The 115,343-nt window shown below is 47.1% G+C and carries 77 protein-coding genes (2 of these 77 cut by a window edge); 25 read left to right on the plus strand and 52 right to left on the minus strand.

Translation table 11 applies throughout. The features are described 5' to 3' along the window. The 14 genes from FO447_RS10790 to FO447_RS10855 form a co-directional block, all read right to left on the minus strand. Positions 1-1,179, minus strand: partial view of a glycosyl hydrolase gene (locus tag FO447_RS10790; RefSeq protein WP_234698987.1) — the 5' end (the start) only. Its footprint begins 2,052 nt before the window's first position; only the first 1,179 of its 3,231 coding nucleotides appear in the window; it begins with the start codon at positions 1,177-1,179; the stop codon falls past the left edge of the window. Positions 1,180-1,237: 58 nt separating this feature from the next. After that, a complete protein-coding gene (locus FO447_RS10795) occupies positions 1,238-4,081 on the minus strand; it encodes a glycoside hydrolase family 2 protein (protein ID WP_200756293.1) in 2,844 nt (947 codons plus the stop codon). 149 nt (positions 4,082-4,230) lie between these two features. Beyond that, positions 4,231-5,346, minus strand: a complete 1,116-nt coding sequence (locus tag FO447_RS10800) for an AAA family ATPase (RefSeq protein ID WP_200756295.1) — start codon at positions 5,344-5,346, stop codon at positions 4,231-4,233. Between the two features lie 245 nt (positions 5,347-5,591). After that, complete coding sequence (locus FO447_RS10805; protein WP_437182708.1) at positions 5,592-8,864, minus strand: glycoside hydrolase family 2 TIM barrel-domain containing protein; 3,273 nt, start codon at positions 8,862-8,864, stop codon at positions 5,592-5,594. A 907-nt stretch (positions 8,865-9,771) separates the two neighbouring features. Beyond that, positions 9,772-13,761, minus strand: a complete 3,990-nt coding sequence (locus FO447_RS10810; protein WP_200756297.1) for a malectin domain-containing carbohydrate-binding protein — start codon at positions 13,759-13,761, stop codon at positions 9,772-9,774. A gap of 185 nt (positions 13,762-13,946) precedes the next feature. Further along, positions 13,947-15,752 (minus strand): RagB/SusD family nutrient uptake outer membrane protein, encoded by a 1,806-nt coding sequence (locus FO447_RS10815; RefSeq protein ID WP_118154183.1) that lies wholly within the window; start codon positions 15,750-15,752, stop codon positions 13,947-13,949. A 13-nt stretch (positions 15,753-15,765) separates the two neighbouring features. Further along, a complete protein-coding gene (locus FO447_RS10820; RefSeq protein WP_367397175.1) occupies positions 15,766-18,786 on the minus strand; it encodes a SusC/RagA family TonB-linked outer membrane protein in 3,021 nt (1,006 codons plus the stop codon). A gap of 506 nt (positions 18,787-19,292) precedes the next feature. Then, positions 19,293-21,980, minus strand: a complete 2,688-nt coding sequence (locus FO447_RS10825; RefSeq protein WP_234699120.1) for an alpha-d-galacturonidase — start codon at positions 21,978-21,980, stop codon at positions 19,293-19,295. Positions 21,981-22,156: 176 nt separating this feature from the next. Then, positions 22,157-26,143, minus strand: a complete 3,987-nt coding sequence (locus tag FO447_RS10830; RefSeq protein WP_200756301.1) for a family 78 glycoside hydrolase catalytic domain — start codon at positions 26,141-26,143, stop codon at positions 22,157-22,159. Positions 26,144-26,182: 39 nt separating this feature from the next. Beyond that, on the minus strand, positions 26,183-27,655 hold the full coding sequence (locus FO447_RS10835) for a glycoside hydrolase family 140 protein (RefSeq protein ID WP_200756303.1): 1,473 nt from the start codon (positions 27,653-27,655) through the stop codon (positions 26,183-26,185). A gap of 43 nt (positions 27,656-27,698) precedes the next feature. Beyond that, positions 27,699-30,179 (minus strand): glycosyl hydrolase family 95 catalytic domain-containing protein, encoded by a 2,481-nt coding sequence (locus tag FO447_RS10840; protein WP_200756304.1) that lies wholly within the window; start codon positions 30,177-30,179, stop codon positions 27,699-27,701. 134 nt (positions 30,180-30,313) lie between these two features. Beyond that, a complete protein-coding gene (locus FO447_RS10845) occupies positions 30,314-31,648 on the minus strand; it encodes an alpha/beta hydrolase family protein (protein ID WP_200758569.1) in 1,335 nt (444 codons plus the stop codon). Further along, on the minus strand, positions 31,581-34,094 hold the full coding sequence (locus FO447_RS10850) for a family 78 glycoside hydrolase catalytic domain (protein ID WP_234698990.1): 2,514 nt from the start codon (positions 34,092-34,094) through the stop codon (positions 31,581-31,583). Before FO447_RS10850 ends, FO447_RS10845 begins: the two co-directional genes overlap by 68 nt. A gap of 18 nt (positions 34,095-34,112) precedes the next feature. Beyond that, entirely contained in the window at positions 34,113-37,550 is a 3,438-nt protein-coding gene (locus FO447_RS10855; RefSeq protein ID WP_200758571.1) for an MGH1-like glycoside hydrolase domain-containing protein, read from the minus strand. A gap of 1,018 nt (positions 37,551-38,568) precedes the next feature. Here FO447_RS10855 and recG point away from each other — a divergent pair. From recG to FO447_RS10870, 3 genes are all read left to right on the plus strand, one after another. Next, a complete protein-coding gene (recG, locus tag FO447_RS10860; protein WP_200756306.1) occupies positions 38,569-40,665 on the plus strand; it encodes an ATP-dependent DNA helicase RecG in 2,097 nt (698 codons plus the stop codon). Between the two features lie 124 nt (positions 40,666-40,789). Continuing rightward, entirely contained in the window at positions 40,790-41,110 is a 321-nt protein-coding gene (locus FO447_RS10865; RefSeq protein WP_144154964.1) for a hypothetical protein, read from the plus strand. Between the two features lie 235 nt (positions 41,111-41,345). Continuing rightward, the gene (locus tag FO447_RS10870) at positions 41,346-42,296 is read left to right on the plus strand and encodes a peptidoglycan DD-metalloendopeptidase family protein (RefSeq protein WP_200756308.1); all 951 of its coding nucleotides are present in this window, start codon (positions 41,346-41,348) and stop codon (positions 42,294-42,296) included. 85 nt (positions 42,297-42,381) lie between these two features. Here the strand turns inward: FO447_RS10870 and rseP are convergent, their stop codons facing one another. The 6 genes from rseP to tsaB form a co-directional block, all read right to left on the minus strand. Next, on the minus strand, positions 42,382-43,764 hold the full coding sequence (gene rseP, locus FO447_RS10875) for an RIP metalloprotease RseP (protein WP_118139800.1): 1,383 nt from the start codon (positions 43,762-43,764) through the stop codon (positions 42,382-42,384). Positions 43,765-43,852: 88 nt separating this feature from the next. Further along, complete coding sequence (locus FO447_RS10880) at positions 43,853-45,013, minus strand: 1-deoxy-D-xylulose-5-phosphate reductoisomerase (RefSeq protein ID WP_200756309.1); 1,161 nt, start codon at positions 45,011-45,013, stop codon at positions 43,853-43,855. An 87-nt stretch (positions 45,014-45,100) separates the two neighbouring features. Continuing rightward, positions 45,101-45,622: a ribosome maturation factor RimM gene (gene rimM, locus FO447_RS10885; protein ID WP_117586415.1), complete on the minus strand. Its 522-nt coding sequence runs from the start codon at positions 45,620-45,622 to the stop codon at positions 45,101-45,103. Between the two features lie 31 nt (positions 45,623-45,653). After that, a complete protein-coding gene (murA, locus tag FO447_RS10890; RefSeq protein WP_200756311.1) occupies positions 45,654-46,964 on the minus strand; it encodes a UDP-N-acetylglucosamine 1-carboxyvinyltransferase in 1,311 nt (436 codons plus the stop codon). Positions 46,965-46,994: 30 nt separating this feature from the next. After that, positions 46,995-47,594 (minus strand): DUF4290 domain-containing protein, encoded by a 600-nt coding sequence (locus FO447_RS10895; protein ID WP_200756313.1) that lies wholly within the window; start codon positions 47,592-47,594, stop codon positions 46,995-46,997. 29 nt (positions 47,595-47,623) lie between these two features. Then, positions 47,624-48,316: a tRNA (adenosine(37)-N6)-threonylcarbamoyltransferase complex dimerization subunit type 1 TsaB gene (gene tsaB / locus FO447_RS10900; RefSeq protein ID WP_040553267.1), complete on the minus strand. Its 693-nt coding sequence runs from the start codon at positions 48,314-48,316 to the stop codon at positions 47,624-47,626. Between the two features lie 91 nt (positions 48,317-48,407). On the opposite strand from tsaB, the gene FO447_RS10905 reads away from it, so the two are divergent. From FO447_RS10905 to FO447_RS10955, 11 genes are all read left to right on the plus strand, one after another. Further along, positions 48,408-49,286, plus strand: coding sequence for a YicC/YloC family endoribonuclease (locus FO447_RS10905; protein WP_200756315.1), 879 nt, complete (start codon positions 48,408-48,410; stop codon positions 49,284-49,286). Between the two features lie 90 nt (positions 49,287-49,376). Further along, complete coding sequence (gene gmk / locus FO447_RS10910; protein ID WP_144154954.1) at positions 49,377-49,952, plus strand: guanylate kinase; 576 nt, start codon at positions 49,377-49,379, stop codon at positions 49,950-49,952. Positions 49,953-49,955: 3 nt separating this feature from the next. Beyond that, positions 49,956-50,528 carry a nicotinate (nicotinamide) nucleotide adenylyltransferase gene (gene nadD, locus FO447_RS10915; RefSeq protein WP_200756317.1) on the plus strand — a complete coding sequence of 191 codons (573 nt, stop codon included), beginning with the start codon at positions 49,956-49,958 and terminating at the stop codon, positions 50,526-50,528. Positions 50,529-50,583: 55 nt separating this feature from the next. Further along, entirely contained in the window at positions 50,584-52,491 is a 1,908-nt protein-coding gene (locus tag FO447_RS10920; RefSeq protein WP_200756319.1) for a phosphoethanolamine transferase, read from the plus strand. 2 nt (positions 52,492-52,493) lie between these two features. Further along, positions 52,494-53,639, plus strand: coding sequence for an acyltransferase family protein (locus tag FO447_RS10925; RefSeq protein ID WP_200756321.1), 1,146 nt, complete (start codon positions 52,494-52,496; stop codon positions 53,637-53,639). An 18-nt stretch (positions 53,640-53,657) separates the two neighbouring features. Then, positions 53,658-54,437 (plus strand): hypothetical protein, encoded by a 780-nt coding sequence (locus tag FO447_RS10930; RefSeq protein WP_203031480.1) that lies wholly within the window; start codon positions 53,658-53,660, stop codon positions 54,435-54,437. Between the two features lie 133 nt (positions 54,438-54,570). After that, positions 54,571-55,626 (plus strand): hypothetical protein, encoded by a 1,056-nt coding sequence (locus tag FO447_RS10935; RefSeq protein WP_200756325.1) that lies wholly within the window; start codon positions 54,571-54,573, stop codon positions 55,624-55,626. 257 nt (positions 55,627-55,883) lie between these two features. Next, positions 55,884-56,285 (plus strand): hypothetical protein, encoded by a 402-nt coding sequence (locus FO447_RS10940; protein ID WP_200756327.1) that lies wholly within the window; start codon positions 55,884-55,886, stop codon positions 56,283-56,285. Between the two features lie 64 nt (positions 56,286-56,349). Continuing rightward, the gene (locus FO447_RS10945) at positions 56,350-57,360 is read left to right on the plus strand and encodes an acyltransferase family protein (RefSeq protein ID WP_200756329.1); all 1,011 of its coding nucleotides are present in this window, start codon (positions 56,350-56,352) and stop codon (positions 57,358-57,360) included. 35 nt (positions 57,361-57,395) lie between these two features. Beyond that, positions 57,396-58,298 carry a decaprenyl-phosphate phosphoribosyltransferase gene (locus FO447_RS10950; protein WP_200756331.1) on the plus strand — a complete coding sequence of 301 codons (903 nt, stop codon included), beginning with the start codon at positions 57,396-57,398 and terminating at the stop codon, positions 58,296-58,298. A gap of 4 nt (positions 58,299-58,302) precedes the next feature. Continuing rightward, positions 58,303-58,947 carry an HAD family hydrolase gene (locus FO447_RS10955; protein ID WP_200756333.1) on the plus strand — a complete coding sequence of 215 codons (645 nt, stop codon included), beginning with the start codon at positions 58,303-58,305 and terminating at the stop codon, positions 58,945-58,947. A 164-nt stretch (positions 58,948-59,111) separates the two neighbouring features. Here FO447_RS10955 and FO447_RS10960 read toward each other — a convergent pair whose 3' ends face one another. From FO447_RS10960 to FO447_RS10990, 7 genes are all read right to left on the minus strand, one after another. Continuing rightward, positions 59,112-60,134, minus strand: coding sequence for a hypothetical protein (locus FO447_RS10960; protein WP_200756335.1), 1,023 nt, complete (start codon positions 60,132-60,134; stop codon positions 59,112-59,114). Between the two features lie 27 nt (positions 60,135-60,161). Next, positions 60,162-60,758 (minus strand): hypothetical protein, encoded by a 597-nt coding sequence (locus tag FO447_RS10965; RefSeq protein ID WP_200756337.1) that lies wholly within the window; start codon positions 60,756-60,758, stop codon positions 60,162-60,164. 48 nt (positions 60,759-60,806) lie between these two features. Continuing rightward, entirely contained in the window at positions 60,807-63,002 is a 2,196-nt protein-coding gene (locus FO447_RS10970) for an SUMF1/EgtB/PvdO family nonheme iron enzyme (RefSeq protein ID WP_200756342.1), read from the minus strand. A gap of 117 nt (positions 63,003-63,119) precedes the next feature. Beyond that, positions 63,120-64,292 (minus strand): RHS repeat domain-containing protein, encoded by a 1,173-nt coding sequence (locus FO447_RS10975; protein ID WP_200756344.1) that lies wholly within the window; start codon positions 64,290-64,292, stop codon positions 63,120-63,122. A 658-nt stretch (positions 64,293-64,950) separates the two neighbouring features. Then, the gene (tnpC, locus tag FO447_RS10980) at positions 64,951-66,531 is read right to left on the minus strand and encodes an IS66 family transposase (RefSeq protein WP_200756346.1); all 1,581 of its coding nucleotides are present in this window, start codon (positions 66,529-66,531) and stop codon (positions 64,951-64,953) included. Between the two features lie 101 nt (positions 66,532-66,632). Then, a complete protein-coding gene (gene tnpB / locus FO447_RS10985) occupies positions 66,633-66,980 on the minus strand; it encodes an IS66 family insertion sequence element accessory protein TnpB (protein ID WP_118189835.1) in 348 nt (115 codons plus the stop codon). After that, a complete protein-coding gene (locus tag FO447_RS10990; protein WP_200756348.1) occupies positions 66,968-67,378 on the minus strand; it encodes a hypothetical protein in 411 nt (136 codons plus the stop codon). Before FO447_RS10990 ends, tnpB begins: the two co-directional genes overlap by 13 nt. A gap of 957 nt (positions 67,379-68,335) precedes the next feature. Between FO447_RS10990 and FO447_RS10995 the strand changes: the two genes are divergently transcribed. Then, positions 68,336-69,205, plus strand: coding sequence for an Rpn family recombination-promoting nuclease/putative transposase (locus FO447_RS10995; RefSeq protein ID WP_200756350.1), 870 nt, complete (start codon positions 68,336-68,338; stop codon positions 69,203-69,205). A gap of 151 nt (positions 69,206-69,356) precedes the next feature. Here the strand turns inward: FO447_RS10995 and FO447_RS11000 are convergent, their stop codons facing one another. The 3 genes from FO447_RS11000 to FO447_RS11010 form a co-directional block, all read right to left on the minus strand. Further along, positions 69,357-69,545 carry a hypothetical protein gene (locus tag FO447_RS11000; RefSeq protein WP_200756352.1) on the minus strand — a complete coding sequence of 63 codons (189 nt, stop codon included), beginning with the start codon at positions 69,543-69,545 and terminating at the stop codon, positions 69,357-69,359. A 17-nt stretch (positions 69,546-69,562) separates the two neighbouring features. Beyond that, complete coding sequence (locus FO447_RS11005) at positions 69,563-71,662, minus strand: hypothetical protein (RefSeq protein WP_200756354.1); 2,100 nt, start codon at positions 71,660-71,662, stop codon at positions 69,563-69,565. A gap of 796 nt (positions 71,663-72,458) precedes the next feature. Next, complete coding sequence (locus FO447_RS11010) at positions 72,459-73,880, minus strand: ATP-binding protein (RefSeq protein WP_200756356.1); 1,422 nt, start codon at positions 73,878-73,880, stop codon at positions 72,459-72,461. Positions 73,881-74,243: 363 nt separating this feature from the next. Between FO447_RS11010 and FO447_RS11015 the strand changes: the two genes are divergently transcribed. From FO447_RS11015 to FO447_RS11025, 3 genes are read left to right on the plus strand one after another with little or no spacing between them, the layout of a single operon-like run. After that, complete coding sequence (locus FO447_RS11015; RefSeq protein ID WP_200756358.1) at positions 74,244-75,224, plus strand: acyltransferase family protein; 981 nt, start codon at positions 74,244-74,246, stop codon at positions 75,222-75,224. A gap of 52 nt (positions 75,225-75,276) precedes the next feature. Then, positions 75,277-75,714 carry a GtrA family protein gene (locus FO447_RS11020; protein WP_153080216.1) on the plus strand — a complete coding sequence of 146 codons (438 nt, stop codon included), beginning with the start codon at positions 75,277-75,279 and terminating at the stop codon, positions 75,712-75,714. A gap of 31 nt (positions 75,715-75,745) precedes the next feature. After that, on the plus strand, positions 75,746-77,185 hold the full coding sequence (locus tag FO447_RS11025) for a DUF6080 domain-containing protein (RefSeq protein ID WP_200756360.1): 1,440 nt from the start codon (positions 75,746-75,748) through the stop codon (positions 77,183-77,185). A 3-nt stretch (positions 77,186-77,188) separates the two neighbouring features. Here the strand turns inward: FO447_RS11025 and FO447_RS11030 are convergent, their stop codons facing one another. Then, positions 77,189-78,058, minus strand: coding sequence for a beta-1,6-N-acetylglucosaminyltransferase (locus FO447_RS11030; RefSeq protein ID WP_200756362.1), 870 nt, complete (start codon positions 78,056-78,058; stop codon positions 77,189-77,191). Positions 78,059-78,286: 228 nt separating this feature from the next. Here FO447_RS11030 and FO447_RS11035 point away from each other — a divergent pair, with 228 nt between their 5' ends. Further along, a complete protein-coding gene (locus FO447_RS11035) occupies positions 78,287-79,624 on the plus strand; it encodes a DUF6080 domain-containing protein (RefSeq protein ID WP_200756364.1) in 1,338 nt (445 codons plus the stop codon). Between the two features lie 47 nt (positions 79,625-79,671). Further along, positions 79,672-80,646, plus strand: a complete 975-nt coding sequence (locus FO447_RS11040; protein ID WP_200756366.1) for a glycosyltransferase family 2 protein — start codon at positions 79,672-79,674, stop codon at positions 80,644-80,646. On the opposite strand, the gene FO447_RS11045 is transcribed toward FO447_RS11040, so the two are convergent. After that, a complete protein-coding gene (locus tag FO447_RS11045) occupies positions 80,582-82,018 on the minus strand; it encodes a lipopolysaccharide biosynthesis protein (RefSeq protein ID WP_200756368.1) in 1,437 nt (478 codons plus the stop codon). The two genes, FO447_RS11040 and FO447_RS11045, sit on opposite strands and share 65 nt — an antisense overlap. Before the next feature lie 122 nt (positions 82,019-82,140). Between FO447_RS11045 and FO447_RS11050 the strand changes: the two genes are divergently transcribed. After that, entirely contained in the window at positions 82,141-83,010 is an 870-nt protein-coding gene (locus tag FO447_RS11050) for a LicD family protein (protein ID WP_117728052.1), read from the plus strand. Here FO447_RS11050 and FO447_RS11055 read toward each other — a convergent pair. From FO447_RS11055 to FO447_RS11065, 3 genes are read right to left on the minus strand one after another with little or no spacing between them, the layout of a single operon-like run. Then, positions 83,007-84,083 (minus strand): NAD-dependent epimerase/dehydratase family protein, encoded by a 1,077-nt coding sequence (locus FO447_RS11055; protein WP_200756370.1) that lies wholly within the window; start codon positions 84,081-84,083, stop codon positions 83,007-83,009. The two genes, FO447_RS11050 and FO447_RS11055, sit on opposite strands and share 4 nt — an antisense overlap. Positions 84,084-84,090: 7 nt before the next feature. After that, a complete protein-coding gene (locus FO447_RS11060) occupies positions 84,091-84,807 on the minus strand; it encodes an IspD/TarI family cytidylyltransferase (RefSeq protein WP_022120364.1) in 717 nt (238 codons plus the stop codon). Between the two features lie 20 nt (positions 84,808-84,827). Beyond that, on the minus strand, positions 84,828-85,376 hold the full coding sequence (locus FO447_RS11065; RefSeq protein WP_022120365.1) for a serine O-acetyltransferase: 549 nt from the start codon (positions 85,374-85,376) through the stop codon (positions 84,828-84,830). Positions 85,377-85,613: 237 nt separating this feature from the next. On the opposite strand from FO447_RS11065, the gene FO447_RS11070 reads away from it, so the two are divergent. From FO447_RS11070 to FO447_RS11080, 3 genes are all read left to right on the plus strand, one after another. After that, the gene (locus tag FO447_RS11070) at positions 85,614-86,987 is read left to right on the plus strand and encodes a sigma-54-dependent transcriptional regulator (protein WP_200756372.1); all 1,374 of its coding nucleotides are present in this window, start codon (positions 85,614-85,616) and stop codon (positions 86,985-86,987) included. Positions 86,988-87,232: 245 nt separating this feature from the next. Beyond that, positions 87,233-87,442, plus strand: a complete 210-nt coding sequence (locus tag FO447_RS11075; protein ID WP_118192097.1) for a hypothetical protein — start codon at positions 87,233-87,235, stop codon at positions 87,440-87,442. 162 nt (positions 87,443-87,604) lie between these two features. Next, positions 87,605-89,923: an ATP-binding protein gene (locus FO447_RS11080; protein WP_200756374.1), complete on the plus strand. Its 2,319-nt coding sequence runs from the start codon at positions 87,605-87,607 to the stop codon at positions 89,921-89,923. Positions 89,924-89,930: 7 nt separating this feature from the next. Here FO447_RS11080 and FO447_RS11085 read toward each other — a convergent pair whose 3' ends face one another. The 3 genes from FO447_RS11085 to FO447_RS11095 form a co-directional block, all read right to left on the minus strand. Beyond that, positions 89,931-90,314: a hypothetical protein gene (locus FO447_RS11085; protein ID WP_234698991.1), complete on the minus strand. Its 384-nt coding sequence runs from the start codon at positions 90,312-90,314 to the stop codon at positions 89,931-89,933. 1,057 nt (positions 90,315-91,371) lie between these two features. Beyond that, the gene (locus FO447_RS11090; RefSeq protein ID WP_144154098.1) at positions 91,372-92,148 is read right to left on the minus strand and encodes a glycosyltransferase family 2 protein; all 777 of its coding nucleotides are present in this window, start codon (positions 92,146-92,148) and stop codon (positions 91,372-91,374) included. After that, positions 92,145-93,413: a glycosyltransferase family 4 protein gene (locus tag FO447_RS11095; RefSeq protein WP_006847998.1), complete on the minus strand. Its 1,269-nt coding sequence runs from the start codon at positions 93,411-93,413 to the stop codon at positions 92,145-92,147. Before FO447_RS11095 ends, FO447_RS11090 begins: the two co-directional genes overlap by 4 nt. 789 nt (positions 93,414-94,202) lie before the next feature. Here FO447_RS11095 and FO447_RS11100 point away from each other — a divergent pair. Then, entirely contained in the window at positions 94,203-95,210 is a 1,008-nt protein-coding gene (locus FO447_RS11100; protein WP_200756378.1) for an IS110 family transposase, read from the plus strand. Positions 95,211-95,271: 61 nt separating this feature from the next. On the opposite strand, the gene ispF is transcribed toward FO447_RS11100, so the two are convergent. From ispF to FO447_RS11170, 14 genes are all read right to left on the minus strand, one after another. Then, positions 95,272-95,751 (minus strand): 2-C-methyl-D-erythritol 2,4-cyclodiphosphate synthase, encoded by a 480-nt coding sequence (gene ispF / locus FO447_RS11105; protein ID WP_006848000.1) that lies wholly within the window; start codon positions 95,749-95,751, stop codon positions 95,272-95,274. A 143-nt stretch (positions 95,752-95,894) separates the two neighbouring features. Beyond that, positions 95,895-97,073 (minus strand): type IX secretion system outer membrane channel protein PorV, encoded by a 1,179-nt coding sequence (gene porV, locus FO447_RS11110; protein ID WP_200758572.1) that lies wholly within the window; start codon positions 97,071-97,073, stop codon positions 95,895-95,897. 19 nt (positions 97,074-97,092) lie between these two features. Next, positions 97,093-100,731, minus strand: a complete 3,639-nt coding sequence (gene porU, locus FO447_RS11115; RefSeq protein WP_200756381.1) for a type IX secretion system sortase PorU — start codon at positions 100,729-100,731, stop codon at positions 97,093-97,095. Between the two features lie 25 nt (positions 100,732-100,756). Beyond that, a complete protein-coding gene (locus tag FO447_RS11120) occupies positions 100,757-101,374 on the minus strand; it encodes a fumarylacetoacetate hydrolase family protein (RefSeq protein ID WP_022120436.1) in 618 nt (205 codons plus the stop codon). A 120-nt stretch (positions 101,375-101,494) separates the two neighbouring features. Then, a complete protein-coding gene (gene tsf / locus FO447_RS11125; RefSeq protein WP_006848004.1) occupies positions 101,495-102,490 on the minus strand; it encodes a translation elongation factor Ts in 996 nt (331 codons plus the stop codon). A 108-nt stretch (positions 102,491-102,598) separates the two neighbouring features. Further along, positions 102,599-103,369 carry a 30S ribosomal protein S2 gene (gene rpsB, locus FO447_RS11130; RefSeq protein ID WP_022120437.1) on the minus strand — a complete coding sequence of 257 codons (771 nt, stop codon included), beginning with the start codon at positions 103,367-103,369 and terminating at the stop codon, positions 102,599-102,601. Between the two features lie 158 nt (positions 103,370-103,527). Next, positions 103,528-103,914, minus strand: coding sequence for a 30S ribosomal protein S9 (gene rpsI, locus FO447_RS11135; protein ID WP_006848006.1), 387 nt, complete (start codon positions 103,912-103,914; stop codon positions 103,528-103,530). A 10-nt stretch (positions 103,915-103,924) separates the two neighbouring features. Further along, entirely contained in the window at positions 103,925-104,386 is a 462-nt protein-coding gene (gene rplM / locus FO447_RS11140) for a 50S ribosomal protein L13 (protein WP_006848007.1), read from the minus strand. A 346-nt stretch (positions 104,387-104,732) separates the two neighbouring features. Next, positions 104,733-106,046, minus strand: a complete 1,314-nt coding sequence (locus tag FO447_RS11145) for a hypothetical protein (RefSeq protein ID WP_200756383.1) — start codon at positions 106,044-106,046, stop codon at positions 104,733-104,735. Positions 106,047-106,081: 35 nt separating this feature from the next. Further along, complete coding sequence (locus FO447_RS11150; RefSeq protein ID WP_200756385.1) at positions 106,082-108,850, minus strand: M6 family metalloprotease domain-containing protein; 2,769 nt, start codon at positions 108,848-108,850, stop codon at positions 106,082-106,084. Positions 108,851-108,852: 2 nt separating this feature from the next. Further along, the gene (locus FO447_RS11155) at positions 108,853-112,395 is read right to left on the minus strand and encodes a T9SS type A sorting domain-containing protein (protein WP_200756387.1); all 3,543 of its coding nucleotides are present in this window, start codon (positions 112,393-112,395) and stop codon (positions 108,853-108,855) included. Positions 112,396-112,413: 18 nt separating this feature from the next. After that, the gene (locus FO447_RS11160) at positions 112,414-113,604 is read right to left on the minus strand and encodes a BACON domain-containing protein (protein ID WP_200756389.1); all 1,191 of its coding nucleotides are present in this window, start codon (positions 113,602-113,604) and stop codon (positions 112,414-112,416) included. Positions 113,605-113,607: 3 nt separating this feature from the next. Continuing rightward, complete coding sequence (locus tag FO447_RS11165; protein WP_200756391.1) at positions 113,608-114,882, minus strand: DUF4302 domain-containing protein; 1,275 nt, start codon at positions 114,880-114,882, stop codon at positions 113,608-113,610. Between the two features lie 9 nt (positions 114,883-114,891). After that, positions 114,892-115,343, minus strand: the 3' portion of a protein-coding gene (locus FO447_RS11170; protein ID WP_200756393.1) for a zinc-binding metallopeptidase. Its footprint extends 445 nt past the window's final position; only the last 452 of its 897 coding nucleotides appear in the window; its start codon lies beyond the right edge, outside the window — the gene reads right to left on this strand; its stop codon occupies positions 114,892-114,894.

The following is a 115,343-nucleotide window of genomic DNA, read 5'->3' on the forward strand; positions in this document are numbered from 1 at the left end:
TCCGGCTGTCGCATTGGTCTGTCCTGTTGAGGTATGTCCCATTCGCAACAGGCGCCAGGTGCCCTTAGGCAATTTATTCATCAGGTTGCCGTTCACCATGCCCCCCATCACCATTCCATTTTCCAGTTTCAAAGGCAGCACATCTGCCATCGCCACGGTCTCGCTCTTAGCTGCCGCATCGGTTTCGATACGCCATACGGCACCCGATTTTCCCTCATACTGGTTAATCATCGGCTGGTTGCTCAAAAGGATATTCTCCAGTTTCAGCAGCGGTTTCCATTTGGCTGCATCCAGGTCTTCTGCTCCCGGCTCTGTACCTTCCGGAGTCCATGAGAATCGGAAATAGCGGGCGGTGGTAGTCGGCAAACTGAAGGTATAATCACACATCGTGTTCTGCCAACCCTGACGGGGAGGCACCAACTGCTTGATATCTCTGAAGTTGATGCCGTCATCAGAAGCCTGCACCAGGAGGCGCTGCGACTGGATGTTGTTGCCGTTAGGCACCACCCGCATACTGCGCACCGTGACGGGTTTATGAAACGAATAGGTGATAGAGGCAGGTTTCGCTGCCAGATAATAGCCCTTGGCGGTAGAAACAGCCTCGGTATATTCTATCTTCTCCGGTTTGAAGAGTTGGGGTTTCTCCTTGCATCGGATGGCAAAGGCAGCGATATCCTGATAATATCCACCCTCGCTTCCGGCAGGCTGCAACTTCCCGTCCTTATAACTTTCGGGTTGCCACATCTGCATGCCTTCTATCTTCTTGCCGCCACCCACAATGGTATCGGTCCATACCACCTTCTGCATCGATTCGGCAGGAAGGATAGACGGATTGCCAGCCAGGGCGAAACCATCGCAGATATGAATGCCCATGTCAAGCCCCAGGGAGTCGGCTTGCTGGAAAGAGTAATCCACCATCTCCCAAAACTTAGGTGACAACTGTGCCGCCTCGCCCTGATACTCCGGACGTTCGCTGACACCACGGATCGGCATCAGATAGGTACCGCCCAAACCAACATTCTTCATACCGACCAGATCGGCATGAATACCAGCCTTGGAGACGGCGCCATACATCCAGTACCAGAAGGTCCAGGGCTTAGCCTCGTCATTATGAGCCATTGTCGACGCTACCAGAAGCGCCGACAATGCCATCACCGTATATCGTTTTTTCTTATTCATAACAGTTCATAACAGCTTAAAGTTAACAGTTTAAAGTTAACAGTTCAAAGTTAACAGTTCAAAGCTCAAAGTTCAAAGTAAACACAGCCTTGCCCTTGCCGTTCAGCCATTTTGGCTGGGCAGAAGGTCCGTTGAGGTCGGTGGTATTCACCTTGTTTCTTACTGAAGGTATCACCTTGAAGACTGCCAGACCGGTTTGTGGCAAGGTATAGAGCAGACCATCACGACCATCACGAGGGGTATAAACACCCATGTGCTCATCGGCAGTCAGACCAGAGAAGCCGATCTTTCCTTCATCGGTCTTGAACTGCATCCACTTCACGTTGGCAAAGTAGCCTTTAAACTCTGGATAATCCCAGCTTTCGGCTGGAATCGGGTCATTATAGTCGTTCTGCCAATAGCCGTATTGCGGACCCTGTTCGCGGTTCTGCCAAACCCGGTAAGGACCATTGCCCACCCAAGCCTTGCTGCGAACCTTGCTTTCCGGATAGTCGAAAGCCATGCCCATCATATCTACTACGCCACCGAAATTGTAATGACAGGTTACAGCCACCGAACCGTCAGAAAGGAACTGCCAGTCTACCTCATCGAGTAAGCCATGCTGATATGTAGCCACCAGCTTTGCCTCCGCTTCCTTCCATTCGAAACCGGCAAAAGCGCCCTGGTCAACAAACTCGGTATAGAGTGTCTTTTTCTTCTCAGCCTCTTTATCGTCGTGATTATAGAACTGGTCCAGACTGCGGTCGCTTCTTCTGGCAGCCATGAACCGAGGTCCGTTGCTCAGCGAGATTGCCTTACTGCCAACCTCAACACCCATCAGTCTGCCATCTTTCTTGGCAAAGCGATAAGTTCTGCCACCCGCCTTCACTTCAACAGCATCAACCTGGTCAGCATAAGCAGCAGATGAAGCACTTGAAGTACTTGGAGCACTGGAATTTTTCACTCTTCGTTCTTCACTCTTCACTCCCCTGCTCCATGTCATGATTTCCTCACCTTCATGGTTCACAGCCTTGATTTCTACCGCATCAGCATTCGCCATCATCGGTATCTTCACCTGGGCTTCCTTGCCCGGAGCTACATCCGGAGAAGAGAGATTGCCCTGCTTCAATACCTTGACCTGAGTGCTGCCCATCGCTGGCATCTGCAACAGACGATAAGAGAAACGGAAATCCTTCAGATTCACGAAGTTATACTGATTAGATAAGGTGAGTTCACCTTTTTCCACATCATTCCAAGTCAACTGTACCGGGCACCATACCTCTTTAATCGTATAGTAAGAGCCTTCCTTCTCGGCATGAGGACCCACGATACCATCGGCTCCGAAGTTACCCATACAGTCTACATAATTGTTCTTGTCGGTACGCACCACACCCTGGTCCATCAGATCCCAGAGGAATCCGCCGGCACTGCGAGGGTTTGCCATCATCATGTCCCAGTAATCCTTCAGTCCTGCTCCGTGTCCGCCATCATACAGACCATGCAGGAACTCGGTAGGCATGAAGATTTCCTTCTGTCGCATATACTCCTGGGTCTCGCCATAAGAGCGGTAATGCTTGGCTTCAAAGCCGTTGCGGTTAGCCCAAGGATAGAGTACTACGCGCTTCTGCTTGTCCCAGAGAGCGAAGTCTGGTTCAAGTTCGTAGTTGAAACCACCCTCGTTACCGTTGCTCCAGAAGATGATGCTAGGATGGTTCTCATCACGGGTAATCATCTCCTTCACGAGCTGCTTGCCCACGATGGTAGGATGTGCCCAATGCCAGCCACTCAATTCACATTCTACATATAGACCGAGCGAATCGCATGCCTCCAGAAACTCAGGATCGGCAGGATAATGACTCAATCTCACGGCATTCATGTTCATGCTCTTGATGAGTTTCACATCTTCTATATTCTTCGCCTTGCTCAGCGTTCTACCGGTCTCCGGACGGAAGCTGTGACGGTTCACACCTTTGAAGATGACTTTCTGACCATTGATGTAAACGCCATCGCTGGCACGGTATTCGATGGTGCGGAAGCCGAACTTCTGACGTTCTCTGTGGAGCGTCTTGCCTGCTGCATCCTGGAGTGTGAAAACGGCAGTATAGAGATGTGGAGTCTCGGCAGTCCACTGCTTAGGGGCTTTCGCCTGGAAGTCGACATGCGCCTCATCGCTGTTTCTGGCATCAGCCACGTTCGATGCCACCACTTTTCCTTTCTCATCCAGAATCTCGGTCTTCACCTTCGCACCCTTGACGGCACGGTTCAGGTAGCAGTCTGCCATAAAATGACCATCCCCCTTGGCATCAATCGCCACACGGTCGATGTTCTGCGCAGGTTTCGCCACGATGAATACAGGACGGAAGATGCCGCCGAAGTTCCAGTAGTCAGCACGGCGCTCTGCCATGTTCACCTGACTGTTGCTACTCTCCTTGCTCACCTCCACTTCGAGTCTGTTCTTATGTTTTCCGAAGAAGATGCGGTCGCTCACATCGTAAGTAAAGCGATAGAAACCGCCCTGATGCAAACCGTTTCCCGCCTTTCTGCCGTTGATGGTTACCTTGGCATCGGTCATCACGGCTTCGAAGACGAGTTCTATCTGTTTGCCCTCCCACTCCTGTGGCAGCGTAAACTCATATTTATATTTTCCTTTTTCGTCAGCAATACCTTCCGGAGTAGCCTTTCCGTAGAATCGCATACCATACTGATAGGTACCGAATCCCTGGAGTTCCCAGCAGGAAGGCACCCCAATCTTGGTCCACTTGCCGGCATTTCTACCACCTGTGCAGTAGAAGTCCCAGTTCACCATATCATCACATCCATGTCCCGAGAGATACTGGCGCTGTGTATCAATACTAGCCTGTGCGGCAGCAGTCATCGCCATCGCCCCCAAAGCTATCATTAAAAACGTTTGTTTTAGATACATATTGTTTATTCCGTATTTGTTTATATTCATTTTGTTATTCCCCAATAAAGACTCATAAACACAGATTTTGTAACTATTTAGCAAATCGGAAATACGCCGATAAGCTGCGAAAACATATCAAAAAACATCAACTTTCGCAGATTATAGAGCTAATTCAGCCACAACTTCATCAGTTGGTCATCAATATAGTACGTGCCCAAGGAAGTAGATACCAGATGATACTCCAGCAATTTCTTGATGGCAGACTGAACGCTGCTGGCAGAGCGTAGATTATGCCGTTTTACAAAAACCGTGGAAGTAATCTGCTTGGCAATGCCATCCTTGGCTATTGCATAAAGCAATTCCTTCTGAGGGAGCGTGAGACGCGACAGGATTTCACTAAACTTGCGGTCGTTGTCCAATATCATCATGTGGATGATGGCTTCCGCCATCGCCTTGTCAGCCTTGCCCTTTACATCTGTCTGGTTGAAAGCATCATGAAACACCTTCTGCATATAATACGTATTTCCTCCGAACGTATCATAGACATCACGCACAGCCTCTTCCTCCACGTCCTTCCCAAACCTGGCAAACAAACTTTTCGCAAATTCCAAGTACTTATCGTATGGTATCACCTCCAAGTTCAGCATATCGGCACTATTGTAGAATGGATGCGCCTTTTCGGAGAACATCTTCGTAATGAGATGGCGCTCGCTACCTGAGAATATGAAGTTGGCATTGCTGCATTTCTGCACATAAGTGCGTAATATTGCTTCCATGTTCTTCTCTGGATAATAGCCAATCTGCTGGAACTCATCTATCGCCACGATACATTTCTTGTCGGCATGCTCCAAACAGGCAAATATCTCATCCAGGGTATAGAGCGGATTGGAGATATCACCTAGCGAAAGGTTAAAGGTCGGCGTGTTCGAGATGGGATCATAGCCGAAACACCCATTGATAGATTTCAATGTGTTGACCACCATCTTGAGCATCTTCTGACTGCGATGAGTCGCCTGTTCGAAAACAGCCTTACCTAGTTCGAAGGCAAACTCCTGGATGCTCGAAGTACGGAGTATGTCGATGGAAATGGCGATAAAATCATTCTTGACCATCGGCGAGTCAAGACAAAAGTCGATAAGCTTACTTTTGCCCACACGCCGTGCAGCCATCAACACAATATTTTCACCCGAAGTTACCTTTCGGATGATTCTTTCTGCCTCCACCTCTCTGTCGCAGAAGTACTCTGGCTTAATCTTGCCTGTGATAATAAAAGGATTCTCCATACTCTTTACCTAATTAAATCATTGGTTATGGCGGCAAAGATAATAAGATTTCTCGAATTATGCAAATTAAATTATGCAAATTGCATAATGCAAAACAAATAATTCGAGATAAGCTGCGAAAATATATCAAAAAACATCAACTTTCGCAGATTATAGAGCTAAAATTGTCGGAAAAGAACTTTTACGCACCTTTTCCGACAAGTTATTAATTTACCTCAAAACGGCATCCCCAAATACCTGATGCCTCATAGTATTCTCATCTTGAAATGCAGGGTATAACTGCGAGTTTTGTCGATGGAATATTTCTTCAATACACCAGGTCCGCAACTGCTGTTACCCAAGCCCAGAACGGCACAATCGAGACTGAGATAGGTGTAGCGCAGGTTAGGATTACCAGACTGCTTCAGTTCGAAATCGTGCCGGGCGGCATAGAGATCTGCCACGCTGTATGGCAAGGCTGAGAAACTCAAAGGCGTATCGCCGACTGCGATAACCTGCAGGGCATTCTTACCATTCTTGTTGGTCAGTTCGATGTATGAACAGTCCTCATGGTTGCCGTTGTCCTGCGGACGGGGATAGTGGGTAAACTGATCCTCCACGCTACTCTCGTACCATCCTATCGGACAAGACTGCTTGCGGTCAGGATAATTCTCCCAAGGTCCCCTGCCATACCATTTCAACTGATCGTAAGCCACTCTTGGCAGCTTCATCATCAGGCCCAGTCGAGGAAGTTCAGGCAGATTGCCCTCAAAACTATAGGCAGCCTTCACATCGACAAAGCCGTCCTGCTGAGGAGATACCTCTAAACGGAGACGGATATTGCCGCCAGACTTAGCCGATGCCGAAGAACCAGCCTTATCTGATGCTCCATCCTCACCATAATGATATACATACTCCCCATCCTTCAACGGGATAGCGGAAAGTGTGCTGTCGAGATGAGTCTTCTTCCAATCCTTCGCTATCCAGTTGCCGAAACTCTTGTCGTTGTCGGTTGGCGCACGGAAGAACTGAGGAATCACGGAGAAATTGCGTGCCAGCAACTCGGCAGTTGACAGAGTTGCCAAACGGCGGGAAGACTTGTATCGCTTCATGGCATCCGCAGCCAGTTTCCTGCCAGCTTCATACAAGTCATCGCTGAGGGCTATCTGCTCCCTTCCTACCTCTACACCCTGTTGGGAAGTGACAGAGAGATTCAATCGGGAATCTGTATTTTTATACGCTTTGAAGTCACGCAAGCTGCATAACTTTGCACTATCACCCGGCTGTACTGATGGCATTTTCAGTTCTCCCTCCTGAACGAGAGCACCATTTTTCGTCACCTGATACTGGCAGCTGAAGCCCTCCAGCGAGAGATGGGAATGATGATTCTTCACCCAGATTTCATCCCCTTTCTGAGTTATCCACACCGGTGCATAAGTATGCTTTACCTCCTGATACTTAGCCGATACCGAGCGGTCGGAGAAGACCACACCATTCAGACAGAAGGCTTTGAGATTAGGCTTATCACCGAAATCACCGCCATAGAGCACATGGTTGGTTCCCGGAGCATAGATGCCCTGGTCAACCCAGTCCCAGATAAAACCGCCGGCCATACGGGGATGACTGTATATCTCCTCCCAATATTCCTCGAAATTACCCAGCGCATTACCCATACAATGGGCATATTCGCTGGTAAGCACAGGACGATTATCGTTCTTTCTCATCGCAATATCCAGCAGATGCTCCCATCGGGCATTCTCCGCTCTCTCCTTGTCAGAACCTTCGGGAACACCCGGATTCAGATACTCTGCCTTTACACGGGGATAGAAACGGCTCATGACATCCACACAGGCTGGGTCGGTCTCATCAAAATCCTTCTCGCTCAGGCCCTTCGCTGGCTGATAAGGCGTCTGAGCACCTTCATAATGCACCAGTCTCGTTGGGTCGAAGGTATGAAGCCAGCCTGCCATAGCTGCATGATTGGCACCGAAACCGCTCTCGTTGCCCAAGCTCCAGAAGATGATGCTCGGATGGTTCTTGTCTCTTTCTGCCATTCTCACGGCTCTGTCCAGAAAGGCGGCATTCCAGTCGGGAGTAGAGGTGAGCGTACCACGGAGTCCGTGGGTCTCGCAATCTGCCTCGTCCATCACATAGATGCCGGCACTATCGCACAGTTCATACCAGCGGGAAACATTCGGATAATGACTGGTTCTGACGGCATTCACGTTCGCCAGCTTCATCAGCCGGATATCGCGCTGCATCATCTCCTCAGTCATCACTCGTGCCAGTTTCGGATCATGCTCATGCCGGTTCACGCCACGCAGTTTGATAGGTTTTCCGTTCACCATCAGCTGTCCGTTTTCTACCGAAACCCATCTGAATCCGATGCGCTGCTGTACCTGTTCCACCACACTTCCCTGCTTGTCGAGAAGTGCCAGTTTCAGGGTATATAAATAAGGTGTCTCAGCAGTCCAGGCATGCGGTTTCTCCACCACACCCTCCATGCGTTCGAATTTTCTTCCACCTCGCTGCGGATACCATTCGTTCATCAGGGCTGCCTTATGATTCAGGTCGAGAATTTCGTCGGCAGAAGCCTGCAGAGAAGCTTCCGGTCTGTCAGCTCCCGGCAGTTTCAGCATCACGCCTTTACCTTCTGCATCCTCCAGCCACGCCATCAGCCGGTAACCTTCTCCCTTCTCGCCTGCTGCCACCGCCAGTTGCGGATTGATCTGCAGGGTGAAATCACAGGGAGAGGATATAGCGGAAGAGAGCTGCGGCAGGGTACGGACAGCGAAATCACGGATGCGGACATTCGGAGTGGAATAGAGCCAAACATCACGGTGGATGCCGCCGAAGCGCCAGAAGTCCTGATCTTCCAGATAACTGCCGTCGCTATACTTGTAAACCTCCACGGCTATCTCGTTCTTGCCTGCCTTCAGATAAGGAGTTACATTAAATTCGCTCGGCTCCATCGAACCCTGCGAATATCCCACCTTCTCGCCGTTTACCCATACATAGAAGGCGCTCATCACGCCCTCGAAGCGCAGGAAGGTCTGACGGTCCTGCCGGAACAGCAGCGAGTTTGCCTTCAGCTGGAAGCTACGTTTATACTGTCCGGTAGGATTGCGTTCCTCGTAGGTAGTCCAGTCCTTCTTGGGTGTAGTCATCACATAAGGAGGATTGATTTTAAAGGGATAACCAGCTGATATATAGATAGGTGTACCATATCCGTTCACCTCCCAGTTGGCTGGTACCGCGAGCGATTTCCAGTCCTTGCAGCTATAGTCAGTACGATAGAAATCCACGATTCTATCCTCCGGCGTCTTCGTCCATCTGAACTTCCATTCTCCGTTGAGCGACATCTGGCTATCTCCCTTCTTTGCCTGATAAGGCATGAATGCAGCCCGTGCCGGTTCCCGGTTGATGGAAAGCACATGCTGGTCTTCCCAGTCATGGTGCTCTGCAGCGGCTGAAGCCTGAGGTGCAAGGATTGACAAAACCATCCCAGCCATCATGATCATGATTTTCCGTTTGTTCATCATATTATTTATTTTTTAAACAGTTTACCAGTTTATCGTTTTTGTCCATACAATAAAGACGCCCCACCCCATTTTTTGTAACTGAGAATGAGTACTTTTTAGATTTACCGTCGCTCGCACGCGCACACATATAAGTGTTTTTTCTCGAAAAAAGTCTCAAAGTCTCATTTTTCAGGAAATTTTTAGTTTATATATCTGATATATAAGTGTTTATAAGAATGATACTTTTCTGAAAATAGCCAGAGAAGTCTCATCGAAGTATCATAAAATAGGGAGAAGTATCATAAAAAAACGGCAAACAGCATACAAAACAAGCGAAATATCGAACGAAATGAATCAATTATGTCCACGTACGTGGTTACTCGTACCCACGTACATGGGTACGAATGACCAAAACGATGGGCATCCATGCCCAAAGCCTTGGGCAGCAATGCCCTACGTAGTTGGGCACAAATACCCAAAGGCATGGGCAAGTCTAGGCATTGTGGTTTGCAAGTCCGCTAGGTGTGGTTTAACGATTTTGGTTGACCACTTTTTATCTTATTTTATAAGACGAGTTGACTCGGTTTATACTTATTTATAAAACCAGTTGACTAGTGTTAGGGAGATCCGCAGGAACGCCTAACGGAACCCTAACGCCTAACGGACTTGCGTATCTCGATTTCATGATACTTCTCCCTGTTTTATGATACTTCCATGATACTTTTTTGTAAAGATATTAGGAAGTCTCACTTTTACAAATCACTATACATCAATACTTTACAACAATATTTCCACCAAATAATGAGACTTTGAGACTTTTTTCTCAAAAAAACTTATTACGCAAGAAAAAAAAATCTGCGCCATCTGCGTCATCTGCGTGAGATTCTTAAGTCACGCAGATTTCGCAAATGGCGCAGATTTCCTTTTATTGCACTTCCAGATAATCAAACGAAACGTTCGGAAGATCGGAGAGGATTATCTGATAGGTACCGGCATTGATCTGAGAATCGGTAGTGGTACCGATGGTCTTGAACTTGTTCGGCGTTTTAGGGAAGGTCATGTCTCTATCCAGCAGGACGATGCCCTTGCTGTCCACTATCTTCAACCTGCCTACCTGCTGCTCACCGGTGGTGTTCTTATAGCGGAAACGCAACATGTATTCGCGGGCCACACCGGGATTGATGGTCCAGGTTGAGGTCTTGCTCTTATAGCGCACAGCCGGGAACACTTCGTTGTCCTGAGGCAACAGTTCCTTCGGATATTTCTCTACCACATCCTTATCCAGGTCAGCCCAGTAAGTCTTGCTCATTCCGCTCGCAGGCTTGCTGCCCTTGAAGGCGGTATTCCACTTCTCAGCATCTCCTATCTCTCCCTTGGCAGCAATGGCGATGGCAGAGATGATAGCCTCTCCCACCTTAACTTCCGGGAAAGAAATGGTCAGCAGACCGCCCTTTACCTTGACATCTACCACCTTCTTGCAGGCTCCCGCAAAGCCAGCCTCAGCCCAAAGGTCGAGGTCATCTACTACCACGGAATCGTTGATAGCTACATCAAAGATGCGCTCGCCTTCACAATCGATACCGGTGCCCTCATGCTTGCCCAGCCAAGGCTCGGCAAAATAGAGTTCTACGCGATATTCTCCATCCGGAACAGCAAACTGATAATTCAGCGCATGACGGCCCCAACGGAAATACTGGAAGAGCTTTGCATCAGGAGCCGCAGCATGATGAGAGGCTTCAGATGATGATTTCAAGCCATGAATGCGGGAGGTGATATGTCCCTGACTCGCCGTAAACGGATTCATGCCGAAACGCTCTGCCCAGGAATGAGAATAGACACTGTCGTCCTGCTCCCATTCGCTGCCATAACTGTCTGTAACGGCATCACCGCCACAGTTCACTCTATACAGATAGGTATAACCCTCGGCTGGTTTCAGAAGATCTCTGTTGCGGTCGGCAGCTGTAGGCGTAAGCGTATCAGGCTGCACCTTAGTATAATGATTGCGATACCAGTAGAAGCCTTCTGTAGGCTGTTCCCAAGGCGTGAGAAGTCCCTTGTAATTGAACGGTCCCACCTTGTCGATACGGCGGTAAGCCTCATCCGGCTGTACTCTGCCCGGGTTCTCATGCGATACGAAGAGCCACTGGAAATGGCCGCAGACGCTATCCCTGGCACTCTCTGCCAGCATCGCCTTCTTGCTCAGAAGAGATACAAAGGCATCTTCGGTATAGGCTTTTGACAGAGCCTTTGCATCACCGGCATGCAGTTTCTCTGCATCGGAACTGCGGAAACCGAGCGTGCGCCAGGCACCATATTCACCATTCAGCAACTGGTTAGGCTGCTTCAATTCCTGATCATATTTATCGGCTGTTCCGCCGTAGGTTCCGCTCCAGTTCTGAATCACATTCCAGTCGCTTCCCTCTCCTCCATTACAGGTCGTAATGGCACGCATGGTCTGAGCGGTAGGGTCCATCTCCCGGATGATGGCAGCACATTCCTCGGTGAAATCCTTCGGCATCACACTCTCGTTCTGAATACCCCAGAGAATGACGCTAGGCGAATTGCGGCGCTCCTTGATCCAACGGCGCAGCAGACGCTTGAAGTTCTTACGGAAAGCGGATGTATCATACCAGACATGTGCCGAGAACTGACTCCAGAACAGTATGCCCTGCTCATCCAGCAACTGCTGGTAATAGAGATTATGTGGCTGATGTGCCTCACGGAAGGCATTAAAACCTGCCTGGCGCATCATCTTGACACGTGAGGCAATCTGCTCGTGAGAGAAGGCATGACTCTGACCGAAGAGATGCTCGTAATCGCAGGTTCCGTTGATGAAAACCGGACTGCCATTGAGATAGAATCTGCCGTCTTTCTTATCCATCTGGGCTGAATCGCCACGGAGCGCAGCCTGCTTCTGTCGGAGTACCGGCCAGGAGATGGTGCGGATGCCGAAAGGTGTAGTCACATCATCGATGGTCTTGCCCTCTCGCTTGATGATGCTGGAAAGGGTATAGAGATAAGGATCCGTGATACTCCACAGATGGGCATCGCTGACCTTTGCCTGATGACGGACCACCTGGGTCTCGCCTGCCTTCAGGGTAATCTTTCCAGTCTGGCGGAAAGAGGTCTTGCCGCTGCTCAGCGCCAGTTTGCTGATTACCTCGATGGTCTGCTCATGGTCGGAATAGTTCTTCACTTCGGTATCCACAAAGACGCTGTCGCATGCCTCGTTGTTCCAAACGTGTACTCCGAAAGGCTCCACCCGCACCTCATCGGTTTCGATGAGCGATACCGGACGGAAGATGCCGAAAGGCTGACTGCCTTCCGAGAATCCCCATTCTGATGAACAGCCGCCGCAAGGCCAAGGGTTATTGGTCTGCATGGCAGGATGTTCTACCTTGACATTCAATGTATTATCACCCTCACGGAGTGCATCCGAGATATCGAGCGTAAAGCTGGTTCTGCCTACCAGTTCCTTCGGATAACTCTTGCGGTTTATCTTGACCGTAGCAAAGGTTCCCACACCTTCCAACTGCAGAAAGTAGCGTTTTCCGGTCTGTTTATGAACGGAGAAATGTTTCTCGTAGGTGGCGGTACCATGCAGGTTGCCGTGCTTCAGCTGGCGGTAACCGTAATAATCGTCCAGATTACTAGGCACATTCACCCGGAAGGTTCCCATCTTCTTCGTGATGCTGTCTTCCGAAGTCTTGCCGAAGGTTACCTGCCAATCCTGATTCAGACTCACGATCTGTCGTTTTCCCTTCTTTTCAGGTGTCGGGAAAGAAACCTGCGAACGTCCCATCGGCACACTCGTAGCCACGGCGATGCCTCGCTGTCTGGCATGGTTCACGGCACAATAGAAATGGTATACCACGCCCTGCTGCTTCAGCACATAACTCTTATGGGCGAACATATCATCATAAGGTTTGGAAGGATAAACCAGGTCGGCTCCATCCCAGTCCTGCCAGTTCACCAGGTCCCGGCTTACGGCAAATGTATTGTAGGCGTTGTATTTTCTCTCCGGATTATAGGCAGAGAAATAGAACATGACATAATAATGCGGGAACTTCACGATCTGTGCATCTCCCGTAATGATGCCCGGAGCCTCATGGAAGAACACCGGATTGCCAGTCTTCCGCTTGGCTGTGCGGAGAGGCAGACGGCGCCAGGAAGTCATGTTGCTGGAGAGGGCGATACCGATACGCTCTGCCTTCAGCTGGTTGGCAGGGTTGATGCCACCGGCATTATAGAACATCACGAAAGGTTTGCCCAACGTCTTGCTCTTATCCCAGTAGACGGTGCTTTTATAATGGGTGAGTTTCTCCCACCACTGTGCACTCTTGTCGTTGATGGAGAGAACTGGCGAAGAGGATGTTTCCCAAGGATGTGCCTGGGTGATATCGCCTTTTGTAGAAGCCATACCCATATTGAGCGGCTTGCGGATGGCCTCATAGCCCGTACCTTCTCCACCGAAATAGCTCATCCAGTGGCGTCCTTTGTATTTTGCCATCTCATAAGATCCGTTCCAGGTCCAGTCTATCAGCGCCGGGTATCCTGCACGCTGGTTCATATCCCATCCCTTGTCGGCATAGCAGAGCAGGCGTCCCAGGGTTTTCCATTGCAGCAGGTCGTCGCTGGTAGCGAGCCATGTTTCATACCCTCTGCCATCCGTTCCGTCCTTGCCGTTGTATACCACATAGGTCATATACCACTTGCCGCCCTCCCTGTACACCATCGGACAGTCTATCTGGTGGTAGTTGTCCTTTGGGGCAACCACCATACCATATTTATAAGGTGTCTTTACCTCGTCGTATATCTTCTGCATCACGTTCTGGCTGATTTTCTGTGCAAAAGCGGTGATGCTGCCAAAGACAAGAAGAGATAAGAGTACAAGTCTTTTTCTTTCGATCTTCATATTTTTATTTTAGTACATATTAATTTTAAATCTTACAAATACAAAGACGTTTGGAGATAGTTTTTGTAACTAATTACATAAAGTTTATGCTATTTAGAATTATTAACCATAAAAAGTAGGAGATAAACACCTATTATTAGCATTCACCTCCTACTCGAGTATATATTAGTTAAATCTAAAAAAAATTAATAACCAGGATTCTGGTATTCAGCGCCATTATTAATACCATTTGTAAAGGTTGTTGAAATTGGACGAAGAGCATACTCTGGTTTGAAATACCTAGCCAAGTCTGGATGTGTAGCCTGTAGATATGAATTGTCCTTGAACATTCCTGTGCGCTTCAAATCATAGAAGCGGCAGTATTCACCACATAACTCACGACCACGTTCATCCAATACTGTACGAACAGAAGCAGAACCAGTGAGAGGGGTAGCCCCTGCACGTTGGCGAACCTTATTAATATAGCCCATAGCGTTAGCCCCGCCATTTAGATAGATATCAGCCTCTGCTGCAATGAGGTAAATCTCAGCCATGCGTATAATGAATGTAGCATTCAAATTTCCATTACGTTTTTTGCTGGCATTAGCAACATAATAGTTGCTGCTATTATGCTTGTTAAGAGATGGATAGAAGTAGCGGAACATGTTTTCACCTGCGCCACGCTCGGTTATCACATTCTTATTTGCATCATCATATACATCCTTATAATCTACTATTAAGTAGTTGGCTGTAACTTTCTTACTTACTTCCGCTGCATAATCTGCATCCTGAGGCATCACGATTTTGATGGCCAAGTCGCCTGTATTGAGCTTCTTGCCAACAATGGCATCTTCCTTACCAAAGTTGTTCTTTGAACTTTCGTCCCACTCATAATTCCTATTTGCGTTCCACTGAGTAGTGAAAGACTTGTGGAAACGTGGGTCTAGTGTTCCATCCTGCTGTACATATAGATTGAGCAAATACTGAGTTGGCATGAAGATACCTGCCTGACTGCCTTCCCATGTTAGACGGCTAGTCTGATTGTCTTCACGAGCACCAAACTTATTGATATTACAGAGGAACTTCTCATCGTTACGATTCAATTTGAAGTTACCATTACTAGAACCATGTCCATCGCTGCCAGCATACCAGCGATGCTTCCATAGAGCCTCCTTATTTTCTTTATTATTTTTCTCAGCAAAAACCTCCTCATACGTAGGATACATGTAAGCACCATATGTAGAGCCACCCGACTCACAGTCAGTTATCAGCTTTTTAGCTGCATCAAGCGCCTCAGGTATATACTCATCCGTAGCATACTCTTTGGTCTGCAGACAAACTTTTGCCAACATTCCAAGTGCAGCTTTTTTGGTAGGCTGTGTAGTAGTTGCGTCATTGCCTTTATCCAGCCATTCCACAGCAAACTCCAAGTCAGGAATGATAATTTCCTTATAAATCGTTAGAGGTTCTGTACGGGTAGGAGCAAAATTCATAGAGCTAGCCGGTTCTGTAATCATGGTAACCCCACCAAACTGCTCTACAGCATTGAAATAATAGATAGCACGCAAGAATCTAGCTTCTGCAACTTTGACATTTCTTTCAGCCTCAGTTTTAAAAGGGGCTTTATTTGCCAAACTGATAGCCATATTGCAACTGCCAATACCATCATAGAGAGAGTTCCAGATACCATTTGTATAGGTGGTGTTAGGTGCTGCACCTGCGAAGAACCAAAAATACTGAGTATAGGAAGTATTCTGGTTTCCTTGGTAAGTCCAGAGGTCTGTATCACCTTCTGTCAATTCCATGAAACCATCCGTACCATACAAGAAACGTTCCATACCAAAATAGCACTGATTAAGCAAAGTCTGGTATGACTCAACCGAGTTCGCTGCCATGTTCTCCATGGTAAAACCACCAGGGTTTTCTTCTTCCAAAGAGCACGAAGCTAAAGACATCGCACCAGCAGCGAGGGCTGCAGAGAACAATATATTCTTAAAATTCATCTTTTTCATTTTTCTTAATTGTTTAGAATGTGATATTTATACCAAAAACAAACTGCTTATAAGTTGGGAAAGTATCCGAGCCACCCATTTCAGGATCTGTACCTTTCAACTTACTGTCCATAGCAAAAATCCAAGGATTATAGGCAGTAAAATAGAAACGGCACTTCTCCATAAGTGCATGCTTAGAGATGCTCTTTGGAAGTGTATAACCCAATGTGATGTTCTTTATCTTGATGAAAGAACCATCATATACATTGATGGCTGTATTGCCAATCGTTTGGTCATCACCACTACCAGGGCGTGGATAATAAGCACCTTGGTTTTCTTCTGTCCAATAGTCTATACCTGAAATTTGATTTGTACCAATTCCAGACTTTGCTGTATATGAACCGAGCATTTTGCTATAGATAGTCTGACCGAAGCGTCCCATTGCATAGATAGTCAAGTCGAAGTCCTTATAGACGAAAGTATTGTTAAGACCAATAATCCAGTTAGGATTCTCATGTCCCAATACCTGACGGTCATCCTGGCTGTACTTATGCACACCTCCGTCACCATTGCCATTTTCGTCAAATTTCTCAATCGTCTCAACCTTTACCCATCCAGGTTTCACGCCATACTTATCAAGTTCTTCCTGTGAAGCATCAGTACCCCAGATACCAGCATACTTGTAATCGTATATAGCATGAATAGGTTTACCCACGAAAAGATTCTCTGAAATCAAGTCACCATTAGGTAAGCTCTCGATCTTTTCATTGCTCCAAGTTCCTGTCAATGTGGTATTCCATTTAAAGTCCTTGGTAACGATATTACGGCTGTTGATGGTGAACTCCACACCCTTGTTGCTAGTCTTGGCAATATTTTCCCAGCTAGCCAAAGGAGAGCCCCAACCTGTGCTGCCACTTGTTATAGGCATAGTACGCTTGAAGAGCAAACCACGTGTTTTAGTGGTGAAGAAATCCAAACTGCCATCAAGACGTCCTTTGAGTACAGCCATATCTATACCGAAGTTCCAATTATAAGATTTTTCCCATCCCAAAGAAGGACTACCATAGGTACCGGTATATTGAGTGAACGGCACTATGTTGCCATTTATAGTGATGCCGGCAGAAGTGTATTTATAGGCATTTGTTTGTGTTGAATAAGCACCTACGCCACCTGAATTACCTGTAATACCTGCACCCACTCTGAGTTTCAAGTTGTCAAGCCACTTTTCTGAGCTTTTCATGAAACTTTCATCTGACACGCGCCAAGCTAATGCTCCTGCAGGGAATGAATCCCATTTCTTGCCTGGAGAGAAGAATGACACACCGTCCCAGCGATTTGAGAAAGTGAAGAGGTACTTACCTTTATAGGAATAATTAAATCGCAAGGCGTATGACATTTTTTGGGTGGTTGTCAGTCCTGACTCTACACGTTGGCTATTAGCTGCCAACAAACGCCAATACTTCCATATGTCCAAATCCTGGCCACTACCATCTGCATTGGTATATTCATTAGAATTCTTCTGCCAAGAAGTAACGCCTGTAACACCAATGTTATGGTCATTAGCAATGCTGAAGTTGTATGAAAGAATATTCTCCCATGTATAACTATAACTGTCTGAGTTCTGTATCTGTGCGTGTGGCGAACCTGCATATGTAGGTCTGTTGGCATGACACAAATTGCCCCAATAAGTACCTTGGCGGCCATGACCTAACGAACCGTTAAGTTGAGTACGGTAAGACAAACCCTTGAAAGGAGTAATCTCTGCATAACCAATTGCATTGATATAAGTATAACGGTTATTATTGTCATACTGATTCTTGATATAATCGCCCATAGGAGAGTATTGGTTATTGATATACTCAGAGTTATACTCACCAAATTCATCAAAGACATCACCAAGAGGAAAAGCCCTCAATGCTCCTGTGAATGTCTTGTTGTCGCCGCGGTTACGGATGCTATAGTTGAGATTGGTCGACACACCAGCCTTAAACCAGTCAAATACCTTTTGATCGATGTTCAAACGTACAGAATATTTGTTGAGTTTCTCATTAGACAGTAATCCCTGGTCACGGTTATACACCAATGAAGCGTAAACATTTGTCTTGTCAGTTCCACCCTGGATGGAAAGTGAATATTTTTGAGTAGTAGCTTTATTATCCATAGCCTGATCTACCCAGTCTATCCATTTTCCTGCATTATAAGCATCTACATAATCCTGGTTACCACCGAAGAGGTCTGAAACGCTCGCTGGAGCTACGCCATTTTTATATTTATACGCCTCTGTATAATAATTAACCCATTCATCACCAGTCATGCCACTCTTGTACTCAGGAGAACCACTCCAACCATAGTAAGCGTCAAAATTAACCCTTGTCTTAGAACTCTTCGCTCCACGCTTGGTTGTTATAATGATGACACCATTGGCACCTGCTGAACCATAGATAGCGGTAGATGAAGCATCCTTCAATACATCGATGCTCTCTATATCGTTAGGGCTTATGTCATCATAGCTTCCAGGCAGTCCGTCGATAATAAACAAAGGACTGTTATCGCCATAGATAGAACGAGAACCGCGAAGCAAAATATTTACTCCGCCACCAACCTGACCACTGGATTTTGTAATATCAAGACCTGCGATTTTACCTTGCAAAGCCTCCATTACGTTGGAAGTAGGAGCCGCTACAACATCTTCATTCTTTACGGATACTACAGAACCTGTCAAGTCACGTTTTTTCTGTGTACCGTAACCTACAACAACCAACTCCTCAAGACCTATAGCATCAGGCTCCATCTTGATTCCCATATTTTGCTTGGCAGAAATAGTAAAAGTTTTATAACCTGTGTAACTGATTTCCAAGACTGTACCAACAGGTACATTTACAGAAAACTTGCCATCCAGGTCAGTAATGGCACCGACACCACTACCTTTCTTTTTGATGGTTACACCAATCATCGGCTCGCCAAGCTCATCAACAATAGTACCATTGATGGAGTTTGACTGCTGCACTACAGAAAGAGGTGTTTGAATTCCTCCTTGAATTTTACTTGCCATCATAGTTGTTGGAGTCAACAGGATAGTCGAAACCAACATTACCTTAGAGGTAATTCCTGAGATAGCGTCAGGATTTTTCAATTTCTTCATAATTGATTCTTTTAGGTTTGTTTTTATATTTTAATCTAACTTCATAAATAGTCTGTTCCCAATCATCTGTGTCGTGATGTTAGTATACTACAAACAAATAAGATTATCATAAAGACGAAAAGAATCCAAATATTGTAATCACCTTCATTGAGATTTCTATACGTTATATACACATGTTTCTTGCTCTATTGCCCAGTGTTTCAAGATGATCGCATAGCGTGCTAAAGTTGTTTGATCAACTAATGAACACAAACTATTCGCCAGAGTTAATTAACGCCAAGGGCAGAATATAACTGCCCAAGGTTATCGTTTGATTTAAATAGAATCCACTTTTTCGAGTGGACTCACCTAATAAAAAAAGGATAGAGCATACCACATGATTTGTGCTATACTCTATCCTTCCAATTATATCATTCTATTTAGTAGAACAGCCAATCAATCGCCTTGTCGGCACCTGAGAGACCGGCATCACGAGCGGTAATCTTATCGCTCGTAGCACCGAGCACTAGCAGGAAGCCTTTTGGCAGGAGCAGGGTGTGCTTGCCGGCAGCAAACTCGTACTTGTGGATGTTCACCTGTGGCATGCCGTCGATGCGGATGGCACTGGTGAGCTGTGGCTCTGCCTGACCGTAATCGTTGGCTGTGGCATCGGTCTCCAGCTTAGGAGCCTTGGCATATTTCATCTGGTCGTCACGGAAGTAACCTATCAGGAGCTGCACAGGCTTCTTGGTGATGAAGGTGAGCGAGGTAGACTCGCCACGCTGCTTGCTGCTGTTCATCACGTAAGCATTCATACCTGCCAACTCTGGAGCAAAATCGGTCACTACACTATCCAAATCGCTGAAGAGTTTGGCACCCTTGGCTATTTTCACCATCTTGAAATTAGCCTCGCCATTGATATTCTCCATCTGGAAAGCACCCTTCTGCTGGGTTGCATCCTTCAAAGGCTTGATGTCCTCTGCCTTCATCTTGTAAGTACCCGCAGCCTGAGCCTTGAGCATGACGATATTCTTCTTCAGATTCGCCAGTTCCTGCTCATATTTCGGCAAGAGTTCACTCCAATGCTTCATGTTGCCGCCATCATCTCCGATTGGAATGCGGCGCTGGGCGGTCTGCATCGAATTGGCATAGAGATAGGTATCCTTGGTAAGATCTACCAACTGACGATAATACTCCAGACTCTTTTCGAGCAGCGGAACGGCAGCATCCAGTTCCTTGATATCCTTGCCCCACTTATAGTTGAGCACATGCTGAGCCGCCTTCACCTTCCAGCCGAAAGCATAGGCAAAAGCACGGTAGCAATGCATATCATTCTGAAGACGACGGAACTCATCTTGATTGCCGGTTACACGACTCGCTACGGCATCGATGGCAGCCACAGCCTTGTCGCCGTGAGCCTCGGTCTGAGCTACGATATCGAGTGGCAACTCACCCACATGAGGCTGATGCTTCCACTCCTTCTCTACATATTCGATGAGTTTCTCACCCTCTGGACCGCAACTCTCATAGAAGCCAGGATAGATGGTGTACTTATATGGATTCACCAGCTGACTCATGAACATGCCCAGAAGCAGCGTCTGACGGTTGCCTTCGGTAATACCAAAACGGCGGAGAAGCTTAGGCGCAATCTCACCGCTCTCATCGTATGCCTTGCGGATACTGTCAGCAACAGCGGCATCAGAAGCATAGTAATCAGCAAGTACCTTATCCCAGTAATTACCCTCGGCAGCTACATCGCGACGGCAGTTCCAGGCATATCTTCCCCATGTCTTGTACCACATCCAGTCACGGTCCAACTGCTTCTCCCGCTGTCCGCCAGGCAATTTATCTGCCGTATAAGGCCAATCCCAGTAACTAGCCTGCGGATAGAGATGCAGGGCATTGGCGTGATGAACATCGTGCATCGCCGTTACCGCCTTCTGAACGAAAGAAGGAGATGACCAGCGGAATGGTTCGAGATTGGCAAGGATATGCACGTTGCTGATATGGGTAGAACCCAGGGCTGCCAAATCGGTATGAATCTTAGTCCAAGGACCGCGAGGCTGATAGGTGGTCAACGACTCTCCATTATACTTATGCATCGTATAGAGGTTCTTGTAGAAAGGGAGCGCTGCCTCCATCACCATCTTGCAGTCGGTATCGTGGGCACGGAGCAGGACTGGCGGTTCATCGGTTCTTCCCAAAGCCTTCAAGCCGTCCTTGACACCCGGAATGATGGTCTTGGTCATCCATTCCACATCATCCTCGTAGGTATTCATCGCCTCACCGAGACAGACGAGCAAGCCTACATTCGGATATTTCTCTATGAAGGCTGCTACCGACTTGCGGGTATAATCGCTGATGAGCGGAGTGATAGGACGGTGACGGTCCTGTGTCTTCAAGCCATAATGATCGGCAAAAGGCTTGGAGAGGATGATGTTGTAGAACATCTGAATGACGAAGATGCCACGTCGGTCAGCCTCCCTGGTCAGGAACGAGAACATCTCTTCGTTCTTCTTGAAAGTGGCCTCATCCACCTCGAGAGCGAAAGGATAATCCTTCAGTTTGACGAGCGAAGCAAAAGGATGACCGTTCCAGAGATAAAGCGAATTCATCTTGTTGTCTACGAGCATATCAAGATACTGGATCCACTGTTCCTTGTCATAGAACCAAGGGAAGTTCTCCGGTGTATAAGGGTATTCGTAAACCTGATGGCCCGGCAGATAAACGGTCTTCTGCAAGCCTACACAGGCACCACGGAGCACCATTTCAGGCGCATCCTTCTGCATCAGCGGCACATTGAGAGAACCATGCTGAGCCACGTATTCAGCGATTTCGTTGCAGCCGTAGATGACTCCCGAACCGTCATTTCCCTGCAACAGGATCTTCTTTCCCTTGCGGGTCCATGAGAAACCTTCCTTCTTCAGTCCGGCAGTATCCTTGGCTTGCGAGAGCGAAATGCGATATTCGCCCTTCTTGCCGTTCACCACTGCAGAGAATCCCAAACGGTTGAGCTTCTTCTGTAGGTATTCAGCAGCATACTGTTCCCGATTAGAAGCCTTCTTCCCGGTCAGGATATTTACTTTCTGGGCAAAGGATACAGATGGAATCAGCACGAGGGCTGCCATCACAAAAATCTTTTGTACTTTTATCATTGTCTTAGTCTTTGTTTTATAAATAAAGACGCAGTTTCCTTCTTTTTGTAATCAATGAAGGAACATTCGCTTGAGGGGCTTAAAACAATAAAAGGATAGAGTATGATACGTTCATCGTACATATGCTATCCTTTTAATTTACTATTTTCTTATTTTATCTTTTTCAAATCCACTTCCTTATACGCCACTCTCTGGCGGCGCCAGGTGTAGATGCAATGCAGTTTGCCATCCTTTCCCTCGATGATGCCTGGATAGGAATACTGGTTGATAGGACTGTCCTCCAAGGTGAGGAGATGACGCCAATGGATGCCGTCATCGCTGATGGCAAGACTCAATGGTGTGCGAGGTCCCTTCTTGGTTCCCGGCAAGGTCTCGAAATTGTTGTAGATGAGCACGTGTCTGCCATCCTTCAGGGTGACAGCATCCGTACCGCTCTGGTTGTTTTCGATGTCGAGCAGGGTAACCGGAGTCCAGGTATCACCACCATCACTGCTGAAACTGGTAGCAAGCTTGGCATTATGGGTACGCATCAGGACCTGCAATCTGCCATCCTTCAACTTCAGAATAGATGGCTGGATACTGTAGATATATCTCGCCTTCTCACCCTCCTTGTAGATAGGATGCTGCATATCCACCGTAGCCGAATCCACATCATCGGTACGAGGCTTCAGTTCGGCATCTACCGGACCCACATACTTCCACTTTCTGGTCTTCAAGTCGAGAATCTCCACATGGAATCGCCAACCCTTGTTCTCGGTACTGGAACCGCAGATGAATCTGCCGTTCACCATTTCCGGCTTATTCTTGATAGGACCGAGGAAACCGTCTGGCAATGCCTCCGGATCACTCCAGGTCTTACCGCCATCCTTTGATTTCACAAGCCAGCCCGTCCAGTCGCCAACCGTAGAACCCACCTTATAGAACAGCCATATCTCGCCATCGGGCATGGTATAGAGCACAGGGTTCCAGCAAGACTTGCGTTTCAGATTGGCAGGCAACTTGATATTGGCTGACTTAGAGCGGAAATCATATTTGTAGCCAGCAGGCACACCGAAACGGCGCAATCCGTCCTTGATAGGTCCCTTATCAGCCGGAGTTGTCTTCTCATCGATGCCCGAAAGACCCGCCTTCTTAGCCTCAGGAGTACCCAGGCGATAAACACCATCGGCAGCCAAGATAGGTTTCTCCCAAGCCTTGGCACCCTTCGGCTTGCGACTTACCCAGATGCAGACATCCGGATTGCGCTCGAAGGTACCGCCGAAGTAAGCAGCCACCAGGTCACCATTCTTCAACTGGGTAATAGTAGAGGCATGAGCCGATGGGAATCCACTGTAATCATAAAGGAATTCATCCTTCAGGATGGCAGCATCGCGGGTAGGGATTTCTACCGAATAATGATAATCGCCACTACCCAACGTCTCAACATTGCCATCAGGCAGATAGACATCGGCTGTGGTGTTGCAAGGCACGGTGATATCCCAGTCCACATGCTGCAAGGTCTTCTTCCACTGGCTCTTCACTACTCCGTATGGAGTCTCGTAATCAGCTTTTACCGATTCGCAATTCTGAATACTGAAGGCTGGCTTCAACACGATGTGCTTGTAAGCCACGCTGGCATCAGCCTCAGCCACCTGCTGCACGTTGACACCCTTCTGTTGGATGCCTCCCAGATACTGATAGCACCAGGTAAGCAAGTCGCCCAAAAGCATCACATGATTGCCCGAATTCATCTTCGGATCAGCCTTGTCGCCATTCCAGAGTTCCCAGATGGTAGTAGCTCCGTTCTCTGCCATATAACCCCACGACGGATAGGTGCGCTGAGTAGCCAGGAGATAAGCCACATCAGGGAAACCATTGTCGCTCAAACCGCGAAGGAGCCAGGAGATGCCGATGACACCGCAGTTGACATGTTCCTTGGCATCGATGCAGATGCCCTTCACTACCTGCTTGATGAGTTCGCTGCGCAACTCCTGGGGAGCAATGCCGAAGGAGAGCGCCAGGAGATTAGCGGTAGAGGTATTGTTGCCATAATAGATGCTGTCTGGATAAAGCACATGACCCGGACGGCGGGATGTTCCTGCCTTGTTGGTGAGGAACTGCTTGTTGAAGGCTTCTATCATCCCGCTTCTGCAGTCTGCCCAAGCTTTTGCTTCTTCCTTCAAACCTTGCAGGTTGGCAAACTGTTCTGCCAGCTGCAGACAGCGGATCATATAAGCGGTGGCTATCAGCTTGCCATCGGTCTTTCGCTTCGGATCCTGACTGTGAATCAGTTCCAGCTTCTCTGGTGGTACGCACCAGTCGCCGTATTTATCCTTGGTGATGATGCCGTTCTTATCCGTATATTCTGCCAGGATATGGTTGATCCATTTCCTGATGGATGGATAAGAATCGATGATAGGCTGCTTGTTGCCAAACTGATGATAGAGCATATCACAGGTGAAAGGCAGGGCTGCCGGCCAGGTAACATCATCGGTATAATAATTCCAGAAGGCAGGAGCCACATCCGGAATATTGCCATCCGAACGCTGGGCATCGCAGATATCGTGCATCCACTTGCTGTAGAGTCGCTCGTTGTCGAAAACGAAACTTTCACCCAACGACCCCACCGTATGGTCGCCCAACCAAGGCTGGCGCTCGTTGCGCTGCGGACAGTCTACCGGCATACCCTTGTAATTGCCGTAGATGCCCCACCATGCATTCTTCAACACCTTATTTAATATCGTATCAGAAGTCTCGATATGTCCGATGGTAGCCATCTCGTCGCTCACGGTATAGGCGGTGAAATTCTCCTTTCGGGCATTCTTCATTCCGGTGATGGCAGCATAGCGGAAGCCGTGATAAGAGAAGGCAGGACGCCAAGACTTTCCGTTTTCCTTGCCATTGCAGACATAGATATCCTCAGAGAGGGCATTGCGGAAGTTGTCGAGATACAGACTGCCGTCAGCCTGCAGTTTCTCGGCATATTTCACACGGATGGTATCACCCTGCTTGCCACGGATCTGGAAACCGATCCAGCCCGCCATGTTCTGTCCGAAATCTACAATGAGGGTATCGTGGCGATGCTTCAGACTTACCGGATGACCGAATTTCTTCTCAACCATTCCCGTCATCGGCTGCGCCATCAGCGTACCATCAGGAATTGCACAGCGCTCGGCTTTCAGCCACTGGCTGTCGTCGAAACCAGCCTGGGTCCAGCCCTTCAGCGCCTGTTCCCTGCGGGCATCATACTCCTCGCCATCATACTCGTTGTTGCTGCGGATAGGACCATCGAAGCTCAACTTCCATGTGTTATTGGTAGCCCAGGTTTCAGTCTTTCCGTTCTCATACTCCACCTTCACGTTGATGCGGCATTTCGGATAACCGAAGAAAGGTGTCTTGTATGCCTTCTCCAGTCGCATCGGAAACATTCTGCCGTTGCCAAGTTTGATGGCGATGGCATTCTTCTCAGTCAGGAGCGAAGTGACATCGAACGTATTGTAGTAGATGGTCTTGCGGTAATCGGTTGGTGCAGGCTGCAAAGCCTGACTGCCACCCATACGCTGTCCGTTGACATAAAACTCGTATACACCGAGTCCGGCAACATAAGCCACAGCCCGCTTCACCTTGCCTTTTGCCACAAAGTCCTTGCGGATATAGCGTGCTGCCAGTCGGGTATGCATGCCTTTCTGTTCTCCGGGCTGCAGGTCTTCCAAGCCAATCCAGGTACCGCTCCATTTGGTTTCACCGAGCAGTCCGATGGTGAAGAGCTGCGGTTCGGTCCATTCCGATTTTCCTTTATTGGTAGTGATACGCACCTTCCAGTAAGCTTGAGCGCCACTCAGCAGTGCCTTGCCCTGATAAGGAATCCACAGCTGTTCATCGCTGTTGCGTTCACCACTATCCCATAAATCAGCCTCGTTTCTATCCAGTTTTTCTCGGGAAGAAGCCACCAGAATCTGATAACTCGTCTGCACCACGCCCTTCCTGTCAGAAGTAATCTGCCAGGAGAAGCGAGGGGTTGATGTTCCGATGCCCAGAGGATTCACCTGATTCTCCGTCCGCATCTTTACCACGTCAACATGACTGGCAGCGGAAAGCGGAAGCGTTGCCGAAAGCGATGCCGTCAGCAACACACTCATCAATATATTATTCTTCATTTGAATTCTTCACTCTTCGTTCTTCACTCTTCACTTTATTTATTCATTCAAATCTCTTTTCTTACCAGCCAGACTCTGGTCTTCTATCATCTTCTGGTCTTTCTTCAGATAGTCCTTGCTGGCATCAATGGCGATGAAAACACCATCGCTGATACCGCGGGTAGCCTTCTGAGGAGCGAAGGTGATGACCTTGTTGTCAAACGCTCCGATATATTCCAGCTGTCCGTTGGCAGCATCCATCCACCATACGTTCTTTCTGCTACCCGAAACCTTACGGAGGTCGAGTTTCATCGGAACACAGTTGTAATTGTAAACCATCAGATAATCGTTGCCTCGGGTAGCCAGCAGACGGTTATATCTTTCACCATTCTCACCGGCAATGATGCTCTGGTCAGGCACACGCTCAAAGTATGGCAGCGAGAGCATCAGATTCTTGAGATGCTTCATCTGGTTGAATCCCGGGTCGTTGAGCGCCACATACCAAGGCTTCTCGGCTCCATCACTTCCATAACCGGTAGGATAGCCTGGCTTCAACATCTGCATGATGGCATTATGACCATAGGTATGACCACAGGAACCGGCAAAGACACTCCAGTAGGCATAGCGGCGAACATCATAATCCTGCCAGCGCTCCTCGTTAGGATCATGCAGTCCCTTCGGAATATCCTCGTAGCTCGGTTCGGCATCGAGCACAGGCTTGATTGGCTTATATGCCCAGGTAGAATCCACATACATCCAGTTGTCCTCCTCGGTATTGTCTGGGATAGGATAATCCTTGTTGCCCATACGCTGACCATACTTGCGATGACCGCTCTGGAAGGCATGGAAATCGAGCCATTTTGCCTTGCTCCACCATTTGGCAGAAGTATATCTGCCACGAGGATGATAGGTCATGAGATGGTTGTGGTCGATGCTCTTGATGCTGGTAGCGAGCGATTTCCACACCTCTGGGTGGATATCGCCCTGGATATCGCCACCCATCACCCAGATGATATTAGGCGAATTCTTATAGCGGTTGGCAAGGAACTTTCCGTATGCCTTTGCCTGCTGGGCATTGATATTCTCTGCCTTTACCTGAGAACCCCAGATAGTTACCATGCCGATGTAGATGCCGTTCTGTTCGGCAAGTTTGATGATGTAGTCGAGATGATCCCAATAGCTGTAAACACCAGCGGGGTCCGCCTTCGACAAATCCCAACCGTCAGGGAGCGACTGCTGTCCGTAGATATTAAAAGAAGGTGTGCCGTCCATCACCTGGATGAGAACGGTATTAAATCCCGCTACACGGCATTTCTGAAGATAATACTGTGCCTCGGCTCTATCCAGACGTTCCGGAAGAAGCCAACCGGTATCACCCAACAAGAAGAACGGCTGTCCGTTTTCAAACTGGAGGAATCGCTGGTTGGCAGAAACCTGTAATTTACCATTAGCCCAAGGCTTTTCGTTTTTTGCGGCAGAGGCTGCGGTAAAGATTCCGCAAGTCAGCGCCAATGTTATCATTATTTTTTTCATTTTCTAAAGGAGTTTTGATGTTAAGGAGTTTATACCCATATTTTTAAATCAATCGGATAGTCTCTCCCTTTCGTGTAGTGATGTCATAGGTATTTGCCTTTGGCAACACCACCTTGTTGAGTTTCACTTCTGAATGGTTTTGCATCTGTGGCTGTTCGAAGGCTGAAAAGAGCGGATTCGGATTCTTGCCCTTGGCTGATTTCATACCCTTGATGCCCTTTAACCGGTTGCCTGCCGGCAGACGGAGACGAAGGTTGCCACCGAGGGTAGAACGGATCTTGAGCGACATGATTCTGCCATTCTTCCATGCCAGTTCCTCGATGAGGAAACCACCTCTCGTGCGGAGCCCCTGTATCTTTCCTTCAGCCTTCCAGGCATCAGGAAGAGCCGGCAGGATATTGACACATCCGTCATGGCTCTGCATCAGCATCTCGGCGATACCGGCAGTACAGCCGAAGTTGCCGTCTATCTGGAATGGTGGATGTGCATCGAAGAGATTGCGATAGGTTCCACCCTTTTTCTTGTTCAATCCGTAGGCAAGGAAATGATCATCGGTCAGGGTCAACTGGTTATGAATCAACTTATAAGCGTGATTACCATCCAGAAGACGAGCCCAGAGACAAACCTTCCATCCCATCGACCAGCCGGTACTAGGGTCGCCACGATGTATCAGCGAAGTACGGGCAGCATCGAAGAGTTCCGGGGTCTTCTCCGGTGTAATCTGATTACCTGGATAGAGCGCATAGAGATGACTCACATGGCGATGATTATCCTGAGGATCATCCCAGTCCTTGATCCATTCCTGCAACTGTCCCCACTTGCCAATCTGCATCGGTGCCATCTTTCCCAATACTTCCTTCAGGTGAGCAGCATATCCGGCATCTTCGCCCAAAATCTCGCTCGCTCTGATAACGGTAGAGAAGAGTTCGTGGAGCAGTTCATTATCCATCGTAGTGCCATAGCTCATGGCTATCTTTCCATCCTTGGAAGGATGTACATTCTCCGGACTCACAGCTGGCGAAATCACGAGCCATCCATGCTCAGGTTCCGGTATCAGCATCTCGTCGAGGAAGGTGGCTGCACCCTCCATAATCGGGTAAGCTTTACGTAGGAATTCCTTGTCGCCACTATAAAGATAATGTTGCCAGAGATGGGATGAAACCCAGGCGCCACCGGTCATCCACATGCCTGATGCTGCCTTGTCGATACCGCCTGTTACTCGCCAGATGTCGGTATTGTGATGCAAAACCCATCCGTTCTTGCCATACATGGTCTGAGCAGATTCCTTTCCGGTTTCACTTACCTCACGAATCAACCGGAAGAGCGGTTCATTGAGTTCGGAGAGGTTGGTCATCTCTGATGGCCAGTAGTTCATCTCCATGTTGATGTTGGTGGTATATTTGCCGTCCCATGACGGGAACATCTTATCGTTCCAGATGCCCTGCAGGTTAGCTGGCTGTGTGTCAGGCTGCGAACTGCATATCAGAAGGTATCTGCCGAAAGCATAATAGGTGGATACGAGATAGTTATCGTCCTGCTTGGCAAAGCGGATGAGGCGTTCGTCGGTAGGCAGATTCTGATACTTGTCAGCGCCCAACCAGAGCGAGTTGCGATGCATCATGCTCTGGAATTTAGCCACATGCTGCGCCATCTGCTCCCTGGCATCCTTCGCCATGGCGGTATGGAGAGCCTGCTTGCTGCGTTCCACCTCGTTGCCGGTGATATCCTTGTAATTCACGAAGTTGGTGGCGATGGAGATATAGAGTACGGCTTCATCGGCATTCTTCACGCTGACCACACCGTCGCGACAGGTCTTCGCAGCCTCGCCGCCTTTGATCTGAGCCGCCATTCTGCCCATGAATCTCACCTTTCCCTTCAGACCTTCGTGCTTGGCAGCCACTCCTTCGAGGGTAGCTTCCTCGCCATCGGTACGGATGATGACATCATCGTGAGGGGAAGTAAAGTTGGCATTGAAGGTGATGCTATGAGGCTTGTTGGCAGAGAATCTTACCATCACTACATTATCGGAAAAGGAGGTGATAACCTCGCGCTGATAGGTGACACCATGGGCTGTCCAGCGGGTGAGGCAGCGGGCAGAATCCAGACTCAGTTCGCGATAATACTGAGAATAGCCATCCATCCCGGGAGCCGAGATATAGACATCACCAAAGGGTTGGTAAGGCATTCCGAAGTTGGTATTCGACATGATTTTCTCGGTACACATATCCTGTGCCTTACGGTATTCGCCCTGCCAGATGAGGTTCTGCACGACTGGAAGAGCTGCCTTGGCATGAGGATTGGCATTCTTGTTAGGCTGTCCTGCCCAGATGGTTTCCTCGTTCAGCTGCAGACGTTCGGTGGCTGGAATGCCATATACCATAGCACCCAAACGGCCATTACCCAAAGGCAAGGCATCGGTCCAGACCAGCGCTGGTTTGTCGTACCAGAGCTTATACGATTGTGCTGTTGCTTGCATAGAGAGACAAGCCAGGCAGCAAAGTGTGATGGTTCTTAAGATTTTCATTTGTTTTTGTTTTAATCGATTAAACAATTTTATATATAGACGCAAAAGAGCCGCCTTTGTCGTCAGAAAAGACGAAAAAGACCTCACGTCATTTACAAAACGGCGTGAGGTCTGATTTATTATCTTCTATTTTATTATCTGATGACCGATTGCAAAACTTCCGGTTTTTCAACCTTCACTTTGCTTTCATCCAACTTACTGCGGTCCAAACCGAAGACACGGATGAAGAAATCGTAGTTTGCCTGGCGCTTGTTGATGCCATAATCATGACGTTCCTTAGGCAGATGCACGTTGGTAACCTGCTCCTTGGCACTATGCATATTATATATATACTGCAGATACGGATATTCGAGGGTTGGAACAGAGGCTGTCCAATCACCACCATCGCTCACAACCAACAATGGTTTAGGGGCAAAGAAAGCCATCAACTCGGCATTACACGTACCATGCCCCGCCAACTGGATAGGTTTGCCACTCTCGCAAGGACAACCGCCATCAAAATGAGAAGCAAGATTCACCGTTGGGGCTGCTGCCGTGATACGGTCATCGAGTACCGTCAGCAGGACTGTATGCGTACCGCCGCCACTGCCGCCATTCGCTCCGATGCGCGTCTTATCCACATCCTTGCGATGGTTCCACATATAATCGAGCAATACCTCGGCATTCAGAGCCTGAATCACATGGGCACGGTCGGTCTGATGCGAATTCTTGCCATATTCAGCCTCACTCTGTCCCCAGCCATACAGGTCGAAATCTACACAGATAGCCCCCATTCTTGCCAAGGTTCCGAGGCGCTGCTGCTCATCGGCACGATATCTGCCACCACCGAAATGACCGTCGGGACAGATAATCAAAGGATGCTTACCCTTCTTGGCGGGCGTATAGATGGAACCGAAGACATGCTCACCAGGCAGGGTCTCGATGCAGATATTCTGAACCGTATACCCGTCATATCGGCGCACCTTTCCTAGAATCGGTTTCTTATGAACCAGGGAATCCATATAACGGTCGATACCCAGGATGCGGCGCACCTCCTTGCGTACAGAATCCTTGCGTGCTTCAAACTGTTCCCGGTTCTGGTAGAGTGTCTTGAGATAAGCAAGCATCTGCTCACCCTCTTCGGTATGGCGACGGGGATATTCATACGGCTTGATCTTATATACATTACCATTCTGCTTCCACCAGTTGAAGTCGAAATACTTGCAGATATTCGTCAGGGTTTCCTCCAGCGAATAGGGTTTGATGCGGAAATCGGCATAAGGCAACTGCCTACCGACGGTATCCACATTATATTTGAAGCGGACGCCCCAGCGCTGCGATACATCCTGCATCACATCGTGAAGACTACGGATGAAATGACCCTGATAACTGTTCTGAGCATCAGCCTTTGGCTGGTTTCCGTTATTTTGCGCACTTGCCGACAAAGACATGCTTGCCGCGATAAGTGCCATCATTATGTTCTGTTTCATCATAATCTATCTTGATTTCGTATTCTATATCATTATCGGTATCTACAATTACCTCTATTTTACCATCAGCCAATTTCTTCCAAGCCACGGCAATCTGTTTGCCATCGCTGAGTCGGGTACTTCCCTTAGCCCAGGTCAAGTCGCCCATCGGCTGAGGAGCGATGATGAGTCTGCCCTGCTCTATGCGGATGCCCACAATATCCGGTAGGAAATGGTTGTTGATATGCGCCATCATGAAATGGTTCATCGAAGCACCCATCTCCGGATTCCATTGTTCGGTGAGCGTGGTCATTCCCTTCTTGATCTGGAAGCCGTAGCCCGGCACATCATCATGCGCCAGCATCTTGTACCAGAGGTCGGCATATCCGTTTCTGAGCAATGCCTGGAAGAGGTAGCGGTTGCCCACATCACCGGTTGTCAGCCGGTCGTGATGCGCATGAATATCATCTACCTGATGCTGGAGAACCTGCTTGCGATACTGGGATGGAACCATGCCCAGCGCCAAAGGAATGGCATTGGAAGCCTGACTTCCCGAACCGTAATATACCTTTTCTACAGCATCCTTTACCACTGCATCCGAAGAAGATTTCTCAGAAGATGCAGCCTTCTCAACATGCAGAAATTCCTTTTGGAAAGCCTGCAGAATTTCAGAAGCCAGGATGGCATAGCGGTTGGCTTCAGCTGTCTTTCCGCTCATTGCCGCAGCCTTCTGTGTCAGTTTTACCCACTGATAATAATGGGCTGTAGCTACCAGCGGCATCGGGGTATTCTGAGAGAAGCCCGAACGGCCTTTTCCGTAATCATACCAGTCACCCAAACCCTGTTTCAGTATACGGCAACTGTCCTTACTCTGGAGATAATCCACATAGCGGAACATCTGCGGTGCATATTTCTTCACCATCCGGTCATCACCGTAATGCTGCAGATAAAGGAATGGAAGCGCTACCAGGGCACCGCCCCACTCTGGTGATTCTGCAAACGAATCGAGCCACTTGCCCTTGAAGTAGATATACTCAGGAGCGGTTGTAGGAACGGCACCATTGGCATGCTGGGCATCGGCGATATTCTGCATCGTCTGCTCTATCATCGAGCGACAGTCGTAGTTGTATACCAATCCCTCACCATTGAGCCAATCCTGCTCCAGCCAACCGAGTTTCTCACGATGAGGACAGTCGGTCCAGACAGCCTGCCAGTTGCTTCGGATGGCACGGTCGATAATCTGATAAGCACGGTTAAACATCGGATTAGAACATTCGAAGTTGCCAATCTTCACAGCTGAATTATAGACGAAGCACGACTGGATATCCTCTATCACTGGCTTGCCATCAGGATTCTCATCACCCTTCATTACGGCACCTTCCACCTGGATATAGCGATAACCATAATAGGTGAAATGCGGATGCCAAGTCTCGATGCGCTTGCCGTCAGCCGACTTTTCGCCCTTTCCGCTGAGCGTATAAGTAAGATAGTAAGGACTGCCCGATTGTTTCTGGTTGCAGGTTCCCTGTGCGGTCAGGGTCTCGGAGGGATAGAGCCGTACCTGCTGTCCTACCTTTCCACTGACCTTAATCTGTGGGAAACCGGCGAGATTCTGTCCCATATCCAGCACAAAGGTTCCTGCCGGAATAGGATGTTTGGCATTGGAAGCCTTGGCGATTTGCTGAGGAGTGAGCTGATGACGGCTCTTCACACCGAAGTATTCCATCATCTTCACCGGCTGTGCCATCTGCTGGCGCAGAATGCCACGAGGTCCCTTCTGTATCACCACCGGTTTCCAGGAAGACGTGATGCGGGCATCCTCGTCCTCACCACCATAGATACTGTTGAAGGTGATACTGCTAGGCGAATATTTCCATGAGCCATCGCTGACAATGCAGACGGTTCTGCCATTCTTCAGTTCTATTTCGAGCGAACAGTAGAGCGTAGGAGGACCATAGGAAACCTTCATCTTGGTGTATCTTCCACCCTGCTCATTATAGAATCCGTTGCCCAGCAATACCGAAAGTTGGTTCTTGCCTTTCTTCAACAACGCAGTCACATCGTAAATATTATAAAAGACGGTCTTGTCGTAATCGCTCCACAGAGGGGCGAAAACGGCATCCGTCACCTTCTGCCGGTTGATGCTGAGCTCATAGAAACCCAGTCCCACAATCTTCATCGTTGCCTTGTAGACATCAGCCGGGAGTTTCATTTCTTTCTTCATCCAGATGCTTTGTCTTGACAATGGAGCCGTAGCCTTCCAGTCTGGTTTTCCCTTCGCATTCACCGTTCCCGTTCCTACATAATCTCGGTTACTCGGAATGTGCGCATCCTCATCGGTTATCGCTCCAATCCATTGTGGCTGAGGCGCTTCATTATCCGCCTTAAAAGCAACAGACTTTTGAGCATGAATCTGTATCATGCCCAAAAGTCCTATCAGTATCAATAAATATTTTCTTCGTTTCATATCGTATTTTATTCTACATTATTTGAATGCATCCTTCACTACGAGTTTGCCGAGCGTATCACGCTGCCCCGCCAACTTACCATCTACCCATACCTGCAAGCCCTTGCCCACATGATAACGGGAACCGTCCTGGTCGTAGAGGATGGTGAGGTCGTGACCATGATAACGCACCTTGTCAAGACAGAAGTACTGCCATTTGCCGGCTGGGATGATAGGACGCACCTCGATGGTCTGATCGGCACGAGGACGAAGACCCACGATGCCGGTGATGATGAGATCGCAGAAAGTAGAATGGTTGTAATATCTGCTGCGCTCCTGATCGCCCTTCAACCAGTAACCAGTGGTTTCATCAAGATACTCACCGATGTAAGGTTTGCCACGCATGCTCTGACTCTGCACATACTTCTCCATCTCATTGAAGTAAAGGCTGTCCATATCGAGACTACCTTTTGAAGAAACTGCGAGGGCAGATGGCTTCACCTGATAATTGTTGATGAAATTCGCCATCGCTGTCAGGGTCTGGGCGGTAGCGAAAGGCCAGATGGCACCATCCCACTCACACTTTCCTACTCCATGAGAGCGGAACTGCGGATGGCGGCGCTCTGCGGTGGTTTGTCCGTAAGGAGCAGAGAAGCCCTTGCTGTCTGCTGCCTGTTTCCATGCCTCAGCAAACTTCGCCTCATCGGCAGGGAGATTGAAATACCAAGGCAGGAAACCGATTGCCTCGCGCACCTTTGCTGATACTGCAGCATCGCCACTAGGCTGGAAACTTCTCTTCGTGGCTACCTTCTTCGCCTCGCCGGCATTCGGCTTATACACCTCGAAGAACTGATGGTCGGCATCCCAGAGTTGGGTTTCTACCAGATGCTTCAGAGTATCTGCCTTAGCCTCATACTTCCTAGCCAAGTCCTGATAGCCGATGGTCTTTGCCATCTGGGCGATGCCCATTGCATTGCCATACATATAACTGTTGATGCTAGGACGGGCATTCTTTTCTCTTCTGCCGCCACTCATGGTCTCTTCCATCGCATCACGCACATCATACTGCCAGTAGAGTCCGTTGCTCCAGCGGTGGTCATCCCACAGCTGATACTCCTTGTCCAGGTCGTTCAACAACGACTTAAACTCCTTCCAGTTACCGTCTACGAGATAGCGCTCCCAGATAGAGGCAGGCATCCAACTGCTATAGAAATTGATCTTAGCCATCGGCTTGCCACCATTGCCATGATACCAGGTATTCAAGATGCCGTCGAGATACTTTCCATCACGAATCCAACGACTCTCGTGGATATGATGTCCCACTCCAGAGGCGATGAGATTGTACTTGTCGGCATAGCTGCGAGGAACGAGAAACTCGGTCATCGCATAGCCTACAGGTGTATTTTCGATATGCTTGCGGAGCGTCCACCAGCGAAAATAATACATCTCCTCGAAGTTGCGCTGCGGACAGTCGAAGAGGGGCACATTCTGCTTCATCCAGTCCCATGCCTGCGCATTCGGGATGGCAGAAGCATGGAGAACCTCCGGCTCCATTGCATTGAAATCGTCTACATAATGCTTGTAATCTGCGATCTTGAGCACAGCCGAACCGGCATCAGCACCTAGACTCACGGTCTTGACATGAGCGATGCGGTAGAGGGCGGTGGTATCGGTATCACCGGCATGCTCCAAAGTACCGAACCAGTCGGCAGGAGTGTCGATGGTAGGGAAGGTACGGAGGTCGCCGGTACGGAAACGGATACGCTCTATCTGATGCACAGGTGCGTAGAAGATGCGCTTGGTACTCTTGCTCTGCAATGCCTTGCCATCTGCATCGAGTGTGCTCACGGTGAGGTTGAGTTGGCGGTGCTGGATATCCAATGTAGCTTCGAAACGATAGGTCTGGTCAGCCTGATAAGGCATCACATTGCCATATCTCGCTCCGTTCTTCACACGTATCATTCCTTCTTTGTTCAGTTCGATGCGGGTGCAGGCGATGCCCTTCTCATCGAGGAATTCAATCTGCAGGGAACCGTTGCGGGTCTGAGCTGCCTGCACATCGAAGGATGCCTTCAGGTAGGAAGAAGCTGGAATCTTGCGCTCTACACAGGCATAGTCGAACGGATCTTCATCCTTCAGTTCGAGCCACTCCTGACGGAGTGAAACCGGCGCCATCAGCGGAGAATAGATATTCCAGGTCTTGAGATCGCCGAGTTTCTGATACTGAGCGAAATCATCATCGGCATGGGCAGTAGCCACGGTCTTTACCGGAACGGGTACATGCGCCACCCAGATATCTTCCTTGTTCATGGAATAGCTCACCCACATATCAGAATCCTTAGGAACGCCATTGCCTTCCTGGATGCCACGGACATACTGCGGACCACGACTCTTATAGTTGCCACCGTATCTCATCGGTGGTACTTCGCCACAAATCAGATTCAGCGTTTTATATTCCAATCCGTCACCACTCAGCGAGATGCCCAGCGGCCAGCGGTATTCAGACGGATTGTAGACGGTGGCATAGGTACCATCACTCAACCGCTGTCCCCAGATTTTGGCATTGCTGTTGACGAATCCCAGGGCACGGTTGGTAGTGGTATAGGTGTTGCAGCCATCCAAGCTCAGCGAGGTAAGGGCATGCTTCCACAGACTGGCTATTCTGCCATCCGGCAGGGTATAGTCGCAATAAGCCTTGTAACCATTGTTGACAGGTATCAGCTTTTCGCCTCTATCTGCCTCTTCCACCCATTGCATGCGGTAACGTGGGTTGGCAAGGATTTCCTCGCAAGCCGCTCTTACCGCCTTGGATGCTTTTTTATAATTAGGATAATCGGTATTCTTCTCATTGAATCCGTGGTTGTAATAGATAAAATAGATAGGTCCGAGCGAACCGTCTTTCTTCACCTCTCTCACCACACGGCCGATGCCGTTGCCATCGTTCGGGTCGTCCTTCCGGTCCAATGCCACACCATAGTTTCCGGTAGCCAGAAGGATGCCGCCCTTGGATACATACCAGCCCACACGCTGGTGCATGATTGCCTTCAATGGTTTCTGCTTGTAGACATCAGGATATTGCAGTTCCGGTTTCGGCTGGTATTTCGCCTTTCTGAAATCGGCTGGCACATCATATTCAGGGAAGAGAATCTGTGGCTGGCTCCAGTTATATCCGTCCTCAGAAACCTGCATCAGGGTTCTCGATGGGGGTACATGCTCCTCAGCAGGATCGCTCAGGAAATGCATGTAGAACTTGCCATTCCAATACGCCATCATCGGCTGGTGGTTATAGGTCCAGCCCCCGCCATTTGCCTGAGAAGGATGCTCGCGGTTGGCACGGAGCGTCTGGATATTGTGAACTCCTACCACTGGCGACAAGGCTCCGTCATGACGAGACGGATCTGCCATCGTGGTTCCGGTATAGTGGATGCGGTCCTGCTCCAGCAAAGCATTCACGATGCGTTCCGGAGCACGGAAGATGGTGCCGTGCTTGTGGTTCTTCGGCACACTCACCTGCTGGCTCACATCGGTGAAATGAACGAAATCCTTGGTAAAATGAGCGCCGAAATCGAAGAGGCGGTAACGATCGTAATAAATGAGATAACCATTGCCCAGCGGACTGTTCTTAGGCAGTTTGACGGTGGTTGGTCCTTCCATGAAATTGCCGGTGAACGGTTCAGAAGCCTTGCTCCACGGTCCCATCGGGTTCTTGGCAAAAGCCACCTTGATATTGCGGGCATTGCGGGTATTATCCTTCAATACCATCACATAATCGTTCTTACCACGCTTCAGCAGAGTGGCATCTATGCAACTGAATCCCGGATCTATCAGGAGCTTGCCCTTGGTCCATGTCTTAAAATCCTTGGTTACGGAATAGTAGAGACGGTGATTGTTCTTCTCGTCTTCGATACCCAGGGCGAAGTGCTGGCTAGGCACACACGATGCCCATACCACCATTGCCTGGTGGCGGTCTTCATCCCAGAAGAGTTCCGGTGCCCATACGTTCACCGTGGTAGGATCGTCCATCACCTCGATGAATTTCGGTTCGCTCCAATGCATCAGGTCGCGACTCTCGGCATAACCGAAGCCACGGTCGCCCCGCCAGCTGCTGGTCCATACCAGATGGAACACACCGTCTGGGGTATGGATGATGGAAGGGTCGCGCATCACTTTCTGCTTGCCTACCTTAGGAGCCAGGAAGGTGCCCGGAATACTGTCCCAATGGACAGCATCCCTACTATAGATGAACCGCAAGCCGTCGGTTGCCGGCTCGTGGAAAGAGGTTGACACATAAAGATCCTGTGCCTGGACTGCAAAGCCCAAGGACAGCAACCATAAGATGATGAACAGTTTATTCTTTATCTTTATCATTGTTCTAGAGTTTGTTTCTAATGATTATAGAATAAAGACGCAAGACGCTCCGTTTTGTAACGTCACTATTAAAAAATAAGTTAAACATTTTGGCTGTTTTGCCATAATGTTGTACTTTTGCATCATTATGAATAGTATTTTAGACCAAGACATCATGTTCCTGCCAGGGGTAGGACCCAAGAAGAAAGAGATACTGAGCAAGGAGCTCGGCATCAACTCTTATAGTGACCTGCTGGAATACTATCCATATAAATATGTAGACCGCTCCAAGGTTTTCCACATCAGCGAACTCAATGCCGACATGCCCTTTGTACAACTCAAAGGCAAGATACTCAGCTACGATGAGATAGATACCGGCAAGCGCAACAAGCTGCTGGTAGCCCATTTCTCAGACGGCTACGGTGTGGCTGACCTCATCTGGTATCGCGGCGCCCAATACATCATGAAGACCTATAAGGTGGGAACCGAATATCTCGTTTTCGGAAAGCCAACCGTCTTCAACGGCAGATTCCAGTTTACCCATCCCGATATGGACGATGCCACCAATCTCCAGATTTCAGAGATGGGCATGCAACCCTACTACTCGCTTACCGAGAACCTGAGGAAGCGTGGCTACACCTCACGTTCCATAGAGAAGATGACCAAGCAGTTGGTCACCATCCTTCCTCCTCTTCCCGAAACGCTGCCAAGCCATATCGTAGACCGTCTGCATCTGGTTTCGCGCGATGCAGCCATTCGCATGATTCATTATCCGCATTCCCATCAGGAGATGCAGAAAGCACAGGTACGCCTTAAATTTGAGGAACTCTTCTATGTGCAGCTTAATATAATAAGGTATGCCACCGACCAGCGCCGCAAGTTCAGGGGCTATGTCTTCAACCGCATCGCCGATATCTTCAACGGGTTCTATGCCCATCATCTGCCCTTCGAACTGACAGGGGCCCAGAAACGGGTGATGCATGAAATCAGAGCCGATATGTGCAGCGGCAGACAGATGAACCGTCTTCTGCAGGGTGATGTAGGTTCAGGTAAGACGCTCGTGGCACTCATGACCATGCTCATTGCGCTGGATAACGGTTATCAGGCATGTATGATGGCACCTACCGAAATTCTTGCCGAGCAGCATCTGCAAACCATCTGCGACTTCCTGCAGGGAATGGACATCCGGGTAGAACTGCTCACTGGCATCGTAAAGGGAAAGAAGAGAGAAAAGATTCTTGCCGACCTGGCTACGGGCGACATCCAGATTCTGGTAGGCACCCATGCCATCCTCGAAGACCCGGTGGTTTTCAGAAGATTAGGCGTAGCCGTCATCGATGAGCAGCATCGCTTCGGTGTGGCGCAGAGAGCCAAGCTGTGGAACAAGAGCGAGAATCCGCCTCATATCCTCGTGATGACCGCCACTCCTATCCCCCGCACCCTCGCCATGACCATTTATGGTGACCTGGACGTGAGCGTGATTGATGAACTGCCACCGGGCAGAAAACCGATACAGACGCTACATAAGTTTGATACCCAACTCACCAGCCTCTATCAGAGCATCCGCCGCCAGATTAATCTCGGCAGACAGGTATATATCGTCTTTCCGCTGATCAAGGAAAGTGAGAAGAGCGACCTGAAGAATCTGGAAGAAGGTTACGAAACGCTGAAACAGGCATTCCCGGAATTCAAATTGAGTAAGATTCATGGCAAGATGAAATCTGCTGAAAAGGAGGTAGAGATGGAGCAGTTTATAAAGGGCGAAACACAGATTCTCGTTGCCACCACCGTAATAGAAGTAGGTGTAAATGTGCCCAATGCTTCTGTGATGGTTATCCTGGATGCACAGCGCTTCGGTCTGTCCCAGTTGCACCAGCTGCGAGGCCGTGTAGGAAGAGGCTGCGACCAGAGCTACTGCATTCTGGTAACCAACTATAAGCTTTCAGAAGAAACCCGCAAACGTATTGATATCATGTGCGATACGAACGACGGTTTCCGTATCGCCGAGGCCGACTTGAAACTCCGTGGTCCCGGCGACTTGGAGGGAACGCAGCAGAGCGGCATGGCTTTCGACCTGAAGATAGCGAATATAGCCAGAGACGGCCAGCTGGTACAACTGGCGCGCACAGAAGCACAGGAAATCATCGACAACGATCCCGAATGCAATGCTCCTCATAACGCCCTGCTCTGGAACCGCCTCAAGGAATTGAAGAAAACCCATATCAACTGGGCAGCCATCAGCTAAAGCAGCAAGCAAAAGCAGTTCCTGCTATCAGAAAGCAAGGCTAAAAGGTGGCTTCAGCTATCAAGCAGCCTCACCCCCGTTCCAGGCGATTCCATCGCCTGTCCCAAAAGTAAAAAGTATAATTATGGATAGAAGAAGAAAGCCGGCTATCAGGGAGCCGCGACCAGAAATATCCCTGGAAGAAATGAGAGCCATTCTCGAAAACATTACAGAAATAGAAAGCGCAACAGGCATCAGATACGTCAAACTGCATGTCACGGCAAAGATGATTATCGGTATCAGAGAGTCATCGGGTAAGGAATTTACCATCAATCTCAACGACCTCTACCGCGCTTATCAGGAATGCCTCAGATTCACCAGTCCGGAGGTAAAAAAGTATATTTTCATGGGGCATTCTCCTGCCGTGGCTCTGTTGAGAATGCTACAAAATCATGAAACGTGCTAAAAGTCAACTCCTTGCATCTTATTTTCCTAATGTAAGTTAAAAATAAGGCTAGGGCGTTAAATATCGCCCTTTTGGCTTTAACAACTTTGGTTTTTTGAAGTATTTTTGTTATATTTGCAACGTCTACATAACAAAACCGCTGTATGAAGGCATTTGCCTTAGTGGTTTTTGCAGAGTTTTTTGTATGATTCTGCGCTGTTGACACGAACCTAAAAAAGAAAATAGAAAAAGTAGTATGAGTTTAAAAAAGAGTATAAAGAAAATTTCGGTCGTTGCATTGTTGGCGCTAACAGTTTCTCCCGTTTGCGGACAAGATCTGTTGGCAAGACAGGCACCTGTAGACCACAGAATGAAATCGCTCGACACACTCGCTGTGTCGCATTATCGAATGATTGAAGACAGAGAGAACCCTGCAGCCGAGCTGTATGAGGATTTCTCTAACAAGTACGCTCACAGGGCTACAACCTTGCCTGAGCACTTCCGCATCGATCTCCGTCATTTCTGCATGCCAACTCCTAGTCGCGTTGTCACAAGTAACTTCGGTTACCGTGCTAGCTTTGGCCGCCAACATAAAGGTATGGACATCAAGGTTTATATTGGCGACTCAATCCGCTCAGCCTTTTCAGGCAGAGTTCGCATCGTAAGATATGAAGGTGGTGGTTACGGTAAGTACATCGTGATTCGTCACAACAACGGTTTGGAGACTATCTATGGTCACCTCTCTAAGCAGCTCGTTACTGAGGGCGAAGAGGTAAGAGCCGGCGATGTGATTGGCTTGGGTGGTAACACGGGTAGAAGTACCGGTTCGCATCTCCACTTTGAGACCCGTCTCTGTGGTGTGGCTCTGAACCCGGCACTCTTCTTCGACTTCCGCAACCAGGACGTTACAGGCGACTTCTACAGTTTTAACCGTGATACCTACGAAAGCGAATCAGCTGATGCCAATGCTGCCCGCGGCAAGGTTGGCAACGGCGGTTACACCAGAGAGCAGGTTAACGGCGGCGAAGCGGGAAGATACAACGAATTGCCTGCTGGCCACGAGAAGCTCTACCACAAGGTGAAGCCAGGCGAAACGCTTAGTTCTATCGCTGAAAAGCGTGGCGTAACTGTAGAGCAGATTTGCAGACTCAACGGCTACCGCAAAGACAAGAAGGTTAGTGTAGGACAGATTATCAGATACGTATAAAAGAATAAACTCAAAAAAAGAGGGTGTGTCATAAATTAATGACCACCCTCTTTTTTTAGACCTTTATTTTCGCGATTCCCCGGCATTACAAGATGCCGAAGAGTCGCAATACATCGTTCAGGTTGGCAACGACAAGCAGAAGAATCAGTATGCCGAAACCAATATACTCAGCACGCTCCATGAACTTATCGCCCGGTTTGCGACCTGTGATAATCTCATAGAGAAGGAAGAACACATGTCCACCATCAAGAGCAGGGATAGGAAGAATGTTCATGAAAGCAAGAATGATACTCAGGAATGCTGTCATAAGCCAGAATGCATGCCAATCCCATACAGATGGGAAGAGACTGCCCAGCGCACCGAAACCACCCAGACTCTTGGCGCCTTCCTTAGAGAAGACATACTTCATATCGCCCACATAACCGGCCAAGACATTCCAGCCGTATTTGATGCCGGCAGGGAAACTCTCGAAGAAGCCATAGTTGACATGAGTAATCTTATAATCGAGCATGACAGGATGATTGTAGAAACCAAACTTCACACCCTCTTCGGTAGACTTCAGGAGAACACTCGACTTGACGGTATCGCCAGAAGCCTTGAGATAAGTAACCTGAGCTGTAAGTGCTCTGGCACTATCCTGCGGCGTCTCAGCCGAAGCAAGCACATCCTCTACTCTGCCCAATTCAATCTGAAATTCGTTGAAAGAGACTACCTTTTTATTATTAATAGCAAGAATCTGATCACCCTTTGTCAAACCGAGTTTGCTGGCAGGTGAATCCTTCATCACACTATCAATCTGCAGCGGTACATACACATCTACGAAGCGAGGACTGCTCTTAATCATACTGAGCATGTCGAGATCACCTGGCAGATTAAGCGTCACCGGTTTGCCCTGACGGATGATATTGACCTGCTTAGCCTCAGAGAGATTACGATACAGATCGCCATCAAAGGTCTTGAACTCACCCAGATCGGTGCTTACCAGAATATCCTTATCCTGGAAGCCCAATGCCTTTGCCTCGGTATTGAACTTCATACCATAACTCATATCGCGGGTAGCCACATAATTGTCGCCCCAATGGAACAGAATCATGGAATAGATGAAGAGAGCCAGCACGAAGTTAACCAACACGCCACCTATCATGATGAGCAGGCGCTGCCATGCCGGTTTGCTGCGAAACTCGTATGGCTGTTCCGGCTGTTTCATCTGTTCGGTATCGAAACTTTCATCTATCATACCCGAAATCTTACAATATCCTCCGAGCGGCAACCATCCCAAACCATAGGTAGTATCCGAATTCTTTGGCTTGAACTCGAAAAGATGGAACCAAGGGTCGAAGAACAGATAGAACTTCTCCACTCTTACACCAAAGAGTTTGGAGAAGAAGAAGTGTCCACCCTCATGGAGCAACACTAAGATGGAAAGCGACAGCATCAGCTGCAACGCTTTAATCAAAAATACTTCCATTTATTTACTTTGAACTTTGAACTTGGAACTTTGAACTTTATGATTAGCCCTATATCCTACGTTCATTTTAACTATTAACTATAAACTATTACTTGTGCATCAGCTCCGTAGCTATGCGGCGAGCCTCAGCATCGGTCTGCAGATAGACATCGAGGTCGGGATTACTATCGAAAGTAGCCTTCACCATCGTCTCTTCGATGATATCAGCCATCTGAAGGAAACCACACTCACCTTTGCGGAAGCCGGCATTCACTATCTCGTTGGCAGCATTCACGATACATGACATATTACCACCCTTTCTGATGGCATCGAAAGCCAGTTGCAGGCACTTGAACTTCTGATAGTCGGGCTTGAAGAACTGCAAATCCTGCGTCTTGAAGAGGTCGAGACGATCGCCATTCAGATGCAGACGCTGAGGGAAAGAGAAGGCATACTGGATAGGCAGACGCATATCTGGCACACCCAACTGAGCCTTGACAGCACCATCAACAAACTGAACGGCACTATGCACAACGCTCTGTGGATGGATAAGCACCTCAATCTTGTCAGCCGGAACCCCAAAGAGCCATTTAGCTTCTGTCACCTCGAAGCCCTTGTTCATGAGCGAAGCCGAATCGATGGTTATCTTGGCGCCCATATCCCAGGTAGGATGCTTGAGGGCATCGGCAGCAGTCACCTTCTCCAACTGCTCGTGGGTATAATTACGGAAAGGACCACCCGAACAGGTCAGGAGAATCTTCTCTACCTCGTTGTCACCCTCACCCACCAGACTCTGGAAGATGGCACTATGCTCGCTGTCAACAGGGAGGATAGGCACATGATATTCCTGTGCAAGATTGCAAATCAGTTCACCCGCTACCACCAGCGTTTCCTTGTTGGCAAGACATATCTTTTTGCGCGCCTTGATGGCATGGATGGTTGGTTCCAGGCCCGAGAAGCCTACCATGGAAGCCAGCACCATATCGATAGGCTCAGCCTGTACGATATCGCAAAGCGCCTGAGCACCGGCATAAACCTTGATATCAGGCTCATCACTGAGCATATCCTTCAGCTCCTCGTAACGAGCCTCATTGGCAATGACCACAGCAGCCGGATGGAACTTGCGAGCCTGCTCGGCAAGTTCCTGCACTCGGTTGTTGGCGGTGAGGCAATACACCTCGTAAAGGTCACTGTGCTGCTCGATGACATCAAGCGCCTGTGTACCGATACTTCCCGTAGAACCGAGAATACATATCTGTTGTTTCTTCATTTACTTTGAAATTATTAACTTTGAACTTAGAACTTTATGATTAGTAAAGCAAATGAATTCTTCACTCTTCGTTCTTCACTCTTCACTTTATAAATCTAGCAATCCCTCAGGAATTGCCATTCTGATTTCTTTCTTTTCAGCACTCACCTCTTCGATGAGGTCGTTGCTGGCAGGGATGAGGATTTCATCACCTGCATCGGTTGTTACCTCGAAAAGAAGATTGAGAGTGGAATCGTCTACATGATCAATGGTTCCTACCACCTTGCCGCTTACGGCATCTACCAGATGGAAACCGATGATTTCTGCCCAGCTCATGTTCTCTTCGTCACTGTCAGAGAGATGACGTGGGAAGAAAACCTCGCAACCGGTATAGTTGCGTGCCTGCTCCTGGGTATCGATATCCTCAAACTTCACGAGCACATTCTCATCGTTCTTAAAACGATATTCCTCTAAATAGAAAGGCACGAGGATGCCATCGATGTCGAGTACCAGGTACTCGGCATCTACACGGTCGAAAACATCATCTGTAATGGCGAAAGTAATCTCGCCCTTCACGCCATGAGGTTTTCCCAACTTGCCTATCTTATATACTTCGTCGCGTCTAATCATTCAACATTCAACATTTAACATTTAACATTGATTAATCACTGACACGGGTTATCTTGGCACCCAGCGCATTAAGGCGATGCTCGATATCCTCATAACCACGGTCTATCTGGGCAATATTGGCAATGCGGCTGGTACCGTTGGCACTCATGGCAGCAATCAGCAGGGCTATACCGGCACGGATATCAGGACTGGTCATTCTGCCAGCACGCAGTTTGATCTTATGGTCATGACCAACCACCACAGCACGGTGAGGATCACAGAGAATAATCTGCGCACCCATATCAATCAGTTTATCCACGAAGAAGAGGCGGCTCTCGAACATCTTCTGATGGAAGAGGACGCTGCCACGAGCCTGGGTAGCCACTACGAGGAGCACGGAAAGAAGGTCAGGAGTGAGTCCTGGCCAAGGGGCATCGGCAAGCGTCATGATGGTGCCGTCAATAAATGAATCGATGACATAATGTTTCTGTTCTGGAATCACAAGGTCATCGTTCTCTATCTTTATCTTCACTCCCAGGCGGCGGAATGCATCAGGAATAATGCCCAAATCCTTGACAGACACATTCTTGATGCGCACACCTTCGCCACACATTGCCGCCATGCCGATGAATGAACCTACCTCAATCATATCAGGCAAGATGCGATGCTCGGCACCATGCAGTTTATCAACACCCACGATGGTGAGCAGGTTGCTGGCGATGCCGCTGATCTGAGCGCCCATCGCATTGAGCAGATGGCAGAGCTGCTGGATATATGGTTCGCAAGCTGCATTATAAATGGTGGTAGTGCCCTTTGCCAATACTGATGCCATGATGATATTGGCGGTACCGGTAACCGAAGCCTCATCAAGCAACATATAGCAGCCCTTCAGCTTCTTTGCCTGTATCTGGTAAACATTACGCTCATCATCGTGAACGAAGTTGGCGCCCAGATACTTGAAGCCCAGGAAGTGGGTATCCAGACGGCGACGACCTATCTTATCGCCACCCGGCTGAGCTATGGTAGCCTTGCCACATCTACCGAGCAGCGGACCTATCATGAGCACACTACCACGAAGAGAAGAACATTTCTTCACAAACTCCAGACTGTCGAGATAATCGAGTTTCAACTCATCACTTTGGAATGTATAGTCGTGACGACTGTGCTTGGTTACCTTGACACCTATCTCCTGGAGCAACTTAATCAGGTTGTTCACATCCAGGATGTCCGGCACGTTGGTGATGCGCACAGGCTCGTCGGTAAGGATTGTGGTACAGATAACCTGCAGGGCCTCGTTCTTGGCGCCCTGAGGTGTGATAGTACCTTTGAGCGGATGACCGCCCTCTATGATGAAAGACTCCATAAGCTTGTCTACTATATATAATAATGTGGATTACTTTTTCTTCTTATTATTATTTACATTCTTAGGCTGTGCCTCAATCTTCTCGAAAACGAAAGTATCGAGATCGAGCTGGATGTTGCCATCGGTAAAACGTGCCAGATCGGAAGCTACCTTGGCTACATCACTGGAGCCATGGCTCCAGGTTACCAGGTCGCGATGCATCTGGTTGGCAGTAAGTTCCACGAGTTTATCGCGCTCCTCACTTGGTTCCATCGTCTTCAGCTTTTCAAAAATCTCGAAGAGCATAGCTCCATAATGGCGCACCGGGATGGGCTGCATAGGATATGGCAAAGGCTCCGGCTTGGTTGCTATCTTCACAGCATCCGATACATCATAAGGGAAATCGATGTCGAGCTGGAAATTGCTCATGATGGCAAGCTGGTCCCAGAGTTTCTGCTCATGGTCCTCTACCCCTCTGTTCTCAGGGAACATACGGTCCATGACTGCAATAATGGTCTCTGCACAGCGCTGGCGCTCTTCACGGTCGGTAAGCGTCAGACAATGGTCTACCATCTGCTGAATCTCACGGCCATACTCTGGCAGAATGAGCTTAGCTCTCTGGGTATTATAGTCTAATCCTTCTATATTCATTCTTACAATATTTTATATAATCAATAATTCTAGAGCAGTTTCTTTGGCATCTTAGCCACGAAATCCTTGAGATAGAAAGGCACGAAATATGCCACATCTTCGAATTTGCCCTCTACAAAACGCTTCTCTGCCAGCGGAGCCATATTCTTAGCCAAAGGCTCAATGCCCTCTACGAGGTGAGCATTCGGATGGTTGATGGTCTCCATACACTTGGCAGCGCCATTTCCGAAGAAGTACACATGATGCTGGTCCAGATATTCCTTGTAGGTATCAGCATCCACAATATCTGCCTGAATAGGGCGAACCACCTTCAGGGCGCGGTCGAGCACTTCGGCATATACCTCCATGCGACGGGCGTCGAGCATAGGTACGATGAGGGCGTCTTCCTCCTCAGGATGTTCGCCAAGCAATACAGGCACTGCCATCAGTTCGAGTGTTGGAACAGCGATGAGTTTCACACCGCGACCATAACAGATGCCCTTCGCCATACTCACACCGATACGCAATCCGGTATAGGAACCCGGACCACAACTTACCGCCACAGCCTCCAGCGGAAGACCATGAGAATCGAGGAAATCAAGAGCCTCATCCACAAACACACCCAACTTAACAGCATGGTTCGGACCAGTGTGATCTTCCTGGTTGAAAATCACCTGTCCACTATCACTAATTGCCACTGAGCACACGTCCGTACTCGTCTCAATATTCAAAATACACGACATAATAAAAAAATATATTCTTAAATAAGGTGCAAATATACTCATTTTCTCGCTTTTTTTTGTACTTTTGCAGAAATTTAACGCGAAAGATTATATGATACAGTCAATGACAGGCTTCGGAAAAGCTACCGCGGCCTTTAAAACAAAGAAGATTAATGTAGAGATAAAGTCATTAAATAGCAAGACGCTTGACCTCTCTACTCGTATTGCTCCGCTCTATAGAGAGAAGGAGATGGAAATCCGTCAGTATATCTCTAAAAATCTAGAAAGAGGCAAGGTTGACTTCGCCATCTGGATTGATAAGGATGCTACTACAGATGCCACTCCTATCAACGCGGCACTTGTACAGAATTATTACCAGCAAATCAAGAAGATTTCGGCTGAAACAGGCATTCCCGAGCCAACCGACTGGTACAGCACTCTGTTGCGTCTTCCTGATGTAACAACGAAGACGGATGTGGAAGAATTGAGCGACGAGGAGTGGGAAGTGGCAAAAAATGCAATTTGCGAGGCTGTGAACCATCTCGTAGCCTTCCGCAAGCAGGAAGGAGCCGCTCTTCAGAAGAAATTCACAGAGAAGGTGGATAACATCCAGGCGCTCCTTGCCAGCATCGAACCATACGAGAAGGCTCGCGTGGAGAAAATCAGACAGAACATTGTTAACGGCCTGCAGCAGATTCCGAATGTGGATTACGACAAGAACCGCCTGGAGCAGGAGCTCATCTACTACATCGAGAAGCTCGACATCAGCGAGGAGAAGCAGCGCCTTGCCAACCACCTGAAGTATTTCCGCGAGACCATGAATGAGGAAGATCATGGTGTAGGAAAAAAACTCGGTTTTATCGCACAGGAAATGGGACGCGAAATCAACACCACCGGCTCTAAGAGCAACCAGGCTGAGATGCAGAACATCGTGGTGAAGATGAAGGACGAACTGGAGCAGATCAAGGAGCAGGTGCTGAATGCTCTTTAATAAAGTGAAGAACGAAGAGTGAAAAGTGAAGAATTCATTTGCTTTACTAATCATAAAGTTCAAAGTTCAATATTCAAAGTTCAAAGTAAAATGAAGAACGGATTGTTAATTTTCAGCGCCCCATCGGGCAGCGGTAAGAGCACAATAGTAAACTGGCTGATGAAAGAGCACCCAGAATTGAAGCTGGCTTTCTCTATCAGCTGCACCTCTCGTGCTCCGCGCGGTACAGAACAGAATGGTGTAGAGTATTTCTTCCTCTCTCCAGAGGAATTCAAGGCTAAGATTGAGGCTGACGAGTTCCTGGAGTATGAGGAGGTTTACCAGAACAGATTCTACGGCACCCTGAAGTCACAGGTAGAAAACCAGCTTGCCAAGGGCGAGTCGGTGATTTTCGATGTTGACGTGAAGGGTGGTGTAAACATCAAGAAGTTTTATGGCGAGCGTGCCTTGAGCATCTTTGTCCAGCCACCTTCGGTAGAAGAATTGCGCCGCCGTCTGGTTGGCCGCAATACTGATGCGCCTGAGGTTATCGAACAGCGCCTTGCCAAGGCAAGCTATGAGCTGACCTTTGCCCCTCAGTTTGACCACGTGGTCGTAAACGATGATTTGGAGAAGGCTCAGCAGGAGGTTTATCAGCTCGTCAAGACCTTCCTAGACGCAGAGTAAGAAATGAAGAAGGTAGGAATCTTTGGCGGTAGTTTCAACCCCATCCATACGGGCCATATCGCATTGGCGAAAAGCCTTTGCGAGAAGGTCTGCCTGGATGAGGTGTGGTTCATGGTTTCGCCCATGAACCCATTCAAGAAGACCGCTACCGACTTGCTCGACGACCAGCTGCGCCTGGAAATGGTAGAGAAAGCGCTGGAGCACGAGCCACAACTGAAGGCATGCGACTACGAGTTCTGCCTGCCTAAGCCATCTTATACCTGGCGCACACTGCAAGCCATCAGCAAGGATTACCCCAAAAACGAGTTCACCCTGCTGATTGGTGGTGACAACTGGGCTGCTTTCGACAAGTGGTACCACCACGACGACATCCTAGCCCACTATCCCATCGTGGTTTATCCGCGCCAGGGAGCCTGCATAGGCAATGTGCCAGAAGGCGTTACCATCGTAGAAACTCCACAGCTCAACATCAGTAGTACAGAAATCAGAAAGCGTATCAAAGAGGAGGAAAGCATCAGGGGAATGGTGCCGGAATGCATCGAGCAACTGGCTGTCAGAAACTACAGACAGCTCTAGGCATCCCTCTCTCCGAAAACGCTTAAAATCATATTTAAACAACAAACAGCAAAAAATGAGTTGGAAAGAAATCATTAAGAAGTGTCTGAACGTGGCTTCTGCGCCGATTCGCAGAAATGCCAACTTCTTTGTGTTCATGTACCTGCTGGGCATGATCAGTTCTATCGTGACTACACCAGCCAAGGGGACTTTATACGACAACCTGTTCCTGGAAGTCTTTGTCGACCTCTATGTTGTGTGTGCCGTTGTCGCCATCTTCCCCAAGAAGGTACGCTGGGGTCTGCGTGCCGTACTATACATTATATTATATAGTACAGCTGCCGCCGACACCTATTGCTACGTGAATTTCGGCTCTACGCTCAACCCTTCTATGCTGATGCTGGTGGGCGAGACCAACAGTTCGGAGGCTAGCAGTTTCCTCTCAGCCCTCATCTCTGCCGAGGTTCTCTTCAGTAGTGTGGGCTGGATCCTGCTTCTGGCTCTCATCCAGATTCTCATCGCCATCTTCCGCAAGCGACTCATCAAGCTATACGTTTTCATCATTACCGTTCTGGAGTTGGCTTCTGTCAAGAAACGGCTGATGGCTATCCCCCGCATGACTGCAGCCATGCCTGCCAGTTTCGGAATCCTATGCCTCATCATCTTCATCATAGGATGCTGCACCTCCTGGCACAACAAGATGGCTTACCATAAACTCATGAACGGTAGAACGATAGGCGAAGTAGAGCATATCCTGACAGAAAAGGATCATGCTGTACTCTATCTGCCTGTCTACCGACTCCAGTTCAGTATCTATGCCAACCAGCTGGCTGCGCATCAGATTACCCAACTCATTCATGCTGCCCACGAAGTAAAGGTTGACAGCTGCAGCTACCGCTCGCCAAACATCGTGCTGATTATCGGCGAAAGCTTCGGCCGCCATCATTCCCAGCAGTACGGCTATTTTATGGATACTACTCCACAGCAGGTAGCCTTGGAGAAATCGCGCAAACTCACCAAGTTTACCGATGTGGTAACCTGCTGGAACCTGACCAGTTTCGTTTTCAAGAACATGCTCTCTACCCATGTGGTAGGCGAGAAAGGCGAATGGTGCGACTATCCGCTCTTCCCTGAAGTGTTCCGAAAGGCAGGCTACAACGTAACCTTCATCACCAACGAATTCCTGCCACAGGCAAAGGAGGCTGTTTACGACTTCAGCGGCGGTTTCTTCCTGAACAACCCGGAACTGAGCAAAATTCAGTTTGACCATCGCAACACCCAGCTCCACGATTTGGACGACGGATTGCTGAAGGATTACGATGACAGTCTGAAGAACTTCCAGAAGGAGCACAACCTCACCATCTTCCACCTGATGGGCCAGCATGTAAACTATAAGCAGCGCTACCGCACGAAGCAAGCCCGGTTCTGGGCAAGCAGTTATGAAGACAAACGTCCTGAACTGACCAATGCCCAGCGCAAGATGCTGAGTCATTACGATAACGCCACCCTCTACAACGACTCTATCGTAGCCCAGATTGTAAAGCGTTTCCAAAAGCAGGATGCAATCGTCATCTACGTGCCCGACCATGGCGAGGAATGCTATGAAGAGAACCGTGGCTTCATCTGCCGTAACCATTCTGCAGAAATCGACTGGCCGCTGGCTCACTATGAGTTTGAAATTCCGTTCTGGATATACTGTTCGCCAAAATATATCAGGAACCACCGCGACATTTACCGTCAGATACGCAAGGCTAAGGACAAGCGCTTCATGACCGATGCCCTGCCTCATCTCCTGCTGTATCTAGCTGGCATTGAGACACCTACCTACAAGGAGGAATATAACATCCTGAGTCCGAAATATGACGAGATGCGACCACGTATCCTCAAAAACTCAGCCGACTACGACAAACTTCGTGATGCGCATTTGGAAAAGATAAAAAAGGAAGAAAGTAAAAAGGTAAAAAAGAAAGAAAGGAGAAACTGATTATGAATAGTGCTATTCTATCACGCCCGGCATGCAATGCCCTGAGAGGACTCGCCATTATCGGCATCTTCTTGCATAACTACTGCCATTGGCTGGGACCTATTGTCAAGGAGAACGAGTATCAATACTTCCAGCACAATGTTGACTGGCTGAATCAGGTAATGGTCAGCATGGACCTCAACCTGCCTGTGCACCTGCTCTCGTTCTTCGGCCATTACGGTGTGCCCGTATTCCTCTTTCTGAGTGCTTACGGACTGGTGATGAAATATGAGGCTAAACCTCATCTCTCTACCGAACAGCAGACCAGAATGTACAGCATCTCGGGCAAGAAGCTTACAGGAAGCATCAACTGGCGCGAGCCGCTCCACTTTATCCGCTATCACTATCTGAAGCTCTTCAAGATGATGATAGTAGGTTTCGTGGCATTCACGATGCTCGACCTTATCACGCCTGGCTCTCACCACTATGCAGCGCTCGACATCGTTGCGATGCTGGGCATGTTCAATAATGTATTGCCAAATCCGGATAACATTATCTGGCCGGGTCCGTACTGGTTCTTCGGTCTGATGCTGCAACTCTACATCGTCTATCGTCTGCTGCTCTATCGCCGCCATTGGGGATGGACTGCGGGACTGATGGTAATCTGCATCGTCATCCAGCTCCTCCTGGGCTTTGACAATCCTGAAAGTGAAGTGATGAACCGCTACCGCTACAACTTTATGGGCGGCATGTTGCCATTCGGTCTAGGCATCCTCTATGCCCGCTATGGCGAGAAGATTCTGATGACCTTCCATTCGCCTATCACCAATTTCTTTGGCTGCATCTTCTGCATCTCGCTGATTTACAGTCTGAGCGGCAGCATGGTTGGCTGGACCTTCGTGCCGTTCTTCTTCTGTCTGCTGAGCGTATTGGTAGCCGACCTTCTTCAGAACATCAGTTGGTTATCAGGCATTTATAAGGTATTAGAGTGGATGGGCAGCATATCAGCCGCTCTCTTCGTATGCCACCCTATCACCCGCAAGATATTCATCCCTATCAGCCGTCAGGGCGACATCTATGCCGGCCTGCTCCTCTATATCATATCGAGCATCTGTCTGGCATGGCTCTTCACCCAACTGATGAAGAAGATTCCAAACCCGAAATATTAAACAAAGAGACAAGCCAACATGTCAACACTATCAAATAAGAATATTGTTATGACCATTACATCCCTAACAATGGTCATAACCTTTATTGTCTATATTGAGCATCATCATTTCCTGGAAGAGCTATGTGTTCTATCAGGTGCCGCTAGCAGTCTCATAGCTAATATCACGCACAGCTATAACACCAATCTCGTCCTCATTATCAGCATCGTCATTGTTGCCCTGTTAGACATCATTATCTTTACTTATCAAATGAACCAGAAAAAAAAATTAACGATAAGAAGAATGAAAGGTGATATGAACGAGATACAGGCAGAAATAGCAACAACAAAAGACAATTATACCAAAAAACTGACTGAAGTATCCCAAAAACTGGAATTGCTTATCAAGAAAGACCAAACCGTAATCAACAGGCAGAAAGAAGAACTAGCCAGCAAAAACAACAGACTAAAGGAACATACAAAAGACATCGCAGCCATTAGTGACGGCTTAAAAAGTCTGTATTATATTCTGAATAATGAAGAGGATCTCAAGTTAGACAAGCAGCAGATAGAAAACATCACCAAATGCTACAGTTTGATAGACGAAGACTTTGTCACTCTTCTTGAGCATTTAAACGGAAAGCCAATCACCCCAAAAGAAGAAATGCTTTGCATCCTTTGGAGAATCGGAAAAGACAAGGAATCCGTGATGAAGATTCTAGGACTATCCAAAGACGGCTACCGACAATTGAAATTTCGCACACTGAAAAAACTCAAACAGGAAACTTCATTCAAACATTTTTGTGATAATTTGGAGTGATTTAACGAAAACAGCAAACTCTATCTAACGCTCTATCAAGTACTTAAACAATATACCCGCATAACGCCCTATTGTTTATTCCAAGAAAAAGCGTTATCTTTGCGCCAAATTATTCACCATTAAATGTTTTAAAATGAAAAAAGTATTATTTATTAAAATTATTTTCTTGGCATCAATTTGCTTCACTTTTACATCATGTAATAACAAAGAAGACATTGTATCAAACTCAACTTCATTAATAAAAGATGTCAGAGTTAGCAACCAAGAAGCTTTCTGGAATTCATTCGATAGTATTAATGCCATTTATTGTAATAAAGAAACTAATGAATGTGCAAAATTAACTAGACTAGAGTTAAGACCAGTCATAACAGGCGAAATGACAACTTTCAAAAAGAACAACTTTGTAGGAGGCAAAATCGCCGATCAATTAGGAAAAGTTGCTGGAGGCTGGTGCGGTAAATGGGCAGGAGGAGCCTTAGGAAGTTTAACAGGTAATCCAGCAATTACAGTTTTAGGAGTATGGGGAGGAAGACGCATTGGACAAGTAACTGGTGCTATTCTATGTTCTTACTTAGCCCAAAAGTATCTCTGCACCAAACACAACATATCCGCAAGCATAATATCTCTGAATTTAAATTCTGGAAATATTTATGTAGACAATGATTCCATGGGAATCATTCACAATAAAATATTATGTACCTTAACAAAACAAGACGCCAAATATTCCTTACCAAACAACCAAATTGATTGTGAATTAGTATATAAAGATTGTATAGATTTACTTAAGCAGCAAGGAATATATAATGATACTATTGCACTTGATTGCGACTACAAGGCAGACTTAATAAATTTCTGTAAAAATTCAGCCCCATGGATATCCTCATGCTATGAAGGAAATATATCTGGCAATGATGTTTTAGAAAAAGGAGCAGAAACATTACAAAAATCGTTTAATGTAAGTAATGAAGATATAAACGAGCTTAAAAAAGTTTGCAAGGGGACTATAAATAATAATAGCAAAAAATCTCCTCAACAAATAAACAACTATGCAAATGATGTCTCATCATTAATACAAAACAATCATAGTTTAAATGAAAAAGAAAAAGAAGATATTTCTTCATCATTAAGCGTTGGTCTAAACAGTTCTTTATATTGGGACTGTCTAGAAAAACAAATAAAAGATAATTAGCAGAACTTTCGCAAGTGACATTCTGAAGTCCCCAAAAGGGTGAATGTGAACAATCAGCGTGACATATCCAAAAGAAATGGAAGCAGCTATTATTGTGGTCCTTTTAGGGACAGCAGACTACTTGCGAAAGTTGAATAATGAGTCCACTTGAAAAAGTCATTTTTACGAAAACGTGCCATTGATTGTCAATAAGTTACAAAGACAAAAAATATGATTCGGGACTTTTTCAAGTGGACTCAATAATAACAGCAAAGAAAATGACAGATATTCTTGTTCTTATATTGACCCTTCTCATCGCATGGGGTGCCTATACACTGGTAGGCAAAGATAGTAATGAAAAAAGCAAAGGCATATTGAGTTTGGCTTATATCTTCTGCATCATGACCGCCATGGAATTTTATCAGGGAGGTTTAGTGGGATGCATCATTATTTTAGGCATTGCGCTGGCAATGATATGCCTTCGATATTTATGGAAGTCTGGACACAAACTTCCATGGACAATAACCCTTCTTGCCGAATGGACTTTCCCCATCGTCTTCTACAATACACTGGATAAATTCAGCGGACTTTCCAGCGGAATATGTCTAGCAATTACACTTGCCTCTATCCTCATCGGATTAGGAATTATCGTTTTTATCATCTTCAAACAAGAAAAATAACTTCTTTCCTTTCGTTGAATCATTTTTTTTATGTATTTTTGCACAGAAGTATATAAAAAAAAGCATGAATTGGAAGATTAAAGATATAGAACTGGCGAATATTAGCCGGTTTCGCGGCGAGTTGATGGGAGCAGCCATGCTGTTCATCATCCTCTTTCATGTGGGATTGCCTAGAGAAGATGCCTTTTTCGGGCTTCGCAGAATGGGCAATGTCGGTGTAGACATGTTCCTCTTTCTCAGCGGAATAGGTCTCTGGTTCTCGTGGATGAAGAATCCTTCTGCCAAGCATTTCTTCATCCGCCGTTATCTGCGCATCTACCCTACCTGGCTCATCATAGCCTGCCTCTTCTATATCCCTTCTTTCCAGGGCGGAAGCACCTGGAACTGGATCTATCTCTTTGGCGAGATAACCATCAACTGGGGGTTCTGGCTGCATGATGAGCTCAACTTCTGGTACATACCGGCTACGATGATGCTCTATCTCTTTGCCCCTGCCTACATGGAACTCATCAAGCGCCATCCTATCTACCGCTGGCTGCCGGTGGTAATGATTATGTGGTGCATCCTGGTACAATATGTCACCCCGATACATCAGGCTGTAGGACACCTGGAGATTTTCTGGAGCCGCGTACCTATCTTCTTCATCGGCATCAACATGGGTGAGATGGTAAGACAGAAACAGACGCTCGACGGTGCTTCGATATGGATGATATGGCTCATGTTCCTGATGACGCTGCTGGCGAGCATCTTCCTGGAACAGGAGAAGCACGGCATGTTTCCGCTCTTCCTCGAACGCATGCTCTATATCCCGCTTACCATCACCAGCATCCTGCTGCTGAACCGCATCTTCCGCCGCACACCGAGCTGGTTTAACAAGGGGTTCATGTTTGTGGGAGCGCTGAGTCTGGAGTGTTATCTGCTACATATCCACTTCGTTCTGAAATACATTGAACCATATCATTTAGGCTATTGGCCTACCTTCTTCATCTGTATAGGCATCACCCTGCCTACAGCATGGATTCTGAGCAAGATAGCCGGATGGATTTCTAAAGAGTTAGCTAAGTTTATCAAGTAAAAAGGAGTTTATTTATTAAGAAAAATAGGAGTTTTATGAACGAGAATAAAGAAGACAGTAAAGGTTTTGCTGCGCTGCTGCGACTGGTTCGCCCGAAGCAATGGATCAAGAATGGCTTTATCTTCTTACCGCTGTTCTTTGGCGGCGCCCTGTTGCATACAGATGCTCTGCTGGCGGGTCTGATTACTTTCTTCGCCTACAGTTTTGCCGCATCGAGCATCTATTGTTTCAACGATATCTATGATGTGGAGGCCGACCGCCGCCACCCGGTCAAGTGCCATCGTCCGATAGCATCGGGAGCGGTCAGCATCAAACAGGCATACGGACTGATGTTCCTGATGTTTGCCCTCTCTATGGGTATATGCAGCCTGCTCGGATCATGGGAGACAATGGGAATCATCATCTTCTATTGGTTTCTGAATCTCGGCTACTGCGCCAAATTCAAGCAATATGCCATCATCGATGTGTGTATCGTGGCTTTCGGTTTCGTACTCCGTCTGCTGGCAGGTGGTGTAGCTACGGGCATCGTACTCAGTAAGTGGATTGTGCTGATGACCTTCCTCATCACCCTCTTCATGAGTTTTGCCAAGCGCCGCGATGATGTGCTGCGCATGGAGAAGACGGGCGAGGCTCCCCGCAAGAATACCATCCGTTACAACCTCACTTTCATCAACCAGGCTATCACGATTACGGCTTCCGTAACCCTGGTATGTTACATCATGTATACGGTGAGTCCGGAGGTGATTGATAATTTCCATACTGATTATCTCTATCTTACGAGTGTCTTTGTGCTGGTAGGTTTGCTGAGATACATCCAGATAGCTGTGGTAGACCAGAAGAGTGGTGACCCTACGAAGATTATCCTGCGCGACCGCATCACCCAGTTTATCGTGCTCGCCTGGTTGCTCTCCTTCCTGATCCTTATTTATATCGTATAAGAAAATGAAGAAAAAATTATATTGTTTCGATTTCGACGGAACGCTGACAACAAGCGATACCCTGCTGGAATTCATCAGATATGCCAAGGGTACCGGTCGTTTTCTGATGGTTTTCCTGATGTACAGTCCGCTCCTGGTACTGATGAAGCTGCATCTCTTTCCCAACTGGAAGGCGAAGCAACTCATCTTTGCCCATCTTTTTGCCGGCATGCGTATCGAGAAGTTTGATGCGCTCTGCCGCGATTTTGCCGAAGAATACCAGCATCTGTTGCGCCCCAAAGGTGTTACGCTGGTACACGAAGCCCTGGTTGCAGGTGCTCAGGTTTTCATCGTGAGTGCCAGCATCGACAATTGGGTCCGCCCGTTCTTTAAAGTTCGCGGCCTGGATGGAGTCAGGGTTTTAGGCACCCAGATAGAAGTGATTGACGGGAGACTTACCGGCAAGTTCAAGAGCAACAACTGTTATGGCGAGGAAAAGGTACATCGCATCTGCGAGGCACTGACCACCACTACCGCCAATGCCTACGGTACCCCCTCGTTATCTTTCGACCGCACGCAATATGATATTGAGGCATTTGGCGACAGCCGAGGCGACAAGGAGATGCTCGCCTTCGCCAACAAAGGACATTACAAGCCCTTCAGAATCTAGAAACGAGCCTGTATCTTGCCAACTACCCATGTACGGCGAAACGCCGTATCAAGTATATCAACTAACTGATTTACAACATATTATTTATTATAAAACAAATAAAAAAAAATAATTTAGCCAAACCGATGATTTTCAACTCGGTTTGGCTAAAGATGATATTATATTTACTTACCGAAAGAAAGAGTTTTCACTTGGAAGGCATTGCCTGCACCCGTAACATTAGCATTGTAACTAATCTCGTAACATTTGCCATCTTTACCCATAAAATAGACCTCATCAGTTGGGATGACTCCATTAGGGCACATCACTGCCAAGAGTTTGGTAAGAATGATAGAAGGGGCGCATTCTATTTGCTGTGCAGCTTTACCCAACATATTGTCTTTGCTTTTCACATACGCCTTGAATACCAATTCTTCATCACCCATATCATTTTCCAGTTTCACAAGAGCACCAGAGAAAACACCTTTCATATTAGGTCTAAGCTCAACTTCCACATTGGCACGAGCCACCAACACATAGTTATTGACAATGAAAGGTATGCAAACCGAAACCATATTGTTCTCATTGTCAGCCTTAGCTATAACCTTTATTCCATCGGGACGTCGATAAACATGAGAGAACTGGATTTTTTGTCCGTAAGCCATTCTATCATTTTCTCCATCCCAGAACTTAGTTGTTGGAACAGTAAGAGAAGTCAATGGGTCTGCATTACGATCAACATCCACAACCTTACAGAAATCACCCTTTACCCAAGCAAATTTAGCATTAGCCTGTCCCGGATTTCCGGCATATTCCCCAGCTGTAACAAGTACATTATACCACCCATTCTGAGAATCCAACTGATTTGCAGCAACTGGCAAATAGCTATTTTTGGCAGGATGAAAAGGCTCTACATAAGCACCTGTCATCGAGTTGGCACGGTACAGCTTTCCCTCAGTGTCAGAGAAATATATCTTAGTATAGGTATCAATAGAGCCACCATCCGAATTCCAAGTCATCACTTTCCCACTCGTGGCATTAGGCAATCTACGCACATTAACACCATCGGAGGTTATTTTGACAAAACGATTAGTCGCTGGAATCTTTGCAGTAAACTGTTGTGCAGAGACGCCTTGCGCCATCCCCAAGAACAATGCCATCGTTGCTATCTTAGCAGCAAAGGATTTAGAAAACATCATCTGTTTCATAATTGAATGCTTTTAAATGAGTGAATGTTATTGATAATAAACAATGGTTCTGAACTCTATCCATGATGCACCTGCCGAAGGTTTTGCCAAACGCTTGATCCAATTACCCTTGGCATCCGTATTCTGCACTTGATAAGTTACGCTGATTTTAGAAGTATTATCTTCCATCATGTCCTCTATAGAAGAAATTGAAGAAGACATTTTGCCTTCGGCATCATACTCGAATGTAGTTTCCACCATCGCACCAGCATCCTCATACGTGAACTTAGCCAGTTTGCCCTTGGCATCATACCCGAAAGTCTCTTCACCCGAACCTGGCGCATAGAAGCCATTATACAACGAGCCATAAACAGTTCTTCCCTTTGCATCTCGTTTTATTTCATTGTGAAGAGCGTTGCCACTTCTACCTTGCGCTGCAAACAGAATATCGTTCCATTTTTGGCAACGCCCAGCTTGAGAGAAAGTAATAACCTCCTTATTCGCAGTTTTAGAAAATCCTTTCTGCAAACAACCTGCCTTATGATTCACCCATGTACATTGCTTTACCTTGCCCTTCAGGTCAAACAGAGCTAAATCTCCCTGTGCACTAACAATACTTGGCAACACTGTAAACAATAAAGCCATTAACGTTTTCAATAAATTCTTTATCTTCATATCGTTTCTATTTTAAAGTTAATATTTCTTCAAAGGAGTCGCAAAGAGGCGGAAGCCTACATTCGAGTCACCTACACTTAAATCTATCCATCGCTCTTCATCACCCTCCATATCAGAGGTGGCATCCATATACCCCATACCAGCAACAGACATCTCAACATTTTTCGTCATCAATGCACGTGGGTCTAGAGCCTCATACTGTTTGGCTTTATCCTCCGTCACCTTCCTCCAATCAGCACACATCTCTGCTACGCCACCATACATATCATACAAACCATTCTCATCAGGAACAGCCTTAGGATAGCTTTTTATAGGGTGCAAAACGTTGAAACTGTTGTCTGCCGTCCATCCCATTTTACGTTTATCATTATTCCCCCCGCTATAAACCTCATGCCATTCTGCAATATTAGGTATTTTAAAACGCAACGGCCATTTTTTAACCTCTGCATAATGGTTAAGCGTATTGACGAACATCATGACACTTTCGAAAGGAAGTTGAGCTGCAGGAAAGTCGCTGTCCTTTTTCCATTGATACCAATTATTTGGATAAACCGCAGCCCATAATCCCTCTGTCGTTTCAGTTTCGGCAACATACATCGCATCGCCTGTTTCATTCAGGTATCTCTGCATTGTCAATTTCACACCGTTTACATCCAAGGTAAGTGTTTTTTCGCAAGCATCTGCATCTAGAATTTCATACCTATCTATATAAGTATCGCTATAATCTACAATGCCACACTTAGAGCACTTGCTCATTATACCTGAAACCTTCTTCATGTCATGATGTGGACAAGGAGCAGGGGCACCATACCACAAGATATTGCTATGCTCACCAAGATATCTACGATCTCCCGATTCATAATTTACCTCATAAAGTTTCTTTACCAGTTCCTTGACTTCTATGCCGTTGACAGGCGCAAGTTCTTTCTCTTCTTGATCTTCCTCATAGCCGATGAATGAAGACTCTGAATTTTCGGTTTCTGTCGGAGAAACGCTCTCGTCTTTATCTTTACAATTCGGATCTCGGTAAATGCGTCCATAAGGTATAGCCTTCTTAGACTTCTTTTCTTTTTGACATTTCCTGCATTTCCACTTTGAAAAATAAGCATGCCTCAACAAGCATTTCCCGACATGAATGCCACCATTAACCTCTTCATTAGGCACTCTTTTCCAAACATGCCAACAGGCACTTTCCTTGTTCATTGCAGTAACAACATGCCAATACAATATGGGATATTCACAGAAATTAATGCATTCTCCTTTTTCATTATATATATCCGTAAAGAAATAAATCGTATCTCTATCACCAACATTCTTACCAGCCAGTAAAGCCTCTCTATTACCTACGTGATTAAGAAAACCATCAGCCATTCTGACAAGAGAAAAACGATTCCAATTCTGACATTTCCTCTCTATACTCGATGTTTCAAAGACTGTTTCGCCAGGAGCTAAGCAATTATCATCGGGCTTATCTACCCCTACCTCAGGAAGAGCGCCTACGCTCTTCTGCTTGGAATACAGATAGAATTTGACTGGATATTTTCTATCCTTATCACGATACAATTTCACACTTACCGTAAAGTTTTGCAAGCTTGTAGGACTTTCAAAATCCTCAAAACCATTTTCATTTCCAATTTTTGGCAAGAAAGGAGTATAAGAAACCGTCAATGTAGGAGGAGTATGATGCGTCATAGGAAAGACATACCAATACTTAAAACTAAATGCCTCTTCCCGCTTATCTGTTTTAGGGGAGAAGTGGTATTTACTTCTAAAAGCCTTTCCATCTATATTTACCTTAGGATACTTATCATCTGTGTCGGCATTAGTTTCTCCCTTATAAACATCCAAGCTATAATACAGTTTGACGGGACCGTAATAGTTGGCACCATAATATTTTCTCATACTAGCCTCCATATCCTCATAATGAATCAACAAAGTAGTGGTATCAGGCATAGCCGGAAAAGTATAGACATCAGAGAAGAACAGGTTCTTCATATCTGGGTCGTTCCATATCTTCAGAACCATCTTATAGTCCACCTTCGGATATTGCGATTCCTTTATTCCATGAAACTTTATTCCCAACCTATAGTCATAATCTTTCCGGGCATAGTTGAAGGTTACTCCATTGTGAAATTTATAAGACAAGGAATACTGAGCCTTACTCGGGAACAAGGCGAGAACAGCAAATATAGTTAGCAACAAATATCTCTTCATTATATTATATTTTAATGAATTATACAAAAATCTTCCTATGTTTCTATCAAACAATGGTTTTCATCACAACATCTGATATAAGTAGAGTTTACTTTAACTTGCCCTTGCAGGATTAATCTAAAAGTAACTAATGCTTCTAACCTCAGTTATCATCGCCCCTTCACTCTCAACCTGTCGTTTAGTCCAGTTGCCTTGGGCATCTATTGAAGGATAAGTGTATATCGAGGTGCGATTCAGTTTCATAGGCTCTTCTGCCCCCATTTCCGTAAACTCTCCTACTTCCTGTTTCTTGGTAACCAAGCCATTCTCATCGTATGTATAGGTAGTTACCATCTGACCTTCTGGGTCTACATCTTTCTGCTTTATCAGATGACCAGTTTTAGAATCATATTCGTACGTAGTTTCTATTATACTATAATTTTCTTCACGTACAGCCGAGACCAAACGGCCATTGTCATCAAACTTCATCTTGGAATAGATGTTCTGAACAGGATTGCCATCACACGTAATCAACTTACCCATATTGTCAAACTCCAACTTACGGCTTTCGCCCATCTCGTTCTTTTCTAAGCACATCTTTACATTACCCTTCAAGTCGAATGCAGAAAGGCATCCAATTCCAGCATCAGCCTTTTTACTTGCCTCCAAGCCTTGCTTGTTCATAAGTTTTACATACTCATCCTCATCCACAAAAAGGACTTTTACCATACGATCGCGTGCCTGATTATCTTTCAAAAGGGCATCCCAATTAAAAGGTTTGACATAAGGGTCAGATTTTCCTATATCAATTCTTACAAGAGACCCGTTATAAACTAACAAAATTTGATCATCTTTATCTAACAACAAAGTATAAAGCACCTGATCTCTGGTTACCAAGCTATGATACTCTTCAGGATATTCCACAGTATAAAAAGCGTAACATTCGGAAATTATTGGGTCGTAATCCTTCAATTTAAGCTTTAATTCGCTGTTGAGCACTACCTTACCATTGATATGAAGTTCAAACGGTACATTTACGATTTCTTTCTTCTTGATTTCTTCATATCGGCTACGGCAATCCTCTCTAAGTTCTTCTCTTTCTGCCTCAGTCACACTACCGTCTAAAACTTTTGCTTTAAAAGACTCATTAAACTCTTTCAGGAAATCCATACAAATGTAAGGCACATCACCAAACACGCCTTCACCTGTAAACTCCACACCATCAATCTCTTTAGAGGAATAACCTCCACTACATGATGCCAAAAGAAGCAAGACTGCTCCAAGGCATAAACTAAATACTTTCTTGTTCATAGTTAGTTTTTTATTAAGTTATTAAAAAAGCATCATTACTCCAAGAGCCAAAATACAAAAAAGCGTGAACCAGTCTGTCGTATGACATACGCATGATTGGTCATAATCATTGCAACTTTAAACTGCACCAACACTAAGAATCGGTGCAAATATAGAAAGATTTATCGAAACCACAAAACTTTTGAATACATTTTTTATGCTTTTCATGTATTTTTCTTGTATTTTGTGTAGATACAAGGTCTGTCTATCGAGAGGGTGGGTCATAAGTCCATAATACACCTTCATTTTTTTAGTTTAAAATCTGTTTTATCCCTCACATCCATCACGTTTTCTGTTTTCCAAAACTTTAACTATTTGATAATAAGGCTGTTGTCTCTTTTACTTAGCGTGATAGATTGACAAAAAGTTTACAATATCCATCACGCTATCCCTCACGATTTGGGGTTATCTATCACGTTTTTCTGCTAATCATTATGCAGAAGTAACCGAATTTATTTACGAGTAAAGCAAAATCCTTTGCAGATGGACGAAAGCAGGCACGAGACGTGTCGGTTCGTTTCACAGGATGAAATAAAGTGTTTCTCCGCTTGTAAGCGTCTCCGCGTTTATACCTTGCATAATTCAAAAAAAGCAGTAACAGCTGATTAAACAAATGCTGCTACTGCTTTTTCCATCGGTCAGGAAGTAAGTCTCTATATTTCTCCAATGGGGTATTCGGTTGCCATTCAATGGTCTTTTCTATGACATCGCTAATGTATTCAAACAGATTGATGCCATTCAACTTGCATGAGATAGCTATAGAATATAGGATAGCTCCCCGTCTTGCTCCTTCGTGCGAACCGAAGAACATAGAGTTTCTTCTTGATAACGATATGTATCTCTGGATTCTCTCAATGTAGTTGTTGTCTAGAGCCGTATCACCTCTTTTGAAGATGTCACAAATGGCATTATATTCATTAAGGGCATAACCAACCGCCTGCGCCAAGGTAGACTTGGGCAGCAGATCCTTCCTGGAAGATATTTCCTCCAGTTTCTCTGATAAATCCTGCAAAATGTCTGGTGCATATGACTGCCGATAGGCCAGATGGTCCTCCACAGTCCATCCTTTTACGCCAACCTTATGCTTCTTATCTTTTTGATAAAACTTGTTGATCAAGTCTACGACTTCCTGTGCATCCTTGTCCTCCTTGCCGCAGTCGATGAAGTTTCTCTTTATATGTTGCAGGCAGGCGATCCTCATAATGTCAGGATAAACATCCGACTCCAGTTTCCGGTAAGGAGCATATGCCTCACTCTGTATGGTACCTTTATAATCTGAGAATACATCAAGTATGACTTCCTCAGAACGTGAACCATCCTCATATACAAAGAAAACAAGTCCCAGCTTAGGTGCACTTACTGCCCACAGGTAGCCTTTCTTCGATCCCTTGTCTGTAGGTTTTATCTTTGCCAGCAGCACTTTATGATAAGTTTCATCTGCCGTAACATAATCCTGCTGCAATACTGTCTGCCTGATAGCCTTATAGATGTTTTCAAGTACATCTGCACTTCTGGCTATCAGTTTATTTGCCGTGGCCTTCCTTAACGTAAACCCATTGTCGGCAAAGTATTTGATGATTCGCTCCACCGGCATGGAATAGATGTATCGCAACTGCAGGAGACCTGCAGCAAAAGAAGATGTATAGGAAGAGTTCAGAAGTAAAGCCGGAGGAGTCTTCCCCGGATACAGGACATTTCCATCCGTATAAGTATTGATGTGATATACTGTCTTGATGAACTTGATAGGTTCCATGCTGTAGCGTACACAGGTGCGGGTGCCATAGATACGCAACTTCTTCAAAAGCTCCGCATCCATTTCAGGGTCTATCGTAACATGCACCTCTTCCATCTCGCAATGCATGTCGCGCTTGGCACCATTGTTCTTGCGTGCCTTTCTCTTTTCGGCCTGCTCTTTTTGCTTCTTGTCAAATTCCTCCTGGGGCATCGAATCTTGTGGATTCTTATCCTGGCGTTCCGACTTCTTGCCTGAAACAAGCTTGCCGAGTGCCTTGTTCTGACGGTTCGCTTTATCTATGGCGATTCCTTTCTGGACGAGTTGTTCTTCTAAAGACTTTATACGCTCAATGAGTTCACCGACCTGTAGAGTCAGTGAACTCACTGTAGCATGGGCTTGCTGAAGCTGCTCGTTGGCAAGCTGAAGCTGCTCCTTCAAAAGTACTATGATTTCGTCCTTTGTCATAGTGCAAAGGTACGAAAAAATATCGAGATATGCAAGCGTTTTTACATATTTATTTTTACTATCTTATTGACATACAATATGTTAGAGTCAATGTATTGCGACTATAGGTTAAGTCTCTTCCTATATTTCATACTTTTTAGGCAAATTCCGCTCATGATGGCCGATAGTGTCCTGTACGGCATTTTGCACTGTTTGTTCTTGGGATCAAAGAATGGCAATTCAAAGGTTCCTCGCTCCAGTCGTTTCTGGTACAGCAAGAAACCATCGCCATCCCATTTTAGCATTTTTACCTGCTGGCGGTTCTTGGAGAAGAAGATGAAGACCGCACCACCAAGTGGCGGAAGTTCCATTTCCGTTCTCACTATCTGATACAAGCCGTTTATGCCCATGTTCATTCGTACGTATCTCTGGCAGACATAGTACTGGGTACTCTCATTCAATCCAAACATACTGCATCCTCCTTCTCATAAAGTTTCATCAACGCCATAACAGACTTGGCACATCCTTTTTTAACGGAAACCAAAGTTCCATTTGGAAAGGTTATGTTTATGCCATAAAGGAGGTCTTCCATAGGCAGATCTATGGTAGGAGGTTCCATAGGCACGAACATCATGCCTGTACTTGATGTAGATGCTTCTGCTTTTTCTCTGCGGGCTGCCTCCTGGGCTTGGCGGATTTCCTTTTTGGCACGCAAAACAGAATATCCTTTTTCGCACATCCAGTTCATCATGGTGCGATGATTTATATGTCTTTCCTTCAAGAAAGGAGTAAGTTGAGCCTTGGGGTTTCGATTCAGATAGACTAAGAAGGCCCCCCAAGCCTTCTCAAAACGTTCGTTTGCTGTCATAATTCGTATGATTTTAAAATGATGGTGCAAAGGTACGAACAAATGAGGAGACCACAATGGTATAAATGCGGAGCCGCTTACCTCCGCTTGAAACAAACAGTTTCATGGCATGAAATAAAATGTTTCATAGCATGAAACCGTAACCTTTTGTGGTTTAACGATTTTAGTTGACCACTTTTAGTTTTATTTGTAAGACGAGTTGACTCGGTTAAAACTTATTTATAATTCACGTTGACTTTCCTGAAACTTAGTCATATTTTTAGTTGACTACCTTAATAGATGGCCATATCTAGAGTTCTGTTGCCATCCATCGTAAGCCTTTCAACACTGATATGCAGTATTTGGTAGAGTGTAGTGAGAAAATCGTGAGGGATACCCCCAAATCGTGATGGATAGCGTGATGGATTTTTCTGTTTTTGAAGTATCTATCACGCCATACAAGTGTCTGTATATCAATATATCAAGATGTGTAAGAGATGCAAATCGTGATGGATGATAGATGATTACATAAAATTTGTTCATATAAAGGCTGCATCGGGTTACAAATATGGCTGCGTCGGGTTACGAATATGGCTGCATCGGGTTACGAATATGACTGCATCGGGTTACGAATATGACTGCATCGGGCTACGAATATGACTGCATCGGGTTACAGATATTACTGCGTAAGCTAACGGAGACGTATCCGTAAGCTTATCGAGACGTCTGCATCAGCTAACTGAGACGTCTGAACTCGCTGACAGAACTACTTGAATTGCTTGATTGAACCACTTGAGTTGGCTGACTGAGCCACTTGAGTATTCTTCTTCATATACTTGCGTACAACCATAGAAACTTTTCAACCATACAGTTATTAAAAAAAGAAAATCCCATAATTTCTTGGCAGTTTCAATAAAAAAGTGTATCTTCGCAGCAGAATTGCAATATTGCGTCCACGACCTTATAAAACGTAAGAAGATGGCAAGATTTATAGACCCACGTGTCGATTGGGCTTTCAAGCGAATCTTTGGAAGCGAGGACACGAAAGAATGTCTGATCACATTCCTCAACGGACTGTTTGAAGACGAGTTGGTAATCAACGATGTGACGTTTGCCAAGACCGAAAAACTTGGCTTGCGCCCCGATGACCGTGGTGTAGTCTTCGATGTCTATTGCGTCACAAACGAAGGCAAGCATGTCATCGTCGAGATGCAGAAGAAAGAACAGGAATACTTTGCCGACAGAGCATTGTATTACACGGCACGTGCCATTGTGCAGCAGGGCATTCGTGGAATCTGGGACTATCATTTGGCTCCAGTCTATACGGTGTGTTTCATGGACTTTGTATCGGTGAGTCCGATGCTAAAGAAGTTTCGTACCGACTTGGTGCTTACTGATTTGCAGACACGCCAGCGAGTGTCCGACAGGATGCGTATTGTGTACCTCCAACTGCCATTGTTCGACAAGCATACGGAGGCAGAGTGTATGGATATATTTGATTGTTGGATTTATATAATGAAGAATATGAACATGTTTGAACAGATGCCATTCAGCGAGAAGTATCCAGTCTTCCGCAAGTTGGCAGAGATAGGCGACCTCCGCAAGCTTTCCCGAGAAGAACTTGAGCTTTATGATGAGGACATCAAGAATATGCGTGATATATATGCCACCAGAAAGTTTGATGAGAAGAGAGGTATGGAAAAAGGTCGTGCTGAAGGTCGTGCTGAGGGGGAACTGTCTAAAGGTTTGGAAGTTGCCCGTAACTTGTTGGCTATGGGTATGTCTTGTTCTCAAATCATACAAGCTACAGGATTAACAGAAGACCAGCTGAAGCAACTTCAGCCGTAGTGTATGTACATTATCCACGAGTCTTTTTTCTTAGTATAAGTGACTATGCCAGGCGAGAAAGAAATATCTTCCGGCATTTAAACAACGAGGGCTGCAAACGGCATTGTTACCGTCTGCAGCCCTTACTTATGTTAGAACCAGGAGCGTAAAATTACACTCCCTCACCTGGGTACTTCGGATCATTCGAGCCGAAGCCTGGACCCCAACTATCCCATTCTTCTTGCGATATTCCACTTCCGGTACTTCCTCCACCGGTTTCTCCTCCACTTGCTTGCAGGATGCAAGGTGTATTCATTTCAAATACCTGAATTGCAGGTGATATATACTCTTTCTTTTTCATAATACCTTGTTGATTAATTATTTAACACTAAATTTCTTTCCATTCTTGATATAGATGCCCTTGCGAGGTGTTCCCTTTACGCGCTGACCCTCTAAGGTATAAATGGCTGATGAACCAGTCTGTTTGCCATCTCCTAAGCTGATGATGCGGATACCAGTGGTAGAACTGTCATCAGGCAAACCGATGCTGAACAGCATGGTACGTGAAGAAGCCGACTGCGATGGCTGGACGTTCAGATATATGCGATAAGGAGACAAATCACCTGTGTGGATACCAAACTTACCATCTGCACGGAAACTGTAGCTTCCTTCTGCCATAGGTGTGGTAGTATAAACACCACCTATTGAGGCATTTGTCAGTTCATGGCAGATAGTCATAAAACCACTCTTGCCATCCCAGTCTCTCAGAGTCAGCGACTTGGCTGCTGGATTTTCAAAGAAGTTGGCGTTGTACTCTACATTGTGTGCCGTTACAACCAAATTCTGAGCTGTGCCCTCTGCACCAAGCTTAACAATCATTGGTGTACCAGCCTTGATGACTGACTGCTCATCGAGCATAAGAACGAACTTCAATACACTTGCATCAGCTGAAGGCATGTGAATCATCATATTTCCTACAGGATAGCACTTCTCTGCACCAGCAACATCAGCTGCATTGATATCGAAAGGAAGGCAGAGTGTTACATAACCCTTCTGTCCCTCATTGAGCTGACGGCTATACTGCAGGTCCTTAATCGTGAACTGAGCCTGGGTGTTGATGGCTGTAGAAGCATCGGTAAGGGTCAGTTCCTCAACATAGAACTTGCCATCTTCTGCCTTTGTAGCCTTCAGTGTTCCATCTGCATCTGCTGCATACTTATGCTCAGGGCAGCTCTCGTTGCTGCAGCCCATGTGATAGATGTGCTTGGCTGAGTCGAACACAGGACTGGTTAAAGTGGCAGATGCTACGTGAATCAATTCACTATCAGAAGAACTGTTGCTATATGAGGAAGTCGTTCCATCGCAGTAACGGAATGATCCATTATATACTGTATTGCCTTCTGCAGCAACAAGCACAGGATAAGCATCTGCATCAGCACCCAAGAGTTTCTGATACCATGCCAAGGTGCTTCCTTCGGTAGGAACAGATGTGGAACCATTCAGCAGCCATGCCACCTCGCCGCTGTTCAGCTGTTCAGGGTTAAATGCCTTGATCACGTCAGCTTCATTCTTGCCTTCAGGATAGGCCAATGAGCCATCTCCGATAGCCTTGACGGCATCGCCTGCCTGCTCAGTTCCATTGATGGTAAGCTTAGCACTACTGCTGTATGCCAAGATGCCAGAAGCAGTGCTGCCGGATGAATTTTCGATGATTCCAACAAGGATACCGCCAGGCTTTGTATTAGTAGCAGTAACATTACCAGTGCCAAGCACATTATTCAGATTGCATGTATATGCATTGCCTATCAAGTTTCCGACATTTGAAGTTCCTGTTATATCGCCATAGTTGGCACAGTCTTTGATGGTTCCACTCTCAAAATAGCCAACTAGGCCGCCGACATCTTCTGTTCCTTGTACCGTGGCGTAGTTCACACAGTTGTAGGCGTTACCATCAAGATAACCTGCAATACCGCCTGTAAAGTCATTACCTCCTTTTATCTGGCAAGTATTTGATATTTTGATATTTTGAAGGGTGTTTCCATTTCCTGCATAACCAGCCAAAATTCCTATATCATTTTCCGTATTTGTCACATTTGCATTCTCAAAGGTTAGGTTCTTGATTGTGCTTTTATAGATTCTACCGAAAAGCCCCATATATGCTTGGGTTGCATTGATATAAAGGTTGGTGATGGTCTTGCCATTTCCGTCGAAAGTACCTACGTAACTCCAATCACTATTTCCAATAGGCTCCCAGCTTAGTTCTTTTAAGTTTTGAGACGCATCAGCCGCATGGCAGAAGTCCTTTAGGTCAATGACCTCAACATTATCTGCTATCTTAGCGCAGATTTCATAATTCCCGTCATTCACCGCATCACGGAACCATGCCAATTCCTCAGCTTTGGTGATAATGTAAGGACTGCCTTCACTTCCGTTACCCTCTGACGGTTGACTTGCAGTTTGCGCCCATGCCCCCCCCATAAGGCATGAGGATAGCCATCACGAGCAGCAGCATCGTGACGAGCCAATTCGATTTGTGTAATTGTTTCTTTTTCATACACGTTTTGTTGTTAAATGATTAATGTTAATATTTTGTCTTATATATCTGCTTGCCAGTTTATCGCAAAGATCAGGAGCTTTCCTCTATGATGGGATAGGCTTCGCTATCATGTCCATTGGATCATCAGAGCGAAGATGATTCCTGGAAACATAAGAGGCTTGTCTGTATGATGAACAGGTATGTCGGACAGCAATCCGGCATGACTCCAATCTAGCAATCATGCTGCAAATATACAAAAAATAATTGAAATAAGGTGTCGCATTCCCATGCCTAGGTGTCGCATTCCTATCATTTAGGTGTCGCATTGGTGGGGGAATGCGACAACTAAAAGGGATTTTTTCGATAAAAATGTCGCTTTTCTCTGGTGTTTTACAAAAATTAGCAATTTAGGCTTCCTGTTATCCGGAGCAGCATTTGTAGCCGGATAGTCACTCTTTTCCGTCTCTCAGAGCCTCCCGAAAGTCCATTTTGCGTAATGCCAACAATAAGAAAAAAGGGGCAGCATGTTCGTTTTGCTGTCCCTATATGTAACATTTGTTAGCCTGTTTTGATTTAATCTTCCGCATTCTTTCGAAAGATAGGATTGTAAAGATTATGTATCTTTTTGGGTGTTTATATACGCCTCCAAGAATACAGCTTTTATCCAAAAGTCAAGGCAAACAATGGCTGGCTGCAAGTCCGTTAGGCGTTATGGAGATACGACACTGCACCATTTGTTTATACGAACAGGTCGTCCATTGTAATTTGTACTTGAGCCAAGGCTGCATACTGTGTAAGGCGCACGCCAAAAGTAGTAATCATCGTTGGGATAATGCCACTTTTTATCCCTGTTTCTGCCACGAAATCAGCCATACGATTACGAATGCGCATATCCTCCTCCTTAGTGATCGTGTAAGGCATCTGCGAATACTTGATTTCACATAGATTCACGAGATTATCGGCACGTTCTATCAGTAAGTCGATTTGCGCAGCTGGCTTTGAAACCTTACTTCGCCAAGAATAATACTCGGTATGGATTTGGTCTATCCCCAAGAAATGCTTGATTTGAGGAATATGCAACATGCAAACTCGCTCAAAAGCCAAGCCATACCAAGTATTTTGACGAGGTTTTCCCATCAAGTGAGTCCAATATTCCGTGTCCGTCGTACCAGGATGGCAAAACGTCATATAAAATAATGTATAGAGGTCGGTGAGCTGAAAGATTTGATCTTTCTGCTTTATCTTCTTATCCCTGGTATTATACCCTCTTACAAAATCGCAATTTATCAATTCACTAAGAACCTTTGTCAAAGTTCCACCCGATTTCAACTTCAATTTCTCCATGATTTCCTTTCGGGCCATACCTTGTCTGCATGAGGCAAGTACCTCTATGACACGCATATAGGACTCAGAATTTCTAAACAAGGACGAATATAGTCTTCCATATTCTCGCTTCAGTTCAGCGTGGGATGAGAAAAACAATCTGTCGACATTCCCTTCCACACCTTGCTTTTTATCCAACAAACTGAGATAATAAGGCACCCCACCAAGGATGCTATATATCTGAAGGATAGAAATGCGAGTCCATGAGAATCCATAAGCTTGTAGCATCAGTTCCGTCTCACGAAGAGTAAAAGGAGAAAGATACATCTCGTGCGTTATCCTATTATGAAGCCCACCATGACTATCTATCAGATTGGCTATCATCCACGACGTGGCACTGCCACAAACGATAAGCATGATTTCACTTTGGTAAGCTGCCCATCCGTTCCAAAAGTGCTCAAAAGCCTGTTGGAAACCAGATTTCGGCGTATCCAAGCATGGTAGTTCATCGATAAAAACAACGAGTCGTTCTCTTTTCATTTTTGCCTTTAACAACTGTTTCAATGCCTCAAAAGCCTCTGTCCAATTCGTAGGAATAGGCTGTTTGGAATCTCCATATTCCCTCAGCGCAAACCCGAAATTAGAGAGTTGCGCCTCAGCTGGTGCCTCTATAGACCCAGACATATCAAAGGCAAACTTATCACGGAAGAGATTTCTCACAAGATAAGTCTTGCCGATACGACGCCTGCCATATACAGCCACAAACTCAGCTTTGCCAGAATGATAATATTCTGTCAACAGCTCGATTTCTTTCTTTCGTCCGATAATTTGCTCCATACCTTTTAAATCTAACTTTAATGATGGTGCAAATATAAGATAATTATCCGAGAGAAACAAGGATTCTATAGCCAAATCGATGAATTTTAACTCGATTTGGCTAAAGAATAGGTTATACTATAGCCAAATCGAGCAATTTCCATTCGATTTGGCTATAGAATGCCTTGCTGATTGCTATTATCCCCCAGGGCTAAGAGCTTTTGAGCTTTCAGCCCGTGCCATACAGTTCTTTAAGACTTGCACAGGCAAGATTTTGAGAATCTGGGGGAATTTTAGGCAAAAAGATTTTGAGGAAAAGAATATTTTATGTATATTTGCCCCCAATTGTAACATCAACAAGTAAAGATTTTGAATATATTCATTATGAAACAAAGGAATACAGACATCGACTGGATAAGAGCCATCCTCATTATTCTCATGATATTGATTCATATCGTGAGCTTCGGCAACGCATACCCCCAGCTCAAGGCAGGCATTCTCTCGTTCATGATGCCTACCTTCCTCATCATCACGGGCTATCTCGTGAATATCGAGAAAAGCCCAAAGGAGATGGGAAGATACCTGATGTGTCTCGCTTTGCCTTACGTCATCATGGTAACCGGTTTCTCTGTCCTCTCCTATTTCATGCCGGTGAGAGATGGCATCACGGAACTGTCACTCTCTCAGATTTGTGAGAAGATATTCGTTACGTCCATCGGTCCCTATTGGTTCATCCAGACCATGATTATCTGCGGCATTCTCTATTACGTCAGTTTCAAGGGAGCAACCTGGGGAACCCTCAGACAGGGAAAAACGACGATGAGCACCACCACAAGCCTCTTTATCTTCGCCACCCTACTCCTGCTCCTGTCCAAGACACCCGCTCTTTCACCCAGTGCCGCCACCTATTATTTCATCGGAGTGGTACTCAGACAATGCCATATCGGCTTTGACAAGATATTCCGTCCTTCACCGGTTGCCCTGCTGCTCTGGATCAACTTGCTGGGCTTAGAAGAATGGTACGACTGGGGCACGCTCGCCATCGTCTTCTCCTGCTGGTGCTGCATTTCATCCCTGATGTGGATACACAGCCTCATCAAACGCCTACAGGATAATGCCTGCGTCCGAAAGACAGAAGACACCTTATTATATATAGGCCGCAACACACTGCCCATCTATCTCTTCCACCCCATCTTTACGATGGCAGCCAAGTTCTATCATCCCCTCTTTAGCTGGGACAGGAGCGAAATCTGTTTTGCCCTCGTTACCATCTTCATCGCCATTGCCGGAAGCATCGGCATCGCCAAGATGATGGAGAAGACCCATCTGGCTTATCTCTTCGGAAAAGGAAAGATGCTGAGATAAATAATACCACGATATATTTGGTAATTTGGAGATTTTGAAGTACTTTTGCAACATGAATATCAAAAACAAGATAAATAATATGGATGATGCCAAGCGAGAGAAGCTGGGCGAAGTCATCAGATTCGGAATCGTAGGCGGACTGGCTACGGTACTGCAATATGTCATCTACCTGGCTATGATGCCGGCACTGACCCATTTCATCCCCAACATGGGCGACCACAGTCTGGCTACCACAGCCAACACCATCGCCTACATCGTGAGTTTCATCTTCAATTTCATCGCCAGTACCCGCTATACCTTCAAGGTAAAGGCGAATGCCAAACGCGGAGCAGGATTCACCCTCTCCCACATCGTCAACTACTCGATGCAGACCCTCTGCCTCAACCTCTTCGTAGGCTTGGGTCTAGCCAAACAGCTGGCTATGATACCCACCCTCTGCATCTGCATCCCGGTAAACTTCCTCCTGGTAAGGTTCTTCCTGAAGAAATAAGGGGATTCCCAAAACACGATAAAAGAAAGATATGAAAAAGATATTCGATATTTTTAAAATCAAGAAAGAGGAAAGAGTTTCAGCACTCGTCGCACTCATCATAGCATGTGCCCTCAATGCCCTGACTGTCATCAAATACCACAGCCAGTTCTCGCAGATTACAGATAATTATCACAAACTCTTTGTCAAGACCTTCCATGTGGCAGGTTTCGACCCGCTTACCTATAGCATCGTATCTCACTGGGACACAGAATATAACGTATACCGCCACCCGCTGCTGGCGTTCTTCATGTATATCCCGAATCAGATAAATCAAGGATTGATGATGCTTACCGGCATCAACTGCGTTCAGTTTGTCGTGGGAGCCATCCTGGTGTTCTGCGCCTTCTATTCCTTCATTTTTCTTTACCGTATATTCAGAGAAGTGATTGGTACAGAGCGCTTTGATGCCAATCTGCTCTCTGCCTTCTATTTTTCTTTCGCCTATGTGATGGTTTCAGCGATGGTACCCGACCATTTCATCATGTCGATGATCATACTCCTCTGCACCCTGTATATCACAGGCGTATGCATGAAGAAAGGCAGACAGCTTACCATCTGGCAGACTATCCTGCTCTTTGTATTTACAGCGGGCGTATCGCTCAACAATGGTCTGAAGACCTATCTTGCCGCCCTTTTCACCAATGGCAGAAAGTTCTTCAGTATCAAATACTTCCTGATAGGAGTCATCCTTCCTGCCGCACTCATGTGGGCTTTCGCCAGATGGGAATACCGCACCTTCGTATGGCCTAAGGAGATGGCAAGACACGAGGCTAAGATGAAGAAAAACAAGGAAGCCACAGCCAAGATTTACCAGCAATACCGCGACAGCACTGGCGTGAAAGACTCGGCAAAGGTAGAAGCTGCCGTCAAGAAAATCATCAAGGATAAAGCGCATGCCAAATATGTTCGTGACCATAAACAGATATGGAACAAGAACACGGGCAAGCCTATCGCCAAGGGCGAATTCATGAACTGGACCGACAAGACGACCTCCCGCTCGCAAACTCTGGTCGAGAATTTCTTCGGTGAAAGCATCATGCTGCACCAGCAGAACCTTCTGGGCGATGTATTGCGCAACCGTCCGGTTATCGTGAAATACCAGTCTGCGGTCAATTATGTGGTAGAGGCATGCATCGTTGTGCTTTTCTTACTTGGCATCCTTGCCGGAAGAAAAGCAAAGTTTCTCTGGCTCACCCTGACATTTTTCCTGATGGATGCTGCCCTCCATATCGGTTTGGGCTTCGGTATCAACGAGGTATATATCATGACTTCCCACTATATGTATGCCCTCCCTATCGCCATCGCCTTCCTGGCGCTCAAGGCAAAAGGAAAGAACCTGAAATGGGCCTTCAGAGGATTAATGCTCGCCATCACCCTCTATCTGTGGATAAGCAACGGATATCTGCTGGTAGGCTACATGCTAGGATAAATATTAGCAAGAAGCCTTGATCCAGCGGATGATATCCTCATGCTCCATATCAAACTTACGGGCAAAGAGGCGGTTGCTTTGTTCCAGCTCCTCTTTGTCTGCCAAAGTCCAGACGTATGGATTGCCCCGTTTCCAGTCAATAAGTCGCATACAGCCCTCATATTCATCTTTTTCTGAGTACAAGGCGGCCCGGAAATCGGGATGATTCCATACCAGGGTCTGCAGGAAGAACTCATCAGGGCAGAAGGTATAATTGAATCTTTTCAATACAAACGGCTTCTGGCTCACCACATACTCCACGCATGCCTGCGTGATGCTCACCCAGTTGGCTCCCTTGGCAAAATCCATCTTCTGGCGATGCAGGAACGGCATGAGCAGCATCGAAAGATATTTATTCAGTCGCCTGGTAATGGCATTCAAAGCCCCATACTTCGAGCGGGTAAGACTGGTAAATAGCCAATAACGCATCATCTTCCGGCGGCAATCCCATTCAAATTCCTCACCATGATTGATGCCCACAAATTCCTTACCCTGATGCTCCTCAAAGAACTGATGGATGTAATCCTGCGATTTGATAGGTAAATCCTGACCACTCAGCAGATGGTAGTAGGCATAAGGTCCATGCTTCAAAGCCTCCTCGAAAAGCACATACTCCGCCTTAATCTGACTCAGATTTCCCCAACGCACATCCACCCTCTGTTCCAACACAAAGAGGCGTGCCCTGGAAAGAACCAGCGGTTCAGCACCATCCAGCATATCCGATTTCCGGTCGATATGCAGAAATATATCATTGCGCTCATCATCGAGCATCGACAGCAATACCCTCAGAAGCGGTAAACTGCCATGAGCCATTATCAAAAAAGCATGTTTCATTGTCATTATTTATCTTTATTATCCAACTGTCCGTCCTGATGACTTTTTCATCATCATTGCGACAAAGATACACCAAATAAAAGAGAATACAAAATAAAACTCCGTTTTTATCAGAAAAAAGACACAAAATAGAGCCTTTCTTTTTGAATATTCAGAAAAAACAATTACTTTTGCAGCGCTAAGAAGGAGATGCGGCATGCATCAGCCCAGCAAAAAAATAATCAGAGAATGAACAATATATTTAGAATTAAAAAAGAAGAAAGGCTCTTTGCCTTGATTACACTCATCGTTATCATCGCCTTCAATGTGCTGATGATAACCTATCATTTTGATGATTTCGGCAAACCGAAAGCAGGATTCTGGACGCTCTTCACCAAGAACTTTCAGATTTCAGGTTTCGACCCTTACACCTACCTTACCCTCTCGAAGTGGAAGGTGTATTACACGGAGTATCGCCATCCCATGCTCCCTTTCTTCCTCTATCCTTTCTCGCTACTGAACGGCTGGCTGATAGAACTCACCTCCCGCAACTGGGCAACTATCATCGTGGCGGTGATGATGACATTTTTCTCCACCTACTCCACCCTCTTCTTCAGAAGAATCTTCAGAGAGGTGATGCAGCTGAAGGCTATAGACAGCAATGTGCTCACAGCGATGCTTTTTTCCTTTGCCTACGTGCTGCTCGTCACCTTTGTGGATGACCATTTCGGCATGTCGCTTTTCTTCCTGTCGATGACACTTTATCTGGCAGGCAAACAGCAGCAGGAACACCGCAGCATGCCTTGGTGGCAAACAGCCCTGCTCTTTTTCTTCACGGCAGGCATCACGCTGAGCAATGGCGCCAAGACCTTCCTTGCCGCCCTCTTTACCAATGGCAAAAAACTCTTCCGCCCGAAATATCTGGCATTGGGCATCATCTTGCCTACCCTTCTGATAGGTGCTGCAGGCATCTACCAGAATAAGGCATTCATTATTCCTAATCGCCTGGAAGGAGAACGGCTCGTGGCTCAGAAAGCTGCGAAAGACAGTACTTTTAGGGCTAAGATGGACCAGAAACAGAAGCACGATAAGGCTATCGCTGGCAAGAATATCCAGAAACGAGGCATGCTTTCATGGGCAGATATGTCTATCTCCCGTTCAGAATCACTGGTAGAAAACGTTTTTGGCGAATCGCTTATCCTGCACAGAGAACATCTGCTGGAAGATATCCACAGCCACCGCCCGATATTCGTGAAATACCAGACACCCGTTCCTTATATCATAGAGGGTATCATCGTGATTCTGCTGTGTATGGGCTTTTGGATGGGAAGAAGATCGGCCTTTCTCTGGCTCACTGCCTCATGGGTGGCATGCGACGCCTTCATTCATCTGGTCATGGGATTCGGACTGAACGAGGTTTATATCATGGCTGCCCATTGGGCGTTCATCATTCCGGTTTGTATCGGATATATCATCAGAAACTGTAAGGAGAAATATCTGCCTTATCTTCGTGGAACACTCGCAGTTATCACCATCTTCCTGTTCTTCTATAACAGCACGCTGATATTCCAGTATCTCACAAGATAAAAAAGAGAACCCTACAAGATAAAAAAGTATCTTAGATTAAAACCATCATGCTGAAAATAAGTATCTTAACCCCTATCTATGGAGTAGAAAAATATATCGAACAGTGCGCCCGTTCACTGTTCGAGCAGTCGTATGCGTCTATCGAATACATCTTTGTAGATGACTGTACCCTCGATAAAAGTATCGGTATCCTACAATCGCTCCTGAAAGAATATCCTGAAAGAGCACAACAGGTACGCATCATCCACCACGACAGAAACCGGGGCGTGGGCGCTGCAAGACAGACGGCACTGATGGCAGCTACAGGCGATTATCTTTTATTTGCCGATAGCGATGACATGCTGCCGAAAGATGCAGTTGAGAAGCTGGCAGGAAAAGCAGTTAGTAGCCATGCCGACCTGATTGATGGCGGCTACCGGGAATGGTACGAAGGAAAAGCAGGAAGACTCCAGAAACCTTTTGAAGTTTCTAATGAGAAGCTGCTCAAACTGCTTGTCTGCCAGAACATCATCACCAACCGGCTGTGGGGCAGAATCTATAAGCGTTCGCTCATCATGGAGCACAGGATATTCTTTGAAGAGGGCATCAACTATGCAGAAGATCTTTTCTGGAATGCCCAGTTCATGTTCTACGGCAAAAAGGTGAACATCGATGATGCGGTATATTATTACCGTACCGACAATGAGAATTCCTACAATCACAACATCTCTGAAAAGAATCTCCTGTCATACTTCAAATCAACCCGCCGACTCATCGATTTTTTCGAGCAGAACGATAAGAAGCATCAGTACCTCAGAGCCACAGAGATAGGCATCGTCAATGCCTACCGCTGGGCGGCAAACGCTCATGTAGCCTTCGAAAAGGTGGATCAGGCGCTCGCATACAAGCCTAAGAGCTGCCTCATCAGCCTCATCATCAGCCTCATCAAAAAGGGGGTACCTGTCAAGAGGGTGAATCTTATCTACCTCGCTTACAGAAAGCTATACACTCTTCTAATATCTGCACCTTCAGCAGCTTCATGATACAGAAGTAGATGGTGGCTGAAACCAGCAGACGAACCAGCAGCAGGAGATAGATGTTCTGCAGGCTGCGGGTCATAAAATAGGTAACTACCATCGTGGCTGCCGCACAGAGCATGAATGGCAGTATATCCTTTGCCACATCCAGAAACCGCAATCCGGCAACACGCTTCATCATCCACTGCCAGACCAAAAGCCAGACTATTATAAATAAGGTATAGGCTATCACCATGGTCTGGATGCCATATTGATGACAGAACAACACCAAGGCGAGCAAACCCACTACCTGACCGATGTTGCACCACATATACACATCAGAACGTCCCTTGCTGATAGCCAGATTCTGATAAAGCGTGTAAATAGGCATAAAGGCACCGCTCACACAGAGAATCTGCAACAGCGGCACACTGGCAATCCATTTCTCATGAATCGTAATCAGGATGAATTCGCGTGATACCAAAGTCAAGCCAAACATCAATGGGAAAGAAAGGAATGCCGTGAAACGGAGCATCTTTCTGAACACCAGCAACTCGCGGTTCTTATCGTCCTGGATAGAAGCCAAGACGGGCTGAGCTATCTGTCCCACCGTATTGGCAACAAACGAATTAGCCTTGGTGTCCCAGTTGTATGCCTGACTATAGTTACCCACATCATTAATCGGATAGAACCTGCCGAAGACAAAGGTCAATACATTGTTGCTCACCGTATTGATAATGTTGGTAACCAGGAGTTTCACGCTGAATCCGAACATCTTCCTCACTGGTCCGAAATCGATATGAAAATTCGGGCGCCATCCCGTATAATAATATCTTCCTATATTCAGCACGAGGATAAAGATAACCTGCTGCCAGGCAAGACTCCAGTAAGCCATGCCGTTGAATGCCAGCACCAGTCCCACGACATTCGAACTGATCAGAGCCATGAAATTAACGATGGTAATCTCCTTGTTCATCATGTTCTTCATCATATATCCGTTCTGGGCGATGCCAAACGAAGAGATGAAGAAACTCAGGAACACGAAGCGTGACAGGGAGGTGAGACAAGGCTGATGGAAGAAATCTGCTATCAGCGGCGCACAGAAAAAGAGCACCACATACATGGTAAGACTCACCAGGACATTAAACCAGAACACCGAGTTATAATCGTTGTCGGTGGGTTTTCTGATATTCACCAGTGCCTGGGTAAACCCGCTACTCTGCAGATTGCCCGCTATCAGGGTGAATATGGTGAGGATGCCGATGATACCATAATCGGCTGGCGACAACAAACGCGCCAAGAAGATGCCAAAGAGGATATTGAGTACCTGGGTAGAGCCACTGTTCATCGCTCCCCAGAACAATCCCTTGGCGGTTTTTTCCTTTAATGATTCTGCCATCGTTTCTATCTGATAAATATGGAATATTACTTGTTTTTACTTTTTAGAATGCAAAAGTAGCATAAATAGTTTGAAGTTCAAAACTTTTTGCTTACTTTTGCAGCCGTAAAACAGAAAAAAATATGGATATTAAGAACATCAAGAAGGAATGGAACGCCACAATACTCGATATATTGAAGGCTTTCATCGAAATCTGCAACAAGTATCACCTCAGATATTACTGTTGTGCCGGCACCGCCATCGGAGCCGCCCGTCACCACGGAATGATTCCCTGGGACGATGACATCGACGTACTGATGCCACGCCCCGACTACGACCGTCTGCTCGAAATCGCCAAGCATGAAGACTTTGGCAAATACGAGGTAGTAACTCCGTACAACAACGAGTCATACCCTCTGTATTTCTCCAAACTCGTGAATCGCGAAACCACCCTTATCGAGGAGAAGGAGCGTCCCTGCATCATCGGTCTTTACGTAGATATCTTCCCTCTTGATGCCACCGACGATGACCTGGAAACGGCAAAGGCGCTGTATCGCAAATACTCTAAGACCATCAACCGTCTGAATGCCGTAACCACCCACAATACTTTCTTTGAGTACATCTCCCTGCTCCTGCACAAGGAAACCTGGGGCCGCTTTGCCATCAAGACGCTCGCCTTCTTCTGCCGCAGCAAGATGCGCCACCGCCTCATCCAGCAGATGGACGAGATGAGTCACCGGTATGACTTCGATAAGGCGAAGAACGTACTGGTGAATACGGGTTCCTACCACTATAAGGAGATTTTCCCGAAGGAATGGCTCGGCAAGGGCAAGGAATTCCCGTTCGAGGATACCACCGTCTTGCTGCCAGAGCAGGCTGATACCTATCTGCGCCACTTCTTTGGCGACTATATGAAGTTTCCACCCGTAGAACAGAGAGTAGAGAAACACCTTCGCTACTATCTGAACATGGAAAAGCGGGAAACATGGGATGAGATTAAAAGAAAGCTTTAGCCTTCCCTCACTTCCTGCAAGGTATGTCCGAAACCTTCTTCTACATCAAAGAGCGGTTTCCAGCCTAAAGCCTTGAGCTTATCCGTACTGAAGGTTGCCTTGGTGATAGGCGTGGTATTGCCCTGCTGCGCATCCGCCTCAGGAATATCAAACACCACCTTTCTGTCCGCTTTCCGGGCTATCAGCTCTGCCAGTTGGCGGATGGAGATATTCGATTCTGAATGAGCCACATTATAGGCATTTGCCCTCTCGCCATCCAGCAGGAGGCGCAAGATGGCATGGGCGGCATCTACCACATAAAGCCAGGAGCGGAAAGCCTCACCCTTACTCTTCAGGACGATATCCTCACCCTTCAGAACATTGCGGATAAACTGGGCATACACCCTATTGTCACTCTCCGTAAAGCCCGGACCGTAGGTATGACTCAGTCTGGCTATCACCACATCGGCATCATACTCTGCTCCGTATGCCATGCAGAGCGTTTCGGCAGCACGTTTGGAAGATGGATAGCAGGCACGCACCGATGCACAATCCACATAGCCGCTGCTCTTCTCGGTAAATTCAGAGCCATCGCCCTCGCCATAGATTTCACCCGAAGAGATATAAACCATGCGCTGCATGCGGTGACTCAATCCATATTCCAGCAGGTTGGATACGCCGTTGATGTTTGCCTTCATCACCTCTACAGGGTTCTGCTTAAAGAAGTTAGGACTCGCATTGCTGGCTGCATCGATGATATAATCAGCGCCCTCAGCCAACTCATTATAGACTGGTTCCCCTATCATCCTGTCCATGCTCTTGATGACAGGCTGGGTAACGTCTATCTCTGCAAAGAAGAAAGATTCATCCTCCCAATAGGCAGCAAACTTCTGTCGGGCACGTTCCTTGTTTCTTCCGGCTGCTATCACCTTGTAGCACCGGGCAGGATTCTGCATCAGCACATCAACCACACAGCCTCCTACCAATCCTGTAGCACCAGCCACAAGAATGGTTTTGCCATGCAGACGCCCCAATTCCAAACCTTCCCGGAAAAGGCGCGCAATATCTTCCTTATATGGTGAATTTCCTATCATAACATGTTTATTTTAACCAAGCCTCAGGCTGAACCTTCATCAGTGCCTTCAGTATCTCCAGATCCTCAACGGTGGTTATCTTGATGTTCTTCTCTGAACCAGGCACGATATGCATCTGTCTGCCTCCCAGTTCTGCCATCAGGGTACAGGATGCCACCGAATTGGCGATACCCTTCTCCTTAGCCTCTTCGTGGGCTGCTATCAGATTGCCCAAACGGAAGGTCTGGGGTGTCTGGGTACGGATCAGTTTGTCGCGCGGAATACTGGTGTTGGTCGTAAAACCATCTTCGCTCTCCAGGATAGCCTCTCTACATTTGATACCCGTAATGGCATAGCCATACTTCTGGCAGATGGCGATATTGGATGAGATGATGTCTTGCGACAAGAGTGGGCGCACGGCATCATGCACCAGCACCAGGTCGTCATCACCGCATCCCGCCTCTTTCAAGCCATAGATACCATTGTGGATCGACTCCTGACCATTGCTTCCGCCAGGGAATATCCATTTCAGCTTGGTAATGCAGAACTGGTTGGCATACGACTGCAGTACCGTTTCCCAACCTGCCAGACATACCACAGCAATACCCTGAATATCAGGATGCTTCTGAAAAGCCATCATCGTATGGATGATGATAGGACAGTTGTCTACATGCATAAACTGCTTTGGGATGTCCTGTCCCATTCTATTGCCAGAACCTCCGGCTATGATCAATGCATAGTTCATATTCTCTATCTTTAAATTGATTATTTCTGAATGATTCTCCCCGGATTCCCTACCACGGTAGCCCCGTCGGGAATATCCTGGAATACCACGGCACCGGCGCCTATCGTCACGTGGTTGCCGATATGGATGCCGCCGAAGACCGTGGCGCCGGTATAAATCTTCACGTCATTTCCTATGGTAGGCCTGCCGCCCTTGCCGTTGCCCAGCGTCACCATCTGCAGACAGTAGAAGTCATCGCCTATGCTTTCTGCATTGAGATAGGTGGCATAGCTGTGCTCCAGATGTGCACCCTTCCCGATATGCGGACACCAAATGGTCATCGTACGCTCGGGAGGCAACAGCCAGCTGATGAAAACCGAACGGTATTCGCCCATGCGGTAATAAAACAGATTGCGGAAACTCCTTTCGCGGGTGCATGCCTTAATCAGGTTGAGCACCGTAGGCTTCCTGTCCTGCACCTTCAGCAGGTCGGCGTCTATCTCCTTCTTATGGAGCAGATACAGAGCGATATGCGGCAACATGCGCACCGCCGAAGCTGACAATATGATGGTTTGTACTATCGGATTCATGACTCTAAATCTTATTTTTATCTTTGCAAAGATACAAAAAATAAAGCAACTAGCATGCTTTTATCCGAAAACAATTGTTCTTTTCACTAAAAATAAGATAATAGAACAGGGTTTGTAGAATTTTAGTCAGTTTTATTGCTAAATAATGTGAATTAAATAGCTTTCCATACAACTTTTCCGTACCTTTGCACAAAGTTATATATAACGATATTTTAGAAGAGGATAAAACAGAACATTATGAAGAGGATATTGATTGTTGAAGACGATTTGGCATTCGGAACCATGATACAGACTTGGCTCAAAAAGAAAGGATTCGATGTGGAAAGGGTAACATCTGTAGGCGCTGCCATCAAAGCGATGGGAGCCGGCGATGCATTCCATCTGGTTCTTTCCGACCTGCGCCTGCCCGACCACGACGGACTGGTATTGCTCCAGCATATCAGAAAGTCCGATGCCCACCTGCCTTTTATCGTAATGACTAGCTATGCAGAGGTTCAGAATGCTGTATGTGCCATGAAATCGGGTGCTACCGATTACGTGGCTAAACCCTTCCATCCCGAAATCCTCTTAGAGAAAATCCGTGAGGCTATCCAGTCGGCTGCTTCTGCGGCTCCAGCCCCTCAGCGTGCGGAATCTGCCGCCATGCAGGATGCGCCCCAAGAAGAACAGCAGGGCGCTACGGAGGTGCCTAGATATATAAAAGGTGAAAGCGAGGCTTCCAAGCAGCTCTACGAGTTCGTTTCGCTCGTTGCCCCAACCCCGATGTCAGTGCTCATTCTCGGAGCCAGCGGCACCGGAAAGGAATATGTGGCGCGCAGCATCCACGAACAGAGTCTGCGCAAGGACAAGCCTTTCTATGCCATCGACTGCGGCGCCATTCCTAAGGAGGTGGCGGCATCTGAATTCTTCGGATATAAGAAGGGTGCCTTTACCGGAGCCGAACAGGATAAGAAGGGTGCCTTCGAGATAGCTAACGGCGGAACGGTTTTCCTCGATGAGATGGGAAACCTCAACTACGAAGTACAGGTGCAGCTCCTCAGAGCCTTGCAGGAGAGAAAAATCCGTCCGCTGGGCAGCACGCAGGAGATTGATGTGGATATCCGACTCATCTGTGCCACCAACGAGAATCTGGCGCAGGCGGTAGCCGAAGGCAAGTTCAGAGAGGACCTCTATCACCGCATCAACGAGTTTACCATCTACATGCCTGCCCTCAAGGACAGAGGTGCCGACATCTTCCTCTTTGCCAACCTCTTTATCAAGCATGCCAACCAGGAACTGGGCAAGAATGTGCTCGGACTGGATGCCAAAGCCTCCGAAATCATTGCCTCATACGACTGGCCGGGCAACCTGCGCGAACTGAATAATGTGATGAAGCGCGCCACCCTGCTCACCCGTGGCAAGTATATCGGTGCCCAGGAACTGGAGAAGACGATGGCACAGACCTCCACAGCCCGACCTATCAATATGCAGCTGCACAGCGAACAATCGGAACAGGAAAGCATCGCCGCTGCCCTGAGAGCCACCCACGGCAACAAGAGCAAGGCAGCCCAACTGCTTGCCATCGATCGCAAGACTCTCTACAACAAAATGAAGAAATACGGCATGGAGTAAAACATGCCACACCCCGATTCCCCAATATATTCCACACTATATTGGGGAATTTTTCTACACCTTTTCCCCACTTTCCCCACACCCCATTTCTGGCACGAAACATCATCTCTTCTGATTATCAGATACTTAACCAAATTCATCGATTTCTGGCACGCCTATTGTGATATTATTTAGCGAACTCGCAAATGAGTTTCAGCAAGAGAATTAATAAACAATAATATTCACAATTAAAAAACAAAAGAATTATGAAAAAGTTAGTATTTGCAGTTATCGCAGCAGTAGCAATGGTATCAGTTAGCAATGTATTTGCAGGTAACAGAATGGTAAACGTTGCAGGTTCAGAACCAGTAGACACAGTAGCTCCAGCCGACACAACAGCAACACCAGCTGAGACTCCAGCAGAGACTCCTACAGACACTACAGCTGCAACAGTGGATTCAACCGTAGCAGAGTAAATCCACCTTCAGAAAATAGTAATTACGCGTCGCTTTCAATGAAACAGGAGATAGATGACCAGATTTTGGCATTTATCTCCTGTTTTCGTTGGTTTATATCGCATTTTTGATTAACTTTGCACGCAAATAGCAAAAAGACTCAAAACATTAAAAGATAAGAAGATGCAGCAAACAAACGTTCCTTTCAAGGTAGCCCTGGGTTACATCATCGTCGCCATCGTACTGATTCTGGCGATAGGGCTGGTATATCGCAACACCACAACCGTGCTCGCTATCAACCAGGCAACCCGCGACTATATCGAAAAGCGACAGGCAGCCGACAGCACCATGTCCAACCTGCTCAAGGAGGAACAGACCAATCTGCAGCAGCTTACCCGCGCCATGCAGGGCAAGTCATCCCACAACTATCTGCACGAGAAGATGAACAGCCTCAACAGTGGCGAAGATTCCGTTGTCGTGCATTCCAAGGCACCCAAGACTCATGTGGCAAAGAACACCACCGTAGAGGTGATGAAAACCCGCAAGGGCTTCTTCCGCCGCCTTGCCGATGCCTTCAGGAAGGAACATGCCGAAACGCTCAGCATCAGACGCGACAGTAACCAGGCTATCACCGATACCCTCTCTACCCCGGTCAACTTAGCCGGAAACGTAGCCAATATCCTGGAACAAATTGACCGCAAGGAGAAGCAGTCTACGCGCGATAACCACGAGGCCATCAACCGCGAGGTGAGAGACCTGCAGATAACCAATGCCCGCCTCGCCCTGCGCTCCTCCCAGCAGCTCAACGATATCCACCAGCGCGAACGTCAGGCGATGCAGCAGGCTATCAACCAGGCGATGCAGGCGCGCCAGAATCTGCTCTGGCAGATAGGTCTGCTTGCCATCGTAGCCATCACGGCCGCCGTCATCCTCGTCTATTACATCTACCGCGATACGCAGAAGGAACGCATCTACCGCGAGAATCTAGAAGAGGCTAACGAGGAAATCAGGCGCATCATGAACCAGCGCGAACGCCTGCTCCTCACCATCACCCACGACATCAAGGCTCCGGCTGCCAGCATCTCGGGCTTCATCGACCTGATGAAGGATTATGTCGACAACCCGCAAGGCATCTCCTGTCTCAACAGCATCAAGGGTTCTGCCACCCATCTCTCCCGGCTCGTTGCCGCCCTGCTCGATTATCACCAGTTGGAAAACGGACTGATGAAGCTGAACCCTGTAGATTTCTCGCCTGCCGACATGTTCCGCCAGTGTGCCGGAGAGATGCAGATCCTGAGCCAGGAGAAGGGACTGGAACTGCATCTGGAGCTCGATGGCATCAGCAGTCCGCAGACCTACTACCGTGCCGATGCCTTCCGTATCCGTCAGATACTCAACAACCTGGTGAGCAATGCCATCAAGTATACCGATAAGGGCAGCGTCACCATCCAGGCAGCCATCAGTCCCCAGCACCTCCTCACCTTCTCGGTAAGGGATACCGGCAAGGGCATGACCACCGAAGAGCGCCAGAAGGTGTTCCAGGCGTTCACCCGTCTGAAGAGTGCCCAGGGCATAGAGGGCACCGGTCTCGGACTGAACATCACCCAGGAACTGGTCAATCTGCTCCAGGGCACCCTGCGTCTGGAATCCGTCAAGGACAAGGGCAGCACCTTCACCGTCACCATTCCGCTTGCCTTAGGCACCGCTCCTGCAGCAGAAGAGGCAGAAGAGCAGAAGCCGCTCACCCCAGTCAAGCCCCATTTCGAAAATCACAAGATACTGCTGCTCGATGACGACCCGTTGCAGCTCCGTCTGCTTCAGGAAATGCTGAAGAAGCTGGTAGGCGACAGTTGGCAAGTCTTTGCCTGTCTGCATGTAGCCGAGGCGCTCACCGTGCTCCACAACGAGCATCCTGCGCTGATGATGATGGATATCGAAATGCCCGAGATGAACGGCATCAGGATGATTCAGCACATCAACCACAGCCACATGAAGGTAGTAGCGATGACCGCCCACGATGCCAGCATCATCAGAGAGTTGAAAGAAGCCGGTTTCGACGATTGCCTCTTCAAGCCGTTCAGCACAGAGAAGCTGAAAGAAATCCTCGGATTGGAGGATGCAGCATCAGAAACAGAGGATATAGCAGAGAAAACATCATCAGAAGCAGAGGATATTACAGAGAAAACCAATAAGAATTCCCGCTTTGCACCCCTCCTGACCTTTGCAGAAGGCGATCCGGAGGCAGAAGCCGAGATACTCAGCACCGTCAAGCAGGAGTTGTCATCCCATCTCCAGAACCTCCAGCAGGCAACAGAAGGCGAGTTATCAATAGAAGCCATCGGCAAGACAGCCCACAAGCTCCTCCCTATCGCCACGATGATAGAGATGGAGACCCGCCAGCACATCGCCGCCCTCGCTCCCGAGCATATCAGCGATCTGTCAGAATCTCAGATAAGAGCCTACACCCAGGCCATCATCGCCGACCTGAGGGCTCTCCTCTAGCTATCAGCTATTGTATCTCTTCCATCGACAATCCTGTTATTTCCAAGACTGTCGATGCATCCCTCCCCTTTGCCAGCATATTCCTGGCAATCTCAAGGCTACGCAGGTTCATAGCTTCTTCTCTGCCTTCTTCTCTGCCTTTCTGGTATCTGTCATCCAGGAGGGTTCTTTCAACACTTACCGAATCCCAGAATTTGTCGTAGGCACGGAGCTCGGCATCTGTAAAGCCGGAAATTTCCAGTTCTTCTACTGACGGCAGATACTGTTGCAGGTGTATCAACTCGTCCTCGCTGGGTGACTGAAGGACATACAGGAGGTTTCTCAACCGATCAGGATGATTGCCGAATATATTCTTGAACGTGAGGTCTGCCTTAGGATCTAAGTACTTCATAACCATCTGTTTTAAAATTCTATAGCGCAAAGTTACGACTTTATTTTCATTCGCACAAGAGTTTTAGACATTTTTTCAGGCAAAATGAGCTGAAATGTTGAAAAAAAAAATCTTTTTCCTCCCGTATTACGTATAGTGTAAAAGATGTAAATGTATATATATAATATACTTGGTATAGTGTAGGGAAGAAAAATCTGCACCTAACTGTCTGATATTCAGTAATATATATTTTTAAGATTCTCCCTAGTAGTCATTCGGGCATATCAGAAAACACATGATTGGCCCTGATGGTACCTATTATTGGCTCTGGTAGTCATCAAAAAAAGGTAATTTGCCCTGGTAGTCATTGAGCGCTTAAATGAGGTAAACAAACGATGTACTTCCGTTTACCAACTGAAGCGGCTGCGTCGGGTTACAGATATGGCTGCGTTGGGTTAAGGATTCGACTGCATCGGGTTAAGGATTCGACTGCATCGGGTTAAGGATTCGACTGCATCGGGTTAAGGATTCGACTGCATCGGGTTAAGGATTCGACTGCATCGGGTTAAGGATTCGACTGCATCGGGTTAAGGATTCGACTGCATCGGGTTAAGGATTCGACTGCATCGGGTTGCAGATATGGCTGAACTGGGTTACACAGACGGCTGGACTCACTGATTGAGCCACTTGACTTAACTGATTGAACTACTTGAGTTAGCTGATTGAACCGTATCAGTACTTTTCTGCATGAACTTGCGTACAAAAGAACAGTTAATGAAGAGGACTTTTCATCAATGAAACTCAAAGCTTGTTTAACAAATTGAGAGTGCGTCATAAGTCACATCCAATACGCCCTGGGCTAGGAGCTTTTGGGCCTTCAGCCCGTCCTCGGCTGCAATTATCTAGACTTACGACACACTCTCCCTTTTTTGTCTACATTTTTCACACTTCGAAAACAAGCTAGACGTAAGAAAAATATCATTTTCCCATAGGCGTTAGAAAAAGCCAGAACGCCAAACGGAATTTTCTTCTTTTTACCTTTTAAAGCCTCTTTTTACTTTTTTACCTTTTTACTTTTTTACCTTTTTACAGCCCCTCTTATCACGAACCAGGCATGAACCGCAAGGGTGGGAAGAAGGCCGTAATGGGTGCGCATCACCTGAAAACGCTCCTTCAGGGAGGCTTTGTGGTTCTGCGTGGTCATGCCGCCATCCAGAAAATGGGTGAGGACGGCATGGACGTTGCGCAACGGCAACTTGCGGCGAGATGACTCCCGCATGATGCGGATACACCAGTCTACATCTGCCGAATAACGGTAGTGCAGATCGTAATGAATCTCACGGGCTATGTCTGTGCGGGCATAGAATGACTGGTGACATACCAGCATGCCCCAGATGAACGAACGCCACGTGAGCTTATTGGGTGGGGCTAGACGGCGATGACGCAGGAAATGGCCCATCTCGTCCACGATATCGGTATCGCCGTAAAGTACGCCGGGCAGTACTTCGCCTTCGCCTACACAGCCTTCTACGTACTCCAGCGTATCGGCTGTAGGAAAGGTGTCGCCGGCATTCATGAACACCAGGTAATCGCCCGTAGCACGGTCGATGCTCTTGTTCATGGCATCATAAAGTCCCTTGTCGGGTTCTGATATCACCACGATTTCGTGCGAGCTCTCGCCTACTGCATTGCGATGCTGATATGCCTTCACCAGCTGGAGGGTGCGGTCGCGGGAACCGCCATCCATGATGATGTGCTCGATGTTGCAGTAGGTCTGGCGCTGCACGCTGTCGAGGGTACGCTGCAACTCCTTCTCGGCATTGTACGTACAGGTTACGACGGTGAACTTAATCATAACTTATAGTTTTTGTAGGCCATCGCCTCGTTATAAACTTCAATATATTTCAATGCTACGGCATGCTGCGAATAGTTCTGTGCTACCTTCTGTAGACATGCCTGCTTCAGAGCTGCCCTGTCGGCCTCTTCGAGTACCCAGTGGATACCGCTCGCCAGGTCTTCGGTATCACGGTAGTTGGCCACGTAGCCGTTCTGCTGATGGTCTATCATCTCCGGTATACCTCCTACCCTGAAACCGATGCTCGGCACGCCGCACGCCATCGACTCCATGATGGTGTTAGGGAGGTTATCTTCGAGCGATGGCAGCACGAAGGCATCTGCCGAATTGTAGATTGCCACAATCTGCTTCTCATCGCTGACATAGCCGAGCGAATAGGACGGCAGGGTGAGGTTTACTTCCTCGGAATGGCCGCCCAGAATGGCGATGGCGGTATTCTCCTTCATCTCAGGATAGCGTGCTACCAGCCGGTCGATGGCTTCGATGAAATAGCGCATGCCCTTGCGCTCGTCGGTTACGCGCTGGGATACGAAGAGGATGATATGCTTGTCGGCTGGCAGACCGGCACGCAGACGCGCCTCTGCCTGATCCTGCGGACAGAACACGTGGGTATCTATCGGATTCGGGATGTTGGTGATGCGCTGCCCTACGAAGAGACCGCTGCCCTTAGCCTGCCGTTCGAGCCAACGGCTACAGGTGACGAAGGAGATGGCGCCGCGATGGTAGAGTTCCTTCTTGCGGCGGAATATCTTTGCTGAGAGGTCGTTCTTGCTGCCTTTATTGGGGAGAAGCGGACAGTTGCCGCAGGCGGAGGCATAGCGGTTGCAGCCACGGGCATAATGGCAGATGCCGGTAGCTGGCCAGAGATCGTGCATGGTCCATACCACCGGTTTGCCGCTGCGGATTATCTTGCGGATGTTCTTGAGTGAGAGCATGCCCTGGTTGATCCAGGAGAGATGGATGACATCTGCCTCCTGAAACTCGCGGAGCCTGGTGATATCGGTGCCCGATGTTGCCATGTCTACCTCCCAGAGGCGCTGACGGGAGAAATGGAGATGCCAGAACACGCACCAGCGCTCCCACAGGAAGTTCCACTGCAACCTGAGCGAACGGGGCAGACTGACCACGGTGATGTCTTCTGTTTCCTTGTCGCGTACCAACATCTTTGCCTTAACGCCATTGTTGTTAAGGGCATCCATCAGGCGGTTGGCTGCTACTGCCGCTCCGCCTGTCTTTTCACTTGTATTTACTATGAGTACTCTCATCTGCGTATATTTTTGATACCGCAAAAAGCTGCGTATATTGATTGATACTGCAAAGATAGTACAAATCGGAGACAAAACAAAATAAAAAGGCATGTTTTTTTCGAGGAAATCGGAAAAGAGGAAACGGAAGGGGGAGAAAGGGGCATAAAAAAACATACCACAACTCTCAACGAGCTGTGGCATGCAATATGTTTAACTTAAAAAATCTAATCAAAATAGTCTCACGACTTTCTCAATTATCGGTTAAACAATCTACCTTAAAACCTAATAACTAAAAACCTAAATCTATTACTACTAACCTAAACAATCTATTAACCTTTTGACGCTGCAAAATTACTACTATTTCGGCTATTCACCAAATATTCAGCCAAGAAAGTGTGACGTTTTTGCATTTTTTTGATATATATCAAGCAAAAATGAACAAAAGAAACGGAAATTAACAACTTTCTGACACTTTTCCTACATTTTGCTGAATATAAAGCTTCTGCCCTTTCTATTATATTTGCACTTGGAAAAATAAAGAGGTGAAAATCTTTATATCTGCAAACTTTTGTTAACTTTGCAGAAAATTAGATAAGTACAATAAAAAAAGAAGAATACTCCATATCCAGCGTTAACCCTGTGCCCTTTCTAGCATAGTAAAGGCTTAGCCCTGTTTGGGGAACTGGATATTTTCTGAGCAGAAGCTTGAGAGTAAATTAGCCTGCTTGTGTAGAACAAGACAGGACTCGTAGTATAGTTGTAGCCGCTCAGAACGGAGCACCCTTCTTATTAAAAACTTTATTCAATATGCAAATATACGGAATAGATTTGGCAAAAGAGAAATTTGACGTAAGTTTTTTCGACTTGACATCAAAAAAAGTATCAAACCACCCTTCACATAAGGTTGTAAAGAACAATTTTAAGAGTATCGGAAGGTTTTTAGAAACCCTTCCAAGCGATGCTGTATTGGTTGCTGAGCATACCGGAGTTTATGGTGATACTCTCTTGAAGTGCTGCATGGATAGCAATGTGAAGATTGCCTTTGTGGGTGGATATGTCATCCATAGATACAGAGCTACCCCTGACCGTGCCAAGACGGATGTCCTGGATTGTGCACTGCTCAGAGATTTTGGAGAGAGATATCCTGATAAGCTGAAATACAAGACGTTTCCAGAAGAGGCTCTATATGAGCTTCGTCAATTGGCACGCCACCGGGAAATGCTTGTAGAACAGCGTAAGCAGCTAATAACAGCCGACAAGAGCGAGGATTGTCGTCCTATCAGAAGTCTTACCGTCAAGCGAAGCATGGACCGCATCAAAGAGATGTTGGACACGGAAATTGCAGAGACGGAAAAAGAAATGTTGAAAGTCATAAATGGACATGAGAGCATTCGCCACAACTATGAGCTTGTTAAAAGTGTCGATGGAGTTGGGCTGATTACCGCAGTAGAACTATTGGTAAAAACAGAGAATTTCACAAAAATAACTACAGCGCGCCAATATGCTGCTTATGCAGGAACTGCGCCATACGAAAAATCATCGGGGAAAATGGACAAGGGAGCACATATATCCAAGATTGGTAATAGACGGTCAAAGACCTTGTTGTACATCTGCGCAGAAAGCGCCAGATTGCACAACAAGGAGATTAAACTGTATTACGAGAGACGTACTTTAATAGATAAAAAGCCGCGTCATTATGTACTAAATGCCATAGCAAACAAGTTGCTAAGGATCATATTCACCCTCGTGGAAAAAGGTGAATACTATGACGCAAACTTCATTAGGCAAGACCCAAGGGTCGTTAAATATAATTAACGTTAAAAAATACGCTCAAAGCTTGCTCAATTAGAGTAAAACAGGGCGTGCTGATTGCGTTCTATCCTTTCTGGATAAGAACGGTGGCATAGGCAGAGATACCCTCCATTCTGCCCGTGAATCCGAGTTTCTCGGTGGTTGTTGCCTTGATGGATATCTGGTCTTCGTCTACCCCCATTACCTCTGCCAGACAGGCTTTCATGGCAGGCACATGCGGGTTGAGTTTAGGGCGTTCGGCACAGACTGTAGCATCGATATTGCCCAGTGTATAGCCCTTGGTAGCTATCAGTTCCATCGTTTTGCGGAGCAGTATCTTAGAATCCACATTCAGTGTTTCTGCTGCAGTATCCGGGAAATGATATCCGATATCACGCATGTTGGCAGCGCCCAGCAGGGCATCGCAAATGGCATGTATCAGCACATCGGCATCGCTGTGGCCCAGCAATCCCAGTTCATAATCTATCTTGATTCCTCCCAGCCACAAGTCGCGGTTCTCCACCAGCTTGTGGACATCATATCCAAATCCTACACGTATATTCATCGCTTTAAATTAATTGAATGTTGAATGTTGAATGTTGAATGTTGAATTTTTGCCTAACGGACTCAAGGGCGCTAGCCTAATTCAACATTCAACATTCAACATTCAACACTATTCATTCAACATTCAACATTCAACACTCAACATTACCTTTTAAACAGGTCCTTCAGTCCATCCATATCAAACGACAGGGTGAAGCGGAGGGTCTGGTCGAGCGGGTTGCTCTTGGCGGTAGCCACCACATAAGCAGCATCGAGCGAGAAGACATTCATCTTGAAACCGGCACCTACAGTGAAGTACTTGCGGTTACCCTTGCTCTGACTCTCGTGATGATAACCGGCACGGAGCGCAAACTTATCATTATATACATACTCGGCACCCAGACCGTAGTTGATTTCCTCCAGCTCTTCCTTGAAACCGCCAGGGGCATCGCTGAAACTCTTGAAGATACCGCTGATGCCCGAAATATCATCATACTCACGATGCACACGGTCTTCATATTCTGAATTGTCCTCACCCTCTTCCTGCTTAGGAACGGTAGGCACCAGATACTTGTTGGCATCGGCTGCCAGGGTAACGCGGTTGTACTCGTCGATAGGAATCATCAGCGAAGCGCCCAGACGCATGTTGGCTGGCAGGAACTCGCCATACTCCTTGCCGCTGAAGGTAATCTTACTACCGATGTTAGAAATATTCAAACCCAAACCCAACTGGCATTCGCGCTGGCCGATAACCACATAGTTCTGGTAATAGGCAGCAATATCGGCTGCGAAAGCGGAGGCTGGCGAATTGTCTTCGGTATAATCGAAGCGCATATCGGAATAGATCCAGCGGATGGCGGCAGCAAGAGAGAACTTCTCGCTGAGCATCAGAGAATAAGCCACATCGACCGACATCTCGTAAGGATTGATGGTCATACCCGTGCCACTCTCGGCACCTTCCTGACTGGTAAACACTTCACCCATATTGAAATAGCGGAGCGATGCTGATACGGCGCTGTAATCGCCAATGCGGTAATAGCCAGAGAGATAGGCAAGATTCATATCATTGACCAGCGAGCGCAGCCAAGGAGTGAAGCTGAGCGACACACCAGCACGCGAAATGGTGAAAGGATATTTTGCCGGATTCCAGTACTGGGAATTGACATCAGGGTCGGTAGCCGCACCGACATCTCCCAAACCGCCACCACGGGCATCAGGAGCTATGGTTTGTGAAATGACTGCATAGTTCACAGGATTGAAGAGATCTTTCTTATCCTGCGCCTTCACTTCTGATGCCATCAGAGCGAGACATCCCAAGACGAATATCTTATAGATTCTTTTCATTGCCATTGTAAATATATTTTTATTTAATAATGATGAGTTTCTTGACTTTAGAGGTATAGCTGCTGCCATCGCTCGCCACCTTGACGCGATAGAGATATACGCCGGTGCCCAGAGGAGTGCCGCTATCGGAGGTGAGGTCCCAGCTTACGGTATAGCTGCCCGAGGTAGGTACACCGCTTTCGGAATGGCGCCAGTGCTGTCTGCCCGATGAATCGAACACTTCTACCACCACGTCCATATCGCTCTCTGTGCGGTCGTGACTGATGATGAAGGTGGTGGAGGTCTTAGCCGGATTGGCGGTTACGCCCACATCGAAGAGCGCCGGACTCAGTGCCTTCACCACATTGAAACGGAGCTTCACCGTAGAACTGTTGTTCTGGATATCCCAGGCTCGGAAGGTGAGTTCGTGCTTGCCCGGTTCCAGTTGCGGTATGCTGTAATAGGTGGAACCGCTGGTATAGGTTCCGAAATCGTAGGTGAAATTGCTGTTCAGCACGTAGGTCTTCGACATGTCGCCATCTATCACCAGCTGCAGGTCGTGGCCGATACCGCTTCCGGCAGCATTGATTCCGTCCTTATCGGTTATCTTTGCCACAAAAAACGGAGTGGTGTTGACTTTGCCGCCATCTACGAAGGAAGGCGAATTGAGATAGCAGTAGATGGAAGGACCGATGGAATCGTTCTTCTGCTCCTCGCTCTCGCCTACCGTAAACTGCTCGCTGGAGCCGTGGGCGGAGAGGGTCTTGGCGGTATTCACCGCATAGAGGTTGACCAGACCGCTCTGGTTGGAATAATTGATATCCAGCGGAACGGCAAAGGAGAAGGCAAACTTGCCGCCTCTTACGCTATCGGTGCCCTGATACAGGGTCTTGGTTCTGTCTTTGTATTCGAAAGCCTTCTCGGCGCCATCCTTGCCGGTATCGTTCAGGCGACAGGTAACCGTCTCCTTGGAATCTCTTACGGTAGCGGTGATGACGCCCCGGAAGTCGTCTGCTCCCTCAATATGACCTGCCATGCGGGCGATAGAGCCTGCCTTGAGCATCGGCAGGGTTGCGGTTTCGGCAACAGGGATGCCGTTGATGGAATCTACTACTATCTGACGCTTAGGCAGATTGAGCGCAAGAGCCGGGTCGCCCAAGAGGGAATAATTGAGATGGTTCACCGTGACATCGGAGCCGGAAGTCGGGCCGTTGCCGCTCACCAGATCGTTCTGAGCCAGACGGTGTGCTTCGCCCATCGTGACAGGCTTGCCGTCTACCAGACTGAGCACTCTGTAGATGAAGGCGCGGTTGATATACTTGTTATACAGGGAGGAAACGGTACGGGTGGTGCCATAGAAGGCTACTGCGCCGCCTTTATCGTTAAGCAGCGCATATTCTCCGATGTTGGCATCGAGCCCGTCGAACGGCATGATATCGCAGGAGGCGGTTACCCAGAGCGGCAGGTTGGTATTGCGGAAATCGGCAAAATCGTTGAGTTTCAGAACCGATTCGTGCGATATCTGGGTAGGATCGCCATGTCCGGCATAATCCATGATGAGGGCTCCCGCAGCCTGCTGCTGTTTGATGATTCTCGTTGCCTCGGGATAGGTATTGCCCGAAGAGGAGGTTTCGCGGGTATAGGCATCCCACATCACCTTCTTGACGAGATAGGCGGGATAGGTGGTGAGCACATCATTTGCCACCTCATCGGCATCCTGCATGTGGAGGTTGCCGTTTCCGTCATCGCCCATAAACATCAGGGTGTTCTGCCAGGCGCCTACATTGGCATTCTGAGCATAACTGATGGTCTTGTCTACCAGCACCTTGGCTTCTTCTGCATAGGTTACCGGGAAGCGGCCTACGGCTACATCCTGCAGTTCACGGCTAGGATACAGTCCGGCTCCCTCGCCGAGCATACCGAACCAACTGTCGCTGACGAAGCAGTTTACGGCGCTGAAGGAGTTTTCACTCTCAAAGCACAGCAGATAATTGTCTGGATTCAGGATTCTGCAACCGGAGGTAAGCATGCGGTTATCCCATACGCAGTCGCCGAAGAGCAGGAGATATTTCGGCATGTCAGCCTCGCTCTGCGCCTTATCAGAAAGCATGCGCAGGTAGCGGCGGTAGGCGTTGGCATCGGGGGTACCGCTAGAAAATTCGTTATAGAGTTCATCGGCAGGCACGATGGTAACGCGCAGTCCGTCGTGCTGTTCATGAAATTCTTTCAGCCGCTGTGCCTGTTTCAGCAGTTTCTGTGAGGTCGGGATGATGATGACCATATCGGCTGCTCCATCGGCATGATGATCCTGGTTGGTGATGCCGTAGACATACTGGGCAGCCGGAATCTTTCCACCGGCGGCAAGGTTGGCAGCGGTAAAGGCACAGCTTCCAGGCTCTGCCCACGTTACGGAGATATAATCGAGGCGGATGGAAGCGCCCGACATGACCTTGATGGAGATGGTATCCTTATCCTGGAAATCGGAAATGGGATAAGTGGCAACCTTCTCTGTAGCCTTGAGGTAAGCTATATCCTCCGTTGGATTGTCATCTTTGAGAGAAAGGGTGATTTCGCCCAAAACCTTGCCATTCTTCAGTATCTGAGCCACGCTGTTTGTGGTGGTAGTCAGGGCTACGGAGAGTTTGCCTGCCGCAGAACCGGTGGTATTCGTGATTACCACTTTCTTTTCATCGCCCACCTTCAGCTCTTCTGCATCGAAGAGGTTTCTGCCGCCATGATAATAGCTGTAACCATCTGACTCGTAGAGGGAATGGTAATCGTATGACTGCGGATAATGGGAAGAGACAAAGGTGGCTGAATCCTGCACCAGAGGCTCTCCATCGGTCTGGGTAATAAAATAGTAGCCGTAATCGGAATAAGGATTACGGATGCGCTGGAGGGCGGTTTCGGACTTCCAGGAAACCGGACCCTCGGCATAGAAATAATGCTTGCCGCCAACGATGCACTGGGGAACTTCCTGCAAATCGTCGGTAGCCTGCAGTTCGCTCGCCAGAAGGGCTTCGTTCTGCAGATTGCCACCATAGCCGTAAATCTTCACCTTGCTGATATCGGAGAAGCCTGCCTGGCGCACTACCTGATCGGTAAGCTGATGGAAACCGGTTTCGCTGACTCTGATCTTCGCCCATCTGCCTGAGGCTAGGACGGAATGGGAGGCATAGAGGGAAGAGGCTGAGCGCAAAGCATCAGAAGAAGTGAAGGCTGATACTTTGCCCTTAGCCAACAGAGAACCTCGACTGGAACGCTCGGAGCGCTTCAGAGGACGGGCATCTACCTGGAGCATGAAGCTGACCAGCAGCTGATGGCGATTATTGCGGAACACGACAGGACTGAAATCTATCTGGAGTACGCCCTGCTTACGGCATTCGGTAACCCGCTGCTGGGGTAATACCTGCTCAGGAGGAACTGCACCCGACAGGCGGTTGTAATTGGCGATGTCGGAGGCAGTCATGTCGATATACTCGCCATATTTCAGGCTGACGGTATATACGGAGTCACGATATGCACCGGTCAGAGGAATGGAATACACGAAACGGGGCAACACGGAATCTACTCTGACTTCTGAAGAGGTCAGATTGAAGAATCGCTGTGCCTGAGCAGGAACCACCAGCATGAGCAGACATGCCAGCAGCATGTATTTCCAAACCTTTGTTGTGTTCATATCGATATATTACTTGCAATATTGTTTATTTACAGTGAAAATCGAGCACCTTCCTGTCTTCGAGATAGCCTACGAGATGGTCGTCGATGTTGACAGGACCGCAGCCTGTAGGACATCCGGTATAGAGCAGGTCGCCCGTCTTGAGCGTGAAGTACTGGCTGATATAGGAGATGATTTCATCTACCTTGTAGAGCATATCGCTCGTGCAGCCTTCCTGTACGGTCTTGTCATTGAGGTCGAGGCGGAAGTGCAGTGCCTGGATATCACGGAACTTCTGGATGTCGACCCATTCGCCGATAACGGCAGAACCGTCGAATCCCTTGGCGAGTTCCCAAGGCTGACCAGCCTCACGCAGCTTCTTCTGCATCTCGCGTGCCGTAAAGTCGATACCTACGGTTACCGCATCGTAATAGCGGTGGGCAAAACGCTGCGGAATGGTCTTTCCCAACTTGGAAATTCTGACCACCACTTCGGTTTCATACTCTATTCTTCCCAGATGATCAGGGATGAAGAAAGGCTTGCCGTTATTGAGCAAAGCAGAATCTGCCTTGGTGAAAATGACAGGACGCTCTGGTTTAGATAACGTGCCATGCAGCGATTTATTGTGTTCGGTATAGTTCATACCGATGGCAAATATCTTCATAACATCAAATTTTGATATAAAAAAGAAATGGGAGTTAGAAGCAAAGCGAGGCTTAACTTCATAACTCCCGGTATTCTAATTTAACTATAAGTCAAATTAACGCTTGCTTTTGAGTAATGATTACTCAGCAGCAAGAGTAAAGCGCTGGTAAGCAACGATCTTGAGATCCTTGCTCTGAGAAGCGAGGTACTGAGCAACAGTCTGCTTGTCACCGTCACCGAACTGGAACTCCTGGTCAACGAGGCAGTTCTCCTTGAAGAACTTAGCCAGACGACCATTAGCAATGTTCTGGATCATAGTAGGGTTCAAAGTAGCAGCCTTCTCCTCACCAACAGTCTTCTTGATGTTGCGAGCCTCTTCAGCCTGCTCAGGTGTCAACCAACCCTTCTTAGTGTTGCTCTCGATGTGCTCCTCAGAGTCAACGTGAGCTGGGTTGATGCCAGCCTTCTTCAAAGCTGCGTTAACAGCCTTCTCTACGAGCTCTTCCTTAGTCTTGGCAACAGCAACCTCGAGCTCAGTCTTCTTAGTCTCCTCAGAAACTGAAGACTCGTCGAGAGCTACAGGGCGCATAGCAGCAACCTGCATAGCTACCTTGTGACCAGCCTCCTCGTTGTTCTCGTTGAGCTGAACCATAGTACACAAAGTGTGCTTGTTCATGTGGTCGTAAACCTCGATGTTGTCACCCTCGAGAACACAGTAGCCGTCGAGCTCCATCTTCTCGCCAGTGATACCAGAGCGCTGTGTAACAGCAGCCTGAGCATCAGCATCGCCAACCTTCAAAGTCTTCACCTCGTCGAGAGTGTGAGCCTTGGCAGCGATAGCAGCGTCGAGGATGTCAGATGTCAACTTGATGAAGTCAGCACCATTAGCTACGAAGTCAGTCTCGCACTTGAGAGCGATGATAGCAGCGAAATCGTTAACCTTCTTAACGAGAACGCAACCGTTAGAAGTCTCACGGTCAGAACGCTTAGCAGCGATAGCGAGACCACGCTCACGGAGCAACTCCTTTGCCTTATCGAAATCACCTTCAGCCTCTGTGAGTGCCTTCTTAACGTCAGCAAGACCAGCACCAGTCATAGCGCGAAGTTTCTTGATATCTTCAATTGAAACAGCCATAATAATATTTTTATATTAAAAAGTTAATAATAATCTTTGCTTAAAAGCTACTAAAGCCATCGAATCATAAACAGAATCAATGGCTTCAGTATATATTTCTTTGCCTAATTACTCAGCCTCGTCCTTGCGGGCAGCCTTCTTCTTAGGCTGGTCCTTCTGCTCAGCAGCAGCCTTGTCGTCAGCCTTCTCAGCCTTGCGCTCCTCAAGAGCCTCAGCGATAGCACCGCAAACTGCAGTAAGGATAGCATCTACAGAATCCTTAGCATCGTCGTTAGCTGGGATAACGTAATCAACATTCTTAGGATCAGAGTTGGTATCTACGATACCGAACACTGGAATACCAAGACGGTTAGCCTCCTTAACAGCGATGTGCTCCTTCATTACGTCAACAACGAAGAGGGCTACTGGGAGACGGGCCATATCTGCGATAGAACCGAGGTTCTTCTCCAACTTAGCACGCTGGCGGCTTACCTGAAGCAACTCGCGCTTAGAGAGGTTAGAGAATGTACCATCGTTCAAGAGACGATCGATGTTTGTCATTTTCTTAACTGCCTTACGGATTGTAGGGAAGTTGGTGAGCATACCACCAGCCCAACGCTCGTTTACGTATGGCATATTGATAGAAGCTGCCTTCTCAGCAACTACGTCCTTAGCTTGTTTTTTAGTAGCGACAAACAGGATCTTTCTACCTGTCTTGGCAATTGTCTTGAGAGCCTCAGCAGCCTCGTCGATCTTAGCGACAGTCTTGTTGAGGTCGATAATATGAATACCGTTACGCTCCATGAAGATGTAAGGAGCCATTGCTGGATTCCACTTGCGACGGAGGTGTCCGAAGTGGCAACCTGCCTGAAGTAACTGGTCAAAATTTGTTCTTGACATTGTTTTTTCTTTTTTAATTGTGTTTACTTTCTTTTTGAATCTAATGTTAGATCAGTCGATGAGTAGTCCCCGATTAATGGAATCTCACCGATTTAGATACTAAACTTTTTAGCTCAGCTATATATAATCTGTATATATATAATAAAATATGTATAAGATTAACGCTTGCTGAACTGGAAGCGACGACGAGCCTTTGGCTGACCTGGCTTCTTACGCTCAACAGCACGTGAGTCACGTGTCATGAAGCCTGCATCCTTCAAAGCCTTCTTATCGTTAGCGTCGATCTTAACGAGTGCGCGAGCGATAGCGAGGCGGAGAGCCTGGCTCTGACCGGTGAAACCACCACCGTCGAGGTTTGCCTTAATATCATACTTACCCTCAGCTTCGAGCAACTGCAATGGCTGCTTTACTACATAGCGAAGGATTGCTGATGGGAAATATGTCTCAATATCTTTCTTGTTGATTGTGATCTTACCGGTACCCTCTGTGAGGTATACACGAGCTACAGCGCTCTTACGGCGACCAATTGCATTAATTACTTCCATTCTACCTTAATTATTTATACTGGTTAATATCAATAGCCTTTGGCTGCTGTGCCTCGTGCTTGTGCTCTGTGCCATCGTAAATGAAGAGGTTGTCCATCAAAGAACGACCGAGAGGGCCCTTTGGCAACATACCCTTGATAGCGTGACGGAGGATCTTGTCCATTCCATCAGGACGCTTGCGCAACTCTGCTGGAGTGTTGAAGCGCTGACCACCTGGATAACCAGTGTAACGAGTGTAAACCTTATCTGTTTCCTTCTTACCTGTGAAAACTACCTTAGCGGCATTGATAATGATTACGTTGTCACCACAATCTACGTGTGGAGTGAAAGTTGGCTTGTACTTTCCGCGGAGCAATTTAGCAACCTTAGAGCAGAGGCGACCTACAACCTGGTCGGTAGCGTCGATTACGACCCACTCTTTCTTAGCTGTTTCCTTGTTTACGGAAATAGTCTTGTAACTTAATGTGTCCATTTTAAAATTTAAATTTACTACTAAAAAACGTTTTTAATCTTTTTTACTCACTATTCAGACAGGTGATTCACTAACCACATACCCCGGCCACAGGGCATGCTATTAACACACCATATCTTGGGGACTCTAAGCGTATCCCCGAAATAATCGGACTGCAAAATTACACATTTTTATTTGATTATGTGTAGGTTACGAGTTTTAACCCCAAACTTTTATGAATATTTAACTTAGTTTGCGCTTTTCTGCTCAGGATAAGCAAAAAAAACTCCTTCAGCGCAAAGACTGAAGGAGCCGGAATGAAGTCTATTTAAAGCCCTACTTCGTGGGCTCAAGAGAGATATATAACTTACTTTAAAATCACCTTCTTGCCATTGATGATGACAAGACCCTTGGCAGACTTGCTTACGCGCTTGCCGTCGATAGAGTAAACCTTGCCAGCCTTAACAGCCTCGCTGACAGTGATGCCGCTGATGCCGGTTGCAACCTTCTCAGCCTCTTTAGCCTCATCTACAATCTTCTGACCCTCAGCCAGAATAGCGTCAATTCTAGCCAACATCGCGTTGAACTGCTCCTGAGTCAAGTCTTCCTGATAAAGCTTCATGAACATCTGGCTCATCTCTACATTGAGGTCATCCAGCTTGGTTAAGTACTCATCCTTTACTGTTGGACACTCTGAGTCAAGGGTAGAGATGTATTCATCCATCTTCTGAGAAGCTGGATAATACTTTGCGTTAAACTGAGCCATCCACTCATCCTTCTGTGCCTGAGCATACAAGTCGGAGATATTCACCTTGAAATAACCAAAGCTCTCTACAAAACCATCAATCTTGCTTTCTGTATAAGGAGCCGTAGGATCGGCTGGTGCCTGAGCAAACTCAGCAGCAAGGTTCTTCCAATACTCTGCTGATTCATTTACCGCAGAAAGGTCATACTCAGGGAAATCCTTCTTTATCTTTGCTATTTCTGCATCCAATGAAGCGAGCGTTGCTGTGATGTCTTCCACCAAAGTGCTGGCTTTCTTTGATGCAGCCAAGAGGGCATCGGCCTTTTTGCTGATAGCATCAAACTGGTCACACATCTTCTTAGCCTGCTCTGCAGACTCGATATGACTATCCATCATGAAAGGCATATAAACCTGCACCATGTCAGCATCCAGTTCATCGAAAGCTGGTGCATAATAATTCTGCACGTTCTCAGGAACCTGTCCCAGACACTCAGACTTATGCATAGCAGCATTCTGATAGTGGGTATTCACCTGGAAAGAATAAACCTCCTGCTCTGCATTCTTCACTGCATCCTTGATACCTTCTGCTATCTCTTTTACAGAAGCCAGATAGCTATCAACCTCTGCTGCAGTAAGCGTCTTTGCGTCGTACTTCGCCTTCACCTCTGCTGCCATTTCCTCAAGACTCGACTTGTTATAGTTCAACGAGTTCTTGGTATCTTCTGCGTCAGCATACTTCTCGTTGATGTCATTCAACATACCGTCAATGTTCTGCTGCAAATCAGCAATAGATTTCTGCAAAGCAGCATATTCTTCTGCTGTTGCAAGAGTCTGACCCTCTTCTGCTGCAGCCGCAAAAGGCTGAGCTGCTGATACTGAAACCGCTGGAGCTGCGCTCAACATGAGCATAGCTGCAAAAAGTAATTGTTTCTTCATACTTACACTTTTTAAAAAATTAATACTAATATTTATTATCTCACGATTTTATATACGCAGTTTCCCTGCTTCACGATATAAATGCCATGACGCATCTCCTTGGCAGAAACCCTGCGGCCATTGAGATCGTAGAATCTCTTCTGTCCATTACGTGACGGGGTGACTGTGACAGAACTGATACCCGTAGAACTTGCCGGTGTCACGATGAGTTCCTTGGAACTGTAAGAAAGTTCACCCTTCTTGCTGGCGTTTACTACCAGCGCATAGGTAGCATCTGTTTCCAGACCTGAGAATGCGAACTCTGTCTTGCCATTGGTAGAAACCTTCTGGTAGGCTGCCACCGGTTCGTGAATCAACGCATTGCATCCCAAAAGCACATCATCGATATAGAAAGCACCGGAAGTACGCTGGATGACATTCAGTCTTACTGAATCAGCCAACTCCGGCAAATCATAGCTATAGGTATCTCCCGAAGCCATGTCTGCACCGCCCTGCAAAGTAGCAATCTGCTTCCATTCTCCATTCTGATAAGCCTCTACTGCCAAGGTTGCCTTGGTTGAAGAAGATGACTTGGCGAAGAACTTGACAGAAGATATACGGTTGCCGACAGATGCCATCTTCAGGTAGGTATCTATCTTGTTCAGACGGAGGCAAGGTGATTCCTCGCCATAATTGTTCATGCTCAGGTTACCATTGGTTTTCCAAAGCGATGGCATACCCTCCAGTTCATCGCTGAAATCATAGCCCTTCTGAGTTGCCTCTGTTGCATAAACCAACTTATGCAGGGTGACCACGTAATCATCTGCTGCTTCCATACCTTCCCATGAAGCCGTGAAGCCTGTTTTACCGACTGCGGTAGCCTTTACATCAGTCACATAATACTTACTGAAAGGGATAGCGGCAGTAGTGAGCTGCTGGGTGTAGACAGCAGAAGAATAAGAGCCACGGTTTGCCTGCAGGGTAATCTCATAGGTTGTTTCAGGACTCAAGCCCTCAACATGAAGAGAAGGCTGTGCTGCTGTATATACCTTATTATTATAGAGCGGCAGAGATTCTTTCTTTCCATTCACCACTGAGCTAATGTTCAGAACATATCGCTTGGCAACCGGCACATCTGTCCATCCTACCACAATACTGCTATCCTGAACCTCAGTAACCTTCACGTCAGGAGTATTCAGTTTCAGATTAAGTCCGCCGAGCATGAGATTGATAATACCATCCTTCTCCTCAATATCATCCAGTGACATCACCTTGCCACCAGCCCAGGAAGTCAGATTACACTGAGTCACATTCGATGTTCCAGGGAACGGATCTCCCGCACGGGTATTGTCGGTAAGCTTGTTATCAGCCTCAACGATATCCACACGCTGATGAGTGCCAGTGATGTTCAACTCATTTTTCTCCCAAGCCTTGGCATCATAATCGATATGCCAGAGCAACATGCCATGGCCCGGAATGAACGCATCCCAGCCCTTCTTCTGTCGGTTCTCCATGATGAAGTATTCCTCATCGTTGGTCCCTCCTACAGGCACCACGTATGCTTTGTTGCTATCATTCAAGTCGGGTAATACATTGAGCGAATCTACCCCATTCTTCAACACGGTCAGGTCGAGCCATCCCAGACAGGCACGTTCATAGGCAGAGAATGCCGCAGGCGTATTTCCATTGTTGTTGTAAGAAGCCTGTGCCATGGTATCGAAAGAACCAGGGGCGAAGGTTGTCATGCCATAATTTACATCATAATGGTCGGCAAGCCCCAGCACATGACCGAATTCATGTACAAAGGTACCGATGCCCGCAGGCTGAGGTGTGATGAGGGTACCATTGATTTCGTTGCTGCAGGTATAGTTTCCTACCTCGATGCCATCCAGTTTCAGCGAAGTTTCGCTGAGTCCTGCATCTTTAGCCATGTCTGAATAATAGGCAGAATGTGGCCAGATGGCATTGCCATCGCCTGAATCAGCCTCACCCTTTCCGGCATAGAAAAAATAGATGTTGTCAATGTAGCCATCCTGGTTATGGTCATACTGGGAGAAATCTACCAGCGGATCGGCAAGCGTACAAGCCTCTCTTACAAACTGCTCCAGACGGGCAGGATTATCTACGGAAGAGCCTTGGTTGGCTCCATAATAAGAATATTTCTCAGGTAATGTTACAGGACCGATGACATCAAACTGAGGTTGGAATCTGCCATTGGAACTGTTCAGATAGAAATCTCTCGCACTTCCATTGGCGCCATTGCTGTAAGTAAATCCAGGTTCATTGAGCATGTTGTTGAAGAACTGATGTGCATCGCTACCTACGGTAGAGAATTTGGTATCAGCAAACTGCACCAAGATGACCAATGAATGAACCTCACCAATGGTTGGGAAATTGTTCAATTTCTCTTTCTGAGGATTGCTGCCGGCTTTCAGAGAAGCATTCCTGCGAGACGAAAGGGTTTGCTGCAACTGCTGCAGACGGGCACGCTTGAAAGATTCAAGGATGGCAGACTTGTCCAGACTCTCAACGAACGCCTTGACCTTTGCTGTGCGCTCAGAAGCCTCAACTGCCTTGATGCCACTAGCCTGCACCTTGCCATCCTTCCAATCGGCATACTCGTAATTTTCCTGTCGAGCATTAAACACGAGCGGAATACCATCAGAAGTCAGCACATAATGACCGTGCTCATCACCACGCATCTGGATGGTGAGCCAGGAGCCATCAGCCTGCTTCACCTTCAAAGGCTTAGGATAAGCAGGAATAGCAAAGGTGGTCTGCACGAAACAGACCACCAATAAGCTGAATATAATGATTTTCTTCATACTTACTTGATAACAAACTTAGCAGTAGCCTTATGACCAGCCTTATCAGTTGCCTTCACGATGTAGAGACCAGAAGTCAAACCTGAAGTACTGAATGCAGCACCTGAAGTCTTGCCTACGAGCTTGCCATTTACGCTATATACATAGATAGCATTAGCACCCTCGGCAGAAATCTGACCATTGGCAGCCTTGATAACCAAGGCCTCAGCAGCCTCAACACTCTCAATACCGCTGACAAAGTTCTTGAGAACAGTAACATTGATTGTTGCAGAGAACTCACCAAAGTTGACTGTAACCATTGCAATACCCTGCTTCTTACCCTTGATAACCAAGTCGATGGTGTTGCCATGAGCCTCGCCAAGAGAAACTGCAGCATTAGGAGTAGAAGAAACCTCCAAGTCTGACTCCAGATCAGGGTTCTCCAAACCATATACAGACACCTTCACAACAACGGCACCCTCATCGGTAGTACCTACAGTTACATCATCTGCACTAACGGCAAATGCCTTGGCAATATTGTTGAAGTAAAGAGTAGGAATCTTGCTTCCGTCCTCTTTCCAAGGCTCGGCAAGAGAGCTACCGTAAGCATACTGCAAACCTGTGAAGAAGTCCTTGCCCATCTCCTTGGCTGCCTTGTAGGCGCCATCTACGCTTGTAGCATCTGTACTACCTGCATTGTTGGTAGTGTAGTTGCCAGACAGACGAGTCTCTTTCTCAGGAGTTTCACCAGCAGAAACTTCATCGTCAGCAATAGTCTTACCGGCAATCTGATGAACAGTAGCAGGAGCGTTTATCTCTTCGCCATCCTGTAATACCTTGACAGAACCATCGAATACACAGTTCTTTGCAAAACCGGAGTTATCATTCCAGGCGCTCTCCATTACACCAATGATACCACCGGCAGCATAACCGTTCCAGGCAGACTTCTTGGTAGCTACGATATCAGTATGGCTGACAACATTAGAGATTTCGTTGAAGTAATTGTCACCAACGAATCCACCTACAGCATTCTCAGCTGTCAACTGACCGCGAACCTCGCAGTTGGTGAACTTACAGTAATCATGAGGAGTACCTGCCATACCGACAATACCACCCAAAATAGTCTTGGCTGTGGCATTGACATTTGCATAACATGCGTTCACACTAGAGCCTGAACGTGTCTGACCAACGATACCACCTACATTCTCAGAGTTAGGCAAAGTAATCTCACCCTGGAAAGAACAGTTATTGATCATGGTCTTAAGATTAGCGCTACCAACAAGACCGCCCGCAGCTATAAACATCTGATCATCGCCTGCAATCTTGGCACCATAAACAAAAATGCTATCTACATTGGTAGCCTTGCCCTTACCATCATAAGTGTAATTGGTCTCACCTGCCAACACACCGGCAAACTGGTTGGTATTGGTCACCTCTACAATAGGGTTCACGAAGATCAAGTTCTTGGCAATACCATTGAGGTCGAGGGTACCAAACAAACCAGTATGATCCTCTGTTGTCTTCACACCGAGATTATAAATAGTATGACCATCACCATCCAGAGAACCTGTGAAGTTCTTGACAGGAGTCCACCACTGTGCAGCCTTAGACATATCAATATCAGCTACCATCTTGTAGTTCTTGGTTGGCTCCAGAGCCATCTGCTGGAAGTCACCAGTAGTAGCAATCAGGTATGGATCCTCTACAGTACCTGTACCGCCCTGTTCAAACTTGGTGAAAGGGAGGTCGTAGAAGTTCATATCATACTTATTATTCGCTCTATCCTCGAACACGACAAACATCTGGCGCTTGCCCAAATCGTTCATAACAGGGAAGCTAGCCTTTTCAAACACATGAGTGTCATCACCACGCCATGACTTGATAACGGTACCGTCGAGCGTGGAAACTTCCAAGACGTTATCGAGTTTGTTGCTGCCATCCTCGCGACGCTTCTTGGCAATATAGACATACTCCATATCATCATTGGTATTGAAGAGATATGGGTTGAGTGATGTGCTGTTGATTAATGGAGTGAAGTTCTCTGCCTTTGTGCCCAAGTTAAGTCGGTCCACATGATCGATGGTGCAATCAGGGTTCACCCAAGCGATAGGAGCAAGAACCTCACCAGCCTCATTAGACTGTGCCTGTGCCAAAGCAATGACATACTGGTAACCCTGCGCATTGGCAGTAGTTGGGTAACGGTCGAAATTAGAAGAGATAGCATTGCCATCGATGCTCTGTGGCAACACACCAGCCTTCTCGCAAGAAGGAACATCTACCAACTGAATCTGCTGACCTGAACCTTCGCTTGTACCTATGGTCTGCAAGAACCACATCTGTTCTGACTTACCATGGATGGTATTCAACAAAGCCCACTTATTGCTTGTTACCTTGTCACAGATATCCTTCAACTTACCATTCTCTGAGTCGTAAACAGCGATAGAAATCAAGTCACCATCCAAAGAAGGAGTATAATCAAAAAGTTCGACCACATAGTTCAATTTTCCGTTGTTGCTAAAGTATCCCTTAGACAAATCATTGTTGCCGAAGAGACCGAAGGCGGCAGAACGGTATGGAGTTCCCTCTGGTGCATTGATGGAAACACGGAGGCTATCAACCTTTTTGAAATCCTTATCAAAAGTTCTCAACACCAAGAAGTTGTCTGGCTCCTGTTTAATATCCTGAGTACCATCACTAGCATCGGTATTTGTATATGGCTTCTCATACTGTGCTAAAACATAGTAAGGAGTACCATCCACGTTCATACAGTTGAAGCAAGAACCCTGAAGATAGGTAATCTTGTTGTCAATATCAAAGTAGAAAGTATGCTCTACAGTCCAGTCTGTCTGTCCATAGGCAGGAGGTGCGATGACATCGATACTATACTTCTCTTCAGACTCGTGGGTCATGATCAGACGCTGGTAGCTATTCCATCCCTTTGATGCATCAAATACAAGACCGGTACCCTCCATTTCAAACTTGATTTCACCTGTATTGATATCGTAAGCACGAGTGAGGTACTTATTTTCACCTTTGAAGGCATCGTGGAACTCCACCAGGATTTCGCAAGACTTTTCGTCTCTATCGAAGAGCTTCTTGGTGACAGGACCGTATGGAGTGATGTTTTGCACATGCTTCCATCCTTCAGGCACCTTGACGCTGAAAGAACCCACCTGCTTGTGGCTATTATCGAACAAGGTAATCACAGAAGACTCATGAAAGTGTGCAGTATAATACTCACTATAAACAGAGTCTCTGGAAGTAATGTTCTGGGTAAAATACCAGTTGCTTGCGTCTGGAGCAGTTACCCATCCGTAAGTCTGACCCGAAGCCGAATTGGTAGGAGTATCACTACTACGCATAGGAGTATTGCTGACTGTAGCAAAGCCAGCCTGGCGCATCTGATAAGCACTGTTGCTGCAATCCACCATACCAGGCACAGAAACCAGGCGATGAATATCAACATTCTTAAACTTCTTGGCAAACGATGCCTTGCTAGAGGCCATCGCTGCTGTGCCGCTTGCTCCTAGGAGCAAAGTGAGGCAAAGTGTAGATAAAATTCTCATAATAAAAACTTATTAAGTTTATTTGATGATAGATGATTTACGATATGACTGCCATGCAGAAAGCTTGGTAGCAAAACTGCTGGTAGATGGGGCCAACTGGCGAGCCAATGCCGGAGCCTGACGCTTGACAGAAGTAGTTTCTGTCTTTGGAACAGACATTATATATGGCTGTACCATCCAACAGAAGTCTGTGAGATAATTAGACTCTGAAGCACTCTTCGCCTTGAATACCTGCAAGATCATGGCAAGGAAATTACCCGTCTTTTTATTGATTGTATAAGCGGTACCGCCAAAGAATCCGTAGGTGTGATACTGCTCACTATATTTGAAAGTGGCAGAAAGAAGACCAGATTCTGAACCCATATAGCCAAGACCGTCTTCATCTAAGAAAGTATCATAGATAAAGTACTTACCAAACTTACCAAGATACTGGCTGCTGCGGGTCTCCACACTGCCTGTTTCCTCATTGATCGATACAGGGAATACCAGTCCCATTTCAGGAATAGCAAGTTCGGTACGGCTCAATGTGGCACGAACAGTCTGGAGTTCCAGCTTAGTATCCTCATTAAAGTCGTAATAAGCAAACACGTATTCTCCGGCAATATCCTTGTCGAAATCAAACTGCTTCACGATGAATGAATCGGTAACGGCTGCTACCTGATACTTGATATAATCAGCACGGAGATGACCGGTTGTATTCTCGCTGAGCGATACCTTCAATTCCTTGCTGCCGGTATCAACCGAAGCGTTCGCCCACTCAGGAGCATAGATAACCTTCATATCGGTGTTAGAACGGTATGTCTTTGTGAACTCAACAGGCTGATCGTTGCTGTAGATCATATCAGCATTGTTCATCTCAAGCACCAGTCCATACTGAGCTACATTGATAACCACAGAATCGTTCTCTGTTTTCTTGATAACCAACTTGGCGTTACGTGACTGTCGGGAATCGTTGGCAATAGCAGCCAGTTTCACGGTGCTACCCTCAATGCTGGTACTGAGCCATGAAGGCTCATCGGTATAAGCCTTCATTGGGGTACAGTCAACGGTGACAGCACCTTCGCTGTCGTTAGGTCCAAGCATAGTCTGGGCAGAAAGCACGTTGATGGTGCTCTCAGCCACAGCCTGATAATCGCTATCGCTGCTGCATGAGGCCATCAGCCCCATGGCAGCTATACCTATTATATATATAGATTTCTTCATCTTCATTGTTTATTTGTTTGGTGTCAAATTAGAAAGGAAATACCACCCAAAGGCAAACACATACTGATCGTTCTGCGTGATAGGCTCTCCCTTGCTTGTACAAGCCAAGGCTACAAAAGTATCGCTGGTATAGCCATCAGCTGTCAAGGTTCCATCATCCTCGAAGTCAGCCTCCTGAGAAACACCGTGCCATACGATGTTCATACCACCCTTTCCGAGCAATGCACTCTTACTCAAGTCTGCATTCATCAGTCTGAGGGCAGGATACCTGCCGCTAGGATCTTCAATCATCTGAGATGGCAGGTTAAGATCACCTGTCTCTGGGTTGAAATCTAATTCAATATTATAAGTATATCCATCTGAGGTGAATGTACCCATCAGCATATTCTCCTCATCTTTCACTTTAGAGATGGTTATATCGCAGGAGCCCTGCATGGCTGAGAGTGTCCACTCGCCTAACCATGCATCGATGCCAGGAACATAAGCGTTCAAGGTCAGAGCCTCGTTGTCCTTGGCAGACAACACGCCAGTCTTGCTAACCAGGAAGTCTTGTACCTCATTGCCTTCCAGAACCACAGGCTCATTTACGGCATGGATACCGGTAGGAGTAACATAGAAAGGCTGCTCTACAATCTGTCCGTTGGCTGAACGCGAAAGGATGCGGCGTTTGCTGGAATTAATCTCCACCATCTTGCTTGCATCAGAAGAATTACCTACGCTATAGTTCACACCCAGACGCTTCTGCACATCAGCAATGCTGTTCAGATAAGAGGTCCAGTCTAAGTCGGCAGGCATGCGGGTGAATACCATCTCGTTCTCCCACTTCTTTCCTCTTACGAAGACACTGTCTTCAGTAAGTTTGGTAATGACAAACTCCCAGTCTCCCTGATCACCTTCAATCTCGCTATAACTAGGCTCTCCCAGGAAATGGAAGATGTCGTTATAGGTGTTGAAGGAGAGCACAGGACCCATGCTGCGGTCAACGGTATAACTGGATGTGGCACGCTCTGTAGGCGAAGCAACGGCTGTATCACCAGCCACGGTCACCTTGCCATTGGCAAACTTCATGAGGAAGGTGTAGCCGCCACCGGTCATTCCCTTGCCTGTGAAATAATGAAGCTGCCATCCGTTCTCTGAAGATTCCAGAATCTTCTGAGTATTCTCAACGGTGCTCTCGATGCGGTTGGCTGCCGACTCGTCGAAGAATTCCTTGTCATCGTGCAGACACGACTGCAAGCTCATACTGCCCAACAAGCAAACGATAGCTATAAATATATGTTTCATAAATCTATTCTATTTTAAATGTTCCAAATCCAAAGAGCTCAGCTCGCGTCCTCTACGCAGGATGGCTGCACGCAGCACATCGATATCCACGTCCCAGGAATCCAGCATGTAGTTTTTTACGATGCTAAGTTTCTGGTTCAATGCAGATACAGCCTCGTCACCACCAACCTTCTTGGCATCATCGAGGATAGCCTGCCACTGATCAGGAGTATAAGTGATATAGGTAGACAGCATCTCGGCGAAGTCCTCCATGCCCTCTGACATGGCGTATGGAGTAACAAAGCCCTTGCCGTGAGCCACTGAATCCTGAACCTGATACCAGTTACCACTTACGTAGCCCGATTCGGTAATCTTATTATAAGATGTGTCGTAAGGCTTCTTCTGGTTCAGGATGTGGGTGAACTCGTGGTGCATGGTGTGGAAGTAATACTGAGTCATAGACGCATAGCTTTCCAACATGT

This window comes from Segatella copri (genome assembly GCF_015074785.1).
Classification (GTDB): Bacteria; Bacteroidota; Bacteroidia; order Bacteroidales; family Bacteroidaceae; genus Prevotella.

What these genes read in the sequence shown, in the direction of transcription:
- rpsB (WP_022120437.1), bottom strand. Translation starts at nt 103,369, where the DNA reads ATGTCAAGAACAAATTTTGACCAGTTACTTCAGGCAGGTTGCCACTTC.
- FO447_RS10880 (WP_200756309.1), bottom strand. Translation starts at nt 45,013, where the DNA reads ATGAAGAAACAACAGATATGTATTCTCGGTTCTACGGGAAGTATCGGT.
- FO447_RS11055 (WP_200756370.1), bottom strand. Translation starts at nt 84,083, where the DNA reads ATGATAGGAAATTCACCATATAAGGAAGATATTGCGCGCCTTTTCCGG.
- FO447_RS10810 (WP_200756297.1), bottom strand. Translation starts at nt 13,761, where the DNA reads ATGAAGATCGAAAGAAAAAGACTTGTACTCTTATCTCTTCTTGTCTTT.
- FO447_RS11020 (WP_153080216.1), top strand. Translation starts at nt 75,277, where the DNA reads ATGAATATCAAAAACAAGATAAATAATATGGATGATGCCAAGCGAGAG.
- FO447_RS11150 (WP_200756385.1), bottom strand. Translation starts at nt 108,850, where the DNA reads ATGAAGAAAATCATTATATTCAGCTTATTGGTGGTCTGTTTCGTGCAG.
- FO447_RS10930 (WP_203031480.1), top strand. Translation starts at nt 53,658, where the DNA reads ATGTCAACACTATCAAATAAGAATATTGTTATGACCATTACATCCCTA.
- FO447_RS10925 (WP_200756321.1), top strand. Translation starts at nt 52,494, where the DNA reads ATGAATAGTGCTATTCTATCACGCCCGGCATGCAATGCCCTGAGAGGA.
- FO447_RS10820 (WP_367397175.1), bottom strand. Translation starts at nt 18,786, where the DNA reads ATGATGGCAAGTAAAATTCAAGGAGGAATTCAAACACCTCTTTCTGTA.
- FO447_RS10895 (WP_200756313.1), bottom strand. Translation starts at nt 47,594, where the DNA reads ATGAATATAGAAGGATTAGACTATAATACCCAGAGAGCTAAGCTCATT.
- FO447_RS11095 (WP_006847998.1), bottom strand. Translation starts at nt 93,413, where the DNA reads ATGAGAGTACTCATAGTAAATACAAGTGAAAAGACAGGCGGAGCGGCA.
- FO447_RS10920 (WP_200756319.1), top strand. Translation starts at nt 50,584, where the DNA reads ATGAGTTGGAAAGAAATCATTAAGAAGTGTCTGAACGTGGCTTCTGCG.
- FO447_RS10850 (WP_234698990.1), bottom strand. Translation starts at nt 34,094, where the DNA reads ATGAAACGAAGAAAATATTTATTGATACTGATAGGACTTTTGGGCATG.
- FO447_RS10840 (WP_200756304.1), bottom strand. Translation starts at nt 30,179, where the DNA reads ATGAAAATCTTAAGAACCATCACACTTTGCTGCCTGGCTTGTCTCTCT.
- rimM (WP_117586415.1), bottom strand. Translation starts at nt 45,622, where the DNA reads ATGATTAGACGCGACGAAGTATATAAGATAGGCAAGTTGGGAAAACCT.
- FO447_RS10975 (WP_200756344.1), bottom strand. Translation starts at nt 64,292, where the DNA reads ATGAACAAGAAAGTATTTAGTTTATGCCTTGGAGCAGTCTTGCTTCTT.
- FO447_RS11025 (WP_200756360.1), top strand. Translation starts at nt 75,746, where the DNA reads ATGAAAAAGATATTCGATATTTTTAAAATCAAGAAAGAGGAAAGAGTT.
- FO447_RS10965 (WP_200756337.1), bottom strand. Translation starts at nt 60,758, where the DNA reads ATGGCTTTATTGTTTACAGTGTTGCCAAGTATTGTTAGTGCACAGGGA.
- FO447_RS10805 (WP_437182708.1), bottom strand. Translation starts at nt 8,864, where the DNA reads ATGAACAAACGGAAAATCATGATCATGATGGCTGGGATGGTTTTGTCA.
- FO447_RS10800 (WP_200756295.1), bottom strand. Translation starts at nt 5,346, where the DNA reads ATGGAGAATCCTTTTATTATCACAGGCAAGATTAAGCCAGAGTACTTC.
- FO447_RS10945 (WP_200756329.1), top strand. Translation starts at nt 56,350, where the DNA reads ATGAATTGGAAGATTAAAGATATAGAACTGGCGAATATTAGCCGGTTT.
- rpsI (WP_006848006.1), bottom strand. Translation starts at nt 103,914, where the DNA reads ATGGAAGTAATTAATGCAATTGGTCGCCGTAAGAGCGCTGTAGCTCGT.
- FO447_RS11000 (WP_200756352.1), bottom strand. Translation starts at nt 69,545, where the DNA reads ATGAAAAAGAAAGAGTATATATCACCTGCAATTCAGGTATTTGAAATG.
- FO447_RS10795 (WP_200756293.1), bottom strand. Translation starts at nt 4,081, where the DNA reads ATGTATCTAAAACAAACGTTTTTAATGATAGCTTTGGGGGCGATGGCG.
- tsaB (WP_040553267.1), bottom strand. Translation starts at nt 48,316, where the DNA reads ATGTCGTGTATTTTGAATATTGAGACGAGTACGGACGTGTGCTCAGTG.
- FO447_RS10870 (WP_200756308.1), top strand. Translation starts at nt 41,346, where the DNA reads ATGAGTTTAAAAAAGAGTATAAAGAAAATTTCGGTCGTTGCATTGTTG.
- FO447_RS11045 (WP_200756368.1), bottom strand. Translation starts at nt 82,018, where the DNA reads ATGGCAGAATCATTAAAGGAAAAAACCGCCAAGGGATTGTTCTGGGGA.
- FO447_RS11120 (WP_022120436.1), bottom strand. Translation starts at nt 101,374, where the DNA reads ATGAAGATATTTGCCATCGGTATGAACTATACCGAACACAATAAATCG.
- tnpC (WP_200756346.1), bottom strand. Translation starts at nt 66,531, where the DNA reads ATGACAAAGGACGAAATCATAGTACTTTTGAAGGAGCAGCTTCAGCTT.
- FO447_RS11080 (WP_200756374.1), top strand. Translation starts at nt 87,605, where the DNA reads ATGCAGCAAACAAACGTTCCTTTCAAGGTAGCCCTGGGTTACATCATC.
- FO447_RS10990 (WP_200756348.1), bottom strand. Translation starts at nt 67,378, where the DNA reads ATGACAGCAAACGAACGTTTTGAGAAGGCTTGGGGGGCCTTCTTAGTC.
- FO447_RS10935 (WP_200756325.1), top strand. Translation starts at nt 54,571, where the DNA reads ATGAAAAAAGTATTATTTATTAAAATTATTTTCTTGGCATCAATTTGC.
- rplM (WP_006848007.1), bottom strand. Translation starts at nt 104,386, where the DNA reads ATGGACACATTAAGTTACAAGACTATTTCCGTAAACAAGGAAACAGCT.
- FO447_RS10960 (WP_200756335.1), bottom strand. Translation starts at nt 60,134, where the DNA reads ATGAAACAGATGATGTTTTCTAAATCCTTTGCTGCTAAGATAGCAACG.
- FO447_RS11165 (WP_200756391.1), bottom strand. Translation starts at nt 114,882, where the DNA reads ATGAAACATATATTTATAGCTATCGTTTGCTTGTTGGGCAGTATGAGC.
- FO447_RS11155 (WP_200756387.1), bottom strand. Translation starts at nt 112,395, where the DNA reads ATGAGAATTTTATCTACACTTTGCCTCACTTTGCTCCTAGGAGCAAGC.
- FO447_RS11075 (WP_118192097.1), top strand. Translation starts at nt 87,233, where the DNA reads ATGAAAAAGTTAGTATTTGCAGTTATCGCAGCAGTAGCAATGGTATCA.
- FO447_RS11030 (WP_200756362.1), bottom strand. Translation starts at nt 78,058, where the DNA reads ATGAAACATGCTTTTTTGATAATGGCTCATGGCAGTTTACCGCTTCTG.
- FO447_RS11065 (WP_022120365.1), bottom strand. Translation starts at nt 85,376, where the DNA reads ATGAATCCGATAGTACAAACCATCATATTGTCAGCTTCGGCGGTGCGC.
- FO447_RS10940 (WP_200756327.1), top strand. Translation starts at nt 55,884, where the DNA reads ATGACAGATATTCTTGTTCTTATATTGACCCTTCTCATCGCATGGGGT.
- FO447_RS10835 (WP_200756303.1), bottom strand. Translation starts at nt 27,655, where the DNA reads ATGAAAAAAATAATGATAACATTGGCGCTGACTTGCGGAATCTTTACC.
- gmk (WP_144154954.1), top strand. Translation starts at nt 49,377, where the DNA reads ATGAAGAACGGATTGTTAATTTTCAGCGCCCCATCGGGCAGCGGTAAG.
- FO447_RS11060 (WP_022120364.1), bottom strand. Translation starts at nt 84,807, where the DNA reads ATGAACTATGCATTGATCATAGCCGGAGGTTCTGGCAATAGAATGGGA.
- FO447_RS11035 (WP_200756364.1), top strand. Translation starts at nt 78,287, where the DNA reads ATGAACAATATATTTAGAATTAAAAAAGAAGAAAGGCTCTTTGCCTTG.
- FO447_RS11145 (WP_200756383.1), bottom strand. Translation starts at nt 106,046, where the DNA reads ATGAAGAAACAATTACTTTTTGCAGCTATGCTCATGTTGAGCGCAGCT.
- FO447_RS11005 (WP_200756354.1), bottom strand. Translation starts at nt 71,662, where the DNA reads ATGGGGGGGGCATGGGCGCAAACTGCAAGTCAACCGTCAGAGGGTAAC.
- FO447_RS10950 (WP_200756331.1), top strand. Translation starts at nt 57,396, where the DNA reads ATGAACGAGAATAAAGAAGACAGTAAAGGTTTTGCTGCGCTGCTGCGA.
- nadD (WP_200756317.1), top strand. Translation starts at nt 49,956, where the DNA reads ATGAAGAAGGTAGGAATCTTTGGCGGTAGTTTCAACCCCATCCATACG.
- FO447_RS11100 (WP_200756378.1), top strand. Translation starts at nt 94,203, where the DNA reads ATGCAAATATACGGAATAGATTTGGCAAAAGAGAAATTTGACGTAAGT.
- FO447_RS11090 (WP_144154098.1), bottom strand. Translation starts at nt 92,148, where the DNA reads ATGATTAAGTTCACCGTCGTAACCTGTACGTACAATGCCGAGAAGGAG.
- FO447_RS10865 (WP_144154964.1), top strand. Translation starts at nt 40,790, where the DNA reads ATGGATAGAAGAAGAAAGCCGGCTATCAGGGAGCCGCGACCAGAAATA.
- FO447_RS11015 (WP_200756358.1), top strand. Translation starts at nt 74,244, where the DNA reads ATGAAACAAAGGAATACAGACATCGACTGGATAAGAGCCATCCTCATT.
- FO447_RS10815 (WP_118154183.1), bottom strand. Translation starts at nt 15,752, where the DNA reads ATGAAAAAGATGAATTTTAAGAATATATTGTTCTCTGCAGCCCTCGCT.
- porV (WP_200758572.1), bottom strand. Translation starts at nt 97,073, where the DNA reads ATGAAAAGAATCTATAAGATATTCGTCTTGGGATGTCTCGCTCTGATG.
- FO447_RS11070 (WP_200756372.1), top strand. Translation starts at nt 85,614, where the DNA reads ATGAAGAGGATATTGATTGTTGAAGACGATTTGGCATTCGGAACCATG.
- porU (WP_200756381.1), bottom strand. Translation starts at nt 100,731, where the DNA reads ATGAACACAACAAAGGTTTGGAAATACATGCTGCTGGCATGTCTGCTC.
- FO447_RS10825 (WP_234699120.1), bottom strand. Translation starts at nt 21,980, where the DNA reads ATGGCAGCCCTCGTGCTGATTCCATCTGTATCCTTTGCCCAGAAAGTA.
- FO447_RS10845 (WP_200758569.1), bottom strand. Translation starts at nt 31,648, where the DNA reads ATGAAACAGAACATAATGATGGCACTTATCGCGGCAAGCATGTCTTTG.
- FO447_RS11040 (WP_200756366.1), top strand. Translation starts at nt 79,672, where the DNA reads ATGCTGAAAATAAGTATCTTAACCCCTATCTATGGAGTAGAAAAATAT.
- murA (WP_200756311.1), bottom strand. Translation starts at nt 46,964, where the DNA reads ATGGAGTCTTTCATCATAGAGGGCGGTCATCCGCTCAAAGGTACTATC.
- FO447_RS10970 (WP_200756342.1), bottom strand. Translation starts at nt 63,002, where the DNA reads ATGAAGAGATATTTGTTGCTAACTATATTTGCTGTTCTCGCCTTGTTC.
- FO447_RS10955 (WP_200756333.1), top strand. Translation starts at nt 58,303, where the DNA reads ATGAAGAAAAAATTATATTGTTTCGATTTCGACGGAACGCTGACAACA.
- tsf (WP_006848004.1), bottom strand. Translation starts at nt 102,490, where the DNA reads ATGGCTGTTTCAATTGAAGATATCAAGAAACTTCGCGCTATGACTGGT.
- ispF (WP_006848000.1), bottom strand. Translation starts at nt 95,751, where the DNA reads ATGAATATACGTGTAGGATTTGGATATGATGTCCACAAGCTGGTGGAG.
- FO447_RS10905 (WP_200756315.1), top strand. Translation starts at nt 48,408, where the DNA reads ATGATACAGTCAATGACAGGCTTCGGAAAAGCTACCGCGGCCTTTAAA.
- rseP (WP_118139800.1), bottom strand. Translation starts at nt 43,764, where the DNA reads ATGGAAGTATTTTTGATTAAAGCGTTGCAGCTGATGCTGTCGCTTTCC.
- FO447_RS10830 (WP_200756301.1), bottom strand. Translation starts at nt 26,143, where the DNA reads ATGAAGAATAATATATTGATGAGTGTGTTGCTGACGGCATCGCTTTCG.
- FO447_RS11050 (WP_117728052.1), top strand. Translation starts at nt 82,141, where the DNA reads ATGGATATTAAGAACATCAAGAAGGAATGGAACGCCACAATACTCGAT.
- FO447_RS10995 (WP_200756350.1), top strand. Translation starts at nt 68,336, where the DNA reads ATGGCAAGATTTATAGACCCACGTGTCGATTGGGCTTTCAAGCGAATC.
- FO447_RS11010 (WP_200756356.1), bottom strand. Translation starts at nt 73,880, where the DNA reads ATGGAGCAAATTATCGGACGAAAGAAAGAAATCGAGCTGTTGACAGAA.
- recG (WP_200756306.1), top strand. Translation starts at nt 38,569, where the DNA reads ATGAATAGTATTTTAGACCAAGACATCATGTTCCTGCCAGGGGTAGGA.
- FO447_RS11085 (WP_234698991.1), bottom strand. Translation starts at nt 90,314, where the DNA reads ATGAAGTACTTAGATCCTAAGGCAGACCTCACGTTCAAGAATATATTC.
- tnpB (WP_118189835.1), bottom strand. Translation starts at nt 66,980, where the DNA reads ATGTTTGGATTGAATGAGAGTACCCAGTACTATGTCTGCCAGAGATAC.
- FO447_RS11160 (WP_200756389.1), bottom strand. Translation starts at nt 113,604, where the DNA reads ATGAAGATGAAGAAATCTATATATATAATAGGTATAGCTGCCATGGGG.